Origin of the sequence: Bosea vaviloviae (assembly GCF_001741865.1) — a bacterium.
GTDB classification, from domain to species: domain Bacteria; phylum Pseudomonadota; class Alphaproteobacteria; order Rhizobiales; family Beijerinckiaceae; genus Allobosea; species Allobosea vaviloviae.
The window spans coordinates 4374544-4489886 of the sequence record NZ_CP017147.1 but is presented as its reverse complement, the minus strand read 5'-3'; the positions used below and the strand labels follow the sequence as shown (position 1 = coordinate 4489886).

Below are 115343 nucleotides of genomic sequence, written 5' to 3'. Positions count from 1 at the left end.
AGTAACGGCACGCATCTCATCGCGCGCGACTCATATACTAGGCGGGCGTTTGTTCCTCCCGAGACCTGGTCCGCAGCGCTTTGATAATCGCAAAGCGTGTCCAGCCACGAATGATTAGCGGAATATGACGGAGCTGTCACCACTTTAGGCATGCGCAGCCTGATCTTTTTGCAAGTTTATTCTGCGTTGCACTTGTGCGGTGCAGCAAAGTTCTATCTGGGGCGTTTTCCCGCCTTGTTCCGGCCAAAGGATGCCGCTAGGCGAGTGCCAGACCAGCCGGGTCCGCCGGTTGCCATGGAGATCGTCTATGCTGCGCAGCTCTCTCGCCGCTCTTGCCCTCATCGCCTCGCTCGGCATGGCCCAGGCCCAGGCACCTGACCCGGCCAATACGCTGGTTCTGGAGACCAAGGACGGGCCGGTGACGATCCGGCTGCGACCCGATCTCGCGCCCAAGCATGTCGCGCAGATCAAGGCGCTGACCAAGCGCGGATTCTATGACGGCATCGTCTTCCACCGCGTCATCGACGGCTTCATGGCCCAGACCGGCGATCCGACCGGCACCGGCACCGGCAAGTCGGATCTGCCGAACCTGCCGGCCGAATTCACCCCGACGCCTTACAAGGTCGGCTCGGTCGGCATGGCGCGCTCGCAATCGCCGGATTCCGCCAATTCCCAATTCTTCATCTGCTTTGAAGGCTGCGGTTCGCTGACCGGCCAGTACACGCTGTTCGGCGAGGTCGTCTCCGGCATGGACGCGGTGCGCAAGATCAAGAAGGGCAGCCAATCGGCCAATGGCCAGGTTACGAACCCCGACAAGATCGTCCGCATGCGCCTGCAGGCCGACGCCAAGTAAACGGCCAACCACAAGCAGGGCCAGTCAGGGGAGGGCCGTGACAATGCTGCGCGCGGCTCTCGCTTGTCTTACTCTACTGTTGGCCGCTGGTTCAGCGGGCGCGCAGGACACGCGCGATCTCGGCCTGCCGCCAGCCTCGGGTTCGCAAAATCCCGTCCTGCCGCCGCCATCCGGTTCGCAGAATCCTATCCTGCCGCCGCAGTCAGGGCAGCGCTATATGCCAGGCGTCGGCGGTCCATTCAGCGGGGATGACATACCCGGCAGCGGCTATCGCAGGATCAGGCCGCCGCGTGAGTCGGGCAGTGGCGAGGTCGGTGTCTTGGGAGGGCTTGCGCCTTCGACGAAACCGTTCGAAGGCGAGGCGCTCGCTCGTCTCACCGATATCGCACCCGCCTTGCGGCGCTGCTGGCATCCGCCCGTCATCGATGGCCCCGATACCGGCGTCATGGCGACGGTCAGGTTCAGCCTGCGCCGTGACGGCTCGCTCTTCGGCCAGCCGCGTGTGACCTGGGAAACCAGGCGGACCGACCCAGCCCTGCGCCAGCGCTTCACGGACTCGGTCGTCGCCGCTGTTCGCGATTGCACACCGATGAGGTTGTCGCCGCAGCTCGGAGCGAGTATCGCGGGGCGACCTTTTTCCATTCGCTTCCACGGCCGCGCGCCGACCACAGAAAGGCAAACCTGATGTCGCTCGATCCCGAGAACACCCTCGTCATGGAAACCACCAAGGGCAAAGTCGTCATCAAGCTGCGCCCTGACCTGGCCCCCGGCCATGTCGAGCGCCTGAAGACGCTGTCGCGCCAGGGCTTTTATGACGGCATCGTCTTCCACCGCGTCATCGACGGCTTCATGGCCCAGGTCGGCTGCCCGCATGGCACCGGCACCGGCGGCTCGGAGCTGCCCGACCTGAAGGCCGAGTTCAATGCGCAGCCGCATGTGCGCGGCATCTGCTCGATGGCTCGCTCGCAGAACCCGAACTCGGCCAACAGCCAGTTCTTCATCGTCTTCGACGATGCCCGCTTCCTCGACAAGCAGTACACCGCCTGGGGCGAAGTCGTTGAAGGCATGGAAAATGTCGACAAGATCAAGCGCGGCGAGCCCGTGCGCGATCCCGACTCCATCGTCTCGATGAAGGTTCTGGCCGACGTGGCCTGATGAGAACGGCGCAAGGCGCTGTTCCAGTGATGCGGGTGGCGCGAGCGACGAACGAGCTCGCGCCACTACGCCGCTTCTACAGCGACGGGCTCGGTTTCGAGGAGATCTCGGGCTTCAAGGATCACGACGGCTTCGACGGCGTCATGATGGGCCATCCCAACTGGCCTTATCACCTCGAATTCACCGTTCGGCATGGTCATCGTGTTGCCGGTGCGCCTACCGAAGAGAATCTGCTCGTTTTCTACCTGCCCGCCGCCGAGGATTGGAACCGGGCGGTGGCGCGAATGAAGGCCGCGGGTTTTGAGCCCGTCGAATCTGCCAATCCCTGGTGGTCGGCGCACGGGCGCACCTTCGAGGATGCCGACGGATATCGCGTCGTGCTGGAAAATAGGGTTTGGAGCCGCTGAAGGCCTCATGGATGTCGGTCTCTTCGATTTCGATCTGCCTGAAGACCGCATCGCGCTGAGGCCCGCCAGCCCGCGCGATACGGCACGCCTGCTCGTCGTCAGGCCTGATGCGCCCGAGCCTTTCGAGGATCGCGGCATCCGCGACCTCGTCGGCCTGCTCCAGCCGGGTGATGCGCTTGTCCTGAACGACACCCGCGTCATACCCTCGCGGCTGCGCGGTCGCCGCTTCCGGGGCGAGACGTCTGCCGGCATCGAGATCATGCTGCACAAGCGCGAGGGCGCCGATCGCTGGCTCGCCTTCGCCCGCCCGGCCAAGAAACTCACTATCGGCGAGATGATCGTCTTCGGCGAGGCCGGAGCGAGCAATGTCTGCGAACTCGGCCGGCTCGAAGCCGAGGTCCAGTCCAAAGGCGAGGGCGGCGAGGTCGAATTGCGCTTCGCTCTGTCAGGGCCAATGCTCGATGAGGCTATTGCGCGGCTCGGTGAACTGCCGCTGCCGCCCTATATCGCCGGCAAGCGCCCGACCGACCAACAGGATGCGAGCGACTACCAGACCATGCATGCCCGCGAGGACGGCGCGGTTGCCGCTCCGACGGCTGGCCTGCATTTCACGCCGGATCTTGTCGCCGCGCTCGATGCGTACGGGGTCTCGCGCCATCTCGTTACGCTGCATGTCGGAGCGGGGACCTTCCTGCCTGTGAAGGTGGACGACACTAGCGAGCACCGCATGCATGCCGAATGGGGCAGCGTCTCGGCCGAGACGGCCGCCGCGCTGAATGCGGTCAAGGCGAAGGGCGGGCGCGTCGTCGCGGTCGGCACGACCTCGCTGCGCCTCCTCGAAAGTGCAACCGGCGAGGATGGCGTCATCGCGCCTTTCTCCGGCGACACGGCGATCTTCATCACGCCGGGCTATCGTTTCCGCGCCGTCGACCTGCTGCTGACCAATTTCCACCTGCCGCGCTCGACGCTGTTCATGCTGGTCTCGGCCTTCTGCGGTCTCAACATCATGAAACGCGCCTATGCCCATGCGATCGCGGACAATTATCGCTTCTACTCCTATGGCGACGCCAGCCTGCTGCAGCGCGGCGCATAGCCCTCATCCCGAGGAGGCTGGCCCGCAATGAAGCGAGCGATATCAAGGATTTCTGATTGCCTACCGTCACCCACGCCATCATCCTGGGCGAAGCGAAGCTTCGGCCCGGGATCCATCGTAGGGAACTACGCTCTACGATGGATCCCGGGCGCCCTGCGGGCGCCCAGGATGACGGCGCGTAGGTGATCAAGACAGAGTCATTGAAATCATTGGCTTCATTCCAGGCCCGACTCCTCAGGTGAGGGCTGGAAAGTCCAAAGCCTATGCAGGCCGGTGTCGTGTTCCGGCTCGCAATCGCCGCGCGGAAATGCTAACCGGCACGGCAACAAGGGAATTCTGACGGGCCATGGCCGATATTTTTCGCGAAATCGATGAAGAGGTGCGCCGCGACAAGGCGGCAGCCATCTGGAGCAAATACGGCAACGTCTTCGTCGCGCTGGCCGTGCTGGCGGTGCTCGCCGTCGCGGGCTGGCAGTATTGGCTGCATCGCGAGAACCAGGCCTCCCAGGCTGTCGGCGCGCGGCTCGAAGCCGCGCTGAAATCCTCGCGCGACGGCAATGGCGCGGAGGCCGAAACGATCCTGAAGGAGCTCACTGAGGGCGCTCCCGCCGGCTACCGCCAGATCGCGCGCTTCCGTCTTGCTGCCGAGACCGCCAAGCGCGATGCCGCTGCCGGTGTCACGGCTTTCGATGCGCTCGCCAATGATGGCGGGCTCGATCAGCTCTATCGCGATCTGGCGCGCCTGCGCGCCGGCATGCTGCGCGTCGATCTCGCGCCCTATGCCGAGGTCAAGACGGCGCTGGAGCCGCTGGTGACGCCTCAGGGCGTCTGGCGCCACTCGGCGCGGGAGATGCTGGGCATTGCCGCGCTCAAGGCCAATCTCTTCGAGGATGCCGGGCGCTGGTTCGATGCGATCGTCACCGATCCGCAGGCGCCGCAGGTGCTGCGCCAGCGCACCGATCTCTACCTCGCTCTGGTTCGCGGCGGCCCGGTCGAGACGAAGAACTGAGTTCCCACGAACGAGGTTTGCGAGAATTTCATTTGTAGCGCGGGTCATCCCGAGCGACCCTAGGGAGATCCGGGGCTTTCGCGGCTTGTCCGGGATGACCGTGCGTTTTTATCGACTGCGAAGGAGCCAACGTCGTTGGACCACGCAGGCGAAACAGGAATAGTTGATACGCAATGACCGCCATCGTCGCCATCATCGGCCGCCCCAATGTCGGCAAGTCGACGCTGTTCAACCGGCTCGTCGGCAAGAAGCTCGCGCTCGTCGACGACCGGCCCGGCGTGACGCGCGACCGGCGCGAGGGCGAGGCCTCGCTCGGACATCTGCGCTTCAACGTGATCGATACGGCCGGCCTGGAAGAGGCCGACAAGGATTCGCTCTTAGGCCGGATGCGCGCGCAGACGGAAACCGCGATCGCCCAGGCCGACGTCATCCTGTTCATGATCGATGCGCGGCTCGGTCTTACGCCGATGGATCAGCCCTTCGCCGATCTGGTGCGCAAATCCGGCAAGCCCGTCATCCTGCTCGCCAACAAGGCCGAGGGGAAGAAGGGGCTGGACGGCATCTTCGAATCCTATGCGCTGGGCCTTGGCGACCCCGTGCCGTTCTCGGCCGAGCACGGCGAGGGCACGTCCGATCTGCTGGAGGCGCTCGCGCCCTTCGTCGATGACGAGCCGGAAGAGGAAGAGGCCTTCGACGAGAGCTATGGCGACAAACGCTGGGTGGATGCCCCGGCCGCCGCTGGCGAGGAAGACGAAGAGTACAACGACCCGAACAAGCCGCTGCGCGTCACCATCATCGGCCGCCCCAATGCCGGCAAGTCGACACTGGTCAACCGCATGATCGGCGAGGAACGGCTGCTGACCGGCCCTGAGGCCGGCATCACCCGCGACACCATCTCCGTCGACTATGAATGGCGCGGCCGCCCGGTAAAACTGTTCGATACGGCCGGGATGCGCAAACGCGCCCGCATCGAGGAAAAGCTCGAGAAGATGTCGGTGCAGGACGCGCTACGCGCGATCCGCTTCGCCGAGGTCGTCGTCGTGTTGCTGGATGCCACGATCCCGTTCGAGAAGCAGGATCTGACGCTCGTCGATTTCACCGAACGCGAGGGCCGCACCGTCGTCATCGGCCTGAACAAATGGGATCTCGTCGCCGACAAGAACGGCCTCCTGGCCGAATTGAAGGAGAAGGCCAAGCATCTGCTCGCGCAGGTGCGCGGCGTGCCGATCGTGCCGCTTTCGGGGCTTGCCGGCGAGGGCATCGACCGCTTGATGCAGGCGGTGTTCGAGAGCTACGACGTCTGGAATCGCCGCGTCTCGACGGCCCGAATCAACCGCTGGCTGGAAGGCGTGCTCTCGGCCCATCCGCCACCAGCCGTCGCAGGCCGGCGCATCAAGATCCGTTACATGACGCAGGCCAAGGCGCGCCCGCCGACCTTCGCGCTCTTTGGCAACCAGCTCGACCATCTGCCGGTGTCCTACACCCGCTATCTGGTCAACAATCTGCGCGAGGCCTTCGAACTGCCGGGCACGCCGATCCGACTGCATACGCGCGGCGGCGAAAACCCTTACGACAAAGGCAAGAAGTAGCGCGGTTTGCCTATTCCCTGGATGCGTGCGCCCCAAAAAAACCAGCAGGCGCGAGGAATCCTCTCCCGTAGGGAGAGGGCAGGGTGAGGGGGCGGCCGTTTGACGCTTTGGCCGTGACCCCACCGCTGCTCCATCGTCATTGCGAGCGCAGCGAAGCAATCCAGGGGACGTAGAGCGAACCCGCCTGGATTGCTTCGCTGCGCTCGCAATGACGGCAAGGTCGTCGCGCCACTGGTCCAGTGGCCGACACCTCACCCCTGCCCGCGCCTATTCGTGAGCGTGCACCAAAAGCCCGATCGGCTCGCTGCGAAGATCGTGCCGCCTACCGCGATGGGGGGGCGGTCTTTCGCGACGATAGCTCGCCCAGCTTGGCTTCGTCGGCTCGGGCCCCGTCCTGATCGCCGGCCGCACGCCTGGCTACGGCGCGGAAGCGATAATTCTCATCTACATCGGGTGCGAGACGGATAGCTTCACCGAAATCGGCGATGGCCCGGGCGGTGTCGCCCTTGTTGAAATGGGTCAAGCCGCGGACGGTCCAGGCGTTTTCCAATGCGGGCGCCAGGGCGATGGCTCGATCGAGGTCGGTGAGAGCCTTGTTCGGCTCTCCGAGCGACGCCTGAATCGATGCGCGCGTGACAAGGAAATCCGCTTGCGACGGGTCGAGGCGGATGGCCGTATCGAGGTCGCGCAAGGCCCGCCGAAGGTCCCTCATATAGAGCAGATGAGCCTTGCCGCGTTTGGCGAAGGCGATGGCGAGGGGCGGCGCAAGGGCGATGGCCCGGTCGTAATCGGCAACTGCGCGGGCGTAGGCATCGCCGGTTCCCGACGCGAGGAGGTCCCCGCGATCGAGTAGGGCGGTCGCGAGCTCGCCGCCCGAGAGGCTTCCGCCGTCGATCAACTGGTTGCAGGCCGCGAGAGCCCGGTCATGGCGTGCGATCAACTCCCGCGCCTGCGCGATCAGCGCCTGCGCGTCGGCCGATGGCATCGCGAGTGACGGCTCGGAGCCGGAGCGGCAGGTTCGGCGCAACTCCTCGACCAGGGAGGCGGACGGGGCAACGGGACCGCCATCCGCGACGGCTTGCCCCGTCATCATCATGGCCGATGCCAGGCCGAGAACGGCAAGGGCGGACAGCGACAGGACGCAGCGTGCGAGCATCGTTACTCCAACGGTCGAGCCGTCCGGCCTGTCGATAAGGCTCCCTCAGGCCGGCATTTGCGGCGTCAGCACTTTTCCCTGCGGAAAATCGAAGATCTTGCCGGTCTCGCTCCATGCGGGCGAAGCGATCTCGACCAGATGCGGTGCCAGCTCCTCCGGCGTCCTGAGCGTCAGCGGATCCTCGCCCGGCATCGCCTCGGCGCGCATTTTTGTCCGCAGCGGGCCCGGATTGACCAGCATCACCTTCAGCGGTGTCGTCACCGTCTCGGCAGCATAGGTGCGCGCCATCGCTTCGACGGCGGCCTTGGAGATCGAATACGGCCCCCAATAGGCCAGGCATTTATGCGCGGCGCCCGAGGACATCAGGATCACGCGGGCGGCGTCCGATGCCTGCAGCGCCGGCTCGACCGATTTCAGCAAGCGCCAATTCGCCGTGACATTGGTGTCGAACACATTGGCCCATTCCTTCGGCGAGGCATGGGTCAGGGGCGTCAACGGCCCCAGGATGCCGGCATTGGCCAGGAGGATGTCGAGCTTGCCCCAGCGCTGCAGCAGGGCAGGGCCGAGCTTCTCGATCGCGGCAGTATCCGCGAGGTCGACCGGGACGAGCGTCGTGCTGCCGCCCAACGCCAGAATCTCGTCGTCCAGCTCTTCGAGAGCCCCGGTGGTGCGGGCAAGCGCGACGACATGTGCTCCGGCCTGGGCGAAGGCGAGCGCCGCCGCCCGGCCGATGCCGCGCGATGCGCCGGTGACGAGCGCGACGCGCCCTTCCAGAGGCTTGGACATGGGCTTCCTTGAGCGGGGCTCAGCCGGCTTCGGCCAGCAGCGAAATCTGCTGCTTGGCGCTCTCGCCGACCACATCGGTCAGCGAGGTCGGATAATCGCCGGTGAAGCAATGATCGGTGAACTGAGGGCGGACGGGGTCGCGGCCGGCATGCCCCATGGCGCGATAGAGCCCGTCGACCGAGAGGAAAGCCAGCGAATCGGCGCCGACGAACTGGCGCATCTCCTCGAGCGAATGCGTCGCGGCGAGCAGTTTTTCGCGATCGGGCGTGTCGATGCCGTAATAATCGGGATGGGTGATCGGCGGTGAGGAGATGCGGAAATGCACCTCGCGTGCGCCGGCCTCGCGCATCATCTTGACGATCTTGAGCGAGGTCGTGCCGCGCACGATCGAATCGTCGACGAGCACGATGCTCTTGCCCTCGACGACGCTGCGATTGGCGGAATGCTTCAGGCGCACGCCGAGCTCGCGAACCTTCTGCGTCGGTTCGATGAAGGTGCGGCCGACATAATGGTTGCGGATAATGCCGAGCTCGAAGGGAATACCGCTCGCCTGGGCGAAGCCGAGCGCGGCCGGTACGCCGGAATCGGGCACGGGTACGATCACATCGGCATTGGCCGGGGCTTCGGCCGCGAGCTGGGCGCCCATCTGCTTACGGCGTTCATAGATGCTGCGGCCCTTCACGATGGAGTCGGGCCGGGCGAAATAGATGTACTCGAAGATGCAAGGCCGCTCGACCATCGGTGGGAACGGCTTGTGGCTCTCGATGCCGCTCTCGGAAATGACGACAACCTCGCCGTTCTCGATCTCGCGAACGAATTTCGCGCCGATGATGTCGAGCGCGCAGGTCTCGGAGGTCAGGATCGGGCAGCCGTCGAGCTCGCCCAGCACCAGCGGGCGGATGCCGAGCGGATCGCGGGCGCCGATCAGCTTCTTGTTGGTCATGCCGACGAAGGCATAGGCGCCCTCGATCTGGCGGATGGCCTCGACGAAGCGCTCGATGAAGCGCGGTTTGCGGCTGCGCGCGACGAGTTGGAGCAGCACCTCGGTGTCCGAGGTCGACTGATAGATCGCACCGTCGCGGACGAGGTTGCGCCGCAGCGTCAGGCCGTTGGTCAGGTTGCCGTTATGCGCGACCGCGAACCCGCCGCCATGGAGCTCGGCGAAGAGCGGCTGGACGTTGCGCAGGATGGTCTCGCCGGTGGTCGAATAGCGGACATGGCCGATGGCCTGCTTGCCCTTGAGCTTCTCGATGACGGAGACTTCCGAGAAAGCGTCGCCGACGAGGCCGAGCCTGCGCTCGGAGTGGAAGCGCTTGCCGTCGAAGGTCACGATGCCCGCAGCCTCCTGGCCGCGATGCTGCAGGGCGTGCAGGCCGAGCGCCGTCAGCGCGGCGGCGTCGGCATGTCCGAAGATGCCGAAGACACCGCATTCCTCCCGCAGCCGATCGGCATTGGGGTCAAAAGCGGCTTCGGCTTCGGTCTGCAGCGTCATCACGGGCTCCAATGCGGCAGGACTGGGAGGTCTCTACGCTCGAATTACGGACGGGGTTGGGCAGGCGTCGTTGCTTTGCCAGCTTCGATCACCCGCTGCAATGCCTGCTTGTCGTTGGCATTGGGCACCTGGGTGCGACGCTGTGGGTCGGCGGTCGGGCTGGCGGGGGGGCGAGGCTCCTCGGCCGGCGCCTCCGTCGGCTCCTCGCCCGTCTTGGGCTTGAGCATCTTCTTGATCATGTCGGAGTTGATGTCTTGCGGCAGCATCGTCAAGAGCGAGCGGCCGGTTTCCTCCAGAATCGGGCGGGCGCGCGCATCCTTGGCCCAGGACGGCAGGTTCTTCTCGGGCAGCAGCGCGCTGAAGAACAGATAGCCGACGACGGCGAGCAGCAGGCCGCGACCGGCGCCGAAGACGAAGCCGAGCGTCCGATCCAGTGCGCCGATGCGTGAATCCAGCACGAAGTCCGAAATCCGCGCCGTCACCAGCGAAACCACGATCAAGGTCACCAGGAACAGCGCCGAGATCGAGGCGATCAGGGCGATCGTGTCATTGGGGATATACTGCTTGGCGAGCGGCAAGAGCTGCGGGTGGAAGACCCAGGCCACGGCGGCAGCGGCGACCCAGGAGGCAATCGCCAGCACTTCGCGCGTCAGACCGCGCACGGCGGCCAGCAATGCCGAGATCAAAATCACGCCGATGACGACGAGATCGAGGATGGTGACAGGCATGGACAAGCCGCTTCGCTTAAGAACTCAGGAAGGCCTGCGTGAAATGGGCGGGCCACATCGTTTTTGCTATACGCGCTCGCATGGCCTGCGTCACCATTGCGTCCGTGTCATTTCACATCTCTGCGAGGTGCACGCGCCGCTATATCGGCAACAAGCTCCGTGACATGGCCGAAGCGCCGCAGCATCAGCCCGCCGCCATCACCCGTATCTGCGCCGCCCGAAGGCATCAGCGCCGATTCGAAGCCGAGCTTGGAAGCCTCGCGCAGGCGCGCGGGTGCGACCGATACCGGCCGAATCGCGCCCGACAGCGCGATCTCGCCGAAATAGACCGATTCCGGCGGCAGGATCGCCCCGCTCAGCGATGAGACCAGCGCGGCGGCGACCGCCAGATCGGCGGCGGGCTCGTTGACCCGCAGGCCGCCCGCGACATTCAGATAGACATCGTGCTGGCCAAGCTTGAGCCCGCCATGGGTCTCGAGCACGGCCAGCACCATGGCCAGGCGGCTGTTGTCCCAGCCGACGACGGCACGGCGCGGCGTGCCCAGCGAGGTCGGAGCGACCAGGGCCTGGATCTCGACCAGTACGGGCCGCGTGCCCTCGATCCCGGCGAAGACCGCTGCGCCTGGCGCCGCCTGATCCCGGTCCGCGAGGAAAAGCGCCGAGGGGTTGGTAACCTCCGACAGGCCCATCCCGGTCATCTCAAAAACGCCGATTTCGTCGGTGGGGCCGAAACGGTTCTTCTGGGCGCGCAGGATGCGGAAGGCATGCGCGCCTTCGCCCTCGAAGGAGAGCACGGCGTCGACCATGTGCTCGACGACGCGGGGGCCGGCGATCTGCCCGTCCTTGGTGACATGGCCGACGAGAATCAGGCAGGCGCCGCTGGTCTTGGCATAGCGGATCAGTGCCTGCGCCGAGCCGCGAACCTGGGTGACGGTACCCGGCGCGCTCTCGACCTCGCCCGACCACATCGTCTGGATCGAATCGATCACCACCAGGGCAGGGCGGCTGCCCTGGCCCAAGGTCGCAATGATGTCTTCGACATTGGTTTCCGCCGCCAGATCGACCGGGGCTTCGGCCAGCCCCATGCGCTCGGCGCGCAAGCGGACCTGGCCGGTCGATTCCTCGCCCGAGACATAGACGACGCGGCGGCCGGAGAGCGCGAGAGCGGCGCAGGCCTGCATCAGCAAGGTCGATTTGCCGATGCCGGGATTGCCGCCGATCAGCAGCACCGAGCCCGGCACGAAGCCGCCGCCGGTGACGCGGTCGAGTTCGCCGATGCCGGCCTTGATGCGCGGTGCGTCCTGCGTGTCGCCCTTCAGGGTCTCCAGGGCGAAGACGCGCCCTCGCGCCTTGCCGTTCGACGAGGTGCGGCCACCGGGAACAGGCGCAGCCTGGGCCTCCTCAGATAGCGAGGACCAGGTGCCGCAGGCGTCGCATTTGCCTTGCCAGCGATGATAGACCGCCCCGCAAGCTTGGCAGATATAGGTCGGTCCGCGCTTGGCCATCAGCCGTCATGCTCGGGCGAAGCGAAGCGCAGACCCGAGAATCTCTTGCAGGAGATGCTCGGGTCGAGCCCGAGCATGACGCGCGGATGGCGGGTCATCTCAAAGCCCGACATAGCGGCGCGCATAACGCCGGCCGAGGCTGGTCAGGATCTCGTAGCCGATCGTCTTGGCCCCGGCGCCGACCGTCTCGATATCGAGTGGGCCGCCGATCAGGGTCACGCTCTCGCCGCGAACCGCGGCGTCGGCCGGAGCTTCGGTGACGTCGACGATGATCAGATCCATCGAGACAGAGCCGACGAAAGGACAGATGACGCCGCCGACCAGCGCCGAGCCGCCCGTGACGGTATTGGTCCAGCTCGCATTGCGCGGGTAGCCGTCGGCATAGCCGAGGCAGATGGTGGCGAGCTTGCGCCGGCTCTTGGCCGTCCAGCGACCGTTATAGCCGGCCTGCGTACCGGCCTCGACCTCGCGCAGCTGGATGATGCGCGCCTCCAGGCCGATGACGGGCTGCATCGGGTTGGCCTGGCCCGGCGTCGGGTTGCCGCCATAGAGCGCATAGCCTGGCCGGGTGAGCTGATAGGACGGGCAGTCCTTCAGGAAATGGCCGGAGGAATTCTTCAGCGAGGCCGGCGTGTCCGGGAATGCGGCCGCGATCTCGGCGAAGGCTGCGATCTGGCGGGCATTGGCCGGGTCCGCCTCGTCCTCGGAGGAGGCGAAATGGCTTATCACCAGCCCGATCCCGGCCGCGGCGATCACGCCGCTGCGCTCGCGGGCCAGATTGAGCCCCTCGCCGGGCCAGAGCCCGAGCCGGTTCATCGCGGTATCGACATGCAGCGCCGCCGGCCGGACCTGTGCGCCGGTCTGGCGAAAGGAGGCCCATTCCAGCAGTTCCTCATGCGAACCGAGCACGGGTGACAGCCCGTGTTCCGCATAGAGGCCGGATGTGTCGGGTAGCAGTCCATTGAGGATATAGACCGCTGCATCGGGGGCAACGCTGCGCGCCCGGATCCCCTCGGAGAGATGCGCGACGAAGAAGCTGCGGCAGCCGGCCCTGGCGAGCGCTGTCACTGCCGGTTCGATGCCGATGCCATAGGCGTTCGCCTTGACCACCGCGCCGGCTTCCGTGCCGGCACGCGCGCCCAGCGCCCGCCAATTGGCGACCAGCGCGCCGAGATCGACGGTGAGGATGGCGCCGGCGGTCGCGGCGTCGGCTGAATCGAAGGTGCTCATTCGCGATCCGGGAGTCGGAGTTCGTCGGCGCGGTCGGAGAAGCGCGTCACCTCGGCGTCGAACTGGAGCGCGATCGCCCCGGTGGGGCCGTGGCGCTGCTTGCCGATGATGAGCTCGGCCACGCCATGGGCGGCCTCCATCTCGATCTGCCACTTGTTGTGTTCTTCGGTGCCGGGGCGCGGCTCCTTGCCCTTGAGATAGTATTCGTCGCGGTAGACGAACATCACGACGTCGGCGTCCTGCTCGATCGAGCCCGATTCACGCAGATCCGAGAGCTGCGGGCGCTTGTCGTCGCGGCTTTCGACCTGACGCGAGAGCTGCGAAAGCGCAATGATCGGAACGGCAAGCTCCTTCGCCAGCGCCTTCAGGCTGGTGGTGATCTCGGTCAATTCCTGCACGCGGTTCTGGTTGTTCTTGGACGAGCCGGAGAGGAGCTGCAGATAGTCGATGAAGAGGACATCGAGCCCCTTCTGACGCTTCAATCGGCGGGCGCGGGCGACGAGCTGGGCGATCGAGATGCCGCCGGTCTGGTCGATATAGAGCGGCAACTTCTCGATTTGCGCCGCGACATCGGTCAAGCGCGCAAAATCGGCCTCGGTGATGCGGCCCTGCCTGATCTTGTAGGAGGAGATACCCGACTGCTCGGCGACGATACGCGTCGCGAGCTGGTCGGCCGACATTTCGAGCGAGAAGAAGGCGACGATGCCGCCATCGACGGTCTTGAGCGAGCCGTCGGTCTGGCGTTCGCCGCGCCAGGCCTTGGCGATGTTGAAGGCGATGTTGGTCGCAAGCGATGTCTTGCCCATGGCGGGACGGCCGGCGAGGACGATCAGGTCGGAGGGCTGCAGGCCGCCCATGCGCTGGTCGAGATCGCGCAGGCCCGACGAGATGCCAGACAGGCCGCCGGCACGCGCATAGGCGTTGGCCGCCATGTCGATCGCGATGCGCAGCGCGTTGTCGAATTTCTGGAAGCCGCCCTCATAGCGGCCCTTTTCGGCGAGTTCGTAGAGCTTGCGCTCGGCATCCTCGATCTGTTCGCGCGGCGGCATCTCGACGGGAGCGTCATAGGCGACGTTGACGAGATCCTCACCCACACCGATCAGCAGGCGGCGGATCGCGAGTTCGTAGACCGTGCGACCATAGTCGCCGGCGTTGATGACGGTCGTCGCCTCGGCGGCGAGGCGCGCAAGATATTGCGAGGCGGTGATGCCGCCGAGGTCCATCTCGCCGACGAAGGTCTTGAGCGTGATCGGCGTCGCGATCTTGCCGGCGCGGACAAGGCTCGACATCAACTCGAAGACGCGCTGGTGGATAGCCTCGAAGAAATGGTCCGGCAGCAGGAAGTCGGAGACGCGATAGAAGGCGTCGTTATTGACCAGGATCGCGCCCAGCAGCGCCTGCTCCGCCTCGATGTTGTGAGGCTGGACGCGGTACTCGGCCTCGCGGTTTTCGAGGCGGGTGACGAGGGCGGTTGCTGTGGCCATAGCCATCGATAGGTCAGAATCGGCCGTAGGCGGAACTGGAACGGACAGTGAACACAACAAATAGGCGGAACTCTGCCCGCTGTCCACAGACTCTCCCGCAGGGAAGATTTGAATTGACGGGAATAGCTGCCATCAAGCCATCAGTTGCCATCTTGATGGCAGGGTCCGTCGGCCTTAGAATACCGGTTGTTCAACGGAGGAGGTTGCTATGGCCGAACCACAATTGTCCGTCCGCAGCGCCCGGGCTCGCGATATCGCGCACCGTTTGGCACAGCGCGAGAAGCGTACCGTGGCACAGGTCGTCGAGAGGGCGCTTGAGCGCTATGAGGCGAGCGAGGCCGAGCGGGAGCCGGCGGCTGAATTCTATGCGCGGATGCGGGCGGAACCCGGTGACGACGTCGATCTGATGGAAATCATCAACGAGGCACGCAAACCGCATACCGGCATCGATCTGTGATTTTCATCGACACCAATGTCGTGTCGGAGACCATGCGGAGTGAGCCGAATCCGCATGTGAGCGCCTGGCTCCAACGGCATGATCGCGAACTCGCTCTTTCGACTGTGGTCTTGGCCGAGATCGCGTTCGGCATCGCGCGCATAAGGCCGGAACAGCGTGCAACCCGCTTCGAACAGAGATTGCAGGAATTGAGGCGGCGGTTCGCCGGTCGATTCTTCACGCTGAACGAAGACGCGGCGCTTGCCTATGGCGAACTCATGGGGCGAGCGATGCGCCAAGGCATCGTCATCTCGATCGCCGACGGCATGATCGCCGCGATTGCGCAGGTCAATGGCGGGCGGCTCGCCACACGAAACATCAAAGACTTCAGCTCGGCTGGACTCGAACTCATCGATCCTTGGACCCGTTGAGCTGATCGAAAAAAGGCGCCGCGATCGCTCGCGACGCCCTTGGCTTTAACGGCCGAAGCCAGGTCTCAGCGGTCGTCCTCGCCGGCTTCCGCCAGCGCCGCTCCGACTTCGAGGCCGAGATCGTCGAGGTCGAATTCCTCGCGGGCCGTGACGTTCTCGCCGCGCACCTGGCGCTCGGACTCTTCCTTGGAACGGGCGACGTTAATCGTGACCGTGACCGAGACTTCCGGATGCAGCACGACCGGGACGGTGTGCAGGCCGAGCGTCTTGATCGGGGCGTTCAGCGTCACCTGGCTGCGGGCGACGTGGAAGCCGTCGGCGGTCAGCGACTCGGCGATGTCGCGGGTCGAGACCGAGCCGTAGAGCACGCCGGATTCGCCCGACTGGCGCAGGATCACGACCGAGTGGCCGTTCAGCGTCTCGGCGACGGTCTCGGCTTCCGACTTCAGCTCGAGATTGCGGGTCTCGAGCTCAATGCGCTGGGTCTCGAAGCGCTTGCGGTTGTCTTCGGTGGCGCGCAGCGCCTTGCCGCGGGCGAGCAGGTAGTTGCGGCCGAAGCCGTCGCGGACGCGCACGACTTCGCCCATCTGGCCGAGCTTGGCGACGCGTTCGAGCAGGATCACTTCCATGGTCTTAATCTCCGATTTGAGTTTGGTTGATGGGCTTAGGCGTTGGGTGGTGGAGGCAGTGCAACCCGCTTGCGCAGGCCGAGAAGGGTGTCGAGCAGGCCCGCCAGAGCCAAAAGCGGCGTCAGGACGGCTTGCATGACGATGAGCGCGACATAGACCGAGACGAGCATCGGCGTGCGCCAGGCCTTGCCGCGCGAGGCGTCGTGCAGGAGCGCGAGCCCGCTGAACATGAAGGCGGCAAGCAAGGCCCCGGTCATCGCCGCGCCGGCGACGCCGACGAAGCCGCCGAGCGAGGCCGTCACCATGGCAAGCACCAGCAGCAGCAGCGCCTGGCGCGGCAATGTGGTGGCGGGAATGAACGGCCAGGGCCGCGGCAGCCGGCCGGAAATGCGGACCGCCTTGGCGGCGATCCAGAGATTGGCGGTGATCGTGGTGACGAAGGATGCCCCGATACCGACCGGAACCGCCGGCGCGAGGCTCTGGGCAAGCTCCGGCAGCCGGACATCGGCGGGCAGCGCGATCAGCTTGGCACGCACCATCTCGGTGAGCAGGTTTTCGATGATGCGGGCGATGACGGAGCGATACGCCTCGTAATCCGTCGTCATCACGAGCGCGCTGCCAACGGTGACAAGCGCGGCCGTTCCGGCGATCCAGAGCAGCAACCGGCCGAGCGGATACCATTCGACGGTGCCGGCTTCGTCGCGTGCCAGCAAGGCGAGATAGGCGATCCACCACGCCGGCACGGCGATGATGACGGCAAAGCCGACACCGGCGGTGAGGCTGAGCGCCACGGCGACCGCAAGCGTGCCCGCGGCGATGGCCACGAGGCCCGCGCGGTGGTTCCAGCCGAGCGCTGCGATGAAGATCGGGAGGGGGGCGGCAGAATACAGCAATGCCGCCAGCGGCGATCCAGTGATCACCACCGCGAAGAGCAGGGCCGCTACCAGGCCCGCGCCGATGCCGACGATCGGAAGCATGCTTTCGTCCTGCTGTCCCGCTGTTCGCAAGCCTACCGGCCCGACAGGGTGAGAGGCTCTTCGCCTCAACATACCCGGTGGAGTTTCACCACTGGGCGACCATGGGTTGTCGTTTCGATGACCCGGCGGCGCCGAGGCGCCGCCGGGCAGTCTCAGATCCGCTCAGCGGATGACGTAGGGCAGCAGGCCAAGGAAGCGGGCGCGCTTGATCGCCTGGGCGAGCTCACGCTGCTTCTTGGCGGAGACCGCCGTGATGCGCGACGGCACGATCTTGCCGCGCTCGGAGATGTAGCGCGAGAGCAGGCGCACATCCTTGTAGTCGATCTTCGGAGCGCCCTCACCCGAGAAGGGGCAGGACTTGCGGCGGCGGAAGAAGGGGCGGCGAGCGCCGGCTGATGCAGTCGACATGGCTCAGACCTCCGCGCCGGTGGTTTCGGTGACTTCGTCGTCGCGACGCGGACGGTCGCGGCGCGGGCCACGATCGCGGTCGAAACGGTCGCCGCCGCCGCCCGGGCCTCCACGGTCGAAGCGGTCGCCCCGATCGCCACGGTCGTCGCGGTCACGCTTCTGCAGCATGGCCGACTGACCCTCTTCGAGCTCCTCGACGCGGACGGTCAGGAAGCGCAGGACGTCTTCGTTGATGCGCATCTGGCGCTCCATCTCCAGCACGGCGGCGGAGGGGGCGTTGATGTTCAGCAGCGAGTAATGCGCCTTGCGGTTCTTCTTGATGCGGTAGCCGAGCGACTTGACGCCCCAGTACTCCACCTTCGGAACCGAGCCGCCATTCGCCTCGATGATGCCCTTGAACTGCTCGACAAGGGTTTCGACCTGCTGCGCGCTGACGTCTTGTCGCGCGAGCAGGACATGCTCGTACAATGCCATTGAGTGGCCTTTCTGTTTCACCCTGCTTCGCCCGGCGCGGAGCCCTCCGAGCCCTGGAACAGGCCCGACAGGATTTCATCGAAGGCGGAGACACGGGATGACGGTCCTGATTAGGAACCTGCGGGCGAAAGCCCGCCATCCGTTCAGCCTCCGGCCGAACAAGCAGAAGCGGGTCGTTACAGGCTGACGACGCCTCGCGCAACCAAAATCAGTGCAAAGAACCCATGCGGACAGCGGAAATGTCGCATGAGTTGCTTGACGGGACCTCTCCAGCAATGTGACAGCGCCGTCTTGATCACTATGGCGTGACGATCGAGGTTAGCCTGAAATGACCACAGCGTTCATCTTTCCCGGCCAGGGTTCCCAGGTCGTGGGCATGGGCAAGAGCCTGACCGAGGCCTTCCCGCAGGCGAAAGCCGTGTTCGACGAGGTCGATGCGGCGCTCTCGCAGAAGCTCTCCACCCTGATGTGGGAAGGGCCTGCCGAGGAATTGACGCTTACCGCCAATGCGCAGCCGGCGCTGATGGCCGTCAGCCTCGCCGTCATTCGCGTGCTCGAGGCCGAGGCAGGGCTCGATCTGAAGCGCGACGCGGCCTTCGTCGCCGGCCACTCGCTCGGCGAATACTCGGCGCTCGCGGCGGCCGGGACCTTCAGCATCACGGATGCGGCGCGCCTGCTGCGGATCCGGGGCGACGCCATGCAGAAGGCCGTGCCGGCGGGGCAGGGCGCCATGGCCGCGCTTCTGGGGGCGGAGCTCGATCTCGCGCGTTCCATAGCCAATGACGCCGCCCAGGGCGAAGTCTGCGAGGCGGCCAATGACAATGGCGGTGGCCAGGTCGTGCTGTCGGGCGCAAAGGCGGCGATCGAGCGCGCCATTGCGCTTTCCGCCGAACGCGGCGTCAAGCGCGCCATGTTGCTGCCGGTTTCCGCGCCCTTCCATTGCGCCCTGATGCAGCCTGCGGCCGAGGCCATGCGCGCGGCACTGGCGACTGTCTCCATGCAGGCACCGGTCGTTCCGGTGATGGCGAATGTCGGCGCCGCGCCGCTGAGCGATCCGGCCGCCATTCGCGCCTCATTGGTGGCGCAGGTCACAGGCACGGTTCGCTGGCGCGAATGCGTGCTGGCGATGACCGATGCCGGCGTCACCCAATTCGTCGAGGCTGGCAGCGGCAAGGTGCTGGCCGGCCTGATCAAGCGGATCGCGGCGGGAGTCGCCACCATCTCCGTCGGCACGGCCGACGATATCGCGAATTATAAAACCCGGAACGGGTGAAACGGCGGGGCGCCGAACACAGGGAGAGACCATGTTTGATTTGACGGGCAAGAAGGCCCTGGTCACCGGCGCGACCGGCGGCCTGGGTGGCGCGATCGCGCGGCAGCTGCACAGCCAGGGCGCGACCGTGGCGCTCTCGGGAACGCGCGTCGAGGCACTGGAGGCCCTGGCCGCCGAACTTGGTGAGCGGGTTGTGATCGCGCCCTGCAACCTGTCCGACAAGGAATCGGTCGAAGCGCTGGTGCCCGCGGCGGAAGAGAAGCTCGGGGGGCTCGACATCCTCGTCAACAATGCCGGCGTCACGCGCGACAACCTGTTCCTGCGCCTGAAGGACGAGGATTGGGACAGCGTCATCGCCGTCAATCTGACCGCGGCTTTCAGGCTCTCGCGCGCGGCCGTGAAGACGATGATGCGCCGCCGCTATGGCCGCATCATCTCGATCGGCTCCATCGTCGGCACGACAGGCAATCCCGGGCAGGGCAATTACGCGGCCTCCAAGGCTGGGCTGATCGGCATGTCGAAAGCGCTCGCGGCCGAGGTCGCCAGCCGCAACATCACCGTCAATATCGTCGCGCCGGGGTTCATCGAGTCGCCGATGACGCAGGCGCTTAACGAAAAGCAGCGCGAGGGCATCTTGTCCGACGTGCCGATGGGCCGGCTGGGCTCGGGCGCAGATGTTGCTGCCGCGGTTGCCTATCTCGCCAGCAATGAGGCCGCTTACGTGACGGGGCAGACTCTGCACGTCAACGGCGGAATGACAATGATTTGAATGGCTTGATAAGTCTTTTCAAAAGTTTTCAAAGAGGGTTTTGTACTCTCGCCAGCCTCCGCGGCCTGTGTTACTGAGCGCCGTCGCGCTGCAGCGCAGATGCCGAGGGGACTTGACGAGGACCCGGTTGTTGCGTTTGTGCAGGCTTCGAGAGTTCCGGCCCGCCGGCACCATTCTGGTGAGGCGGGATACGGGAAGTGCAATTCCCCTATACGCGTCGCGATCCAGCGGTGTGTTTCAAGCTTTAAGGAAGAGACCCATGAGCGATGTCGCCGAGCGCGTGAAGAAGATCGTGGTCGAGCATCTCGGCGTCGAGCCGGAGAAGGTTGTGGACGGCGCGAACTTCATCGAGGATCTGGGCGCTGACAGCCTCGACACCGTCGAGCTCGTGATGGCCTTCGAGGAAGAGTTCGGCGTCGAGATCCCCGACGATGCGGCCGAGACGATCGTGACCGTCGGCGACGCCGTCAAGTTCCTGTCGAAAACCGCCTGAGCAGCCTTCAGGTCGCTCGCCGCCGAAAGTCCCATGGTTTCACGCAGTTTTACGATGCGACGTGTCGTCGTCACCGGCCTCGGCATGGTGACGCCGCTCGGATGTGGCGTCGAGCCGACTTGGGCTCGCATTCTGTCCGGCGCCAGCGGCGCCGGGCCGATCACGAGTTTTGACGCGAGCGATCTGCCTGCGCGGATCGCCTGCAACATCCCGCGTGGCGATGGCACCGACAGCACCTTCAATCCCGACGATTGGATGGAGCCGAAGGAACAGCGCAAGGTCGATGATTTCATCGTCTTCGCGATGGCGGCCGCCAAGCAGGCGCTGACCGATGCGAACTGGGCGCCCGAGAGCTATGAGGACCAGACCGCGACCGGTGTCGCGATCGGTTCCGGCATCGGCGGGCTCGGCGGCATCTATGAGGCTTCCATCCTGCTGAAGGAGCGCGGCCCACGTCGGCTCTCGCCCTTCTTCATCCCCGGCCGCCTGAGCAATCTGGCGGCGGGCTATGTCTCGATCGAGAACCAGCTCAAGGGCCCCAACCACGCGGTCGTGACGGCATGCTCCACCGGCGCTCATGCGATCGGCGACGCTGCCCGCATGGTCGCGCTCGGCGATGCCGAGGTGATGGTGGCCGGCGGTACGGAATCGGCGATCAACCGGCTCGGCATTGCAGGGTTCTGCGCCTGCCGCGCGTTGTCGACCGGATTCAACGACACGCCCGAGAAGGCCTCGCGCCCTTATGACAAGGACCGCGACGGCTTCGTCATGGGTGAGGGCGCCGGCGTTGTCGTGCTGGAGGAGCTCGAACACGCCCTGGCGCGTGGCGCCCGCATCTATGCCGAGATCACCGGCTACGGCATGTCGGGCGACGCCTATCACATCACCTCGCCTTCGGAAGACGGCGATGGCGCTTATCGCTGCATGTCCGCGGCCTTGAACCGGGCGGGACTGACGGCGTCCGATCTCGATTACGTCAATGCGCACGGCACCTCGACGCAGCTCGGCGACGAGATCGAACTGCGCGCGGTCGAGCGGCTTCTGGCCAATGCCTCGCGCAAGCCGGCGATGTCGTCGACCAAATCGGCTACGGGCCACCTGCTCGGCGCCGCCGGCGCGATTGAGGCGATCTTCTCGATCCTGGCGATTCGCGACCAGATCGCACCGCCGACGATCAATCTCGACAACCCCTCCGTCGAGACCGATCTCGATCTCGTGCCGCATGTCGCCAAGAAGCGCCGCATCGACGCTGTGCTGTCGAATTCCTTCGGCTTTGGCGGGACCAACGCCTCTCTGGTGATGCGGCGCTACGTCGACTGAGCTCCATATTTCGGGGGGCAGCGCGCTTTCGCCATAATTTCTGCTAGTCTGCCGGTCGAAACCACGACAGGCTGGCTTGCTTGTCGTACCCGTCTCGCCGGCGGCACGAAGCCTGTATCGATTTGAAGAAGTGCGAGCGTCGAACCGTGAACCAGTCGCCCCGCGTCGCCCCCAAGAGCCCCAGCGAGGCACTCAAGCCGGTCGCTCCGCCCGCGCCGCCGCCAAAGGCGCGCCGCCGCCGTCGCAGCCCCTTCATCGCCATGATGAGCGGCCTGTTCACGGCGCTGCTGGTTCTGGCGGGCGTCGTCGGCGCCGGCATTGCCGTGATCGGCAGCCAGAGCAAGGCGCCAGGCCCGCTCGCCAGCGACCGTGTCCTGATCATCCCGAAGGAAAGCGGCCTGACAGAGATCTCCGATCTCCTGCTGCGCGAAGGCTTGATCGAGCACCCGTGGGCCTTCCGCGTCTCGGCGCTGGTGACCGGCAACTGGACCAAGCTGAAGGCGGGCGAATATCTGTTCAAGGCCCGCGCCAGCCAGCAGGAGATTCTCGACATCATCGCCGAGGGCAAGGCCGTCGAGCATTCGATCACGGTGCCGGAAGGGCTGACCAGCGAGCAGATCATCGCGCGACTGAAGGACAACGACCTTCTGACCGGCGATGTGATCCAGGTGCCGCGTGAAGGCTCGATCCTGCCTGACACCTACAAGTTCCAGCGAGGCTCGACCCGGCAGGCCATCGTCGACCGCATGACGCGCGATCAGCGCATCGCCCTCAACGCGATCTGGACCAAACGCCCCGCCGATCTGCCGATCAAGACGCCGCAGGAACTGGTGATCCTGGCCTCCATCGTCGAGAAGGAGACCGGCCGGGCCGATGAACGGCCGCGCGTCGCCGGCGTCTTCATCAACCGCCTCAACCGCAAGATGAAGCTCCAGTCCGACCCGACGATCGTTTACGGCATCGTCGGAGGCAAGGGCACGCTCGGCCGCTCGATCCAGCGCAACGAGATCACCCAGGCGACGCCCTACAACACCTATGTCATCGACGGGCTGCCGCCCGGCCCGATCGCCAATCCGGGCCGCGCCGCCATGGAGGCCGTGGTCAACCACTCGCGGACCAAGGAACTCTATTTCGTCGCCGACGGTAGCGGCGGCCATGCCTTCGCCGAGACGCTGGACCAGCACAACCGCAATGTCGGGCGCTGGCGCCAGCTCGAGGCAGGGCGCCGCGAGCCGGGCAAGCCGCCATCGGAATCCTCCGTCGACAAGGTCGAGCCGCCGCCGGCGCCCGATACGCGCACCGAGGCGCCCGGACCGCAGCGGGCCAACACCGATACGGATGATGTCGAGACCTTCCCGACCCCGGGGAGCCGCCGTGCGGGGGCTCCCGTGGCTCAGCCGGGCGCCAACGTCCAGGCCGGCGTCACCGGACGGGCTCGCGCCTTCGACGCCTCGGAAGGGACACCGCGCGATCCCCTGCTCAATCGCAGCTATGATCTGAACAGCCCCAAGCAAGTGCCTTCGCTGCGCCCCTGAGCCATCCGGGCACGCTATCCACATCCTGACCTGGGACGTCGCCGCGGCAACCCTTGCCCGTTGGGATGCTCGTCACTAGAGCAGGATGCGAAAAAGCAGGAACCGGTTTTTCGCACCCTGCTCTCATTTTTTGATGAGAGACGGATTCAGATGTCAGATGGGATCACTTCGTGATTCCATCTGACATCATCCGGCTCTAGGGTCCGCCGCGTTGTTGCGGCGGAGACAGGGATTTCCATGGCCATCGAGAGCATGACGGGATTTGCCCGCGTCGCCGGCACGGTGGGCATCCATGCCTGGGCCTGGGAGATCCGCAGCGTCAACGGGCGTGGCCTGGATGTGCGCGTGCGTGTTCCGCCGGGTTTCGAGAGCATCGCCGAAGCTGCGCGCAAGCGCATCTCCAGCGCCTTTTCGCGTGGGACCCTGCATGTGAACCTCGCGGTGACGAGCGATGCGGGCCCGCCGCGTCCGCGGATCAACGAAGCAGCGCTCGCCACGCTTCTGGAGGCGGTATCGCGCCTGCCCGCATCGGATGCCATTCGCCCAGCTTCCTATGACGGGCTGCTCGGCATTCGCGGCGTGGTCGAGTTCACCGAAGAAGCCCAGGACGCGCTCGGAGCCGTCGAGGCATCCGCGCTGAAGGGGTTGGAAGCTGTCGTGCTGGCCTTGAAGGAGGCGCGGGCAAGCGAGGGACGTGCGCTCGAAGCCGTGCTCTCCGGGCATCGCGACAGCATCGCCCGTCTCACGGCCGAGGCCGAGAGCCACCCCGCCCGCGGCGTCGAGGCGATCCGTGAGCGCCTGGCCACACAGCTGCAGGCGTTGATGGAGGCAAGCCCGGCGCTTGATCCGCAGCGCTTGCATCAAGAGGCTGCCCTGCTGGCGGTCAAGGCCGACATCCGCGAGGAGGTCGACCGTCTGCACTCCCATGTCGCCGCCTTGCAACTGCTGCTCGACCAGGGCGGCGCGATCGGCCGCAAGCTCGATTTCCTCTCGCAGGAATTCGGCCGCGAGGCTTCGACCCTCTGCGCCAAGGCGGGTGATGCCGGCTTGTCGCGGATTGGACTGGAGCTGCGGACCGTCGTCGACCAGATGCGCGAGCAGGTGCAGAATGTGGAGTGAGCGCTGATGGCTGACGCCGTTCGCCCGGCCCGCCGCGGGCTTATGTTGATCCTGTCCTCGCCGTCGGGAGCGGGAAAGTCGACGCTGACGCGCAATCTGTCGCAGAACGAGAACAATCTCGATTTGTCGATCTCGGTGACGACGCGGCTCAAGCGCCCCTCCGAGATCGACGGCGTGCATTACCGTTTCATCGATCGCGCGACGTTCGACGCCATGCGCCAGCACAACGAGCTGCTCGAGTGGGCCGAGGTCCATGGGAATGGCTATGGAACGCCGCGCAAGGATGTCGAGACGTCGCTCGCCGATGGCCGGGACGTGCTCTTCGACATCGACTGGCAGGGCACCCAGCAGATCGTCAAGAAAGCGCGCGAAGATGTCGTCACCATCTTCATCCTGCCGCCTTCCATGGCCGAATTGCGCTCTAGGCTCGTGCGCCGCGCCGAGGATGCTCCCGAGGTTATCGCCAAGCGCCTCGGCAACGCCCGTGACGAGATCGCGCGCTGGGAGAAATACGACTACGTCATCGTCAATGACGATCTCGGCGCGGCCTATGAATCGATCAAGGCGATCCTGACGGCGGAGCGGCTGAAGCGCAGCCGCGCGACCGGCCTCAAGGATTTCGTCGATCGCCTGCTCGGCGAGGCTCTGGCGTAGCGGCCGGAGCATCGGCTCGAAAGGCGGGATCCGGCTCTGGCGTGTCAGTTCGGCTGGATGCCCGCCTCGCGGACGAGCTTGGACCAGCGCGCGCTGTCGGCCGCGATTACCGCCGCAAGCTCGGCCGGCGAGTTGCCTATCGGCGTTGCGCCCTGGGCCTGCATGGCCTCAGCAACATCGGCGGATCTGATCGCTTGGGACGCGGCTTCGTTCAGCTTCGCGACGATCGGGGCTGGCGTCGCCGCAGGCGCCATCAGCGCATACCAGGAGACGGCCTCGAAGCCCGGCAATCCGAAGGCCTCGGCGATGGTCGGCAATTCCGGCATCACCGCGCTGCGCCGCGCGCTGGCGAGCCCGAGCGCCCGCAACTGGCCGCTATCGATCAAGGGTTTGGCGGTTGAGAGCTGCGCAAAGATCAGGTCGACATCGCCGCGCAGGACGTCGGTCAGGGCCGGCGCGACCCCGCGATAAGGTACATGTGTCATCGATAGGCCGGTCGAGCGCGCCAATAATTCGGCGGCGAGATGGGCCAGGCTGCCGGCACCGGGAGACGCGTAGGTCAGGCCTCGCTGGTTCGGGCCGGGCCGCCCACGCGCCAGCATATCTTGCGCGGTCGCGATCGGCGATCCGGAACCAACGACCAGCACGTTCTCGACGCTGGCGATTTGCGTGATCGGGGTGAAATCCTTGACCGGATCATAGGGCAGATTGGCAAACAGCGCCGGATTGACCGCTGCATTGCCGACCGGCATCAGCGCCAGCGTGTAGCCGTCGGCCTCCGCCTTGGCGACGGCGGCCATGGCGGTGTTGCCTTGGGCGCCGACCCGGTTCTCGACCATGACCGGCTTGCCCCAGCGTTGCGTCAGCTTCTCGGCGACGATGCGGGCAAGCGCATCGGGCGCGCCGCCCGCTGCGAAGCCGACGATGATCCGGACCGGCTTCACCGGATAATCCGTCGGCTGAGCTTGAGCCGGGCAAACGCCGGTCAAGCCGGCGGCGACCGTGATGCAGCTCAACAAGGACACGATGGCGCGACGCATCGGCGCGACCTCCTGACGGCGAACCAGAGCATCGGCCCGCAACCTGCGAGCCGGCATTCGGGCGAGCCGATGCAAGACCAGGGCCTTGGCCATCGGCATCCTTGGACCACCGGCACCCTGCCTGGTCAGCGCCGCCGCGCCAAGGCGTTGGCGAGCCGCACGAAACCCGAGACCGGGATTTCCTCGGCCCGGGCCGTCGGCGCAAGTCCGGCTTCCTCGATCAGCGGCAGCGGATCCGACAGGATCGGCTTCAGGCTCTGGCGCAGCATCTTGCGCCGCTGGCCGAAGGCGGCAAGCGTGATCCGCTCGAGCAGGCGCCGGTCGCAAGGCTCCGGCTCGGCGCGCGGAATGAGCTGCACGATCGAGGAGGTGATCTTCGGCTGGGGCACGAAGGCGGTGCGCGGCACGTCGAACAGAATTTTCGTGTCGCAAAGCCAGTTGCACAGCACGGCGAGCCGGCCGTAATCGGCGCGCTCCTCTGGCGTCGCCACGATCCGCTCGGCGACCTCGCGCTGGAACATCAGCGTCAGCGATTGCCACCAGGGCGGCCAGGTGTCGAGGCTGAGCCAGCCCACGAGCAGCGGCGTGCCGATATTATAGGGCAGGTTCGCGACGATGCGGGCCGGTTTGCCGGCAAGATGCGGTCTGAGATCGACAGCTAGCGCATCGCCGTCGATGACCTCCAGACGACCTGGATAATGCGCGGCGATCTCCGCCAGCGCGGGCAGGCAGCGCCGGTCGCGCTCGATCGCGATCACCCGTCCGGCGCCATTGGCCAGCAGGGCTCGCGTCAACCCGCCGGGGCCTGGTCCGATCTCAACCACGGTCTCGCCCTCCAGCGGACCGGCCGCCCGTGCGATTCGTCCCGTCAGGTTGAGGTCGAACAGGAAGTTCTGCCCGAGCGCTTTCTGGGCCATGAGGCCGTGGCGCTCGACCACGTCGCGCAGGGGCGGCAGGGTGTCGATCTGGCTCACGCCGAAGCCTGCATGGGTTGCGCCGCCATGCGTGCGGCAAGCCGCAGCGCGGCGCAGAGGCTGTCCGGCCGGGCGATGCCTTGCCCGGCAATGTCGAAGGCGGTGCCGTGGTCGGGAGAGGTTCGGATGAAGGGCAAGCCGAGCGTGACGTTCACCCCCTCGTCGAAGGCGATCGTCTTGATCGGGATCAGCGCCTGGTCATGGTACATGGCCAGCGCGACATCATAGCCAGCGCGGGCCCGGGCATGGAACATCGTGTCGGCCGGGTAGGGGCCGCGCGCCTCGATGCCCAGCGCCCGCAGCCTGGCGATGGCAGGCGCGACCACCTCATCGTCTTCGCGCCCGAGCGCGCCGCCTTCGCCTGCATGCGGGTTCAGGCCGCTGACTGCGATGCGGGGCGAGGCGATGCCGAAGCGGCGCGATAATTCACCGGCGACGATCCGGCCGGTTTCGACGATCAGCTCCTGCGTCAGAGCCTCCGGCACCAACCGCAGCGGGATATGGATCGTGACGGGAACGACTGCGAGGTCCTCGCACCACAGCATCATGACCGGGTGAGGCGGCGCGCCGCCATCAGCGGCGAGATGCGCAAGGAATTCCGTGTGGCCGGGATGGGCGAAGCCGGCGGCATAGAGCACGGATTTGGCGATCGGGTTGGTGACGACGGCAGAGGCCTGTCCTTGCCTCACAGCCGCGACCGCAGAGGTGATCGAGCCGATCGTGCCCGAAGCCGATGCCGGATCCGGCTGTCCCGGCATTGCCGTCACGGCGTGACCATGCGCGATGACGGGCAAGGCCTTCGCGAAGGAGCGGTTCACCGCATCCCATTCGCAGGCGATCAGCGGCACATCGAGCCCGAGCTTTTGCGCTGTCTGCGCAAGATGGTCGATATCCGTGATGCAGGCAAAGGCGGGCAGCACGCGCTGTTCGCGTTCGCGCCAGGCCAGCAATGCGAGTTCTGGGCCGATTCCGGCGGGGTCGCCCTGCGTCAGGGCCAGGGGCGGCGCTGGCACCTTTGCCTCCGCGAGGGGTCGATGCCAGTCGGCGTCACTGGCTGACGCCGTCGCCGGTCGAAGAGCCACCGAGATTCTGGGAATAAGTGATCTGTCCGAGCGTCTTGAGCTCGAGCTTGAACATGATCGTGCGGGTGTCTTTGTTCGTGCCGGAGACCTGCTTGTCAGCGTAGTTCTGCGTGTAGCTGACGTCGAAAATGGTGCACTCGTCGGTGTAGTTCACGCCGAACGAGGTCGAGGCCGTCTGGAACGGAGTCGTGTTCGGGTAAGTGGCGATGGTCGCGGTTCCCGCGGCATAGCTGGCGCGCCAGACTTCGCGGTCGTATTTGTACTTGTCGAGGTCGAACAGTACGCCGGCCCGCACGCGCCAGTTCTGTGCGACCAGGACCGAGCCGTTGAGCGACAGGCCTTCGCGCCGGCGCGGGATGCCGAGATCGGGCTGCGGCTCATAGCGGCCATAGCCGACCGTCGCGCTGAAGATGCTGTTGCTATAGGTCGCCCCCGCATCAATGCGCTGTGCCTCGAAGGTGCTCTCGTTCAGGCGAGCCGCGCCCGTCAGGACGAAATTCTTGAAGGGCGAGATCTGGGCGCGCGCGACATAATCCGAGCGGCTTGTGTCGAGGCCGGAATCGAGCCCGGTATTGACCAGATCCCCGCGAGCGAAGGAGTTGCGCCCGGCGATGCTGTAAGATTGTCCGAACAAGGCGTTGGCGTAGCCATCGGTGCCAAAGCGCCCGGTATAGCGGGCACCGACATTGGCGCGCGTGCCACCTTCGAGCCGGTCATATCCCGAGAACTTGCTGCTCCATTCGAACAGGTTGGTGTCGTCGAAGACCAGGCTCTGCGAATCCTCGTTCGCGACGCGCAGGCTGCTCGTCTCGTTCGGGCGCGCGATGATCTGCGCGACAGGCTCGATGATATGCGTTCCCCAGCTCGTCTTGGCGACGAACGGATAGCGATACATCAGGCCGATCGCCGGCATCGCCCGGCCGAACATCTCGTCCGAGGTGTCGGCGATCGTCGTGGCATTGGCATTGGCGTAGCCGGTGGTCGACGGATTGATCGAGAACACATCGGCGCGCAGCGAGGCGTAAGGCGTCCAGACCTGGCCGATCGAATCGATGAAGTTGCGCCGCCATGAGACTTCGGCTGTGGCGCGCGCGGTATTGCCGGCGAGGCCACGCACCAGGCAGGTGCTCTTCTGATAGACCGCGCAGCCATCATAGAGCGAATAGGACGGCGTCGTGACCAGATAGGCGCTCTGGCTCGGGATCTGCTGATAGGCCGTCGCGTCGCGGTGCAGGGCAGTGACATTGGCGTTGAAGGTCAATTCACCGCCGAGGAAGGACGGCTTGTTGATGCGCTTGTCATAGTCGATGACCGGCAGCACCACGGGCTGCTGCTTCTGCCAATCGGTCGAGGTCAGCGGCTGGAAATAATAGCCGCGCATGTCGAACCAGGCTGTCTCGCTCTGCCCGTTGAGATAGACCGTCGAGATCGACTCCTGCAGATAGGTCGTCGAGCTGATGCTCTCATTGGTGATGCGATAGTTCTTGTAGAACCAGCGGTCGGTCGACATCGCCACGTTCCAGCCGAACGACCAGCGCGGGTTCAGGTAGAACTTGCCGTTCGATTCGATCGACCCGCGGAACTCCTTGTCGCCGGCGCCCAGCGGTGTTGCCAGGAACGCGGTCTGGTCCTGCTGGAAAATGCCCGTAGCGCGGATCTTGTAGGCGCCGTTGACGAGACGCTGGCGCCATTCCACCTGGCCGAGCAGGCCCTGGCGCGTCAGATAGGTCGGCGTGATCGTCAGGTCGTAATCGGGCGCCAAATTCAGGAAATATGGCAGGCCGACGCCATAGCCGAGCGCTCCCGTATTCAGGAATTTCGGCGAGAGGAAACCGGATTTCCGCTTCACCGTCGAATCCGGACCCGACATGTAAGGCACATAGGCCATCGGCACGCCGAGGAATTCGAGGCGGGCATCCTCGTAATAGATCGTCTGCTCGGACTTCTTGTGGATGATCCGCGCGGCGCGCACCTGCCAGAGCGGCGGTCTTTCCGGGTTGTCCTTGCAGGGCTCGCAGGCCGTGTAGATGCCCTTGTCGAAGATGAAGGTCTCGCCGTCGGTACGCTCGCCGCGCGGCGCGGTAAAACGCGTTTTGTCGGGGTTCACCACGCGCAGCGAATCGATGAAGCCGTCGCGGAAATCGTCGGTCAGGTTGAAATGGTCGCCGCTGATGACCGTGCCGTTGGTCTCGGTGATCCGGGCGTTTCCAGTGGCGATGACGCGCTTGCTGGCGCGGTCATAGACAACCTTGTCGGCCTCGATCGTCCGCCCCTGATAGAGGATCTGGACGTCGCCGACGGCGGAAACGGTGTTGTTGTCCTTGTCGTAGACCAGTTCGCGGGCATCGACGACCATCCGCTCCTGCGGTTTGGCTCCGGCTTGCGGTTTGGCCCCGGCGGGATTCTGGGCAGCAGCAGGCGCTTGCGCGACGGCAATGCCGCCGGCCGTCAGCATATAGGCCAAGCTCGAGGCGAGGGCGGTCGCCGTAGCAAAGCGCGCCATGCGTCTCACGCCCACATTCATACGCTCAATCCTAAATTAACCATAGGCACAGTACTCTTACCCATCTTCCTGATGAAGGAGGGCCAAGGCTCCCAGCATCGTCCCGACGGCCGCAGGCAGCCACGCGGCGACGATCGGATTGACGATTCCCGACGATCCGAGCTCCTCCGACAGCTGCGTTGCAACATACAGCACGAAGCCGGCCGCCACGCCACCTATCACCAGTCTAGTTACCCCACCAAACCGGAAAAATCTTAAGGAAACGGACGCAGCGACCAAAACCATGGCGACGAGCAGCAGCGGCCGCGCCTTAAGTGACTGATAGCGCAGTTCATAGCGTGTCGTATCGAGCCCGGCACGCTGCGTTCTCTCGATCACCGTGGGCATCGCCCAGAAGCCGACTGCGTCGGGCGGTGTGAAGCTTTGCCGCATCTGGTCCGGTTCCAGCGTGGTCGCGAGCAGGTAGGTCTTGTAGTTTTGCGGCTCTTCCATGGCGGAAATCACGCGCGCTTCAGTGAGTTCCCAGTGCCCTCGATAGAGCACGGCGCGTTTCGCGTCGATCCGCTCGACGAAGCCGCCATTGGCATCGAAATTGAAGATCGCGACGTCGGAGAGGCCGTCGCCATCCGGCAGCGCGCCTGCGGCGCGGATGATCGCTTGGCCGTCGACGCTGCGTTGCCGCATCCAGATGTCCTGGCCGCTGGCCGTCTGCCCGGTGCGGGCGAACAGCCGCAGTTCGAGCGTGGTGGCCTTGCGCTTCAGCTCGGCTGCCACGGGGTTGTAGATCAGGATCGAGACCAGCCCGATGACCACCGCTACCAGGGCGGCGGGTTGCAGGAATTGCCAGGCCGAGACGCCGACCGAGCGTGCGACGACGAGCTCAAGCTTCCGGCTCAGCGTCAGCAGCGCGAACATGCCGCCAAACAGCGCCGCGAACGGGAAGATCTGCTCGGCGACTGCCGGTGCGCGGTAGAGCGCGAGCTGGATGATCAGCGGTGTCGTGGCGATGGGCGAATCGCCCGCGCGCCGCATCAGCTCGACGAAGTCGAGCGTTCCGATCAGGAAGAAGAACGTGCTGAAGACGCCGAGGATGGCGCGTGCGAACCGCTTTGTCAGATAGCGGCCAAAGGTCGAGATCAGAAGCATCAGGCGCGCCGAAGCCTTGCTGCGAGCAGGTTGAACGGCGCGAACAAGGGCGCCGTGAGGCGCCCCAGGAAAGGACGCAGCCTTTGGCCGAAGACGATAAGCGAAACCGAGATGACGATGGCGGCCAGCGGCAGGATATAGAGCAGCCAGACCGCGAAGCTTGATCTGACGCTCGCCGTCCAAGCGGCGTAAGCGCCGATGCGCGTCGCGCTGACGATGAGAATGGCGGATTGGAGCGCGACCGCGCGACCCTGACGTGTGGTGCGCGCCTCGCCGATCGCCGCAAAGGCGATCAGCATGAAGGCGATTGGATAGAGCGGCGCCGACAGCCTGTTGTGCAATTCGGCGCGGAAACGGCCCTCCTGGAGCTTGTAATAGCTCTCATTGGGGTCCTGGTTCAGCAGCGCCCAGGTCGAGCGTTCGCGTGGCTTGTAGGTGACCTTGTCGCCATCGCCTTCGCCGGACCCTCCCGTCGGATCGCCCGATAGTGCCGACAGGTTGAGCGCGTAGCGCTCGAACGAGATGATCGAGGTCGTATCCTGGCGATTCTCGCGCTGAATCGTGCCCTTTTCCAGCATCAGGAAGCTGTTGCCGTCGACATCGACGGTGCGTCCGCGCTCGGCGATATAGATCGAAGGCTGTTTCGGATCGCGCCTGTCCTGCATGAAGATGCCGACCAGCGCGTCGCCCGATTTCTCGCGGTAATGGAAGGTCACGCCGGAATCGAGGGAGACGAACTGGCCCTCCTTGACCACGTTCGCGACGAAATCCGCGCGAATCAGCGTGATCAGGTCGCGCAGCATGCGAAATCCCGCGGGCATCACAGACAGCGTCATCCAGCAGACGATCAAAGAGGTCGCGATCGTCAGGACGATGAAGGGACGCGTCAGGCGATGGGGCGCGACGCCGGCCGCGTTCATCACGATCAGCTCGGAATCGCTGTTCAACCGGTTCAGCGTGTAGAGCGTCGCCATGAACAGCGCGACCGGCGCGATGCCTGCGACCAGCGCCGGCAGCGAAAGCAGCGTGACGGTGAAGAAGATCAGGACCGTCTGGCCCTTGCCGGTGATCAGATCGACCTCGCGCAGGGCCTGCGTGACCCAGATCACGCTCGTCAGCCCGACAAGCAGGACGATGGCCGCGACCGTCGCGATCTTCAGGATGTAGCGGTCGAGGCGCTTAAGGAACAAGCTTCTGATTCCGATGCGAGGCTGGGAGGCGAGGCTCCCTTGGACGGTTCGACGAACTCACCCTATGGTATAGGCGCAATCAAGGCGCAAACGGGAATCGTTTGTGTTCGTCTCGTTTCGCCCTTCCCGACGCCCCAATCCCTAAATCGTGAGCCCGTCATGTCGCAGCGCCTGAAGCTCGAGGTCAAAGCCCTGAACGCAATCTCCGGCCAGGATCTCGTGATTCTCGTGTCGGATGCGTTGACGCCGCCGAAGACGGCCGAGGAATGGCTCGGCGAAGGCGTCCGCAGCCTGCTCGCGCGCGCTGCCGTGGCCGAGCGCTTCAAAGGCAAGGCGCTGTCGGGGCTGACCCTGCTGGCTCCTGACGGAGCCGGCTATGAGCGCCTGATCGCCGTCGGCGTCGGCCCGGAAGCAGAGCGTGGTAAGCTCGATTTCGCCAAGCTTGGCGGCGCCATCGCCGGGCGACTTGGTCATGGCCGCAGCGCCGACGTGATTCTGGCCTTGCCGGACGGTGAGCCGACGGCCGACCAGACCGCGGACATCGCGCTTGGGATGCGGCTGCGCGCTTACGCCTTCGACCGCTACAAGACCAAGACGAAGGAGAAGGACGAGGCCGAGCCGCTTACGGTGACGCTGCGGGTGTCCGACCCCGCGGCGCTCAAGAAAGCCTTGAAGGCGCGCGAGGCGATTGCGGGCGGCGTCGAACTGGCGCGCGATCTCGTCAACGAGCCGCCCAATGTTCTCTACCCCGAAGAGTTCGCCGATCGCGCGGCCAAGCTCGAGAAGCTCGGCGTCGAGGTCGAGGTTCTCGACGAGAAGCAGCTGAAGAAGATCGGCATGCGCGCGCTCCTCGCCGTCGGCCAGGGCTCGCGCCGCGAAAGTCGCGTCGTCGTGATGCGCTGGAACGGCGCGAAGTCCGGCGTCCAGCCTGTCGCCTTCATCGGCAAAGGCGTGACCTTCGACACCGGCGGCATCTCGCTCAAGCCCGGCGCCGGCATGGAGGATATGAAGGGCGACATGGCGGGCGCCGCCTGCGTCACCGGGCTGATGCATGCGCTCGCCGCCCGCAAGGCCAAGGTCAACGCCATCGGCGTGATCGGCCTCGTCGAGAACATGCCTGACGGCAATGCCCAGCGCCCCGGCGACATCGTCACTTCGCTCTCGGGGCAGACGATCGAGATCATCAACACCGATGCGGAAGGCCGCCTCGTGCTGGCGGATGTGCTCTGGTACACGCAAGATCAGTTCAAGCCGAAATTCATGATCAATCTCGCGACGTTGACCGGCGCGATCCTGGTTGCCCTGGCGCAGGAACACGCCGGCCTGTTCTCCAATAATGACGAGCTGTCGGAGCGACTGAGCTCCGCCGGCAAGGCAACCGGCGAGGCGGTCTGGCGCATGCCGCTGGGGCCGGCCTACGACAAGATGATCGATTCGAAATTCGCCGACATGAAGAACTCGGCCGGCCGCTATGGCGGCTCGATCACCGCCGCTCAGTTCCTGCAGCGCCATGTCAACGACACCCCCTGGGTGCATCTCGACATCGCCGGCACCGGCATGAGCTCGCCCAACACCGAGACCAACCGCTCCTGGGGCTCGGGCTGGGGCGTGCGCCTGCTCGACCATCTGGTGGCGGAGCACTACGAAAGCTGATTCGATTTTGGAGACCGCTCCCACAACATTTTGGAAAGAAAGGCTTTCATGCCGGAAATCCTGTTCTTCCATCTGCAGTCGCGCCCGCTCGAACAGGTCCTGCCGACGATTCTCGATCGGGCGGTTTCGCGCGGGCAGAAGGTCGTGGTCGAGTTGTCCAGCCCGGAGCGACTGAGCGCGCTCGACGATCATCTCTGGACCTATTCCGACGAGAGCTTCCTGCCTCATGTCACTGCAGCCGAAGCCGACGCGGCGACGAATCCCGTCGTGCTGACGACGAAGGCGCATAATCCCAACGCGGCGCAGGTCCGCATCTGTGCGGAGGGTGTCCGCATTCCCGACGCATTGCAGGAATACGAGCGCGTCGTATTGATCTTCGATGGTGACGATCCCGACGCGCTGACAGCGGCGCGCGAGGATTGGAAGTCGGTTCGGGCTTCGGGTGCCAGCGCCAGTTACTGGCAGCAGGACGACGCCGGCCGCTGGGAGAAAAAAGCGTGAGATTGCCTGTCCTGCTCGTTTGCGCCGCCGCTCTGGGCGGGTGTTCCGTCGATATGGGCGGGTTCGCCTTCACCTCGGACTCCAATGGCGGGCGCACCACTACGACGACGAGCAGCGCCACGGCGCGCGTCTCGACTCAGGAAGCGCAATTGACCGCGGACGGCGAATGCAGCGCCGATGTCTCGCTCGATCCCTCGACGCGCCCCTTGCCGCCGCAGATCGCGGAGGGCATCACCGAATGCGAGCTGGTCAAGCTGAAGGGCGCGCGCCCGACCGATGTGCTGATCGGTGACAGCGGCAAGGGCCAGCGCGAGGTGCAGGTGCTCTATTCCGAGCCCGGTGGCCGCGAGATCTACATGTTCACCGACAACCGGCTGAGCCGGATCGTGAAGCCCGGGCAGGGCTGACCTCTTCGGCACATTCCCTAGTCGGGAGCAGGAACCAGGATATGCGGCGGTCATCGATCATTCGTTTCGCAACCGTCGCCATGACAGGCCTCGCCCTGCTTTCGACCATGCCGCGGACCGCTTCGGCGCAGACAGTCTCGCAATTGTCGCAAGCCGAAGCCGCCAACAAGGCGCTCGTCCTCGACTTCTGGACCAAGGTCTTCGATGCGCAGGACTGGACCAGGGCGAAGGACTATCTCGCCGACGACTACATCCAGCACAATCCCAACGTGGCGAGCGGGTTGGCCGGGTTCAACGCGTATTTCTCGAAGATCTGGCCGAACCCCAAAGCCGCCACCGCGATCATCGCGACCGAATTCGTGGCCGTCGTGACGCAGGGCGATCTCGTCCAGCTCGTGATGCGTCGCAGCCGGGCAGAGCCCGGCAATGAGTTGAAGACCTATGACAGCTACTGGTTCGATCTGTTCCGGGTCAAGGACGGCAAGATCGTCGAGCATTGGGACCCGGCTCTGAAGCCCGTCAGGAATTGACGATACGGCAGCAGGAGCGATTATTCCTCGATCGGGTGCCTCTCCGGCGGCCCTTGTCGAAGGAGCCTGACCGGGGGCGTTTGGCTTAGGCGCTCTCCAGTTCCTCGCTCAGGCCCAGCCACTCCTCTTCGGCTGCCGCCAGCGCCTCGGCGAGTTCGGCCCGCTGCCGCGACAGGATCAGCGCCTTGTCGGGGTCGCGCGCGAAGGCCGCGCCATTGCCGAGCACGCCGTCGACCTTCTCGATCAGTCCGGTCAGCTTGGCGATGCGCGCCTCGGCGAGATTGAGCTTTTGCCGCAGCGGGCCCTGTGCGATGCGCTTGACCGCAGCCTCCTTGCGTTCCTCGGCCTTGCCATTACCTGACGGGGCTGCTTCGGCTGCGGATTTCTCGCGCTTGGCCGCCTTCGCGGTGCCGAGCACGAAGCTGCGGTAATCCTCCATGTCGCCGTCGAAATTCTTGACCGTGCCGTCGCCCACCAGCCAAAGCCGGTCAGCGCAGGACTCGATCAGGAAGCGGTCGTGGCTGACGAGGATGACCGCACCGGGATAGTCGTTGATCGCGTTGACCAGCGCGGTGCGGCTGTCGATGTCGAGATGGTTCGTCGGCTCGTCGAGGATCAGCAGATGGGGGCCACCAAAGGCCGCAAGCCCCAGCATCAGCCGGGCCTTCTCGCCGCCGGAGAGGTTCTTCACCGGCGTCTCGGCCTTGCTCGCGGGGAAGCCGATCTGCGCCGCCTTGGAGCGCACCTTGGCCTCGGGGGCGTCCGGCATCAGATCGCGCAAATGCGCGACCGGCGTGTCCTCCAGCCGCAATTCGTCGAGCTGGTGCTGGGCGAAATAGGCCGTCTCCAGCTTCGATGATTTCCGCATCGTGCCCGAGAGCGGCGGCAGCCTGCCGCCGATCAGCTTGCAGAAGGTCGACTTGCCGTTGCCGTTCGAGCCGAGCAGCGCGATGCGGTCGTCGGGCAGGAGCGTCAGGTTGAGCTTCGACAGCACGGTGCGGTCGCCATAACCGGCGCTGGCGTTGTCCAGCACGATCATCGGCGGCGAGAGCGGCCGCTCGGGGCCGGGCAGGCTGAAGGGCTGGACGTCGCGATCGACGATGGTGGCGATCGATTCCATCTTCTCCAGCCGCTTGACGCGCGACTGCGCCTGGCGCGCCTTCGAGGCCTTCGCCTTGAAGCGGTCGACGAAGGCCTGGAGATGCTTGCGCTCGGCGTCCTGCTTTTCCTTGGCCTTGGAGAGCTGCATCTGCTTTTCGGCGCGTTGCCTGGCAAAGGAGGTGTAGCCGCCGCGATAGATCGTCAGCTTGCCCTGGTCGAGATGCAGGATGTGGTCAACGCAGGTATCGAGCAATTCGCGATCATGGCTGACGACGAGTACGGTGTGCGGGTAGCGCTCGAGATAATCGTAGAGCCAGAGCGTGCCTTCGAGGTCGAGATAGTTGGTCGGCTCGTCGAGGAGCAGCAGGTCAGGCTCCGAGAACAGCACGGCGGCGAGCGCGACGCGCATGCGCCAGCCGCCGGAGAAATCCGAGCAGGGGCGCTGCTGCGCCGCCTCGTCGAAGCCAAGGCCGTGCAGCACGGTCGCGGCGCGGGCCGGCGCGGAATGGGCGTTGATGTCGGCAAGCCGGGTTTCGATCTCGGCAATGCGATGCGGGTCTTTGGCGGTCTCGGACTCCTTGATCAGGGCCGCGCGCTCGGTGTCGGCGGCGAGCACGACCTCGATCAGCGTCTCCGGACCGCCGGGCGCTTCCTGTGCGACGCCGCCGATGCGCCGACCCTTGGGCAGGCTGATATTGCCGCCTTCCGGCGAAAGATCGCCGGTGATGATGCGGAAGAGTGTGGTCTTGCCGGTGCCGTTACGGCCGACGAGGCCGACGCGCGAGCCATCGGGCAGCGCTGCGCTGGCGTGATCGAGCAGCAGCCGTTCGCCGAGCCTGTAGGTAATGTCGTTGATCGTGAGCATGCGGCGGTTTAGGCGGGAATTCGCTCCTAAAGCAATCGTCAAACGCGCCTAGGGGCTGTTCGACGGACGCCGTCACGGTTTCGCCACGGTCTCGCCTTTCCGCGGCCCGGCAGGGCCCTCACGCAAAGTAAGCCGAACATCATTCGATTCGCCCAGAGCATCCCATGCAGCTCAATTTCAGTTTCGCCGGCCGGCGCCACGTCTCGATCGCGTCTATCCTGATCGTCCTGACGTCGGTGATCATCGGCAGCGCCGCCGCCGCTGCGGCATTGCTGCCGCCATCCTGGCTGCCATTGTCCTGAGGGCAGGGCCTTTCAGCGAAAGTTAACGCCGACTGGTCTATTCACCTGAGACCATCATCGGTGTCGTTGCGGGGACCAGGACGCTTGTTCAGTCTGAGATTCAGGCTTCCTGCTGCCATGCTCGGCCTGGCATGCCTCGCTGCGCTCGCCGTGGGGGGATCGGCCTATGTCGCCGTTCAGCAATGGACCCGCGAAGCGGTGCGCGAGCGCCTCGACATTCTCGCCGAAAGCCATGCCAAGGCGATCGAGCGGCGCTGGCTGCAGATCCGCTCCGAACTCTCGGTGCAGGCGCGTAGCGCCTATACGGTCACGACGCTCGACGAGATCGGCAAATGGATGGAGTTGGGTGCTTATGATCGGAGCGCCATTCTGTCCTATTATCAAGGCGATGGTTCGCTATCTTCATCCGAGCGCGTGGCGCGGACCGGCCAGGATCACAAGCATGGCTATTCCTGGCGCCATGTCGCGATCCACGAGACCTATTCCGCGATCCTGAAGCAGTTCGGCTATGCCGACGTCTACCTCGTCTCCGCCAAGGGGCGCGTCGTCTACAGCGTGACCAAGGGGCCCGAATTCGGGCGCCTGATCAGCGAGCCCGACCTCGCACGATCAGGCCTCGGTACCATCTTCGAGGCCGCGAGCAAGCTGCCCATCGGCGAGCAGGCCGTCATCGATTTCGCGCCCTACGACCCGGTCGGCGGCGAATCGCGCGCCTTCCTGGCGCAGCGTTTCTCTGGCGCCGATGCCGGGGCTTCCGAGCCGGCCGGCACGCTCATCTTTGCGATCAACACTTCGCTGATCGACGAGGCTCTGGCGGCGAGCGCCAGCGCGTCGCGCCATACGGAGGCTCATGTCGTCGGCGCGGACGGCTTCATGCGCTCGAACCCCGCCGCGCGGCAGGCTGGCACGGCGCCCGTCGAGACGCTCGATCCGCGTCGGCTCGCCGCCTCGAGCGGCGCCATGCTCCAGATGACGAGCCGCGACGGCGCGCCGCTGGTCGTGACCGGGCGCAGCATGGCGGTCGATGGCTGGCCCTGGCTGCTCTGGCTGACCGAGCCGGAGAGTTCTGCCTTCGCCGTCATCGACAAGCTCAAGGGAGCGATCGTGGTGGCCAGCCTCAGTGTGCTCGGCCCCGTGCTGCTGGTGGCGTTGCTGCTCGGCCTCTCCGTGGCACAGCCGATCGCCGGGCTCGCCGAGGCGCTTGCGGGGGCCGCGGCTGGGCGCACCGATCTGCGCATCCCTGGTGCGCAGCGACGCGACGAGATCGGTGCGATCGCGGCTTCCGTCCAGAGCATCCGCGAAACCATGGTGCGGGACGAGCAGGCCCGCCTGCAGGAGCGCGAGGAGCGCGATAGCGACACACAACGGCAGCGCGCAGCCTTGCTCAGCGATCTCGCATCCGATCTGGAGCGCTCCGTACTGGGCGTCACGAGCGCGGTCTCCAACGCCGCTGAGGCTCTCAGCGTGACGGCGAGCGAATTGTCGGCGGGAGCGCGCGAGACGCAGGCCAATGCCGGTACGGTCCATGAGGCGGCCTCGCGGGCGATCTTCAGCATGAGCTCGATCGAGGAGGCGGCGCGCGACCTGCGTCTGGCGATTGATCGGCTTGATGGCGACGTCCAGTCGTCCGACCGCTCGGCACGGTCGGCGCGGGATTACGCGGACGAGATGGGGGTGATCGTGGATTCGCTGGCGACAGGAGCCGCGCGCGTCTCCGACGTCACCGGCCTGATCTCCGGCATCGCCGCGCAGACCAATCTGCTTGCGCTCAACGCCACGATCGAGGCCGCCCGCGCCGGAGACGCCGGTCGCGGCTTCGCCGTCGTCGCCTCCGAGGTGAAGGGGCTGTCGGCCCAGACCGCGCGCGCCATCGAGGATATTTCGCGCCAGATCGCGACCATGAACCAGGCCACGGGCGAGACAGTCGATGCCATCGCCGGCATTCGCGGCATGATCGCCGATCTGAGCGACGCGGTCCGCCGCACCGCGGGAACGATGCGCCAGCAGCATGGCGTGACCCATGCCATCGTCTCCGATGTCAGCGCTGCGACCCATGAGTTCAGCCGAATCGGCGACGCCACCAGCCTGGTCTCGAACGCCTCGCAGCAGACCTCGGAAGCTGCGGCCGCCGTCCTGCGGGCATCGAGCGAACTGAGCGGGCTTGCGGGTTCGCTGAAGTCGCGGATCGATCAGTTCATCACCCAGGTGCGTGCGGCGTGAGCGCGGCGAGCCGCTTGTCGGCGAGGCGGGCAGGGGCTAACCCTTCCTCATGAGCCGCACAGCCTTTTACCCCGGATCCTTCGACCCGATCACCAACGGCCATGCCGACGTCATCGCGGGCGCCTGCCGGCTCTGCGACCGGCTCGTCCTGGCCATCGGCGTGCATCCCGGCAAGGCCCCGATCTTTTCGGCCGATGAACGCGCCGCGCTGCTGCGCGAGGTCGCGGGGCCGATCGCCGCGGCGGAGGGCGTTGCCATCGAGGTCGTGACCTTCGACTATCTTGCCGTCCAGGCCGCTCAGGCCGCCGGCGCGACCATCATGATCCGCGGCCTGCGCGACGCCACCGACTTCGACTACGAGATGCAGCTCGCCGGCATGAACCAGACCATGGTGCCCGATTTGCAGACCGTGTTCCTCCCGGCTTCCCCCAATACGCGCTACATCACCTCGACGCTGGTTCGCCAGATCGCGTCGATGGGGGGAGATGTCTCGGCCTTCGTTCCGCCTCTGGTCAGCACCAGGCTCAAGGTCAAATTCCCGACACGCTAACCCCGGTTCCGCGCCATTTTCGGTGATGCGAATTGGATTTGCATTTGCATTTTGTGAACGGCGATGGTGTCTCTGGCACCACTGACTCGCATCGTTTCGGTGCGAGTCCACCGTTCCACGAGTTCGTCCATGCGCCTCTCCCGCTACTTTCTGCCCCTGCTGCGCGATACGCCCAAAGAAGCGGAGATCGTCTCGCACCGCCTGATGCTGCGCGCGGGGATGATCCGCCAGCAGTCCGCCGGCATCTATTCCTGGCTGCCGCTGGGCCTGCGCGTCCTCGACAAGATCAGCCGCATCGTCCGCGAGGAGCAGAACCGCTCGGGCGCCATCGAGATCCTGATGCCGACAATCCAGTCGGCCGATCTCTGGCGCGAGAGTGGCCGCTACGACGCCTATGGCAAGGAGATGCTGCGCATCAAGGACCGGCACGACCGCGAGATGCTCTATGGCCCGACCAATGAGGAGATGGTCACCGACATCTTCCGGTCCTATGTGAAGTCCTACAAGGATTTGCCGCTCAATCTCTACCACATCCAGTGGAAGTTCCGCGACGAGGTCCGTCCCCGTTTCGGCGTGATGCGCGGGCGCGAGTTCCTGATGAAGGACGCCTATTCCTTCGACATCGACCAGGCCAGCGCGCGCCACGCCTATAACCGCATGTTCACGGCCTATCTGCGCACCTTTGCGCGGCTTGGCCTGAAGGCGATCCCGATGCGCGCCGACACCGGCCCGATCGGCGGCGATCTCAGTCACGAATTCATCGTGCTGGCCTCGACCGGCGAGAGTCAGGTCTTCTGCCACAAGGACTATCTCGACTTCGAGACGCCCGCGATCGACACCGATTTCGACAGCGTGGACGGTCTCCAGAGCGTCGTCGACAAATGGACGAGCCTCTATGCCGCGACCGAGGAGATGCATGAGGCTGCGGATTATGACGCGATTCCCGCCGACAAGCAGCTTTCGGCGCGCGGCATCGAAGTCGGTCACATCTTCTATTTCGGCACGAAGTATTCCGAGCCGATGGGCGCAACCGTGGCCGGCCCGGACGGGGTCCCCGTGCCTGTCCATGGCGGCTCGTACGGTATCGGCCCGAGCCGGCTCGTTGCCGCGCTGATCGAGGCCGGCCATGATGATGGCGGCATCATCTGGCCCGATGAGATCGCGCCCTTCGACATTGCCGTGCTCAACCTCAAGGTCGGCGACGCTGCGACCGACGGCGCCTGCGAGCAACTCTACAAGACGCTTCTCGCCAGGGGCTATGACGCGCTCTACGACGACACCGATACGCGTCCGGGTGGCAAATTCGCCACTGCCGACCTGATCGGCGTGCCCTGGCAGATCATCGTCGGCCCCAAGGGGCTGACTGAGGGCAAGGTCGAGATCAAGCGCCGCACCAGTGGCGAGCGTGAACTCGTCTCGCTCGAGGCCGCGCTCGACCGCTTCAAGGGCAAGACCGCGTGAACCCGCGCAACCGGCAGGGCAGGGGTCGATGAATATGGCGACGCAGACGTTGCCGGCCGAGACGGCCGATACGGGCGCGCACATCCAGCCCACCGGAACCCGCCCCTTCGCCGGTTTCGAATGGCTGCTGGCGGGGCGCTATCTGCGCACGCGCCGACGCGAGGGCTTCGTTTCGGTCATTGCCGGCTTCTCCTTCCTCGGCATCCTGCTCGGCGTGGCCACGCTGATCATCGTGATGTCGGTGATGAACGGCTTCCGCAAGGAGCTGCTGGAGAAGATCGTCGGCGTGAACGGCCATATCTTCGCGACCCCGATCGACCGCCCGCTGGACGACTACATGGCGGTGGCCGAGCGGTTGCGGAAGGTGCCGGGCATCAAGCTCGCTATTCCGCTGGTCGAGGGGCAGGCGCTGGCGTCATCGCAATACGCTAATGGCGGCGTGCTGGTGCGTGGCATCAGCGAGGCCGATCTCAAATCGATCCCCTTCGTCGGCGGCAACATCAGGCGCGGCACGCTCGATGGCTTCGACACGGCCGGCGGCGTCGCCATCGGCAAGCGCCTGGCGGACTCCCTGTCGCTGCAACCGGGCGATTCGATCACCATCGTGACGCCACGGGGCGCATCCACGCCCTTTGGCACCGCACCGCGCATCAAGGCCTATCCGGTGCAGGCCGTGTTCGAGATCGGGATGACCGAGTTCGACAGCTCCTTTGTCTTCATGCCGCTGACGGAGGCGCAGGCCTATTTCAACCGCGACGGCGACGTGAACGTCATCGAGATCTTCGTCGACAATCCCGACAAGACCCAAGCCGTGCGCGACGCCATCGAGGCCGATGCGCCGCGACCGCTCGTGCTGTCCGACTGGCGCCAGCGCAACCGGACCTTCTTCAACGCGCTCGAAGTCGAACGCAACGTCATGTTCATCATCCTGGCCCTGATCGTGCTCGTCGCGGCGCTCAACATCGTCTCGGGCCTGATCATGCTGGTAAAGGACAAGACATCGGACATCGCGATCCTGCGGACGATGGGGGCGACGCGCGGCACGGTCCTGCGCGTCTTCCTGATCACGGGCGCGGCGATCGGCGTCTTCGGGACGCTGGCGGGCCTCGGGCTCGGGATCGTCTTCGCCAGGAACATCAAGTCGATCACCGCGGCGCTGAACTGGCTCACCGGCGCCAATCTCTGGGATCCGACGGTGCGTTTCCTCAGCGACATTCCCTCCGTCATTGATTGGGGCGAGGTCACCAGCGTGGTGGTGATGGCGCTTGTCCTGTCGCTGCTGGCGACGCTCTATCCGGCTTGGAAGGCGGCGCGTCTCGACCCCGTCCAAGCGCTCAGGATGGGTTGAAGGCGGGAACTGGTCGCATCATGCAACGCGAAACACCTGCACTCTTCCTCTCTCAGGTCGAGCGCTTCTACCCCCAGACCGATGCTCCGCTCGAAATCCTGCGCAAGGCGGATTTCGCGCTGTGGCCAGGCGAGCTCGTCGCGCTCGTCGCACCGAGCGGCACCGGTAAGTCGACCTTGCTCCATGTCGCCGGCCTGCTCGAAAAGCCGGATGCCGGCGAGGTCTTCGTCGGCGGCATGGCGACCGCCAAGCTCGACGACAAGGGCCGCACGCGGCTGCGGCGCACCGAGATCGGCTTCGTCTACCAGTTCCACCATCTGCTGCCGGAGTTCAGCGCGCTGGAGAATGTCGTCCTGCCGCAGCGCATCCGCGGCCTGCCGAAGCAATTGGCGGAGGAGCGGGCCGCCGAACTCCTGACCTTCCTCGGCCTGGGCGCGCGCCTCGACCATCTGCCGGGCGAACTCTCCGGCGGCGAGCAGCAGCGCGTCGCGATCGGCCGCGCCATGGCCAATACCCCGCGCCTGCTGCTCGCCGACGAGCCGACCGGCAATCTCGACCCGCACACCTCGCTGCATGTCTTCAGCACGCTCGTGGCCCTGGCCCGGGCCTCGGGGTTGGCGGCGCTGATCGCGACCCATAACCTCGACCTCGCGCGCCGCATGGACCGGCAGGTCACGATCCGCGACGGGCTGGTCGTGCCGCTGTAGTCGGCAATCTCCAGCGGAGGTCCGATCGTGACGTTTGCCGCCGTTCTGTCCGGGGTTCTGGCGTGGTTCAGCGTCCTGATCTCTATGATGGCGGTGATCTTTCTCACCATCCGTCGTTGCGCGCGCGATCGGCCATCCGACCTGGTCCGTGATCGAGGCGCACTACCAGTCGAATTGGGGAAGGCTGCGCAATCCTGGTGATGCTCGCAGCCGGATTCGCGCGCAGATCGATGGGACCTACTGGCGGGGCATACTGCTTGTGGAGCACATCCTGCTGGTGCTGCTTGTGATGTTTGGTCCGCACCTGTTCCTGCCCTAGGGACCGGTGCAGCCTGCAAAGGCGATCCGAGAGCCGCAAGATTTTGTTAACTGCCATTCATATGTGCAGAACGGAGCTGACCTATAGGCATTGACGAGAACAAAACATGAATTAAACTGGACATAGAGAGAACACAGGAGATGGACATGATCGCTGCGCGCAAACTGGTCGTTGGCTTGGCCGAAATCCTGTCGCTTGGCCTGTTCCTCGGCATGATCTGGATCTGGGCGGCGCTGATGGCGGGGCCACGCGTCTGACCTATCCACAGCGCGGCATGCCACCGCCTCGACGCCTGCCCCGCAACCGCTTCATATGACGCTGGCGCGACGCTGCGAGTCGCGCCCTGAGCAGCGGGCAGGCGAGGGTGGAATGAGTCGAGAATCCGGCGAGGCGCGCATTCTGTCGGAGGTCGGCTTCGTCCATCTTCATGTCCATTCGAGCTATTCGCTGCTCGAAGGCGCGATGACCGTCTCCACCATCGCCAAGATGGCTGCCGGAGACGGGCAGCCGGCACTGGCGCTGACCGACACCAACAACCTGTTCGGCGCGCTCGAATTCTCGGAGAAGCTGGCGAGCTCCGGCTTGCAGCCGATCGTGGGCGTGCAGCTCTCGGTCGATTTCGCGGATGAAGCCGAGGGCGGCCGCAAGCCCGTGCAGCAGGACATACCGCACATCGTCCTGCTCGCGATGACGGAAGGCGGCTACGGCAACCTGATGAAGCTCGTCTCCGAGGCCTGCCTGGCGGCTGGCGGCTCGGGGCAGCCGATCTCGTCGCTGGAGCGCCTGGCGGCGCATCATGACGGGCTGATCGCCCTGACGGGCGGTTATGGCGGTCCGCTCGACCTGGCGCTGCGGGCCGGGCAGACGCCACAGGCGAAAACCCGGCTCGACCAACTCGCCGCCATTTTCGGCGACCGGCTCTATGTCGAGATCCAGCGCCATGAGCGCGAGGGGCAGGCCGCGGTCGAGGCGCATCTGCTGCGGCTCGCCTATGATGCCGACCTGCCGATCGTCGCCACCAACGAACCCTTCTTCGCAAAGCCTGGCGACTTCGACGCTCATGACGCGCTGCTGGCGGTCGCCGCCGGGCGTCTGGTTTCCGACGGCGAACGCCGCCGCGTCACGCCGCTGCATCAGTTCGCCAGCCGCGCCGAGATGAAGCGGCGCTTCGCCGACCTGCCGGAGGCCTTGAGCGCGACCGTCGAGATTGCGATGCGTTGCTCCTGGCGCGTCGGCCTGCGCAAGCCGATCCTGCCGCGCTTCGGCGCGGAAGGGAGCGACGAGGCGGAGGAGCTGGAAGCACAGGCGCGCGCCGGCCTTGCCGCGCGGCTCGCCAAGCACGGCCCGGCTTCCGGCTATACGGTCGAGGACTATGAGAAGCGGCTCGATTTCGAGCTCTCCATCATCACTCGGATGAAGTTCCCGGGCTACTTTCTGATCGTTGCCGACTTCATCAAGTGGGCCAAGGATCACGGCATTCCGGTCGGGCCCGGCCGCGGTTCGGGCGCGGGCTCGCTCGTCGCCTATGCGCTGACCATCACCGACGTCGATCCGTTGCGCTTCGGCCTGCTGTTCGAGCGCTTCCTCAACCCCGACCGCGTCTCGATGCCGGACTTCGACATCGATTTCTGCCAGAACCGGCGAGAAGAGGTGATCGACTACGTCAAACGCCATTATGGCGAGGAGCGCGTCGCCCAGATCATCACCTTCGGTACGTTGCTGGCGCGCGGCGTGCTGCGCGATGTCGGCCGCGTTCTGGAAATGCCTTATGGCCAGGTCGACAAGCTGACCAAGCTCGTGCCGCAGAATCCAGCGAAGCCGATTTCGCTGGTCGATGCGATCGCGGGCGAGCCCAAGCTGCAGGAAGCGGCTGCGGAGGAGCCGATCGTCGCGCGCCTGCTCGAGATCGGCCAGAAGCTCGAAGGCCTGCATCGCCACGCCTCGACCCATGCTGCCGGCGTCGTCATCGGCGACCGCCCGCTCGAACAGCTCGTCGCGCTCTCGGTCGATCCGCGCACCGGCATGCGCGTCACCCAGTTCAACATGAAATGGGTCGAGCAGGCCGGGTTGGTGAAGTTCGACTTCCTCGGCCTCAAGACGCTGACTACCCTGGAGACGGCGGTGAAGCTCATCGCCCAGCGCGGCATCGCGGTCGACCTCGCGAGCCTGCCTTTCGACGATCCCAAGAGCTACGAGATGCTGGCGCGCGGCGAGGTGGTCGGCGTGTTCCAGGTGGAAAGCGCCGGCATGCGTCGTGCGCTCGTCGACATGAAAGCCGACCGGATCGAGGATCTGATCGCGCTGGTCGCGCTCTACCGGCCGGGCCCGATGGATAACATCCCGAGCTATTGCCGCCGCAAGCTCGGTCAGGAAAGCCCGACCTATCTGCACCCCAAGATGGAGCCTATCCTCGCCGAAACGCACGGCATCATCGTCTACCAGGAGCAGGTGATGCAGGTCGCCCAGGCGCTCTCGGGCTATTCGCTCGGCGAGGCAGACCTGCTGCGCCGCGCCATGGGCAAGAAGATCAAGGCCGAGATGGACGCCCAGCGCGACCGTTTCGTGCGCGGCGCCGTCGAAGGAGGCATGACCAAGGATATCGCTTCCGAGATCTTCGATCTTCTGGCGAAATTCGCCGATTACGGCTTCAACAAGAGCCATGCGGCCGCTTATGCCGTGGTGGCTTTCCAGACCGCCTATCTCAAGGCGAATTATCCGGTCGAATTCCTCGCCGCCTCGATGACGCTCGATATGGGCAACACCGACAAGCTCAACGAATTCCGCCGCGACGCCGAGCGCCTTAACATCAAGGTTCTGCCGCCCGCGATCAACCGCTCCGGCGTCGAGTTCGACGTTGCCGATGGCGCGATCCATTATGCGCTCGGCGCGATCAAGGGCGTCGGGCGGTTTGCGGTCGAATCCGTCGTCGTCGCGCGCCGCGCCGGCGGCGATTTCAAGGATCTCGCTGACTTCGCCCGGCGGATCGACACCAAACTGGTCAACCGCCGTACCATCGAGGCGCTGATTGCGGCAGGCGCGCTGGATGCGCTGGAGCCGGAGCGTGCCCGGGCCATGGCGGCGATCGACGGCATGCTGGCACTCTCCAACCGCACGCGTGACGAGGCGGCGGCAGGACAATCCGATTTCTTCGGCGGCGGCATGGTCCAGGAGGCTTTCCGCATCCCGCCCGTCGAGCCGTGGTCACCGGCCGAACGGCTCAGGCGCGAGCATGACGCGGTCGGCTTCTTCCTCTCCGGCCATCCGCTCGACGATTACGAGCACGTGCTCAAGCGCCTGCGCGTGCAGCGCTATGCCGATTTTGCCCAGACAGTGCGCGCCAACGGCACTTCGGTCGCCAAGGTCGCCGTTTCCGTCATCGACAAATCGGAGCGGCGGACGAAATCCGGCTCGAAGATGGGCATCGTCAACCTCTCCGATCCGAGCGGCCAGTTTGAAGCGATCCTGTTCTCGGAGGGGCTGCAGCGCTACCGGGACCTGCTGGAGCCGGGCAGGGCGCTGGTCCTGCGCCTTTCTGCCGTGCTCGACGGCGAGGAGGTTCGGCCCCGCATCGAGGATGTCGAGGTGCTGGACGATCTCGCCGCGCGTCAGAAACAGGATCTGCTGGTCTATCTGCGCGACGACAAGGCGCTGGCCTCGATTGCCGAACGTGTCCGTCCGCGCAGCGACGGCATCAGGGCCGAGGGCAAGATCGCGCTGGTGATGATCCTGAACGACGGCGCGCAGGAGGTCGAGATCGAATTGCCGGGGCGCTATCCGGTCAACCAGCAGATCGCCAATGCGGTGCGCGCCGCGCCCGGCGTGGTCAGCGTCGAATTGCGCTGAAGAGGCGCGAAAGCTGCCTGGGATCGGGTGGGTTTTCGCCTGCGCGATCGGCCGGTGTGTTACCGGCCTTGTGCTGAGCTGAGAGCAATGCTTTCAAATGCAGCGGGAAAGCGTTTTCATCCGGGTGCGAAGCCGTTTCTCACCAGAGGGATGGAGCGGACCTGAATGCCGGGGGGCCTGTCGTGAATCATTATATCGCGCGCATTCCGATGAGCCTTGCGGTGCCCGAAGCGATGCACTGGGCCATCAAGGACGTGCTGGAGGGCGAGTACGAGGCGGGCTATGACGGCGTCGGCCTCGATATCCTCGATATCGGCGCGAATGTCGGTTCTTTTGCGCTCTGGGCAACGGCGCGCTGGCCGGGCAGCGTGGTGACTTCCTACGAACCACATCCCGGCACCTTCGAGTTCCTGAAGCGCAATACGCATCAGCGCCGTGATATCGTCATCGTCAACGCGGCTCTGTTTCCTGGCGGACAGAAGACTGCGAGCTTTGTGAGCCGCTTCGCCGGAGACGGCGAATCCGGACTGGCGTCCTATGCCGGCGATACCTTCGTGGCGGGCGCCATGGTCGAGCGCTACGAGGTCGCTGTCGTGGATCCCGCCAGCCTGGCATCACCGGACATCGTGAAAATCGATATCGAGGGCGGCGAGGGCGATGTGCTGGATCATATCGATCTGTCAAAGACTTCGCTGGTATTGCTGGAGTACCAGAATCGCAAGAACCGCATCCAGCTGGAAGCCCGCCTGAAAGCGGATTTCGACCTGATCGACACCCATGAGCACTCCTGGGATCCGCTGCTCGAACAGCGCTGCTACCGGCCCGATCTGGCGGGCGACGTTTATGGGCGCATGTTTGCAGCCCGTAAGGGCGTGACACGCATGAGGCGCACGGCTGAGGGATGAGCGATGGTGCGCCGCGCCGCTGTGAGCGCTCCGGCCTGACTTGCGGGATTGGACAAGGATGGGGAACGTTTCCATGCTGAATTCCATTGTCGTCGATCGTCGCAGCCTGATCGCGGGCGCGACGGTGCTGAGCATCGCCGCCGCGGTCCGGCCGCTATGCGCACAAGCGCAGGAGAAACCGATGATCGACGCCCGCACCGCGCTCATCGTCGTCGATGTGCAGAACGATTTCTGCCCGGGCGGCAATCTCGCCGTGACCAGGGGCGATGAGGTCGTCGCGGTGATCAATGCGCTGGGCAAGCATTTCGAGACCATCGTCCTGACGCAGGATTGGCATCCCGCCGGCCACTCCTCCTTCGCCACGAGCCATCCCGGCAAGAAGCCCTTCGAACTGATCCAGATGCCTTATGGCCCGCAGGTGCTGTGGCCGGACCATTGCATTCAGGGCAGCAAGGGCGCCGAATTCCGAGCCGATCTCGATCTGCCCCGCGCCCAGACCATCGTCCGGAAAGGCTACCGGCCGGAGATCGACAGTTATTCGGGCTTCGTCGAGGCCGACCGCAAGACGCCGACGGGCCTGGGCGGATACCTCAAGGAGCGCGGCGTCACGCGCGCTGTCGTCGTCGGCCTCGCCACGGATTTCTGCGTAAGCTGGACGGCTCAGGACGCAGCCAAAGCGGGGCTGGAGACGCTGGTCGTCGAAGAGGCCTGCCGCGCGATCGATCTCAACGGCTCGCTCGCCAAGGCCTGGGCGGATATGGCGGCGTTGGGGATCAAGCGGATCAAGGCGGCGGATTTGCCGGGCTGAAAGCTTTACATGTCGCGCTCGCAGCGCCTGCTCGATCTGGTTCAGGTGCTGCGCCGGCATCGCAGGCCGGTCAGCGGCCGCAGGCTCGCCGAGCAAACCGGCATCAGCATCCGCACGCTCTATCGCGATATCGCGACCTTGCAGGGGCAGGGCGCGCCGATCGAGGGGGAGCCCGGCCTCGGCTATGTGCTGCATCCGGGCTTCATGCTGCCGCCGCTGATGTTCACGGAAGACGAGATCGAGGCGCTGGTGTTGGGTTCGCGCTGGGTTGCGGACCGGGCCGATGAGCGCCTGGGCGCGGCGGCGCGCGACGCCATGGCCAAGATCGCGGCGGTTCTGCCGGCTGATCTGCGTGAGCGCGCTGAGGCTTCGGCGCTGCTCGTCGGGCCCGGCGCGGCGATCAGCGAAGGCCGCATCGATCTCGGCCTCATCCGCAAGGCCATTCGCTCTGAACGGAAGCTCGCCATCCTTTATCGCAATGGCAAGGAGGCGCGCTCGGAGCGCGTGATCTGGCCTTTCGCGCTGAGCTTCTTCGATCATGTCCGGATCGTCGTCGCCTGGTGTGAATTGCGGCGGGGGTTCCGGCATTTCCGCGCCGACCGCATCGCCGAATTGACCGCGCTGGAGATGCGCTATCCACGCCGCAGGCTGGCGCTCCTCAAGGAATGGCGCGAGAGCGAGGGCATCCCGCCGCCGGAATAACAGACACTGCCGGAAATTGGCAGCATCGGCATCTAGTGTGACGAGGCCTTCCAAGAACAGGAGCCCCCCGATGCTGGATGCCAATTTCATCATTCTCTATGTCGACAGCCCGCTCGCGAGCGCCCGGTTTTACGCCGACCTGCTCGGCCGCGAGCCGCTCGATTCGTCTGCGACCTTCGCGATGTTCGCCTTGCCGTCGGGCATCATGCTGGGACTGTGGTCGCGCCACACTGTCGAACCTGCGGCGGGGGCGGCTGGCGGCGGCGCGGAGATCGCCATGACGGCCACTGATGCCGCTGCTGTGGATGCCGCCCACGTCGACTGGGCGGCGCGGGGGCTGGCCATCCTGCAAGCGCCAACGGATCTCGATTTCGGCCGCACCTTCGTGGCGCTCGACCCCGATGGCCACCGCCTGCGGGTCTTCGCGCCCGCGCAGGCGTGAGGAGGTCTCGATGAACGGGCACTGGATTGCGGTGGCTGCCGCCGAGCATGTCAGGCGTGGCCTTTCCGGTGGATTCATGCAGGTTTGCCACGGCAAGGGCGCACCGTTGCGGCGCATCAAACCAGGTGACCACGTCGTCTATTATTCGCCGACCGCCACATTCGGCGGCTTGGACCGGCTGCAGGCGTTCACGGCGATCGGGACGGTGCGGGAGAGGGAGCCATACCGAGCCGATATGGGCAATGGCTTCCAACCTTTCCGACGCGATGTCGATTGGCTGGAGGCGCAGGAGGCGCCGATCAGGCCGCTGCTCGACCGATTGCATCTGACCGCAGGGCAGCGAAATTGGGGTTATCAGCTCCGTTTCGGGCTGCTTGGTGTCGAGACACATGATTTCGAGATCATCGCCTCGGCGATGTCGGCTCATGCGGTAAATGCAGCTTCGCTGTAGTGCTGTTTCCCCGCAGAGCTCTCAGTATTGCTGGCTAAGCATCTCTCTGTTGCATCACGAGGCGCGCGAGGCTAATCAGGCGGCGGGTGCGGGAGCTAAAGCATGAAGATCATGCTGAGAATTATAACCAAGGATGGCCGAGATGACATCTCCTAAGAATTTTATTTATATTGTCGGCGCGAGTGCTTTCCTGGCTTCGGGCGCATCGGCGTTGGCCCAGACCCCTACCCAGGCCGACCAGCTCAAGCTCGCCTATCAGGCCGGGCGAAACCAGCTCGGTATTTTGAGCTATTGCAACGACAAGGGCTTCGTCGGCACCGACGTCCTCGACATCCAGAAGAAGTTGCTCGGCATGGTGCCGGTTCCCGCCGACAAGAGCGGTGGCGACTCGGCTGAAGCCCAGGGCCGCACCGGCACCATCGCGGCATGGGCATCCAACAGAATATCGAGACGATCGCCAAGGCGCAGAACGCCACGGCTGAAACCTACTGCAAGCAGATCGGCGCTGTGGTCACGCAGATGGGCGCAGCCCTGCCAAAATAAGGCTTGATCGCCTTCGACAGAACGCGACGCCCCCGACCCTGCGCAACGAGCTTGCGTTGCGGGTCGGGGCATTTGTGCGGTTTGTGATCGCACCAGCCGGCTAACGCCTTGCATTCCCGCGTCATCCCCTGTATGGCGCAGCCCATCCCACATGGGGAGCATCGCTTCATACTCGAAGCGTTCCGGTGACTTGGCAGCTTATGCCTCGTTCATTCGCACCCCAGAGGCTCAACCGGAAGGAATTTTGATACCATGGCTCTGCCAGATTTCTCTATGCGCCAGTTGCTCGAGGCCGGCGCGCATTTCGGCCACCAGTCGCATCGCTGGAACCCGAAAATGTCGCCCTACATCTTCGGCACGCGCAACAACATCCACATTCTTGACCTGTCGCAGTCGGTGCCGATGCTGTCGCGCGCCCTGCAGGCGGTCTCGGATACCGTCGCCCGCGGCGGCCGCGTCCTCTTCGTCGGCACCAAGCGCCAGGCGCAGGATTCGATCGCCGACGCTGCCAAGCGCTCGGCTCAGTATTATGTCAATTCGCGTTGGCTCGGCGGCATGCTGACCAACTGGAAGACCATCTCGGCTTCGATCCAGCGCCTGCGCAAGGTTGATGAGCTCCTCAATGGAGGTGGCACCGGCCTGACCAAGAAAGAGCGCCTGATGCTGGCGCGCGAGCGCGACAAGCTCGAGCGCGCGCTCGGCGGCATCAAGGACATGGGCGGCACGCCCGACATGGTCTTCGTGATCGACACCAATAAGGAAGCACTTGCGATCAAGGAGGCCCAGCGCCTCGGCATCCCAGTCGCCGCCATCATCGACTCGAACAGCGATCCGGACGGCATCACCTTCCCGGTTCCGGCCAATGACGACGCTGGCCGCGCCATCGCGCTCTATTGCGATCTGGTCGCGCGCTCGGCCATCGACGGCATCTCGCGCGCTTCGGGCGACCATGGCATCGATCTCGGCGCCGCCGAGGCCCCGGTCGTCGAGGAGGTTGTCGCTGAGCCCGCCAACGATGCCGGCCCGACCTTCGAGCTGCTGACCGCGCCGCGCGGCGCGCCGGACGATCTCATGAAGCTTTCCGGCATGGGCCCTGAGCTCGTCCAGAAGCTCAATGATGGTGGCCTGTTCCATTTCTGGCAGTTCGCTGCGATGTCGCCTGCCGATGTGACCAAGGTCGATCACGACCTGAAGCTCGCCGGTCGCATCGAGCGTGACGGCTGGGTCGCCCAGGCGCGCGATCTCGCCGACGCGTGATCTTAATTCCGCGACGCGTCATCGGCGCGTCGCGAAAGCGCATTCTTCAATGATGCGAGACGAGCGCCGGCGGCCGGAAACGGAGCGTCGGCGTTCTTCCTTCAAGTGATGTTTCGAGACGAATTGCGCGGCTGGCCCCGATGAGGGCGCAGTCCGCATGACAATAAGGACAAGGCAAATGGCAGCGATCACCGCCGGCATGGTGAAGGAACTCCGCGACAAGACCGGCGCGGGCATGATGGACTGTAAGACCGCGCTCAGCGCCGTCGACGGCAACATCGAGGCCGCGATCGACTGGCTGCGCACCAAGGGCCTCGCCAAGGCCGCCAAGAAGGCCGGCCGCGTCGCTGCCGAAGGTCTCGTCGCCGTTGCGATCGTCGGCCATAGCGGCGTTGTCATCGAGCTGAACTCGGAGACGGATTTCGTCGCGCGCAACCTCGAATTCCAGGCGCTCGCTCATGGCATCGCCAATGTCGCGCTTGAGCGCGGCGGCGACGTCGATGCGGTGCTCGCCCATCACTATCCCGGCGGCGGCACGGTTTCCGAGGCGGTTGCCAACGCCATCGCCACCATCGGCGAGAACATGACGCTGCGCCGCGTCGCCTCGCTGAAGGTTTCGGCCGGCCTGATCGGCTCCTATGTCCATGGCGCGGTCGCCGACGGCCTCGGCAAGATCGGCGTCATCGTCGCGCTGGAATCGACCGGCAACACCGACGAGCTCGCCGTGCTCGGCCGTCAGCTTGCCATGCATGTCGCGGCGACCAACCCGGTTGCGCTCGATCTTGCTTCGGTCGATCCCGAGGTGCTGGCTCGCGAGAAGGCGATCCTGGCCGAAAAGAACGCCGGCAAGCCCGCCAATGTGCTCGAGAAGATCACCGAGAGCGGCCTGAAGAGCTACGCCAAGGAATATTGCCTGCTCGAGCAGGCCTATATCCATGACGGCTCGAAGTCGGTCGGCCAGGTGCTCAAGGAGCTCGAAGGCAAGGTCGGCGCTCCGGTGAAGCTCACCGGCTTCGCGCGCTTTGCGCTCGGCGAAGGCATCGAGAAGGAAGAGCAGGATTTCGCGGCGGAGGTCGCAGCCGCCGGCGGTACGACGGGCTGAAATGCCGGTTGACGATTGAGAAAAAGGCCGCGCCCAGCGCGGCCTTTTTTGTAACAAGATGGCTGCGGATACGAATCGAGTTCGCGTTGGAGCATCGGCCCGAAAAGTGGGAACCGGTTTTCGGGACAAGCCGATGCAAGATCAAAGCCCTACAGCATCAGATCGAATACGATATTCGACCTGATGCTGTGGCCAGGGAGACGAATCCGTGAGACCTAAACGCGTCCTTGTGAAGCTCTCCGGCGAAGCCCTTGCGGGACAAGCGGGATCTGGCCTCGACGGCCACACGCTGACAGCGCTGGCGGCTGACATTGCACATGCCGCACGCGAAGGCGTCGAGATCGCCATCGTGGTCGGCGGCGGCAATTTCTTTCGCGGCCTGCAGGGCCTGAACAAGGGTCTCGATCGGCCGAGCGCCGATTCCATCGGCATGCTCGGCACGGTGATGAACGCGCTTGCCCTCGAACACGCGATCGAGACCGCAGGCGCCCCGGCGCGCGCGATGTCGGCCGTGCCGATGCCCTCGCTTTGCGAGAGCTATGCGCGTCGCCGCGCCTTGGACCATCTCAGCAACGGCAAGGTAGTGATTCTGGGCGGCGGCACCGGCAACCCCTATTTCACCACCGATACGGGTGCCGCGTTGCGCGCTGCCGAGCTCGATTGCAGCCATCTGCTCAAGGCGACGCAGGTCGATGGTGTCTACACAGCCGATCCCAAGATCGATCCGAAGGCGACACGCTACGACACGCTGACGCATGCCGAGGCGATCAAGCGCGACCTCAAGGTGATGGATACTGCGGCCTTTGCGCTGGCGCGCGATGCCGGCCTCACCATCGTCGTGTTCTCGATCGCCGAGACCGGCGCGCTCGCAGCCGTGCTGCGCGGTGAGGGCAGGGCGACTTACGTCACTCCCTGAGGGCGGGGGCTGAGCCAGCCGGGCCGCCTGTTCAGGTTTGTGGGGTCAGAGTATTTCCACGTTTCTCCGAATCGCGGAAATGCTCTACCTCCTTGTTTTAACGCATTTTCTTCACGCGAACCGGTGTCCACTTCGCTCGAAATGCTCTAGTATGTGGCCCAGACACCCGGGCTCATCAGTTCAAGCAAGTGGCCATCCGGATCGCGGAGATAGAGGCTCTCTCCGCCGCGCTCCCAGGTCATGCGGCCCTCGATGGCGACGCCATGCTGCTTCAATCTGGTCTCCCAGACGGGCAATTCTTCGGCATCGACGGCGAAGCAGATATGCAGCGGCCCCGACCCGTCATGCGGGGGAATGGTTCCGTTGGGCGATGTCTGGCTGCCAAGTGATTCTCCACGCTGGAACAACAGCAACACGCTCGACCCGCCAATGTCGTAAGCGTACAACGTCTTGGTGCGTAGCATCGCCTCAACTTCAAGAACGTTCTCGTAGAACGCTGCGGCGCGCTCGAGATCGTCAACGTAAAGTGCGGTCTCGATAATGCGATTCAAGCGTGGCATGGCCGACTCCGGTGTCTGGACTCGTTTCAAGGGGGCTCGCCATGGCGAAGCCGAATGAGCGGGCGGTCAACCTCGCCGCGGCCGGCGACTCCGTTCTGGAACTGCGGCGGCGCATGAAATCCTTGACCCTGCGCGGACCCGCCGCCATGGTCGCGCCCGGTTTTGTATAAGCTCTCAAGGTCTTGAAGATAATGGCCCAGACGACATTCGATCTCGCGGACGTGAAGCGCCGCATGCAGAGTTCGCTCCAGTCCTTCAAGGGCGATCTCGCCTCGCTGCGCAGCGGTCGCGCCTCCGCCAACATGCTCGACCCGATCCAGGTCGAGGCCTATGGCGCCCGCACGCCGCTCAGCCAGCTCGCGACCGTCAGCGTGCCGGAAGCCCGCCTGCTCAGCGTTCAGGTCTGGGATCGCAGCATGACCGCGGCTGTTGAAAAGGCGATTCGCGAATCCGATCTCGGCCTCAACCCGCAGACGGAAGGCCAGGTGCTGCGCATCCGTATTCCAGAGCTGAACGAGCAGCGCCGCAAGGAGATGGTCAAGGTCGCCCATAAATATGCCGAGGATGCCAAGATCGCAGTGCGCCATGTCCGCCGCGACGGCATCGACCTGATCAAGAAGCTGGAAAAGGACGGCCACCTCACCAAGGATGACATGGTCCGGCAGTCCGATCAGGTCCAGAAGGCCACCGACCAGCACATCGCCGAGATCGATCAGGCGCTTGCGGCGAAGGAAAAAGAGATTCTGCACGTCTGAGACACGGGCTTCCGAGACGAGGACTGAGATCAAGCCTGCGCGGGAATGCCCCGCGCGAGGCTCATCACGGCGCTAGGCCGAACGAGGCATTGGAATGTCAGCAGGCCAGCGTCAGGGGCAGCAGCCCGCAGGCCCCAGCCATGTCGCCATCATCATGGATGGCAATGGGCGTTGGGCGCAGATGCGCGGGCTGCCGCGTCAGGAAGGTCATCGGCGCGGGCTCGATGCCCTGCGCCGCACGGTCAAGAACGCGGGCGAGCTCGGCATCGCGGTGCTGACGCTCTACAGCTTCTCGACCGAGAACTGGCGCCGGCCCCAGGCCGAGGTCTCCTTCCTGATGGGGCTGCTGAAGCGTTTCGTCGAAAAGGATCTCGCCGAGCTCGACGCCTCCGGGGTGAAGGTCCGCATTATCGGCGGCCGCGAGGATCTTGCTCCGGATCTGCGCCGTCTGGTCGAGCATGCCGAAGCCATGACCTGCAACAATACCGGCATGACGCTCGCCATCGCCTTCAACTATGGCTCGCGCGACGAGATCGTCCGCACGGCCCGCGCGCTGGCCGCCGAGGTCGCTGCCGGCCGCATCGCGACAAGCGCGATCGACGAGGCCCTGTTCTCGAGCCGCCTGGACACGAGCGATCTGCCCGATCCGGAACTGGTGATCCGCACCTCCGGCGAGACGCGCATCTCGAATTTCCTGCTCTGGCAGGCAGCCTATGCCGAATTCGTCTTCTCGCCGGTTCTCTGGCCGGATTTCGATCGCGCCGCTCTGGAAGACGCGCTCGCCGAGTACCGTCGTCGCGAGCGCCGCTTCGGTGGGGTGTCCGAGCCCGCAGACCGCAATGTGGGGGCAGCGTGAATGAGCCCCGCTCCGACGCCGCGCCGGTCGCCTCCAGCGAACTGAAGCTGCGGGTTGCGTCGGCTCTTGTCCTGGCGGCGGGCATTCTTGCTGCGACGTATTGGGGCGGCTGGCCCTTCCGGTTGGTCTGGACGCTCGTGGCGGGCCTGGTCGCTTATGAGTGGCTCTCGATCGTCAGTCGCCAGAACGCGGTCGCAGCAGGTATCGGCGTCGTGCTTGCGGGGCTGCTGCTCGGGTTTTCGCCGGCAAGCCAGCCAGCGCTGGCGGGCGTTGCGGCTGCGTTGGCCCTATGTGGAGCGGTGCTGACGCCCTTGACCCAGAATCGCCTGGCGCTCGAAATCTGCGGCGTCGCCTATGCGCTGGCCTTCGCGCTCATCACGCCGGCCTTGCGCGCGGTTCCCGATCTTGGCCTGGCTCTGATCATCTGGAGCTTCGCAGCGGTCTGGTTCACCGACATCGCGGCTTATTTCACCGGCCGCACGCTGGGCGGCCCCAAATTGATGCCGCGTTTCAGCCCGAAGAAAACCTGGTCCGGTGCGATCGGGGGCACGATGGCGGGCACGCTCGGAGGCTATGCGGTCTGGGCGCTGACGCCTCAGGCGGCGACGGTCGTTGGACCAGGGCTCGCGATTGCCGCGTCGTTCGCGGCCTCCGTCCTCAGCCAGGCTGGCGATCTCTTCGAATCCGCCATCAAGCGGCGCTTCGGAGCGAAGGATTCGAGCCGATTGATCCCCGGCCATGGCGGTTTCCTGGATCGTCTGGACGGTTATTGGGCCGTGCTGATCTTCGCTGGCCTGCTGCTGTTCCTGACGCGTCTTTGACGTAGAGAACCCGATGCTTCGCACCGTCACCCTGCTCGGCGCCACGGGCTCGATCGGCCGCTCGACCCGCGAGGTCGTCGCCGAGAATCCCGATCGTCTCGCGATCTCGGCCGTCGTCGGCGGCAAGGATGCGGTAGCGCTTGCCAAGGTCGCCATCGAGACCGGGGCGCGTTTTGCTGCGCTGGCCGACGAGGGCGGCGCGGCGGCGCTGGCGGAAGCCCTGTCGGGCAGCGGCATCGCCCATGGTGCGGGGCGCTCGGCCGTGTTCGACGCCGTGGCGATGCCGAGCGATATCGTCGTCAGCGCGATTTCCGGAGCAGCTGGACTGGAGGCGACCTTTGCGGCTCTGACGCCAGGCAGGGTCGTGGCGCTCGCCAACAAGGAAAGCCTCGTTTGCGCAGGAGCTGCCGTCATGGCGCGCGCGCAAGCGGTTGGGGTGCGGATCCTGCCGCTCGATTCCGAACATAACGCTTTGTTCCAAGTCCTTGGCGCTGAGCCGATCTCGGCCATCCGCACCATGACGCTGACGGCTTCGGGCGGACCCTTCCGCACCTGGAGCGTCGAGCAGATCGCCGCGGCGCGGCCCGAGCAGGCGCTGGCTCATCCCAACTATGCGATGGGCGCCAAGATCACGATCGATTCCGCCAGCATGATGAACAAGGGGTTGGAGCTGATCGAGGCCTGCTTCCTGTTCGGATTGCGCCATGACCAGCTCGACGTGCTGGTGCATCCACAGCAGATCGTCCACGGGCTCGTGACCTTCCGCGACGGCTCGGTCAGCGCCGGCATGGCCGTGCCCGATATGCGCGTTGCCGCTGCCCATTGCCTGGGGGTGGACGGTCGGCTCGATGCGCCGTCGACGCGCTTCCTGGACCTTGCGCTGACGGCGCCACTCGCCTTCGAGCGTCCCGATCTCGTGCGCTTCCCGGCGCTCGGGCTGGCCATGGCGGCGTTGGCACAGGGTGGCGCCATGCCGGCGATCCTCAATGCAGCCAATGAGATAGCCGTCGCGGCTTATCTCGCCGGCGCGATCAGTTTTCCTGGAATCGCCGCATTGGTGGAGGCCGTCTGCAGCCAGTCGGCGCCGCAGATGATGGCTCCGGCAGACGTTGCGGCTGCGCTGGCGATTGACCAAGATGCGAGAAAGCGCGCGCGGGCGCTCTTGTAGTAGGCCCCTTTCGCTGTCACCTAAGGGCGACAGATCGGGAGTTGTTGATGGAATTCGTAGCGACAATCTGGAATGCGGGCAGCTCCCTATTGGGCTATCTCGTGCCGTTTCTGTTCGTCCTCGCCATCGTCGTCTTCATCCATGAACTTGGGCATTTCCTCGTCGGTCGCTGGTGCGGTGTCGATGTGAAGGTGTTCTCGATCGGCTTCGGCCGCGAGATCTACGGCTTCAACGACAAGCACGGCACGCGCTGGCGCATCGCCCTGATCCCGCTCGGCGGCTATGTGAAGTTCTCCGGCGACGCCGATGCGTCCAGCGCTCCCGACAATGCCGAGGTCGCGCAGATGACGCCGCAGGAGCGGGTGCGTTCCTTCCCGGCGCAGTCGATCGGCGAAAGAGCCGCGATCGTCGCGGCCGGGCCGATCGCCAATTTCCTGCTCGCGATCTTCATCTTCACCGCCACCGTGTTCCTGTTCGGCAAGCAGGTATTGATCCCTCGGATTGATCAGGTTGTCGCCGGGGGCGCGGCCGAACGAGCGGGTTTGCAGGCGGGGGATCTCGTTGTCGCGATTGACGGCCAGCCGATGGGCAGTTTCAGCGATATGCAGCGCGTCATCTCGGTGCGGCCCAATGAGGTGGTCTCGGTCACCGTCGAGCGCGCCGGCGCCAAGCTGACGATCCCTGTGACGCCTGCCTTGGTCGAGACGACGTCGCCGCTCGGTAAGCAGCGGCTCGGGATCATCGGGGTTCAGGCGTCGCGCAAGGCGGAGGACTGGACGGTCCAGCATTTCGGGCCGCTCGAAGCGGTGCGCAATGGCGTCTCTGAGACCTGGTTCGTGGTCGAGCGGACCTATGACTACATCGGCAAACTGGTCAGCGGGCGCGAATCGACCGACCAGCTGTCGGGGCCGATCCGGATCGCCCAGGTTTCCGGTCTGGTGGCGTCGAATGGCGGATTTCTGGCCCTGATCAACCTGGCGGCGATCCTGTCCGTCTCGATCGGGCTGATGAACCTGCTGCCGGTCCCGATGCTCGATGGCGGGCATCTCATGTTCTACGCGATAGAAACACTTCGCGGCCGCCCGCTCAGCGAACGTGCGCAGGAAATCGGCGCCCGCATCGGGCTCAGTCTCGTCCTGTTACTGATGCTGTTCGTAACCTGGAATGACATCCTTCACGTCCGTTCGCAGCTTTGATCGGATTTTCACGTCCTGACCGCGTCGCTTTGCGGCGGAATCGCGGCAGGACGCGTGGCCTCCTGGCAACGTGGCGCTTAAAAATATTTTGTTAACGACAATGGCGGTTTGCGTCCCGCAGGAAACTTTGTAGAAGCGTTTGGACTGCAATGTCGCCATGCCGCTGCCCCTAGGCGGTGGTCCCCGTTTGGGGTGGCGACCCGAGAAAATGGAATAGGCGACCCGATGACGTCGACCCAAAAGAGCCTGTCTTTCAAGCTGCGGCTCTCTCGATCAGTCGGACTTTCGGCCTTCATGTTGGCCGTAAGCGGTGGCGTAGTGTTCGCGCAGGCCGTGATTGTCCAGGGCAACAGAAGCGTCGACGCGGAGACGATCCGCACCTACGCGGCCGGGCAGGGCTCAACTGCTCCGCAGGATATCCGCCAGAATCTGATGGCTACCGGCCTGTTCTCCAGCGTGCAGGTCAGCCGCCGCGGATCGCAGACCGTGATCGCGGTCAGGGAGAACGACACGATCAATCGTGTCGCCTTCGAGGGTAACCGCCGGCTGAAGAGCGATGTGCTGCTCCAGCAGGTCCAGTCGAAAGCGCAGGGCCCGATGAGCCAGGCGCTGATCGATGCCGACGTTCAGCGTCTGAAGGACGCCTATCGCCGCGCTGGTTACGGTCTGGCCTCGGTGAGCGGCCGTATCGCTCCGCTGCCGAACGGGCGCTCGGATGTGGTCTTCACCATCGTCGAGAGCGGCAAGACCGGCATCAAGTCGATCAATTTCAGCGGCAATGGCGTTTACTCGTCGGGTCGCCTGCGCGGTCTGATGACCTCGACCGAGTCGAACTTCCTCAGCTTCATCAAGACCTCGGACGTCTATGAGGCCGACCGGATCTCCTCCGATCTCGAGCTTATTCGCCGTTTCTATCTGAAGAACGGCTATGCCGACTTCCAGATCGTCTCGAACAATGCCCGCTTCGACGAGGCGCAGGGCGGTTGGGTCGTCGACATCGCGGTCGATGAAGGTCCGCAATACCGCGTCGGCAATGTGGCGGTCGATTCCAAGCTGCCCGACATTGATCCCAATGCGCTGCAGCGTGTCATCGCGACATCCGCCGGCGATACCTACAATGCCGAGGCGGTCGAGAAGTCGCTGGTGGCTCTGACGACGGAAGTTTCGCGCCGCGGCTATGCCTTCGCGCAGGTCCGGCCGCGCGGCGACCGCGATTCTGCCGGGCGCCAGATCGGCATCACCTATGTCATCGACGAAGGCCCGCGGGTCTATGTCGAGCGCATCAATGTGCGCGGCAACACCCGTACGCGTGATTATGTCGTGCGCCGTGAGCTCGATCTTGGTGAAGGCGATGCCTACAACAAGGTGCTGGTCGACCGCGCTGAGCGCCGCCTCAACAATCTCGGCTTCTTCAGCAAGGTGCGTGTCACCAATGAGCCGGGCTCGACGCCTGACCGCGTCATCGTCAATATCGATGTCGAGGACAAGGCGACCGGTTCGTTCTCGATTGCCGGTGGTTACTCGACCTCGGACGGCGTCATCGGCGAAGTCTCCCTGTCGGAGTCGAACTTCCTCGGCCGCGGCCAGTTCGTCCGCATCGCCGGCACGCTCGGACAACGCACCCAGGGCGTCGATTTCTCCTTCACGGAGCCGTACTTCCTCGGCCGCCGGATCGGGGCAGGCTTCGATCTGTTCTCGAAGTACAACGACAACTACAACACTGGCCGTTTCGAAAGCCGCGTGAATGGCGGGCAGGTGCGCCTGACCTTCCCGATCACGGAAGAGTTTTCGATCACGCCGCGCTACTCGCTCTATACGACCGAGATCAAGGTTCCGAACACGACAGACCGCCCCTATAACGACTGCTCCGCGCCGCTGGCCGGCATTACGCCGGGAACAGCCGGGGCGATCGGGGCAGATTCTGTCTATAACTGCTTGAGCAATGGCGAGGCGACGATCGCGGTCAAGGAGGCGGTCGGCACCACGCTGACCTCGCTGGTTGGCTTGAACTTCAACTACAACTCGCTCGACAACTACCAGAACCCGCGCAACGGCTTCCTGGCCGAGATCAAGCCTGAATTCGCTGGTGTCGGCGGCGATTCGAAGTTCCTGCGTATCGCGGCGGATGCCCGCTACTACCGCGAGATCTTCGACGATGTCGTCGGCTTCGCTCGCGTGCAGGGTGGCCACGTCCAGGCGGCCGGCGGCGATCTGCGCATGATCGACCACTACTTCCTCGGACCGAGCTTGGTGCGCGGTTTTGCGCCCTCGGGTATCGGCCCGCGCGATATCGGCACGACGCTTAATCCGACCGACCCGACGACCAACGCGCTCGGCGGCACCAGCTATTTCGGCGGCACGCTCGAAGTGCAGTTCCCGATCTTCGGTTTGCCGCGGGATCTCGGCTTGCGCGGCGCCGTCTTCGCCGACGCCGGTACGCTGTTCAATTACGAGGGCGGCAACAAGGTGGCGCTCACGGGCTGCCCGGCCGGGACTGAGGCTCGTCAGTTCAACGTCTCCGTGAACTCGGGGTATCAGAGCAACCTCGCCTGCGTCCGCGACAAGAACATGATCCGGTCTTCGGTCGGTGTCAGCCTGCTCTGGCAGTCGCCGCTTGGCCCGATCCGCTTCGACTATGCCTATGCGTTGACCAAGGATGATGGCTATCGCGACCCGACCTCTGGCGTGAAGCTCGGCGGCGATCGCCTGCAGGCCTTCCGCTTCTCTGGCGGCACGCGCTTCTGACGCGACGGGGCACGTTGCCCCGTCCCGGATCTTCTCGATGTCAGACCCTCAATTCTTTCCTTTGGCGACCTCGCTCAGCTTCGGCGAGGTCGCAGCCATTTCGGGCGCCGCCTTGCCGGAAGGCACCGATGCGGCTCGCATGATCACCGGCGCGGCGGCACTGGAAGCCGCAGGCCCGTCCGATCTCGCCTATATGGACAACCCGAAATACACTGACGCCCTGGCGGCGACGGGCGCGGGGTTGTGCCTGGTGTCGTCGCGCTTCGCCATGCGGGTGCCGACTGGCACCACCGCGCTGGTTTCCAACGCCCCCTATCATGCCTTTGCCCTGGTGCTCGCCCGCTTCTTCCCGACGGCGTTGAAGCCAGGCTCGATGTTCGGCTCGCAAGGCGTGGCGCCCGGCGCCTTCGTTCACGCGACAGCCGTTCTGGAGGCAGGTGTCACGGTCGATCCTGGCGCGGTCATTGGCCCTGGCGCCGAGATCGGGGCGGGCACCGTGGTCGGCTCCCATGCCGTCATCGGACCGCAGGTCCGCATCGGGCGCGACTGTGCGATCGGTTCGGGCAGCACACTGCAGTCGACCCTCATCGGCAACCGCGTCATCATTCATCCGGGCGTGCGCATCGGCCAGGACGGCTTCGGCTTCGCGATGAGCCCGAAAGGGCACATGAAGGTGCCGCAGATCGGGCGCGTCATCATCCAGGACGATGTCGAGATCGGCGCCAACACCTGCATCGACCGCGGCGCGAGCCGCGATACGGTGATCGGCGAGGGCACCAAGATCGATAACCTGGTCCAGATCGGCCATAACGTCGTCATCGGGCGCCACTGCGTCATCGTCTCCCAGGTCGGCATCGCCGGCTCGTCGACGCTGGAGGATTTCGTCGTCCTCGGCGGTCAGGTCGGCCTTGCCGGCCATCTGACGATCGGCATGGGCGCGCAAGTCGCAGCCCAAAGCGGCGTCGCGGGCGATGTGCCGCGCGGTGCGCGCTATGGTGGCTATCCCGCCCAGCCGGCACTGAGCTGGGCGCGCGAGAGCGCCCTGCTGAAGTCGCTGGTCGCCAAACGTGGCAAGACCTCGGATCGCTCAGACGTTTGACAAGATCCATTGCTGTCGGCCATGGCATGACAGGCAAGGATCGCATCACCTAGATCGCTCCGGCTCTAGAACGAATGGAAAATGCGGTGCCCAGCGCGGGGCCCGGATGGATAATGGGGACACCATGAACGACGCGACGAAAACCCTGGGGGTGGCGGACATCCAGAGGATCATGGCCTGCATTCCCCATCGCTATCCATTCCTGCTGGTCGATCGCGTCGTTGAGATCGACGGCGAGGATTCCGGCATCGGAATCAAGAACGTGACGATGAACGAGCCTCAGTTCACCGGGCATTTCCCTGGTCGCCCGGTTTTCCCCGGCGTGCTGATGATCGAGGCGATGGCGCAGACCGCCGGCGTCCTTGTCGTCAATGCCAGGGGTAGCGACGATCCAGCCGTCAGCACCGTGCTCTTCACCACGATCGACAAGGCGAAGTTCCGCAAGCCGGTCATTCCAGGCGATACGCTGCGCTTCCACCTGACGAAGGTGACCCGCAAGCGCAACCTCTACTTCTATCGCGGCGAGGCCCGGGTCGACGGGGTCCTGGTCGCCGAGGCCGATCTTTCGGCCATGGTCGTTTGACGATCTGCAAGGTCAGGACAGCGATTCCATGAGCGTGACCATTCATCCGATGTCGGTCGTCGATCCGAAAGCGCGCCTTGGGGCGGGCGTTCGCATCGGCCCGTTTTGCACCGTCGGGCCCGACGTGACCCTGGCCGACAATGTCGAACTGATCAGCCATGTCGCGGTTTCCGGAATCACCAGCATCGGCGAGCGCACGAAGCTCTATCCTTTCGCATCGATCGGCCACCCGCCTCAGGATGTGAAATATCGCGGCGAGCCGTCGACGCTGGTAATCGGCGCCGAGTGCCTGATCCGCGAAGGTGTCACCATCAATCCCGGCACCGAGGGCGGTGGCATGGAGACCACGGTTGGAGACCGTTGCTTCTTCCTCGCCAATTCGCATGTCGGCCACGATAGCCACATTGGTGACAACGTCATCTTCTCCAACAACGTCATGTGCGCAGGCCATGTCACGGTCGGCAATTTCGTCATCGTTGGCGGTGGCACGGGCTTGCAGCAATTCATCCGTGTCGGCGATCACGCCTTCATCGGCGGCGGCGCCGGCGTCATGAACGATGTCATCCCCTTCGGCCTGGTGCGTGACAACCCGGCTCACTTGGCCGGTCTCAATCTCGTCGGGCTCAAGCGGCGCGGTTTCTCGCGCGAGCAGATTCATGAATTGCGTCGCGCCTACAGGCTGCTCTTCGCCGATGAAGGCACCTTGTCGGAGCGCGTCGAGGATGTTGCGGGCGAGTTCGCCGCCCATCCCCTGATTCACGAAATTCTGGATTTCATCCGCAACGGTAACGAGCGGGCGATCTGCGTCCCGCGCGACGTCAACGCGCCGGATCGGTGAACACTGCTCGTCCAGAGTCGATGGCGGTGGCGCGCGGACCGCTCGCGATCATCGCCGGCGGCGGCGATTTCCCGCCTGCTCTTGCCGAAATTGCAGCCCGGCAAGGCCGCGGCCTGTTTGTCGCCGCGCTCGATGGCGCGGCTGACCCGGCACGTTTCGGCGAGATCGAGGTCACCTCATACAGGCTCGGCCAACTCGGACGGCTGCTCGACGATTTGCGCCGTCGGGAGATCGCCGATCTCGTCCTGATCGGCTCGCTGCCGCGCCCGAGCTTCGGCGCGTTGAGGCCGGAAGCCTCGACCTTGAAATATCTGCCTCATTTTGCGCGCGCCTTTCAGGGTGGAGACGACCATTTGCTGCGCGGCGTCGTCCGCTTCTTCGAGGAGCGCGGCTTTCGCGTCCACGGTCCCGCCGAGATCGCACCGGAGTTGACCGTCCCGATGGGGGCGCTCGGCCGCAAGGCCGCGACGCCGGCTCAGCATGAATTGATCGCGCGCGGCTTCGCCATGCTGTCGGCGCTCGCCCCTTTCGACGTCGGCCAGGCGGCGGTCCTGGCCGATCATCGCATCGTCGCGATAGAAGCGGCTGAGGGCACCGATGCGATGATCCGGCGTGTCGCCGAGCTCGCCTCCAGCGGGCGGCTCAAGATTGCCAAGGGCGACGGCGTCCTGGTCAAGGCGCCGAAGGAAGGCCAGGACCTGCGCGTCGACATGCCGGCGATCGGTCCCGATACCTTGCGCAACATCGCAGAGGCGGGCCTTGCCGGTATCGCGCTCAGGGCCGGCCGCGTGCTCGTCGGTGATCGCGGTAAACTCGGCCGGCTTGCCGATCAGCTCGGCGTCTTTGTCGAGGGCGTCATATGAGCCGGCCATTCCGGCTTGCCATCATCGCGGGCGAGGCCTCGGGCGATGCGCTGGCGACGCGTTTCCTCGTGGCGCTGCGCGCGCGCTTGGGCGAGCGGCCGCTCGAACTCATGGGCGTGGGCGGCGAGAGCCTGATCGCGCAGGGGCTCGTCCCGCTGTTCCCGCAAGCCGATATCGCCGTGATGGGATTCGGGCCCGTCATCGCGCGCTTGCCACTGCTGCTGCGGCGGATGTCGGATGCGGCGAAAGGCGTCGCCGCCTTCGCGCCCGACCTGCTGCTGACGATAGACAGCCCGGACTTTTCCTTGCGCGTCGCCAAGAAGGTTCGCGCCCGCGCGCCGGCGATCCCGATCGTGCACTGGGTCTGCCCCAGCGTCTGGGCCTGGCGCTCTGGGCGGGCACGGCGCATGGCGCCGCATGTCGACCGCATTCTGGCATTGTTGCCCTTCGAGCCGGCCGCATTGGCGCGGCTGCATGGGCCAAGCACGGTCTATGTCGGTCACCCGCTGATGGAGCGCCTGGCCGATCTGCGCCCGAACCTCGATGAAGCTGCTCGCCGCGCCGATAGCGAACGACCGGAAATCCTGATCCTGCCAGGCAGCCGCCGCTCCGAGATCAATCACCTGATGCCGGCTTTTGGGCAGGCCGTGGCGCTGATCGCCGCCGAGCGGCCCCAGGCACGCTTTGTCTTGCCGGCCGTCGCGCATCTTCGTGACCTGATCGGCGAAGCCGTCGCCGCCTGGCCGGTCAAGCCCGAGATCGTCACTGGCGAGGTCAGCAAGCTCGCAGCCTTCCGTGGGGCGCGCGCAGCGCTCGCAGCGTCGGGGACCGTCACGCTCGAGCTTGCGCTGGCGCAGATCCCTACGGTTGCCGCCTATCGCGGCGCCAATTGGGAAGCCGCGATCGCCAGGCGATTGATCAAGCTGCCGAGCGTGATCCTGCCGAACCTGATCCTGGGGCGCAGTGTCGTGCCCGAATTCATCCAGGAGATGGCGACACCTGAGGCCTTGAGCCGCGAGGTTCTGGCGATCATTCCCGAGGGCGAGGCGCGCGCGCGCCAATTGGCCGGTTTCGACGAGGTCGAGACGATCATGCGCTCGGCCGGCGCGAGCCCGGCGGCGAATGCCGTCGAGGCTGCGCTGGCTTTGCTTGAATCAGGTGTTGCGGTGCGGGTTTGAGGCAAGAGCAGGATGCGAAAAAGTGGGAACCGGTTTTTCGCATCGATCCTGCTCTCGCTTTTAGATGAGAGACGGATTCAGATTTCAGACGGGATCACTGTGTGATCCCGTCTGAAATCATCCGGCTCTTGGCTCATTCGAGCGCCGCGCCTGAAGCCTTGGCGATCGGGAACCATTTCGCCACCTCGATCTTGACGTGTTCGCCGAGTGCTTCGGGTGTTGAGCCGATGATCTCGGCGCTGACGTCGTTGAGGCGCTGCTTCACATTGGCGTCGGTCAGCGCCGCGTTTGCCACGCTGTTGAGCTTGTCGACGATGGGGCGGGGCAGATTCGCCGGCCCGAACAGCGCATTCCAAGTATAGGTTTCATAGCCGGTCAGGCCGGCCTCGGCGATGGTCGGGATGTCGGGGAAGGACGAGACCCGAGCCTTGGTGGTGACGCCGATGGCGCGCAATTGCCCCGTGCGGATGAACTGCGCGGAGGAGGGCAGGTTGTCGAACATGATCGGCACCGCGCCCGAGACCACGTCGTTCAAGGCGGGGCCGGCGCCGCGATAGGGCACATGGTTCATGCTGACGCCGCCGAGCGACTTGAACAGCTCGCCCGACAGATGCAGCGGCGTGCCGACGCCCGACGACGCATAGGCGTATTTGCCGGGGTTTTCCTTCAGCAGCTTGATGACTTCCGGCACTGTTTTTGCCGGAAAGTCCGGATGCACGACCATGACGTTGGGCACTATGGCTAGCAGCGAGATCGGCGTGAAATCCTTGACGGGATCGAAGGTGACGGTCTTGAGGATCGCGGGATTGAGCGCATGGGTCGAGATCGTGCCCATCAGGATGGTGTAGCCGTCAGGCGCGGCGCGCGCCACGGCGGTAGAGCCAAGGTTGCCGCCCGCTCCGGCGCGGTTCTCGATGACGACCGACTGCCCGAGCAGTTCACCCATCTTCTGGCCGACGAGGCGGGCGACGATGTCGGTCGAGCCGCCGGCGGCGAAGGGCACGATCAGTGAAATCGGTCGCGTTGGGAAGGCGGCTTGCGCCTGGGCGTGCGCGGGAAATCCGGTGACCGAAAGCGCCGAGGCTCCGGTCAGGAAAACGCGACGATTCAAGCCATTCTGGTTCGACATAAAGCTGCACTCCCAATTGATGGGGCGACGATAGCTTAGGCGCGGATGCGTCGCAGTTATCAATTCGGCGCAACAAAACGGCCGCGACGATTGCTCGCCGCGGCCTTCCTAAAGCTGGGCCGGATGTTTCAGCGCCGGCCGATCGGGGTGTATTCGCGCTGGCCGGCGCCGGTGTAGAGCTGGCGCGGACGGCCGATGCGCTGGGACGGATCCTCGATCATTTCCTTCCACTGCGCGATCCAGCCGACGGTGCGCGCAAGCGCAAACAGCGCCGTGAACATCGAAGTCGGGAAGCCCATCGCCTTCAGCGTGATGCCCGAATAGAAATCGATGTTCGGATAGAGCTTCTTCTCGATGAAATAGGGGTCCGACAGCGCGATGCGCTCAAGTTCGATCGCCACGTCCAGCAGCGGATCGTCCTTGATGCCGAGCTCATTGAGCACCTCATGCGTGGTCTTCTGCATGATCTTGGCGCGCGGATCGTAGTTCTTGTAGACGCGGTGGCCGAAGCCCATCAGGCGGAAGGGATCGTTCTTGTCCTTCGCCTTGGCGATGTATTTCGGGATGTTCTCGACCGAGCCGATCTCCTCGAGCATCTTGAGGGCGGCTTCATTGGCGCCGCCATGGGCCGGACCCCAGAGGCAGGCTGCGCCGGCCGCAATGCAGGCGAAGGGATTGGCGCCCGACGAGCCGGCAAGCCGGACCGTCGAGGTCGAGGCGTTCTGCTCATGGTCGGCATGCAGGATGAAGATCCGGTCGAGCGCGCGCGACAGCACCGGATTGACCTTGTACTCCTCGGCAGGCACCGCAAAGCACATGCGCAGGAAGTTCGAGGTGTAATCGAGCGAGTTCAGCGGGAACACGAAGGGCTGGCCGATGGTGTATTTGAACGCCATGGCGGCGAGCGTCGGCATCTTCGCGATCATGCGCATCGAGGCGATCATGCGCTGCTGCGGATCGGAGATATCGGTCGAGTCGTGATAGAACGCCGACATTGCGCCGATCGAGCCGACCATCACCGCCATCGGGTGAGCGTCACGGCGGAAGCCTTGGAAGAAGCGGGCCATCTGCTCGTGCACCATGGTATGGCGCGTCACGCGATAGTCGAAATCGGCCTTCTGCGCGGCGGTCGGCAATTCGCCTTCCAGCAGCAGGTAGCAGGTCTCGAGGAAGTCGCCATGCTCGGCGAGTTGCTCGATGGGGTAGCCGCGATAGAGCAGGATGCCCTCGTCGCCGTCGATATAGGTGATCTGCGATTCGCAGCTCGCCGTAGAGGTGAAGCCCGGGTCATAGGTGAACATGCCCGTTTGCGAGTAGAGCTTGGCGATGTCGATGACGGAGGGGCCGATCGACCCCTTCTTGATCGCCATGTCGATGGTTTTTCCGTCGACCTGGAGCTGGCTGCTATTTCCGCTCATCGATACCGATCCTTTCAGGCTCGTTGCTGACCAGTCGCTGTTCCATCAGGCCCAACACCGAATTGTTGCGCACGAGACATCTCTGTCATCCGAAGGCCTGGACGTGACGGCCCTGTGACGGAACGGCAAATGCGGATACGGGCAGGAAGCTGGTTCATCCAACTGATATTCAAGCAATATTTGTGCCCCTTCCACCACGCGGCGGAGCCGGTCACATGGCGCGTCACTAGACCATTTGCAGAGGCGGTTCAACAGAGCCGAAAGGGGGACGGAGCCCCCGCCACGTCATGACTGATCAGCCAGGCGCGCCAGCGTCTCCTCGCGGCCGAGCACCGCCATGACGTCGAACAGGCCCGGCGACATGGCGCGGCCGGTCAGGGCGGCGCGCAAGGGCTGCGCTGCCTGGCCAAGCTTGAGCCCATGCTCCTCGGCATAGCCGCGAACCACGGCCTCCAGCGCCTCCGGCGACCAGTCGTTCACGGCCGAGAGTTTCGCCGCCAGGCCCGGCAGGCGTTGGCGTGCGGCCTCGTCGAGCAGGGCTGTAGCTTTCTGATCGAGCTGCAGCGGGCGCGGAGCGTAGAGATAATAGGCGCTGTCGAGCAGTTCGATCAGCGTCTTGGCGCGCTCCTTCAAGCCAGGCATGGCGGCAAGGAAGCGCGCCTCCAGCTCCGGCGAAAGTGCACCCGGCAGGCCACGCGCCGGGCCGATCTCGGGCAGGATGATTTTGAGCGCATCGAGCAGGGCCTGGTCGTCGGACTGACGCATATAGAGACCATTCAAGCTCTCCAGCTTGGCGTAGTCGAAACGCGCCGGCGAACGACCGATCGAGGACAGGTTGAACAGCGCGATCATCTCGTCGGTCGAGAAGATCTCCTGGTCACCATGGCTCCAGCCGAGGCGCAGCAGATAATTGCGCAGCGCCACCGGCAAATAGCCCATGGAGCGATAGGCATCGACGCCGAGTGCGCCATGGCGCTTGGAGAGTTTTGCTCCATCCGCCCCATGGATCAGCGGGATATGCGACATGCTCGGCACCTGCCAACCCATCGCCTGGTAGATCTGGGTCTGGCGGGCAGCGTTGGTCAGATGGTCGTCGCCGCGAATGACATGGGTCACGCCCATGTCGTGATCGTCGACCACCACGGCCAGCATGTAGGTCGGGTTTCCGTCGGAGCGCAGCAGGACGAGGTCGTCGAGGTTCTCGTTTTGCCAGACGACGCGGCCCTGGACCTCGTCCTCGACCACGGTCTCGCCGGTCTGCGGCGCGCGCAGGCGGATGACCGGCTTCACGCCGGCCGGGGCCGTCGCCGGATCACGATCGCGCCAGCGGCCATCATAGCGCATCGGCCGGCCCTCGGCCTTGGCCTTCTCGCGCATCTCGTCGAGCTCGGCCGGCGTCGCATAGCAATGATAAGCCCTGCCGGCAGCCAGCATCTGCTGCGCCACCTCGCGATGCCGCTCGGCGCGGGCGAATTGGTAGACGGTGTCGCCATCCCAATCGAGCCCGAGCCAGCTCAACCCGTCGAGGATCGCGGCGATCGCCGGTTCGGTCGAGCGTTCGCGGTCCGTGTCCTCGATCCGCAGCAGCATCTTGCCGCCGTGGCGGCGCGCATAGAGCCAGTTGAACAGGGCCGTCCGCGCTCCGCCGATATGCAGGAAGCCGGTGGGCGAGGGGGCAAAGCGCGTGACGACCGCATCACTCATGAAGGCTGGGCTCCGGCTGGGCTGATGAAACGGCAGCCCAAGGCAAAACAGGAAGGGAAGGGAAAAACGGGACAATCCACCGGTCATGGCATGACAGCCGGCGTGGCCCCTGTAACATGGCTCGGCCGCCCGCGTTAAGCGCAAGATCGCGGGCGGGCTGGGGAAGGGGCGGCGGTGCATACAGGACCGTCAGAGCGGGTGAAATCACGCGGCGCACTGGCCGGCGTCCTGCCGTCGCGCCTGCCCGTCTCCTGGCCCGGCGGCGGTGTCAGCCTGGCATGGCGGGGTTGGCTCGGGCAGGCGCGACAGGCCTTCGCCGCCGAGGCGGAGCGCCGGCGGCTCTTCCTCTGGTTCCCGGTCATGATGGGCATCGGCATTCTGCTCTACTTCGCCGGCGACCGGGAGCCCGCGCTATGGGCGCCGCTTGCCGGCGTCGCGCTTGCGAGCGGCCTCGCCATAGCTCTGCGCCGGCGGCAGCTCGCCTTGCCGGTTTGCCTTGGGCTGGTCGCGGTCTTCGTCGGCTTCTCGGCAGCGACCTGGCGCACCGCGACGATCATGGCGCCGATCCTGGATCGCCCGCGCACCGGCCAGCTCACCGGCTATGTCGAATCCGTCGAGGCGCGCGATGCCGGCGCTCGCCTCGTCGTGCTGGTCACCGGGATAGCCGGCGTCGAAGCGGAGCGACGGCCCAAACGCGTCCGCGTCAACATCAAGGCGGAGACAGTCGCGCCGGGAGACCATATCACGGCCAATGCGCGCCTTCTGCCGCCGCCTGGTCCGGCGCGACCGGGCGGCTATGATTTCGGCCGCGACGCGTTCTTTCGCGGCATCGGAGCGGTCGGCAACATCCCCGGCAAGATCATGCTGACGCCGGCGCCAGGCCCGCCTCCGCCCGAACTCGCGAGAGCCGTTCTGATCGACCGCGCCCGCAACGCCCTGACCGCCCGCATCGCCAGCGTCGGGGGCGGGCAGGCCGGCGCGATGGCGGCAGCGCTGGTGACCGGCAAGCGCGGTCTGATCACGGAAACGACCAATGCCGATCTGCGCGCGGCTGGCATCTACCACATCGTCTCGATTTCGGGCCTGCACATGGTGCTCGCCGCCGGCACGATCCTCTGGCTGGTGCGGGCGCTGCTGGCGCTCTCGCAGACGCTGGCCCTGCATTGGCCGATCAAGAAGATCGCCGCCGTTGCCGCCATGATCGGAGCAACCGCCTATTGCATCTTCTCCGGCTCCGATGTCGCAACCGTCAGGTCATTGATCATGACGCTGGTCATGCTCGGCGCAATCCTGATCGACCGCCCGGCGCTGAGCATGCGCAACCTTGCCTTGGCGGCCATCATCGTCTTGCTGCGCGAGCCCGAGGCGCTGCTCGGGCCGAGCTTCCAGATGTCATTCGGGGCGGTCGCGGCGCTGATCGCCTTTGCCGAGCGCTGGGAGGAACGCAATCAGACCGCGCCGCCATCGCCATGGCCCTGGCCGCTGCGCCCACTCTGGATCGCCGCCAGCGGCACCGTCATCACAACCCTGCTGGCGACGGCGGCGACGGCCCCGTTCGGCGCCTATCATTTCCAGACCTTCAATCCGTTCGGGCTGCTCGGCAATGCGCTCGCCTTGCCCTTCGTCTCGCTGTTCGTCATGCCAGCTGCGGTGTTCGGAGTGCTGGCCTACCCCTTCGGCCTCGACTGGCCGGCCTGGTGGCTGATGGGCGCCGCCTCCGAGGTCGTGCTGCGGCTGGCCCACTGGGTCGCGGCGATCGATCACTCGACGCTGATCATTCCCGCCTTCGGCGAGGCCGCGCTGGTCTGCCTTGCAATGACACTGCTCTGGCTGACGCTGTGGAGCACCAAGCTTCGGTTGCTAGCCATTGTGCCGCTGGTGATGGGCGTCACGGTCGCGGCCAAGCCGGACCGGCCGGATATCGTCATCGAACGCGACGGTTCCGGCCTCGTCGTGCGCGGAGCCGATGACCGTTTCATTCTGGCCGGCCGGCCAAGCAGCTTTGTGCTGCAACAATGGCTCACCGCCGATGGCGATGGGCGGCAGCCCACGGATGCGAGCCTGCGCAAGAATGCGGCTTGCGATACGCAAGGCTGTGTCGTCACCGCTCGCAACGGCCGCCGGATCGCCTATGCGAAAGACCGGCTCGCCGTCATCGAGGATTGCCTGCGCGCCGACCTCGTCGTCACGCCGATACCCTGGTCGGCTCCCTGCGCAGCGAAGCTGGTCGACCGGACGGCCCTGAACCGCGACGGCGCGACCTCCCTCATCGGCACTGCAGGCGGCTGGCGCACGATCCAATCGGAACGGCAGGACGCCGATCGCCCTTGGATGCGTAAGCGCACGGCGACAAGCCCAAGGCCCTCGCAGCCGCCTCCTGCGCGGCAGCCGGAGAGGAGCGATACGGGCGATGTGGCAGCCGAGCCCGACCGGATTCAGTAGCGCCGCATCAAATTGACCAAGCGACCCTGGATCTTGACCCGATCAGGGCCGAGCACACGGGTTTCATAAGCCGGGTTTGCGGCTTCAAGCGCGATTGACGAGCCACGTTTGCGCAGGCGCTTCAGCGTCGCCTCCTCGTCATCGATCAGCGCCACGATGATGTCGCCGGTATTGGCGGTGTCCTGCCGGCGGATGACGACGGTGTCGCCGTCGAGAATGCCGGCCTCGACCATCGAATCGCCGCGCACCTCAAGCGCGAAATGCTCGCCGGCGCCGAGCATGTCCGCCGGCAGTGCCACACTGTGGCTCCGGCTCTGGATCGCCGAGATCGGCGTGCCGGCCGCGATCCGCCCCATCACCGGGATTGCGATCGTGGCCCGCGCCTCCTCTTCGGGATTCGGCGCCGGGCGCGCCTTGCCGAGGCCGCCGCCCTGGCCGAGGCCGCCTTGCACGATGGAGGGGCTGAAACGCGGGCGCGCGCCTTGTGGCGTGCCGACGCCATCGGGAAGCTTGATCACCTCCAATGCGCGGGCGCGATTGGGCAGCCGGCGAATGAAGCCTCGCTCCTCCAACGCCATGATCAGGCGATGAATGCCGGATTTCGAGCGGAGATCGAGCGCGTCCTTCATTTCGTCGAAGGAGGGCGGCACGCCGCTTTCACGCAGGCGTTCCTGGATGAAGCGGAGCAATTCGAATTGTTTGCGTGTCAGCATGGTCCCCGCCAGCGCCCGCGGCGCGAATTCGAAACAAATCACGAACATCATACACGTTCGTGTTGTGTTCCGCAAGCTAACCTAGCGGAGGCGGATGATCCGGCAGGGTGCGCCTTCTTTTGCCGGCTCTGCATAGGCCGGGCGAATGACCAGCGCCCGTGCGCGCGCCAGATTGCCCAGCATCGAGGAATCCTGCTTGGTGAAGGGGGTGGCGAGCCAGCCCGACTCGATGTGTTGAAGATCGGCGCGCAGATAATCTTCACGCTCATCATTAGCCGGCATATCGATTCCGAGAATCGCCGGTTCGCTACGGTCGCGCGCGGGATCGGGCATGCCGAGGAGCGCCTCGATCAACGGCGCCACGAACAGATGCCCGCAGACGATCGACGAGACAGGGTTGCCGGGTAGGCCGACGGCGACCATGGCACCAAGCCGACCCATCATCATCGGCTTGCCCGGCCGCATCGCGATCTTCCAGAAGCCGAGCTCCATGCCCTGGCGCTTCAAGGCTTCCTGCACAAGGTCATGCGCCCCGACCGAGGCGCCGCCGAGCGTGATCAGCACGTCAGCGCCGGCTGCTCGCGCCCGTTCGATCTTGGCGGCGAGATCGGGATGATTGTCGCGCGCGATGCCGAGATCGAAGGCCGTTCCGCCGATCTCCTCGACGATCGCGGCCAGGGAATAGCTGTTTGAAGCGACGATCTGGTCGGGCCCGACCGTTTCGCCCGGCAGGACGAGTTCGTCCCCGGTCGCCAGGATCGCGACCAGAGGCTTGCGCCGAACCGGCAGGGCAGGGTGTCCGGCTGCTGCCGCGAGGCCGAGCGCGGCACTGTCGAGCCGGCGCCCTGCCGGGAGGAGGACGTCGCCTTCCCGAAAATCGAGCCCGGCCGGGCGGACGAAACGCCCCGGCTCGGCCCCTTCGCGGACGCGGATGACCGGGCCGCCGACACCATCGGCATTCTCCTGGATCAAGATCGTATCGGCACCGTCGGGCATAGGCGCGCCGGTGAAGATGCGAATCGCCTCGCCGGGCCCGACCGTCCCTGCAAAGGCGCGCCCGGCAGCCGATTCGCCGATAACGCGCAGTTCATTTGCCGGCATAAGATCTGCGGCTCGGGCCGCGTAGCCATCCATGGCCGAATTGGCGAAAGGCGGCTGCGTTCTGAGCGCGACGATATCGGCGCCCAATACGCGCCCGGCGCAGGAGGCGAGCGGAACGATCTCGACGGGTGTCGGTCCGGGAACGCTGTCGAGCAGCGCCTGCAGCGCAACCTTGACCGGGGTCAGGCTCATGCCGGCTGCTCCGCCTGGTAGACGCCGGATTTCCCGCCGGATTTATGCACCAGCCGGATGCCCTCGATGTGCATCGCGCGATCGACCGCCTTGACCATGTCGTAGACTGTGAGACAGGCGACGCTGACGGCGGTGAGCGCTTCCATCTCGACGCCGGTCTGGCCCTTCATCTTCACCTCGGCGCGCACGCGCACGCCGGGCAATGCTTCGTCAATCGTAAGATCGACGGCGATCTTGCTGATCAGCAGCGGGTGGCAAAGTGGAATCAGTTCATGCGTGCGCTTGGCCGCCATGATGCCGGCAAGCCTTGCGGTGCCGAGCACGTCGCCCTTCTTCGCATCGCCGCGCCGCACGATCTCGAGCGTGGCTGCCTGCATCACCACATTGCCTTCGGCGATGGCGATACGTGTCGTCTCGGCTTTGTCGCCGACATCCACCATATGCGCCTGGCCCTGCGCATCGAGGTGGCTGAGGCCGGTCACGCCGCGGCCTCCTTGCCTGGACCGGCAAGCAGAGCGCGCGTCGCCTGCGCAACATCCGCCTGGCGCATCAGGCTCTCGCCGACCAGGAAGGTTTCGACGCCGACGCGCCGCAGCCTGGCGATATCGGCGGGGCCGAAGATACCGCTCTCGCCGATGATGATCCGGTCATCGGGAATGCGCGGTGCCAGGCGTTCGGTGACGGCGAGATCGACATGGAAGCTACGCAGATCGCGGTTGTTGATGCCAAGCAGGCGGCTGTCGATCTCTAGCGCACGATCGAGCTCGGCTTCGTCATGAACCTCGACGAGAACGTCCATCCCGAGGCTCTGTGCCGTGGCGTTGAGCTCGCGCGCCGTGGCGTCGTCGACGCCGGCCATGATGATCAGGATGCAATCGGCGCCCCAGGCCCGCGCCTCGAACACCTGATAGGCGTCGTAGAGGAAGTCCTTGCGCAGCGCCGGCAGGCCGGAGGCCTCGCGCGCTTGCGTCAGGAATTCGGGCCGGCCCTGGAACGATGGTGCGTCGGTCAGCACCGAAAGGCAGGCGGCTCCACCTGCCGCATAAGCCTTCGCCAGCGAGGGCGGATCGAAATCCTCCCGGATCAGCCCCTTTGAGGGGCTCGCCTTCTTGATCTCCGCGATCAATGCCGGCTCGCCGGCGGCATGCTTCGCCGCGAGTGCCGCGGCAAAGCCGCGTACCGGCGAGGCGGCCAGCGCCAGTCGCTCGATCTCGGCTTGCGGGATCGCGGCCTTGGCGGCGGCGATCTCCTGGCGCTTATAGGTCTCGATCTTCGCGAAAATATCGGTCATCGCCGCCTCACGCGTTCGAGCTGACGATCAGCGCATCGAGCCGGGCCTTGGCGCGACCGCTGTCGAGCGCGGCGAAAGCCTGAGCCAGCCCGTCGCGCAGATCGCCCGCCTTGCCGGCAACGACGAGCGCAGCCGCCGCATTGAAGGCCGCGATATCGCGAAAGGCGGTCTTTTGCCCCTCGAGCACGGCGCGCAGCGCGGCCGCATTCTGTTCCGGCTCGCCGCCGCGCAGATCCGCAGGTTTCGCCAGCGCAAGCCCGACATCGCCCGGGCTGATCGTGAAGCTCTCGATCTTGCCGCCATCGAGCGAGACGACACGCGTCGGCCCGGTCGTGGTGATCTCGTCCAGACCGTCGGAGCCGTGCACGGCCCAGATGCGCTGCGAGCCGAGCGAGGCCAGGACCTTCACCATCGGCTCCAGCCAGGTCTCGGAAAAGGCGCCGACAAGCTGCCTGGTCACGCCGGCCGGATTCGACAGGGGGCCGAGCAGGTTGAAGATCGTGCGGGTGCCGAGTTCGGTGCGCACCGGCGCAACATGGCGCATCGAGGCGTGATGCGTCGGCGCGAACATGAAGCCGAGGCCGGCCTCCTTGACGCAGCGCTCTGTCGCCGCAGCGTCGAGCCCGACCTTGACGCCGAGCGCCATCAGCACATCGGCCGCGCCCGAGCGAGAGGAGGCGGCGCGGTTGCCATGCTTGGCGACGGGAACGCCGCAGGCGGCCGTGATGATCGCGGCCAGCGTCGAGACATTGTAGGAGCCCGACGAATCGCCGCCGGTGCCGACGATGTCGATGGCATCAGCCGGAGCCTGGACCTTCAGCATCTTGCCACGCATGGCGGCGACAGCCCCGGTGATCTCCTCCGTGGTCTCGCCGCGCACGCGCAACGCCATCAGGAAGGCAGCGGCCTGGGCGTTGGTGACCTCGCCCGAGAGTATCGTGTCGAAGGCGTCTTTGGCCTCGTCGCGCGAAAGCGTGGCTCCGGTCGCGACCTTGGCGATGAAGGGTTTGAAGTCGTCCATATGAACTCTGCGAAAATCGGGAACTCTGTGAAATCAGGCGGTCTGGGGCAGGGCGGCGGGCCGGCGCTGCTGCGACCATCGCTCCGACATCTCGATGAAATTGCGCAGGATCGTCGCGCCATGCTCGGAGGCGATGCTCTCGGGGTGAAACTGCACGCCCTGCACCGGAAATTCGCGATGCGACAGCGCCATGATCAATCCGTCATCGCTTTCCGCCTCGATATCGAGCGCCGTGGGGCAAGTCTCGCGAGCCACGACGAGCGAATGGTAGCGCGTTGCCTGGATCGGCCCGTTGATGCCACGGAACATGCCGCGCGACTGATGCCGGATCGCCGAGATCTTGCCGTGCATCGGCAGGGGGGCCCGCACGACATCGCCACCGAAGACCTGGCCGATAGCCTGCAGGCCCAGGCAGACGCCGAAGATCGGCCTGGTTCCGGCACCCTCGCGCACGAGGTCGAGGCAGATGCCGGCCTCGTTGGGCGTGCAGGGGCCGGGCGACAGCACGATCGCGTCGTAATCGTCAGACAACGCCTCGGCGACCGTGACCGCGTCGTTGCGGCGCACGACGACGTCGGCCCCCAGCCCGCCGATCAGGTGGACGAGGTTCCAAGTGAAGCTGTCGTAGTTGTCGATCAGCAGGATGCGCATGGTTTCGAGCCGTGTTTTCGGGCGAAGGTCATGCACGGTCTCGGGCAGGGCGGTCAAGCGCATCGGTTACGGGCGCAGGCCGCGAGCGCCATATCGGTCCTACTGCCCACGTCCGACCCGCGAGGCGAAGCGGATCGCTTCTTCCGCCGCTTTGAACAGGGCTTTGGCCTTGTTCACGCACTCGGCCTGCTCGGATTCCGGGTTGGAATCGTAGACGATGCCGGCGCCGGCCTGGACATGCATGCGCTCGTCCTTGACCACCGCCGTGCGCAGCACGATGCAGGTGTCCATCTCGCCATTGGCGCCGAAATAGCCGATGCAGCCGCCATAGGCGCCGCGCGCATCGTGCTCCAATTCGTCGATGATCTCCATCGCCCGGACCTTCGGCGCGCCCGAGACCGTGCCGGCGGGAAAGCCGGCGGACAAGGCGGCCAGCGCGTCATGCTGCGGGTCGATCGTACCCTCGACATTCGAGACGATGTGCATGACCTGGCTGTAGCGCTCGATGAAGAAGGAATCGGTCACCCTCACCGAGCCGATCTGCGCGACCCGGCCGACATCGTTGCGGCCGAGATCGAGCAGCATCAGATGCTCGGCACGTTCCTTCGGGTCGGCCAGCAATTCCTCGGCGAGCGCGTCATCCTCAGCCACCGTCGCGCCGCGACGCCGCGTCCCGGCGATCGGCCGGATGGTGACGGTATCGTCGCGCAGGCGGACCAGGATTTCGGGGCTGGAGCAGACGATCTGGAAGTCGGCAAAGTCGAGATAGCACAGGAACGGCGCCGGATTGACCCGCCGCAGCGCCCGGTAGAGCGCGAAGGGCGGCAGCTGGAAGGGCGCCTCGAAGCGCTGCGACAGCACGACCTGGAAGATGTCGCCGGCGCGGATATAGTTCTGCGCGGTGGCGACCATGGCGTGGAAATCCGCCTCGCTGGTGTTCGAGACGATCGCCGGCTCCGGCAAATTGGCGATGTCGATGGCGGCATCGGCCGGCAACGAACCTTCGAGCGCCATCACCACGGCCTCCAGCCGCTCCTGCGCCTGCTCATAGGCCGCGCGGGCCGCGACGCCGGGCTGGGTCCGCACCGGGGTCACGACATGGATCTCGTCGCGCACCGAATCGAACACGACCATCAGCGTCGGGCGCATCAGGATCGCGTCGGGAACGCCGGTGCCGGTCTCCTTCGGCTCGGCCAGGCGCTCCATCAGGCGCACCATGTCGTAGCCGAGATAGCCGAACACGCCGGCGGCCATGGGCGGCAGCTTCTCGCCTTCCGCCCCTTCGCTGTCGGGGATCGCGCTCTCGTCCAGCAATGCGCGCAGGCTTTCGAAGGCCGGGCGCGGATCGGTGAGGAAGCTGTCGCCGAGCGCTGGTCGGCACAAGGCGGCCTCGCCGTGATGGCAGCGCCAGATCAGGTCCGGCTCGAGCCCAATCATCGAGTAGCGCCCGCGCACGGCTCCGCCTTCGACCGATTCGAGCAGGAAGGCCGGGCCCGTCGTCGCGTGCCGCAGCTTCAGGAAGGCGGCGACCGGCGTCTCGCAATCGCCGACCAGCACCTGTCTCAGCAATTGCGCCGTGCCGGCCTCATAGCTTTGCGCGAAGCGTTCGAGAGCGGCTTGCATGGTCAATTCTGCGCGCCGCCGGTAGCGTTACGGAATGCGGCCTCGTTGACGCTGACGCCGAGCTCCGACTGCCGCTTGCCGACATATTGCGACAGGACGTCTTCGCTGATGCTCGAAGCGAGCAGGCGGGCGAAATTCTCCGCTTCCTGCGTCGTGCGGGCATAGGGCGGCACAGTCGCGCTATCGACCTTGAACAGCACGCGCCCGCCATCGGCGAGGGACGCCGCGCCGCTTTTGCCGACAGCGGTGCCGAAGATCAGGCTGACCACATTGGCCGGCAATTCGGGGCGTTGCTCCTGCCGGCCGAGATCGGCGGCCTTTTCGATCGTGAGCCCGGCGACCGAAGCGGCTGCGTCAAAGGCCTCGCCCTTGTCGAGCTGCGCGACGAGTTCGCGCGTCTTGGTCGAGAGCTTGCTCGCGACGTCGTCGGCGCGCCATTGCGCCTCGACCTGCGCCTTGACCTCGTCGAAGCCCTGCGCGCGGCCGGGATCGATCTTGGTCAGGTCGAACCAGACATAGCCTGTGTCGCGCGGCAGTCGGATCGCCTCGTTGTCGACGCCGATATCCGAGCGGAAAATCGCCTGCACGGTCGCGTCACCTCCCGGCACGGCCGTCTCGGTCGAGCCGTCGGACTTGCGCAGGCCTGCATCGACGGGGCCGAGCGTGCGCAGGGGCAGTTTCAATTCGCTCGCGATCTCGGCCAGCGGCTTGGCGGCAGCGCGCTGATCCTCGATCTTGTCGTGCAGGTCGGTAATCAGGCTCGTGGCGCGGCTGGTCGCGATCTCGCTGCGCAGCTCGGCCGCGACCTCCTCATAGGGGCGTACGCGCTCGGGCGTGATCGCGGTCACGCGCAGCAGGACAGGGCCGAAGGCGCTCGTCACCGGAGCGCTGACCGCGCCTTGCGCCAGGGCGAAGGCGGCATCGCGTACGGCCGGATCGAAGACCTGGCTCTTGGCGAAGGTGCCGAGCGAGAGATCCTTCTCGGCGACGTTGCGCTGGGTCGCCACTGCCTCGTAGGTCTCGCCACCGTCGATGCGGGCCTTGGCGGCCTGCGCCTCTTCCGGCGTCGGGAAGGCAATCTGCTGGATCGCGCGCGTCTCGGGCGAGCTGAAGCGCTGGCCCTTGATCTGCTCGTAGCGCGCCTTAGCGTCGTCCTCGCTGACCGAGGCCGGATCGGCGACCGTCTCGGCCGAGATCGAGAGCATGTTGGCGGTGCGGTATTCGGGCGCGCGGAAAGCGGCCTTGCGCTCGTCGAAGAAAGTCTTGAGCTGCGCCTCGGTCGGCGCGGCGATCTCACCGGCAGCGCTCACCGGAACGCGGGCGAAGGTGACGCTGCGCTTCTCGTTGCGCAGGCGGTGGCCGATCTCCTGCAGGGCCACGGGCGCGGCGACTGCGCCCACGACCATCTCGGCGAGCTGCTGGCGCAGGATCGTGGCGCGCTGCTCGCGGACATAGACCTGCTCGGTATAGCCGTTGTTGCGCAGCAATTCGTTGAAACGGGCCGGCGAGAAAGCGCCTGACGCGTCACGGAAGGTCGGATCGTCAAAGATCAGGTTGCGAATCGTCTCGTCGGATACGGCGAGCCGCATGCCCTGCGCCGTCTGGTCGAGCACCGCTTCCGTCACCAGCCGCGACAGCACCTGCCGGTCGAGGCCGATCGCGCGCGCCATATCAGGCGTGATCTGGCGGCGCTGCTGGCGGGTCAGCGTCTGGATCTCGTTCTGATAGGTCGTGCGCATCTGTTCGAGGCCGATCTCGACCTTGCCGACGCGAGCGACTTCATTGCGGCCATAGCCGCGGAAGATGTCGCCGATGCCCCAGATCGCAAAGGACAGGATCAGGAAGCCGAATGTTATGCTGATGATGAGCTTCCCGAGGAAACTCTGACCCGCCTTGCGGATGCCCTGCATCATCATTGAATTTAAGTCTTTCCTGTCCGGATGCGGCGCAAGTGGGCGCGCCGCCGGTTTTTGTCGGTGCCGCTTATAGGAACCGCTTGCGCAACTCGCAATCATTCCTGCGTCGATCGGTGCTGCGATGTGCCGGGCGATTGCGGCAGGGGCCGGGCGTTGCTAGAGCCGGCGCAGCATATTGGGAGGCGAGACGTGACGCGCAACATCAGGCCGCTGGTGGCCGGCAACTGGAAGATGAACGGGCTGAAGGCCGATCTCGCCATCGCGGTCGAGGTCGCCAAGGGCTATGACACCGCGCTGAAGGCGGTTGTCGATCTCGCGGTCTGCCCACCCGCGACCCTGCTCTATACCACGACGGCCGCATTGATCGGATCGCGCATCGCAACCGGCGGGCAGGATTGCAGCTCCAATGCCGGCGGCGCCTTCACCGGCGAGGTCTCGGCCGCGATGCTCGCCGATTCCGGTGCGAGCTTCGCCATCGTCGGCCATTCCGAGCGGCGCACGCTCCATGGCGAGACCAACGCCATCGTCAAGGCGAAGGCGCAAGCCGCGCGGGACGCCCTGCTGGTGCCGATCATCTGCGTCGGAGAGACCAAGGATGAGCGCGAGGCCGGCAAGGCGCTGGCGATCGTCAAGAAGCAGCTGCGCGGCTCGGTCCCGGAGGATTCGACGGCGGCTGGTCTCGTCATCGCCTATGAGCCGGTCTGGGCGATCGGCACCGGCCTGACCCCGACGGCTGCCGATGTCGCTGAAATGCATGAGGCGATCCGCACAGAGCTCGGCCGGCTTCTCGGCAAAGGGGTGGCTGCCAGCGTTCGCCTGCTTTACGGCGGTTCGGTCAAGCCCTCTAACGCCGCGGAATTGATGAATGTCGCCCATGTCGATGGCGCGCTCGTCGGCGGCGCGAGCCTCAAGGCCGAGGACTTCCTGGCGATCGCGCGGGCCTGCGCCTGAGTCCGGCGCGTCGCCAAGCGTGATTTGCCGGGTGGTGCGCTTCGTAGACGCGTGCTATGTGCGCCGCGACCTCTACAAGCCCGATACGGGCAGACGGGGCGGGGCGCTCTTGCGGCGGCCCGCTCCATACCCATTTTCGTGAGACCATGCAGAACGTTCTCATCGTCATCCATTTGATCATCGTGGTCGCACTCGTCGGCGTCGTCCTCCTGCAGCGCTCCGAAGGCGGCGGGCTCGGCATGGGCTCCGGCGGCGGCGGCGCGGGCGGCTTCATGACCGGCCGCGGCCAGGCCAACGCGCTGACCCGCGCCACGGCGATTCTGGCCGGAGCCTTCTTCCTGACCTCGATCGTGCTCGCGGTGATGGCGAATCGCGGCCGCGTGCAGCGTTCGATCATCGACGGCGCGCCCACGACGAGCGCGCCCGTCAACCCGACTGGTCCGAGCGCCCCCAATGCCGGCGGCGTGCTCGACCAATTGCGGCAACTGCAAGGGCCGAGCGGCGGCTCGCAGCCGCCGACGCCTCCCGCGGCGCCGCAGCAATGACGACAGGGCAGGGGCCGGGAAACCGGCCCTTCTCTTTTGATGGGAAATCGCCGGGAAACCGGCCCTTCTCTTTTGACGGGAAGTCGCCGGGAAACCGGCCGCTCCCACCGAGCCTGATCCGGGTGCGCTGCTATAGTGGCCCTGATGGATCAGGCCCGACGGACAAATACAGCCTGGAGGGTCGCTGGACTCGTCAGGCTGTGGACAAGCGTGTGAAGCACACCGGCCCTGCGCGGCCCCGCTTCGCGAATCGAAACCTTGGCGTTAAAGGTGACCTCCCATGACGCGGTATGTTTTCATCACCGGCGGCGTGGTGTCCTCGCTTGGCAAAGGCCTGGCGTCGGCGGCTCTCGCAGCTCTTCTTCAAGCGCGCGGCCACACGGTCCGCCTGCGCAAGCTCGATCCCTACCTCAATGTCGATCCGGGCACGATGAGCCCGTATCAACATGGCGAGGTCTTCGTCACCGATGACGGGGCCGAGACGGATCTCGATCTCGGCCATTACGAGCGCTTCACCGGCCGGCCCTGCAACCGGGGTGACAACATCACCACCGGTCGCATCTACATGGACATCCTGACCAAGGAGCGCCGTGGCGACTATCTCGGCGCGACGATCCAGGTCGTTCCGCACGTCACCAATGCGATCAAGGAATTCATCCTCACCGGCAATGAGGGCTATGATTTCGTCCTGATGGAAGTCGGCGGCACGGTCGGCGACATCGAGAGCCTGCCCTTCCTGGAAGCGATCCGCCAGACCAGCCAGCAATTGCCGCGCGGCCAGTGCATCTTCATCCACCTGACGCTGCTGCCCTATATCCCGACCGCAGGCGAGCTGAAGACCAAGCCGACCCAGCATTCGGTCGCCGAATTGCGCTCGATCGGCATCCAGCCCGACATCCTGCTCTGCCGCACCGATCGCGAGATCCCGCGCGAGGAGCGTCGCAAGCTCGCCTTGTTCTGCAATGTCCGCGAGACCGCCGTGATCGAGGCGAGGGACGTCGCTTCGATCTATGACGTGCCGCTTTCCTACCATGCGGAGGGGCTCGACAACGAAGTGCTGGCCGCCTTCGGCATGGATGCCAGCGCTGAACCCGACATCTCGAACTGGCGGCGCATCTCCGAGCGGGTGAAGAACCCCGAGGGCGAGGTCACCATCGCCATCGTCGGCAAATATACCGGCATGAAGGACGCCTATAAGTCGCTCATCGAGGCGCTGACGCATGGCGGCATCGCCAACCGGGTGAAGGTGAATCTCGACTGGATCGAATCGGAGGTCTTCGAGAAGGAAGACCCGACGCCCTTCCTCGAGCATGTCCACGGTATCCTCGTGCCCGGCGGCTTCGGTCACCGCGGCGCGGAGGGCAAGATCAAGGCTGCGACGTTCGCCAGGCAGCACAAGGTGCCGTATTTCGGCATCTGCTTCGGCATGCAGATGGCCGTGATCGAAGCGGCCCGCTCGCTCGCCCATATCGAAAAGGCGAATTCCAGCGAGTTCGGACCGACGGAGGAGCCCGTCGTTGGCCTGATGACGGAATGGATGCGCGGCAATGAACTCGAGCAGCGCGCGGCCGACGGAAATCTCGGTGGCACCATGCGGCTTGGCGCCTATGCCTCGATCCTCGATCCCGACACCAAGATCGCCAAGATCTATGGCGGGACCGAGATTTCCGAGCGTCATCGCCATCGCTACGAGGTCAATATGAGCTATCGCGAGCGGCTCGAGGCGCAAGGGCTGAAGTTCAGCGGCGTCTCACCCGATGGGCTGCTGCCGGAAACAGTCGAATATCCCGACCATCCCTGGTTCATCGGCGTGCAGTATCACCCGGAGCTGAAGTCGCGTCCCTTCGAGCCGCACCCGCTCTTCGCAAGCTTCGTCGAGGCAGCTGTCGTGCAAAGCCGCCTGGTCTGAACCGGGCAGGAGCAATTTCCGATCCAATTGGATCGTTCAATTGCTCCTGCGCTTTGTTTCAACGCGTTGTCTTCACGCGAACCGGTATCCACTTCACTCGAAAACGTTCTACAGCATCAGACCGAAAATCGTATTCGGTCTGATGCTGTAGTGTTTTGATCTTGCATCGGCTTGTTCCGAAAACCGGTTCCCACTTTTCGGGCCGATGCATCTCGCCGCCGCCTCACTCAGGCGCGGCGACCCAGGGATGCCGGTGTTCCCGATAAACGCTCTTCGTGGGGGCGGGGAACGCCGGATCCGCGAAGGCTCCGACGGCGACGGCGACTACATCCGGCTTTCGCGTTGGTTCCCAGAAGACCGTGCTGCCGCAGCCGGGGCAAAAATGATGCATCACCGCATAGCCGCTGTCGGATGGTCGTGAGTAATCCGAGAAAACGCCCGAGATGCTGATCTTGGAGCGTGGGAAGAAGGCGGCGATCCCATAAGTACTGCCAGTCCGTCTCTGGCATTCGAGACAATGACACAGGGAAACGCTGACGGGCTCGCCCTCGCAACTGAGGCGAAGCTGGCCACAAGCACAACTGGCTGCGCGTATCTTCATGAAGGCAAGCTACCGCAATCCTGACCGGGCTTGGAAGGTGTCTATACGACCCGCCGAACTTCGAGATCGTCCGAGCTTCGGTGCACTGGCGTTGCGGCACAACTCACGTATAGTCACCGGACTGAATCTTGCGGCCCGGGGGCGAGCGGCATGGCGATCTCGATGGCGGGGCTTCCCGCGTTTCTGCTCTATTTCGCACTTGGCGTGGCGCTGATCGCCTGTTTCGCTGCGGTCTATCTGCGCTTGACCGCCCATGACGAGATTGCCCTGATCCGCGGTGGCAACCTCTCGGCGGCCGTGGCGCTCGGCGGCAATGTCACCGGCTTCTCGATCCCGCTTGAAAAGGCAATCGCACAGGCCAGCAGCATCCCCGACCTCGTGCTCTGGGGCCTCGCCGCGATGATCATCCAGTTCGGCGCCTATGGGCTGGCGCGCATTCTGATCCCCGAGCTTTCGCGCAAGATCGAGGAAGATCGCCTGCCTTCGGCGGCGATGCTGGCCGTCATTGCCGTGATCTCCGGCACGCTGGCTGCGGCCAGCATGACGGCCTGAGGGGGAGGCGGGCATGAAGCGCTCGACCCAGATTGGCCTGGCGGCGGCGGGCGTCGTCCTGGTCGCGACGATATGGGCCAATTCCGGCGACGACACGCAGGAGGATAGTTTCGTCTATAACAGCCTCGCCGAATGCCGCGCCGCAGGGCAGCTCTCGTCGAGCCAATGCGAGGCGCGCTTCAACGAGGCCACGGCCAATCATTTGCGTGACGCGAAGAAATTCACCAGCACCAGCGCCTGCGAGACCGAATATGGCTCAGGCTCGTGCCGAAGCGCGGTCTGGAACGGAGCGCAGGTCATTGTCCCCGCACTCGCAGGCATCATGCTCGCCCGCAGCCTCAGCCAGGGCGGCGGAGCGGCACAGCCCCTGTTGCCGCCGACACAACAGGCCTGCCCGCCCGGCAGCCCGGCGCAGGAATGCCAGCAGGCCCGCTCCTCATCGAGCAGCAGCGGCGGAGGCAGCTATGGCGGCCGCAGCGGCTCCTCGTCGCGCGCCTATTCGACGACCTCCGGCGCGGCTGTGGTGGCGCGTAGCGGCACCGTCAGTGGGGTCGCGAGCACGAGCACGACATCGCGCGGCGGCTTTGGCTCGACCTCGCATTCCTTCAGTTCCTCATCCTCGTCCTGAGATGCGCCGCGTCGTCTTCGAAGCACGCGCCGATTGGCAGGCCCAGGTCGAGCGCCTCGGCTTTGCCTTCCACACCATTGACGGCGCGACCTATTGGGACGAGCGCACGGCCTATGCCTTCACGCTGGAAGAGATCGAGCGCGATATCGAGGCGCCGACCGAGGCGATCGAGCAGCTCTGCTTCGCCTTCATCGAGAAGGCGATCGACGATGACGCGGTCCTGACCCGGCTCGCCATTCCCGACGCGCAATGGGCCTTCATCCGTGAGAGCTGGCAGCGCGGCGAGCGCAATCTCTATGGCCGGCTCGACCTGGCCTATGACGGACGGGGGCCGGCCAAGCTGCTCGAATATAATGCCGACACGCCGACAGCCCTGTTCGAATCGAGTGTCGTGCAATGGGACTGGCTTGAGCGCGCCATGGCGAACGGCAGCTTGCCCGCCGGTTGCGACCAGTTCAATTCATTGCATGAGCGCTTGATTGCAGCCCTTGCCGGGCTGCGCGCGCCGTCGCCCTATCGCTTGCATCTCGCTTGCGTGCAGGAGAGCGCCGAGGACAAGGGCACGGTCGATTATCTGCTCGATTGCGCCAAGCAGGCCGGGCTCGACGCCCGCTTCACCTTCATCGAAGAAATCGGCCTGCTCAGCGATGGCCGCTTCTGCGACGGCTCCAATGTGCCGATCGAGACCTTGTTCAAGCTCTACCCCTGGGAATGGCTCTTCCGCGAACGCTATGCCAGCGCGCTCGCGGGCTCGCGCTGCCAGTTCATCGAACCGCCGTGGAAGTCACTGCTCTCGAACAAGGGTTTGCTTGCTTGCCTCTGGGAGATGGAACCCGGCCATCCCAACCTGCTGCCGGCCTTCTTCGAGGGCGATCCTCGCTGCGAAAGCCTGTCGCCGCGCCGGGTTCGCAAGCCGCTCTATTCGCGCGAGGGTGCCAACATCACCTTGCTGGAGCGCGGCAAGGTGCTGGACAGCGATGACGGTCCCTATGGCGCCGAGGGCTTCATCCTGCAGGACGCCGCGACCAATTTATTCCAGTCCGATGGAAACTACGCGGTGATCGGCTCCTGGCTCGTCGCCTCGCAGGCCTGCGGTCTCTGCATCCGCGAGGATACGACGCCGATCACCAAGAATACCTCGCGCTTCCTGCCGCACTATATCGAGCCATGAGCTGATCGAACCATGACTTGCATCACGCCATGACCTGCGCCCGATGACCTGCTAGACAAGGAGCTGTCCGAGCCTCCTGCCTTGCGAGTCATCGCCATGCCTGCTCCCATCTCCGCCCCGGCCCCTCGCGGCCTCGACCATCTCGTCATCGGCGTGCGCGATCTCGACGCCGCCGGCGCGTTCTATGAGAAGCTCGGCTTCCGGGTTGGAGCACGCAACAGCCATCCCTGGGGCACACAGAATCGGATCGTCCAGTTTCCAGGCTCCTTCCTGGAGCTGATCACCATCGGCGATGCCGAATCGATTCCGGAGCCTGCGCCGGGTCGCTTCTCCTTCGGGGCTTTCGTGCGCGATGCCCTGGAGCGCGGCGAGGGCATGTCGATGCTGGTTCTGGAAAGCCAGGACGCCAAGGCCGACAATCTCGCCTTCAAGGCCGCCGGCATCGGCGCCTTCGAGCCCTTCTTCTTCGAGCGGCAGGCGCGCCGCCCGAGCGGGGAGGAGGTGCGCGTCGCGTTCTCGCTCGCCTTTGCCGACGATGCCGCCGCGCCCGAATGCGGCTTCTTCGTCTGCGAGCAGCACGAGCCGCAGAATTTCTGGAATCCGGCCTTCCAGCAGCATGAGAACGGCGCGACCGGGCTGTCTGCGGCGATCCTGGTGACGGACGAGCCCGAGCAGCACCGCGCCTTCCTCACCGCCTTCACCGGCGGGGCCGAAATCCTCGAGGGCAATGAGGACTACGTCCTGGACCTGCCGCGCGGTCGCATCGACGTGCTCGACGGCGAGGCCGCGAGTGCGATCTACCATGTCGAGCCCGACCCGACGCCGGCGCGCTTCCTCGGATTTTGCGTGACGGTGGCGGATCTCGAAGCCATCGCCGCGCGGCTGAGCGCAGCGGGCATTCCCTTCGCACAGAGCGAGGAGCGCATTGTCGTGCCGGCGGCGGCGGCGCTGGGCTGCGTCATTGCCTTCGAGCAGGGTTGAAGCCATCCTGTCCCGGCGAACGGGACAGGGCCATCCATGATAGCTGAAGCTTTGGCGAAACTTCCGGATTTCGCCCTGTTCTTCGCCGGCTCGCTGGCGCTCGTCGGCCTGTATCTGCTGATCTACACGCTTGCGACCTCGCATAACGAGTTCGGCCTGATCCGTCAGAACAACATCGCTGCCGCGCTCTCGCTGGGCTTGAGCCTGATCGGCTTCGCGCTGCCCTTGTCGAGCGCCATCGTCCATTCCACGACGATCGTGGATCTCGCGGTCTGGGGCATCGTCGCCATCATCGTGCAACTGGTCGTCTATGCGCTGGTGCGGCTGGTGCTGCCCAACCTGTCGTCGCGGATCGCCTCGGGAGAACTCGCCGCGGCGCTCTTCCTCGGAGCCGCCTCATTGGCGGCTGGCGTGATCAACGCCGCCGCGATGAGCTACTGATCGCGCAAGACGCCGCTTCAGGCCGAGGCGCGCTCTTTGGGCAGGGTCGCCAGCAGGCCGACGAGCGCCCGGTCGTGCAGCACGACCATGCGTTCCTTGGGCTTCAGCCAGATCGCGGCATCCTCGATCGTCTCGGCATCGACGAGCTTGGCCTGCGCCACGGCGCGGTCGGGCTCGATCTCGCCGCGCCGGCGCGGTTGGCCCTCCGGCAGCATCATGTCATGGGCGTGGCGCAAAGCTGCGTCGGCATGAAGCGCCACGAGCCCGTCTGCCTCGTCGAAGCCGGCCTCGGCGAATTCAGCCTGCAGCGCGTTCGCCCGCAGCGCGATGGCTGGCGGGTCGCCTTCCTCTGGCGTCACCAGTAATTTGTGCCGCTTCAGCCAGAGGCCCAGCCCCAACTGCCCCGACGCCCAGGACAAGGGAATCGCCAGCACGAGGCCGACGATCGTGGGCGACATCCAGGCAAACAGCGATGTCGCGATCATGAAGGCCGAGATGCCGGCGACGACCCCGAGCACCGTGTGGGTCCGGTGCCGGCGGATGATGTCCTTCAGCGGGATCGAGCCGTCGTCGCGCCGCTGCGGATTCCAGCCGGTGTCGCGCCCGAGCAGGATCTGGAAGACCGAGCCGGACTGGATCAGCATCATGATCGGCGCGAAGAAGGCGGAGAACAGGATCTCGAGCAAGGCCGAGAAGATCAGCCTGATCGCGCCGCCGCCGGCCCGCCGGAGCTTGCCGTTGATCAGGGTCAGGACGAGCCCGAAGCCTTTCGGCGCGAGCAGGATCGCCATGGTCAGCGCAAACAGGTTCAAGGCGCGCTCGGGGTCGAAGCGCGGCCAGACCGGGAAGAGCGTGAACTCCTGCGTGAAATATTCCGGCCGCGCGTAATTGACCTGCAGCACGATCAAGATACCGACGACCAGCTGCATCAACCAGAAGGGCGAGGCGAGATAGCCCATGATGCCGGTGGCGAAATGCTGGCGCGTCGACCAGACGAAGCCCTTCGCCCCGATGATGCGCGAATGTTGCAGATTGCCCTGGCACCAGCGTCGGTCGCGCACCGAGATGTCGATCAGCGAGGGCGGGCTTTCCTCATAGGACCCCGTCAGGTCGGGCAGCATATAGACCGACCAGCCGGCACGGCGCATCAATGCCGCCTCGACGAAATCGTGGCTCAGCACATGACCGCCGAAGGGCGGCTTGCCCTTCAGGTCAGGCAGGCCGCAATGATCGGCAAAGGCTTTCGTGCGGATGATCGCGTTGTGGCCCCAGTAGTTGCCGTCGCGGCCCGACCACATGGCGAGCCCGGTCGCGATGACGGGGCCATAGACGCGGGCGGCGAATTGCTGGAGCCGCGCGAAGAAGGTGTTGCGGTTGATGATCAGCGGCAGCGACTGGATGATGCCGGAATCGGGATCGGCCTCCATCGCCGCTGCCAGCCGGACGATGCAGGTGCCGGTCATCAGGCTGTCGGCGTCGAGCACGACCATATGCTCGTAATACCCGCCCCAACGCGTGACGAAATCGGCGATGTTGCCGGCCTTGCGGTGGTGGTTCTTCGGCCGATGCCGGTAATAGACGCGGGCTTCGGGACCGAGCTTTTCGCGCAGTGCCAGGAAGGCGCGTTCCTCGGCGATCCAGACATCGGCATTGGTCGTGTCGGAGACGATGAAATAGTCGAAATGCGCGCCAAGGCCCGTCGCCTCGACGGATTCCTTGATGGCGGCGAGCGCAGCGAAGGTCCGCGCCGTCGATTCATTGTAGATCGGCATCACCACGACGGTGCGGTGCTGCAGCGTCTCGACCCGGCTCGTGCGTCCGCTTCCGACCAGAAGTCCGAAGAAGCCCAGCAATGCGCTGGTGAAGGCTAGTGCGATCCATGAGAAATTGACCGTGAACAGCACGAGCAAGACGTACTGCAGCGAAGTCGTGCGGCTGACCGACACGACATTGTACATTTCCCAGGCGCCATAGGCCGTCAGCACCATCCCGCCGCCGAACACGAACAGCCGTTTCAGCCAGGGCGTCGTCCAGAGCTTCGGCACAGCGGGCTTGCGCCGGTCGGACGCCTTCCAGCTCCGGAAGGATTGCACCGGCATGTGCAGCCGGTTCTCGGGCGGTGTCGCCGGCTCGGCGCTGACCGCATAGCGTCGCGCTTCAATCCCAGTAGCCGTATCCGGGCGCGCTGCGGTCACCACGTCCATCGATTCAACCAAGTTTCCGAGACCGGCTGACCGCCGGACTGCAAGACGAGCCTGAGCTCGCTCAAATTCTCCGTGCCGGGATCGACCTCGAAGCCGACGCGCATCAGCTTGCGCTCTGGATAGGGCCAGATCCGGACATTCTGGATCGTGCCCGGCGTCGCGGTGATATTGGCGCGGGTGGACGCGACGACCGCGGCATCGGCCAGGCGGTCGCCGGTGAAGTCGACGATGAAGCGGCGGCGGCGGGCTTGGGAGCCGCGTCCTTGCCGCACGCGCCCCGAGACTGCCAGCGCCGGCCGTTCCGGCGGCTGCCAGCACCAGGCCTGCCGATAGGCCAGTGTCGTCTCGCTGCCCGGCGCCAGCACCTGACGCGGCCGCCAATAGAGGATGACGTTCTTGTTCACGTCGGAATCGCTGGGGATCTCGATGAGCTGCACCGAACCCGCGCCCCATTCGCCGAGTGGCTCGACCCAGACGCTCGGCCTCAATTCGAAACGCTGGTCGTCATCCTGGAAGGCTGCAGGGTCGCGCTCGCGCTCGACCAGGCCGAAACCGCGCGGGTTGGAATCCATGAAGGACGAAACCTGCAAGGTCGCGGGATTGTTCACGGGGCGGTAGATCCATTCGCCATTGCCTGTCAGCATCTGCACGCCGGACACCTCATGCACGGAGGGGCGCAGGTCGTCGAAGGTGCGCCGGCTCTGTGGGCCCGACAGGAAGGTGCCCATCGTGCAGCCCAGCCCGACATGGTCGAGCGCTTGCCGCGCAAACAGCGTCATCTCGACATCGATCAGGGTGACGTCGCCGGGCCGCAATGTCATCCGCACTGCGCCGGTGAGGCTTTCCGAATCGAGCAATGCGTGGATGACGAGCGAGCCGGAAGCGGGGCTCGGCCGCTCGATCCAGAAAGCGCGGAAGAACGGAATCTCTTCACCGCGCGTCTCGCCCGGCCGCAGGATCAGCGCCCGCGCCGTCGAGCCGTAGTTCTGGCCGCGCGCCAGCGAACGAAAGAAGGTCGCGCCCTGGAAGATCGCAACCTCGTAAGGTCGCTCCAGCCCGGTCGCGATCCGCATCCCGGAGAATTGCAGGTCGACATTCGCCGGCGGCGGGGTGACGCGGCCATAGTCGAACTTGCCGCGGTCGAAGGCGACGCGGCGCACGATTTCGTCCTCGACCGTGAACAGGCTGACCGGGCTGGAGAAGACATAGCCGCGATGCAGCGGCTCGATGGTGAAGCCGCGATTCTCTCCGGCCCAGATCAGGCCGCCGGGTTGCGCCCTGATTCCCGAATACTGATCGAAGGGCAGGGCGGTATAACCGTCCGGCAGATCGGTCGTGACGACCGGCACCAACGGGCGACGCGCCAGTTGCCGCGCGGTCTCGACGACCAGGGCCGGGTCGAATTTCTGGCCCTCAGCGATCACGGACTGAACCAGCGCCGCCCAGTTGCTTTGCGCAGCCGCCGGCGTCGCGCCGATCAGCGGAGCGGAGGCCAGGCCGATCGCCGCGCCTTCCAGAAACTGCCGACGATTCAAGGATTTCGACATGATATCCAACATAGACGGGCGACGCCCTCGCCCTCTCGCGCTTCTAGAGCATTTTCTGGCAACGTGAAAAGCGTTTGCGTCGGGAAAATGCAGATGGTCGCGTTCCTAGAGACTGTTTCTTACGTCGCCGTATACAATGCCGCCACCTGCCGACCAGCTGCGCCGCAACGGCAGCTCTCGGAAGCGACTTTGGCAAATGCCGACAGGATCGGCTATCCACGGCGTTCGCAACACCACCATGCACCAGATCGCCAGCGACGACCCAGGAAGTGACCGGCAGGATTTGCCGTTGGGGCGCCAAGGGAAACGATAATCATGACCAAAATGCAGTCCGACCGGTCCTGTCTCGCCATCATTCTTGCGGCAGGCGAGGGCACGCGCATGAAATCGCGGCAGCCGAAGGTGCTGCACGAGGTCGGTGGCCGCTCGCTTCTAGCCCATGCGCTCGCTGCCGTGGCGGAGGCCGGAGCCGATACGGTCGTGGTCGTGATCGGCCCCGACCGGCCCGATGTCGCAAGCGAGGTCCGCGCGCTGCTGCCCTCGGCTGCGATCGCGATCCAGGCCGAGCGACGCGGCACGGCCCATGCCGTACTCGCGGCGCGCGAGGCGCTGTCGGGCAAGCATGACGACATCCTCGTCGCCTTCGCGGATACGCCTCTCATCCGGCCGCAGACCTTACTCGGCCTCCGCCAGGCTCTGGCCGAGGGGGCGAGCGTCGCCGCGCTTGGCTTCGAGGCGCAAGATCCGGCCGGCTATGGGCGGTTCGTGACCAGGGACGGCGAACTCGTGGCCATCGTCGAGCACAAGGACGCAACCGAGGCGCAGCGCGCGATCCGCCTGTGCAATGCCGGGCTGATGGCACTCGACGGCCGCCAGGCGCTATCAATCCTGGAGGCGATCGGGAGCGCCAATGCACAAGGCGAGTTCTACCTGACCGATGCCGTCGGCGTCGCGCGCGAACGAGGGCTGAAGGCGGTCGCGCTGCAGGCCGCCGAGAGCGAGGTGCAGGGCGTCAACGATCGCGCGCAACTTGCTGCCGCGGAAGCCGATTTCCAAAGACGCAAGCGACTGGAGGCGATGAAGCAGGGCGCGACCTTGATCGCGCCTGAGACGGTGTTCTTCAGCTTCGACACGCGGTTGGGGCAAGATGTGCTGGTCGAGCCCAATGTCGTCTTCGGCCCAGGCGTCACTGTCGCTGACGGCGCAGTCATCCACGCCTTTTCGCATCTGGAGGGGGCGGATGTCGGCCCTGGCGCGACGGTCGGCCCCTATGGCCGCCTGCGTCCGGGCGCAAAGCTCGGCGCCAATGCCAAGGTCGGCAATTTCGTGGAGATCAAGGCAGCCGATATCGGCGAAGGCGCCAAGGTCAGCCATCTCACCTATATCGGCGATGCCAGTGTCGGCGCCGATGCCAATATCGGCGCCGGCACCATCACCTGCAACTATGATGGCTTCTTCAAGTACAAGACGACGATCGGGGCCGGCGCCTTCGTCGGCTCCAATTCCGCGCTGGTTGCGCCGGTGACGATCGGCGACCGGGCCATCATCGGCTCGGGCTCGGTGATCACGAAGGATGTTCCAGCCGATGCGCTGGCTATCGGCCGCGGCCGTCAAATCGAGCGTGAAGGTTGGGCGAAGACATTCCGCGACAAGGCCATGGCGAAGAAGTCCGCAGCCAAGAAAACGCCGGAATAACCGTGAAAGACGGCGGTCCCTGCAAGCCGCCGTTCATAGTTCTACATTTAGAGTGATTGGGAATGTTCGCCGTTGCCCGCTATGCGGTGTGCCAACGGCAACGTCTGAAGAGGTTTTGGCATGTGCGGCATCGTGGGCATTCTGGGCAAGGAAGCGGTCGCCCCCCAGGTCGTCGAGGCGCTGCGGCGGCTCGAATATCGCGGCTATGATTCGGCCGGCGTCGCGACACTGGAAAACGGCCTGCTCGCCCGCCGCCGTGCCGAAGGCAAGCTCAAGAACCTCGAGATCAGGCTCTCGAACGAGCCGCTCGAAGGCCTGATCGGCATCGGGCATACCCGCTGGGCGACCCATGGTAAGCCCAACGAGACCAACGCCCATCCCCACGCGACCGAAAAGCTCGCGGTCGTCCATAACGGCATCATCGAGAATTTCCGCGAACTCAAGGTCGAGCTCGAGGCCGACGGCTACGTCTTCAAGACGCAGACCGACACCGAGATCGTCGCTCAATTGGTCACGCGCGAGCTCGATCGCGGCAAGAAGCCCGTCGCGGCCATCGCGCATTGCCTGCCGCGTTTGCGCGGAGCCTTCGCGCTGGCTTTTCTGTTCCAGGGTGAGGAAGATCTGCTGATCGGCGCACGCAACGGGCCGCCATTGGCTGTCGGCGTCGGTGACGGCGAGATGTATCTGGGCTCGGATGCGGTCGCGCTAGCGCCCTTCACCAACCTCATCGCCTATCTGGAGGAGGGCGATTGGGTCGTCCTCAACCGCAAGGGCGCGATCTTCTACGACAAGGCGAATGTCCAGGTCGAACGGCGCGCACGTCGCGTCGCCGCCGGCAGCATGCTGGTCGACAAGGGCAATCATCGCCACTTCATGGCGAAGGAAATCCACGAGCAGCCTGAGGTGGTCGCTCACACGCTGACGCATTATCTCGACATGGCCGCCGGCACGCTGAGGCAACCCTTCGAGCCTGCCGTCGAATGGAAGGGCCTGTCCCGGCTCTCCGTTTCTGCCTGCGGCACGGCCTATTACGCCGGGCTCACGGCGAAATACTGGTTCGAGCGGCTGGCACGCCTGCCGGTCGAGATCGATGTCGCCTCCGAGTTCCGCTACCGCGAGGCACCGATGCCCGAGAACGGGCTCGCGCTCTTCATCTCGCAATCGGGCGAGACCGCCGACACGCTGGCCTGCCTGAAATATGCCAAGCAGGAGCGCCAGACGATCCTGTCGGTCGTGAACATGCCGACCTCGACCATCGCCCGCGAGAGTGATGCCGTCGCTCCCACGCTCGCCGGCCCCGAGATCGGAGTTGCCTCGACCAAGGCCTTCACTTGCCAGTTGACCGCACTGGCATGCCTGGCGCTTGCCGCCGCCCGCGCGCGCGGCACGCTCTCGGCGGAGGATGAGATCCGCCATGTCCAGCATCTGATCGCGCTGCCCGGCCTCCTGGCGAAGGCGCTTGAGCTCGAACCCGAGATCGAAAGGCTCGCCCGCGAGCTCTCCAAGGCGAGCGACGTGCTCTATCTCGGCCGCGGCACGAGTTTCCCGCTGGCGCTCGAAGGCGCGTTGAAGCTGAAGGAAATCAGCTACATCCACGCCGAAGGTTACGCGGCTGGCGAACTCAAGCATGGTCCGATCGCATTGATCGACGAGGATATGCCGGTCATCGTCGTCGCGCCCCATGACGCGCTCTTCGAGAAGACCGCGTCGAACATGCAGGAGGTCGCGGCGCGTGGCGGGCGGATCATCCTGATCACTGACGCCAGGGGCGCGGCCGAATGCGGCATCACCCCTGAGGCGACGATCATCATGCCGGAGATGGACCCGCTGTTTGCGCCGATCGTCTACGCGCTGCCGATCCAGATGATCGCCTACCAGACCGCCGTCTTCATGGGCAAGGACGTCGATCAGCCGCGTAACCTGGCGAAGTCCGTCACGGTGGAGTGACGGCTGTTCGCGAGCCGGCTTAGGCCGGCTCGCGGCGAACCGACATCAAGCGGCGATATGCCGGGGCGAGCTTGTTCGCCGATCCACGCCACAATTCTTGAATTCTGCCGGGTCCTTGAATTCTGCTGGGAGCGTTGGCACGTCTGTCGCATGATGGCCGGCCAATGGCGGCTGAACGCCCGATTGACCGGAACCCTCGCATGACCGCCGGCCCGCCTGATCCCCGCCTCATCATCCAGACCGACCTGTTGCGTCCGACGGCCGGCACGCGGCTGCGGCGCTATTTCCTGACCGGGCTCGTCATCGCGGCTCCTCTGGCGATCACGGCCTCCGTGACCTGGTGGTTCATCACCCTGATCGACGGGCTGGTGAAGCCGCTGATCCCGAACTCCTACCTGCCTGATTCCTATCTGCCGTTTCCGATTCCTGGCCTTGGCATCATCATCGGCTTGATCGGGCTGACGCTGCTCGGCTTCCTCACAGCCAACCTGGTCGGCCGCACCTTGATCGAGGCGGGCGAGGCGCTGCTCAATCGCATGCCGGTGGTGCGCAGCCTCTACAAGGGCGTGAAGCAGGTCTTCGAGACCATCTTCTCGCAATCGGGCACCTCGTTCCGCAAGGTCGGGATGGTGCAGTTCCCGCAGCCGGGCATGTGGTCGATCGTCTTCATCGCTCAGGAGGCCGCGCCCGAGATCGCCGGAAAGCTGCCTGATGGAAATGAGCAGATCGGCGTTTTCCTGCCTTGCACGCCGAACCCGACCACGGGTTTCTTCTTCTACCTGCCGCGCAAGGAGGTCATCGAACTGACGATCTCCGTCGAGGATGGCGCCAAGCTGATCATGTCGGCGGGGCTGATCCAGCCGGGCGAGGCCGCGCCGAAGCTGATGCCGGACACGGATATCGGCAAATAGCTTGGAGCGTTTTCGAGCGAAGTGGACGCCGGTTCCCTCGCGACAAACGCGAAGCGTTTGCGCGGAGAAAACGCGTTAGAACAAAGAGCTAGAGCAATTGAGCGATCCAATCGGATCGGAAATCGCTCTAGCCCTTCAGTGCCAACCAGATTTCCAGAACGCCGTTTCCGGTTGCACCGTCGAAACGCTCATCCATGCGCTCCAGGGTCGGACCGTCGGCGGGCTTACGCCCGGATTTCGGCAACCAATCCTGCCAGATCGCCTCGTAGGTGCGCTTGATCTGCGTGACGTGGCCGCGGTGCTCGAATACGGCGTAATTCTGCTCGGGCACCCGCGTGCGATCGAATTCGGCAGGCAGCTCACTGAAATCCGAAACTGCGGCTCCGGCGATGTAGTCGAACTGACCGTGATCGTCGCAGTTGTAGCTCACGCCGTAGCAGACATGGCCGATCTGGCCGGGGATATGGCCGAGATGCGGCGCGATGCGTTGCCAAAGCGCGGGAATCCCTGCGGTGTTCTCATAGGAAAAACTGCCACCGAACCCGGCGATCAGGAGGGGCTTTTCCGTCACGAAACGAGGTTCCGGCAAGGTGATGGGCATGTCGCTATACATGGCGATGGGCTCCGCTAGTCGCAGCGAGGACAAATCGCCTTTCGCACGCAAATCCTCCGGCGTGAGGCCGAACTGATCGCGAAAGGCGCGGGTGAAAGCCTCGTGAGAGCCATATCCCCAGTCGAGTGCGACCGAGAGGATATCGGGCGCGCCGGATGCGAGCTGGCGCGCCGCCTCCGACAACCGGCGCTCGCGCACATAGCGCATTACCGAGCGGCCGGTGGCTGCTCCGAACGCCCGGCTGAGATGGAAGCGTGAAACGCCGCTCACCTCGGCGATCTCGTCGAGCGAGAGATCGGAGGCGAAGCGGCTTTCGATGCACCAGACAGCCTTCTTGATCGGATCCATGGCAGGCCCCACAAAGCGGCGTCACACTGGCCCGAACGGCCGGGGCGCATTTGATCGGGATTGCTACCCCGCGCGCAACAGCCTGATCGCGACATCGCGCTCGAACAGATAGAGTAATGTCCTCACAGCCTCGCCGCGCGGGCCTTCGAGATGCGGGTCGCGCTCGATCAAAAGGCGGGCGTCGTCGCGTGCGGCGGCGAGCAGATCGCCATCCGTTTCCAGCTGCGCGATCTGCCAGTCCGGCGAGCCCGACTGTTTTGTGCCCAGCACCTCGCCTTCGCCGCGCAGCCTCAGATCCTCCTCGGCGATACGGAAACCGTCCTCGGTTTCGCGCATGATGGTCAGTCGTGCTTCGGCCACCGGTCCCAGAGGTCCCTTGTAGAGCAAGAGGCAGGTCGAGGCGGTGGAGCCGCGCCCGATGCGCCCGCGCAGCTGGTGAAGCTGCGCCAGGCCGAAGCGTTCGGCATGTTCGATCACCATCACGCTGGCATTGGGCACATCGACCCCGACCTCGATCACCGTGGTCGAGATCAGGATGCGCGTTTGGCCCGCCACGAAAGCCGACATCGCCGCATCCTTGTCGCGTCCGGGCATCTGGCCGTGCAGCAGCCCGACCCGGTCGCCGAAGAACTCACGCAGAGCATCGAAACGCTCCTGCGCGGCGGCGACATCGAGCGTGTCGGATTCCTGCACCAGGGGGCAGACCCAATAGACCTGGGCGCCGGCCTCGACCGCACGCCCGACCGCGCCGACGACCTCGTCATAGCGGTCGAGCGAGATCGCCTTGGTCGCGATAGGCTTCCGCCCCGCCGGCTTCTCGGCCAGCACCGAGATATCCATGTCTCCGAACCAGGTCAGCGACAGCGTGCGCGGGATCGGTGTCGCCGTCATCACCAGGATATCGACCGCTTCGCCCTTGGAGCCGAGCAGCAGGCGCTGATGCACGCCGAAACGGTGCTGCTCATCGACGATGGCAAGCGCGAGATCGCGAAAGGCGACCCCCTCCTGGAACAGCGCATGGGTGCCGACCGCGATCGCGATCTCGCCATTCGCCAGCCCCTCCAGCACACGGGCCCGGCCCGGCCCCTTCTCGCGCCCGGTCAGCAGTGCGAGCTTGAGACCGGCGGCTTCGGCGAGCGGAGTCAATCGCTCGGCATGCTGGCGCGCCAGGATTTCGGTCGGGGCCATCAATACGGATTGTCGCCCGGCTTCGGCGGCGGCGGCCATCGCCATCAAGGCGACGACCGTCTTGCCCGAGCCGACATCGCCCTGCAGCAGTCGCAGCATGCGTTCGGGCTTTTCCATGTCGTCATGGATGTCGTTGAGCGCCTGCCGCTGGCCCTCCGTCAGCGTGAAGGGCAGGGCGCCCTCGATCCGCCGCCGCAACGCGCCATCGCCCGCGGTCGCCCGGCCGGCCTGCTTCTTCTGCTGCCGTCGCACCAGAGCGAGCGCGATCTGGCTCGCCAGCAATTCGTCATAGGCGACGCGGCGCCGCGCGATCGTGTCGCCTTCGATCGCCTTGAGATCGGGCGGATGATGCAAGGCCTGCATCGCCTCGAAGAAGGGCGGAAACCCGCTCTTCGCCAGGAAGCTCGGGTCCTGCCATTCCGCCAGATCCGGGCATTTTTCTGCGGCCGCGGCCGAGATCCGCGTCATCACCCGTGCGCTGATACCTTCGGTCAGTCCGTAGACCGGTTCGATCGCCGGCAATGTCGCGGCGAATTTGGGATCGAGGATGCGGTCGGGATGCGCCATCTGACGCATGCCGTCCCAGAGCTCGAGCTTGCCGGAGATGAGCCGATAGGCGCCGATCGGCAGGGTCTGCAAGAGATGGCGCACATCGGCGTGGAAGAACACCAGCGTCACGTCGCCGGTCTCATCCTCGACGATGATGCGATAAGGCGCCTTCGCCTTGGTGGGCGGCGCGGGGCGATGCTCGGTCACCTGCGCGTTGAAGGTCGCGACATCGCCGATCGGCGCATCGGCGATCGAGGCGCTCGGCCGCCGGTCGATCGCACCGGTCGGCATGCGAAACAGCAGGTCGATGACGCGCGCAGGGCGCGTCTCGTCGCCGAGGAGTTTGTCCAGCAGCTTGCCGAGCTTGGGGCCGACGCCCGGCAGCGTCGTCACGGGGGCGAACAGCGGGTCGAGAAGGGATGGGCGCAAGCGGCTACTCGGGGCATGTCAGGAGTGCGAAGATCTTCGGTGTTCTGCCGCTGACTTCGCCGGGTCGCAACGCTATATAGCGCGCGACGGCAGGCTCCGCGACGGGGCCGGCCCGATCGTCATTGCATCGTTCCAGATTTCTTGCCCGAGGTTTTCACATGAGTGGCTCGACGAGGACCAGCGCCGATCTCGACCCGCGCCGGCGAAAGATCCTGTTTCGCGCCTGGCATCGCGGCATGCGCGAGACCGATCTGATCATGGGCCGCTTCGCCGACGCCGAGATCGACAAGCTGAGCGACGCCGAACTCGATCTGTTCGAGCAGTTGATCGAAGTGCTCGACCGCGACTTGTTGTCATGGATAACGGGCGAGGCCGAGGTTCCCGCAAATTACGACACCGACGTGTTCCGGCGACTGAAGGCGTTTCATCACCACGGCAAGCCGATTCATGTGTGAGACGATGAGGCGCGTGCCCGCGCGCTCGTCCTGGTCGGGCTTGACCCGACCATCTCTGAAACCAGTGGCCCGTTGCCCCGAGATCCTCGGGACAAGCCCGAGAATGACGCTTTCCACGAGAATGACGCTTTCCATATGAGCATCCCGCCTCCCGCCCAACTCGCCAAACTCCAGAGCGACCGCATTCTCGATGCGCTGAATCGCGGCGACAAGCCGACGCTCGCCAGCGTTCCGGATGGATTCGACGCCGTCATCCTGGCCGATCTCGTGCGCGCCCGGGCGAAGAAGGCCGAGGGCGCGGCCATGCTCGTCTTCATTGCGCGTGAAGGCCAGCGCCTGCAGGTGCTTGAGAACGCCTTGCAATTCGTTGCGCCCGATCTCGAGGTGATGTCCTTCCCGGCCTGGGATTGCCAGCCCTATGACCGCGTCTCGCCGGCTCCCTCGATCGTCGCGCATCGCATGACGACGCTGTCGCGGCTCGCCAAGACGAAGTCCGGCGACAAGCCGCGCCTGCTGTTGACCACGGTCAACGCGGCGCTCCAGCGCGTGCCGGCCTTCAGCAAGGTCGCCTCCGAGAGCTTCTCGGCCGCGCCGGGCAATATGGTCGATACCGAGCAGCTCGCGCGCTGGCTCGACATGAACGGCTATTTGCGCACCTCGACCGTGCGCGAGACCGGCGAGTTCGCCGTGCGCGGCGGCATCGTCGATCTCTTCCCGCCGGGCATGCCGGCGCCGATCCGGCTCGATTTCTTCGGCGATACGCTGGAATCGATCCGCACCTTCGATCCCGAGACGCAGCGCACCACCGGGCAATTGCGTGGGCTCGACCTCGTGCCGATGTCCGAGGCGCAGATGACCAGCGAAAGCATCAAGCGCTTCCGCCAGAGCTACATCACGACCTTCGGCACGCCTGGCCGCGACGACACGCTCTATGAAGCGGTCAGCGAAGGCCGTCGCCCGGCCGGGCTCGAACATTGGCTGCCGCTGCTGGCCGACAAGCTCGACACGCTCTTCGCCTATCTGCCCGATGTCCCGCTGGTGCTCGATGCCCAGGCCGATGACGCCGTCGGCGAGCGCATCAGCCTGATCAAGGACTATTACGACGCCCGCAAGGCGGCGATGGACCAGCCAAGCGCCGGCGGGGCGCCCTATAAGCCGCTGCTGCCGAACGCGCTCTATCTCTCGCCGGCGGAATGGCGCGGTATCGTCGACCAGGCGGGTGTCGCCGCGTTGACGCCGTTCCAATTGCCCGACAGCGACGGCAAGCTGATCGTCGATCTCGGTGCGCGTCAGGGCCGCAGTTTCGCTGCTGAGCGCGCCGACAATGCCGGCAGCGTCTTCGATGCAGCCGTCGCCCATGTGAAGGCGCTGCAGGCCGATGGCCGCCGCGTCATCCTCGCCGCCTGGTCGGAAGGCTCGCGCGAGCGCCTGGCGCATGTGCTGGCTGATCACGGCTTGAAGACCGTGCAGATGACGGGTTCGCTGCGCGCCGCCTTCGATCTCAAGCCCGGCACCACGGCGCTGGCTGTCTGGGGCTTCGAGACCGGCTTCGAGGCCGGCAAGCTCGCCGTCATCGGCGAGCAGGATATTCTCGGCGACCGGCTGGTGCGCCCGCGCAAAAAAACGCGTCGGCCGCAGGATTTCATCGCCGAACTGTCATCGCTCAGCCCCGGCGATCTCGTCGTCCATGTCGATCATGGCATCGGCCGCTTCATTGGCCTGCGCACGATCACGGCGGTGGGCGCGCCGCATGACTGCCTCGAAATCCACTATGCAGCGGATTCGAAACTCTTCCTGCCGGTCGAAAACATCGAATTGCTTTCGCGCTACGGCTCGGAGGATACCGATGTTCCGCTCGACCGTCTCGGCGGTGGCGGTTGGCAGGCGCGCAAGGCCAAGCTGAAGCAGCGCATCCGCGAGATGGCGGGCAAGCTGATCGCGATCGCAGCCGCCCGCGCCCTCAAGGAAGCCCCGCGCCTGGTCCCGCAGGAAGGGCTCTATGACGAGTTCTGCGCCCGCTTCCCGTTCGAGGAGACCGAGGATCAGCAGGCCACGATCGATGCCGTTCTCGACGATATGGCCGCGGGGAGGCCGATGGACCGGCTGGTCTGCGGCGATGTGGGCTTCGGCAAGACGGAGGTCGCGCTGCGGGCCGCTTTCGCCTGCGCGCTGAACGGCAAGCAGGTCGCCGTCGTGGTGCCCACCACGCTGCTGGCGCGCCAGCACTACCGCAATTTTGCCGAGCGCTTCAAAGGGCTGCCGATCCATGTCGGCCAGGCCTCGCGCTTCGTGGCCGCGGCCGATCTCAAGGCGGTGAAGGCCGGCATCAAGGACGGCACGATGGATATCGTCGTCGGCACCCATGCGCTGCTGGGAAAGGCGATCGAGTTCAAGGATCTCGGCCTTGTCATCGTCGATGAGGAGCAGCATTTTGGCGTCAACCACAAGGAGCGGCTGAAGGAGTTCCGCGCCGAGGTCCATATGCTGACCCTGACGGCGACGCCGATCCCGCGTACGCTCCAGCTCGCCATGACCGGCGTGCGCGAGCTCTCGATCATCGCGACGCCGCCGGTCGATCGGCTTGCGGTGCGCACCTTCGTGACGCCTTTCGACCCGCTGATCGTGCGTGAGGCGCTGCTGCGCGAGCGCTATCGCGGCGGGCGCAGCTTCTATGTCGTGCCGCGCATCGAGGATATTTCCGACGTCAAGGATTTCCTGGACAAGCAGGTGCCCGAGGCCAAGGTCGGCATCGCCCATGGTCAGATGGCGGCAGGCCAGCTCGAGGATGTCATGACGGCCTTCTATGAGGGTCAGTACGACGTGCTGCTCTCGACCACGATCGTCGAATCGGGCCTCGATATTCCCAACGCCAACACGCTGATCGTCCACCGCGCCGACATGTTCGGCCTCGCCCAGCTTTATCAGCTCAGGGGCCGCGTCGGGCGCTCCAAGGTACGCGCCTATGCGCTCTTCACCATGCCGGTAAACCGCAAGCTGACCGAGCAAGCCGAGCGGCGGCTGAAGGTCCTGCAATCGTTGGACACGCTGGGCGCAGGCTTCCAGCTTGCCAGCCACGATCTGGACATCCGTGGCGCCGGCAATCTGCTCGGCGACGAGCAGTCGGGCCATATCAAGGAAGTCGGCTACGAACTCTACCAGCAGATGCTGGAGGAGGCGGTCGCGGCGCTGAAGTCCGGTGTTGATTTCGAGAGCGCCGCGCAATGGTCGCCGACGATCCAGATCGGCGCGCCGGTGATGATCCCCGAGCACTACGTCACCGACCTGACGCTGCGGCTCACGCTCTACAAGCGCCTCTCGACGCTGGACGACGATGGCGACATCCAGTCCTTCGGCGCGGAATTGGTCGATCGCTTCGGCCCGCTGCCGGACGAGGTGCAGCAGCTTCTGGAAATCGTCGCGATCAAGGCCCTGTGCAAACGCGCCAATGTCGAGAAGGTCGAGGCCGGCCCGAAGGGCATCATCGTCGCCTTCCGCGACAATGAATTCGCCAATCCCGAGGGCCTCGTCGGTTATCTCGCCAAGCAGGGCACATTGGCGAAGGTGCGCCCCGACATGCGTGTGGTCTTCATCGATGATTTCGAGACCGCCGAGCTGCGTCTCAAGGGCACGCGCCGCCTGCTGACGGACCTGGCCCGGATTGCCGAGCGCAAGAAGGCGGCATGAAAGGCGGCTTGACGCTCAGCGCCGGCTGACGTCGATCTCCGCCGCCGAGCGGACATCGATGTCGACGATAGCGAGGTCGGGCCGGTCGAGCGCCGGCAAGGCGCGCCCGTCTCCTGGACGGTGCACCAGGACGACGCTCGCCAGCGAGGGATCGGCGGCCAGCCGCGAGCGCGCCAGCGCGGGCTCCATCGCGCCCGGCAAGACGAGATGCACATTGCGTCCACCCGCGACGCAGGCCTGCAGGTCGCCGAGGCTGAACAGGCCGAGCGGCAGTAATTCGACGCCGGTCAGCAGCGCCATGCCCGGCCCGGTCGCCAAAGCGGCGAGATCGCCGCCGACCAGCGTGGTCACGATCCGCGACGAGGCCAACGGCTTCAGCAGGCGCGATATCTCCAACGACTTTCCGAGCACATCGCGCTCGGAAACCATCAAGGGTCCCGCCAAGCTCAGGGCATTGACGACCTGGAGGGTCGGACGCCCGCCTTGTTCGGGCAGCGGATGCAGGCCGGCGCTCGCCATCAGCGCATCGAGAGGCGCAACGCCGTCGGGGACATCCTGCCCGAAACCGCCCACGAAGCGCGTGCCAAAGGCCCTGACGGCGAGATTGCGCAGCACGATCAGCGGCCGCAGCGGGCCGACGCGGCCGACGCCGAGCGCCATCACTGCGTTGGACGCCTCGATCAGCCCCAGCAATTCGAGCTCGTTGCCGTGCAATGGCAGCATCAGCGGCGACAGGCCGGCGCGCAAGCTGGCGAGGATGGCGACGATCGCCTCTGGACCGAGCGGCGCCAGGATCGCGACGGTCGCGCCCGGCTGCGCGTGATTGACGGCGAGCAATCGCGCGAGTTGGTCGACACGCTCCTCGAGCTGCATGAAGCTCAGCGAGGTCGGGATCGTGTCGCTCCAGCTGCGGCGTCCCGGCGGATCGCGCAGCGCCGCCTCATATCCCCGGCTGCGGGTCAGGGCTTTCAGCAGCGTGTCGAGGTCGAGCCCGTCGAGCAGGGCGGAAGCGGCGTCGTCCTGTTCTGCCCGCATCGATTGCCCTTCAGTTGGCTGGCGCCGACGCCGCCGGGCGGCGCGCCAGAGCTTCGGTGGCGAGGAAATAGGCCGGCTTGCGTGTTGGCAAGGTGACATCGCGTGAATGCGCCAGCCATGTCTCGGGCAGGTAGTATAGTGGCACGACATAGAAGCCCGAGAGCAGCGCCCGATCGAGTACGCGTACGGCCGCGACGAAATCCTCGCGTTCGCGCGCTGCCAGAAGCGCCTGCAGGGCAGCATCGACGGTCGGCGATTTCACGCCGGCATAATTCAGCGCGCCCTTGCGGTCGGCATTGGCCGAGCCCCAGCGGCCAACCTGTTCGTTACCGGGCGAGGCGGAGGCCGGCCATGTCCACTGGATCATGTCGAAATCGAAGGCCGACAGCCTGCGCCAGTACTGCACATCGTCGATCAGCCTGACACTGACACCGACGCCGAGACGCCCGAGCGAAGCGGCATAGTTCAGTGCGAGCCGCTCCTGCGGCCGGTTGGTGACGGTGATCTCGAAGGCGAGTGGCTCCGCCGTCCTGGTATTGCGCAGAACCCCATCCTGGAGCTCGTATCCCGCGGCCTTCAGCAGATCGAGCGCCTTGCGGGCCTGTTCGCGATCGCGGCCCGAGCCGTCACTCGCAGCCGGCACCCAGCTCCCGGCGAGAATATCGTCGCGCACGCTGCCCGGAAACGCAGCCAGCAAGGTTTTCTCCCGCGAATCGGCGGGGACACCGAGCGCCGACAACTCCGAATCGGAGAAGAAGCTGCCGGCGCGGCGATAGACGCCGTGGAACAGGTTGCGGTTGACCCATTCGAAATCGAACATGATGCCGAGCGCTTCGCGGACGCGAACATCGGCGAAGCCTGGCCGGCGCGTGTTGAAGACGAGCCCGGTCATGCCCTTGGGGGCCTGGAAGCGCAGCGCCTCTCGCACGATGCGGCCGTCGCGCACGGCAGGCACGTCATAGCCAGTCATCCAGCGTGTCGGATCGGGTTCGAGCCGGATGTCGTAGAGGCCTGCCTTGAAGGCCTCGAACAAGGCGTTGGCGTCGCGATAGAAATCGTAGCGGATCTCATCGGCATTGAAGAGGCCGCGCGTCAGCGGGTGGTTCTCGGCCCAGAAATCCTTGCGGCGCTTCAGCGTCAGCGCCTCGCCGGGCCTGACCTCGCTGACGAGATAGGGGCCCGAGCCGAGCGCCGGCTTGAAGCTGGTTTCGCCGAAAGTGTCCGCGTTGGTGGCGTGCCTGGCGAAGATCGGCATCGCGCCGATCACCAATGGCAATTCGCGGTTCGAGCCGTCGCCGAGCTCGAACACGACAGAGCGCGGCGACGGCGCCTCCGCCTTCGTCACGCGGCCGAGGCTGGAGCGGTGGAACGGCTTGCCCTTGGTCTTCAGCATCTCGAAGGTGAAGAGCACGTCGTCGGCGGTAACCGGCGTCCCGTCGGAGAAGCGCGCTCTTTCGTCGATCTCGAAGGCGAGCCGGGTCCGCGCCTCGTTGAGCTCGACGCGGGATGCGAGCAAGCCATAGGCGGTGAAGGGTTCGTCGGCTGAGCGATACAGCAGGCTCTGCTGGACGTAGCGCGGCACGGCGTCGGGCGCGACGCCGAGCACGACCAGCGGATTCAGGCTGTCGAATGTGCCCTGCAAGCCAAAGACGATGCGCCCGCCCTTGGGTGCGTCAGGGTCGGCATAGGGCAGATGACTGAAGCCCGGCGGCAGGGCCGGCTCGCCATGCATCGCGATGGCATGGGCAGAGGAGGGCGATTCGGCATGCGAATGCGCGCCCATCGCCAGGATGAGCGTCAATGCAGAGAAGATTGCTTTGGCCGCAGCGCGCAATGCTGAGCGGCCCATGCGAGGCGAAGACATCGTCAAACCTGATTCCCGTGCGTGAGGATAACACGGCAACTTCGCAGTCACGCAGCTATTCGGACTGGAATCCTGTAACGGAACTCGCTAAAGGCGACGCTAGGTGTCATGCAAACGCCTCAATCACCCCTGATGTGCTCGGCTTGCGGTGGCTGGCGCTGATATGCGATTGGGCTGTCGATGGTGGCGCGCGCGGCTTGCGAAGTCGTGGTCCCGAATTCGCAGATTAAGGAATGACAGATGTCCGCTTCGTTTAGCTTGTCCTCGCGCGTTCTGGGCGCCGCCCTCAGCGTAGCGCTGGGTCTCGGCCCCGTCGCCGCCTTTGCCCAGGCCCCGGCACAGCGCCCGGCGCAGCGCCCGGCGCAGCCTGCTCAACCGGCTCAGCAGCCCGCCGCTCCCCAGGGCGGACAGGCCGCAGCCGGCCCGACCGTCGTTCAGGTCAAGCCCGAGCCCTCGCAGACCAACTGGACCAAGGTCTGCGGCAAGGACCAGGCTGCCAACAAGGAAATCTGCTACACCACGCGCGATTTCGTCTCCGACCAGGGCCAGCCGGTGCTCGCGGTTGCCGTCTATGACGTCAAGGGCGATCCCAACAAGATCGTGCGCTTCCTGATGCCGCTCGGCCTGCTGCTGCAGCCCGGTATCCGCTTCGGCGTCGATACCGCGCAGCCCACCCCGGGCCGCTATGCGATCTGCTTCCCGAACGGCTGCTTCGCCGAGGCGCAGGTCAAGGACGACTTCATCAACGCGATGAAGAAGGGCACCAATCTCAGCATCAGCGTCCAGAACCAGGGCGCGCGCGAGGTCTCCTTCTCCATTCCGCTCTCCGATTTCGCCAAGGGTTTCGACGGCGCGCCGATCGATCCCAAGGTGCTCGAGGACCAGCAGAAGGCCTTGCAGGACGAGTTGGCCAAGCGTCAGGAAGAGCTGCGCCAGCGTCTTGGCGGCAGCGGCGCCAACGCCACTCCCGGCGTCCCGGGAGCTGCGCCTGCCGTGCCGGGAGGGCTTTCGGCCCCGGGCACCGCGCCGGCTCCGGGAACTGCTCCCAAGCCCTGATAGTCCCAAGCCCCGATGGGCGGGAGACGACGTCACAAGGAAAAGGCCGGTCCCGAGAGGGACCGGCCTTTTTCATGGTCGCCGGCCTTTCCATGACTGCATGGATGCAGGCTTCTGTGCGTCGAGGGCCGGCCTCAGTTCAATCCGGCGCGATCGATCTGGTATTGCCCTTTGCGATCGCGGCGGAAAAATTCCTTGGCTTGCGGGTGGCGGATCGGCCGCCCCGACTCGTCGATCACGAGGTTCTGCTCCGAGACATAGGCGACGTATTCCGTCTCCTCATTCTCGGCGAAGAGGTGGTAGAAAGGCTGGTCCTTCGACGGGCGCAGATTCTCCGGGATCGCCAGCCACCATTCGTCCGAGTTGGCGAAAACGGGGTCGACGTCGAAGATCACGCCACGGAACGGATAGACGCGGTGCTTGACCACCTGTCCGATCCTGAATTTCGCCGAACGTGCTTGCATTGTAGGCTTTGGTCCATGCTGGAGCGGGTAGACGGAAGAGGTGCCCGGCTAAAATATTGTCAGGCGCTTGCTTGAGGATTGCGTCGCAAATACGTCAAAATCAATAAGTCCCACCTGAAATTAGTGATTATAACCCATAGCGTTCCGCAAGTGCCGGGTCGCGCCCCGCGACCTGTTTAGCCAGATCGACGATGACCTTGGCCTGTTTCCAGGTGGCGTCATCCTGCATCTTGCCGTCGATCATCACAGCGCCGGAGCCGTCCGGCATCGCCTCCAGGATGCGCTTGGCGAAAGCGACGTCGGCGGGATCCGGGCTGAAGACGCGCTTGGCGATCTCGATCTGCGAGGGATGCAATGTCCAGGCGCCCGAGCAACCGAGCAGGAAGGCGTTGCGAAACTGCGCCTCGCAGGCGGCCGTATCGGCGAAGTCGCCAAAGGGCCCGTAGAATGGCTTGATGCCGGCCGCCGCACAGGCATCGACCATCTTGGCGAGCGTATAGTGCCAGAGATCCTGCTGAGCGACGGCGCGCGCGGCGCCATCCGGAGTGGGGTCCGCGATGACCTTGTATTCTGGGTGGCCGCCGCCGACGCGCGTCGTCTTCATTGCGCGCGAGGCCGCGAGATCGGCCGGCCCCAGGCTCATCCCATGCATGCGCGGGGAGGCGGTTGCGATCGTATCGACATTCTTCACCCCCTCGGCGGTTTCGAGGATGGCGTGGATCATGATCGGCTTGGGCAGGCTGTGCCGGGCTTCGAACTGGGCCAGCAGCTGGTCGACATAATGGATGTCCCATGGCCCCTCGACCTTGGGCACCATCACGACATCGAGCTTGCCGCCGATCTCCGCCATGATCGCGGTGATATCGTCGAGGAACCAGGGCGAATTCAGCGCGTTCACCCGCGTCCACAGTCCGGTCTTGCCGAAATCGACGGCCTTGCCCATCGCGATGAAGCCGTCGCGCGCCGCCTGCTTGGCCTCGACCGGAATCGCATCCTCCAGATTGCCGAGCACGATATCGACCTGGCCCGCGAGCTCACCGACCTTGGCACGCACCTTTTCCAGATGCGGCGGCACGAAATGGATCATCCGCTCCAGTCTCAGCGGGAGCTCGCGGAACGGCTCCGGCGCGCCGATGGCGAGCGGACGGAAGAACTGGCGCGGCGTCCTGACGGTCATGGCGAGGCTCCATGGTGCAATGCCGCAATGTGACGAAGGCCGCCAATCCCGTCTATCGTCCATTATGCGGGCAGGGCGAGGCGGAGATTTGATGCCTAGGAAATATTGCCTAGCAGTCTTGTTAGGTCTAGATTCCCAGGAATAATACCCTTGCCCGGCGATGGCTGATTGTCGGCACGGCGTAAACGCGCTTGCTCCCTTGTACGAAGCGACTAAACGGCAGGGACCGCCGTCATTTCGGCTCTCATCAAAGAGTTAGAGCAGGATCGATGCGAAAAACCGGTGCCCACTTTTTCGCATCCTGCTCTAGGCGCGGGCCACCGCACCGCCTCAGGTAGCTCCCATCCGCATGGCCGATCTCGCCGGTATCTTCAATCTCGTCGCCCCCTTTTTCGGGTTGATCCTGCTCGGCTTCGTCATCGGGCGTTACAAGCGATTGCCGGAGGCGGGGCTCGCCTGGCTGCAGTTCTTCCTGATCTATGTCGCGCTGCCGCCGCTGTTCTACCGGCTGATCGCCGACAAGCCGCTGAGCGAACTCAGCAATTGGCGCTTCGTCATCGCCACGACGCTGTCGACCTTCTGCGCGTTTGCCCTGTCTTTCGCGATCGGGATGAAATTCACCCGCCGCGACATACCCCAGTCGGTCATGCAGGGAGTGGCCGGGTCCTACTCCAATATCGGCTATATGGGCCCGCCATTGATCCTGGCAGCGCTCGGTCCGGCCTCGAGCGCGCCGCTGGTGCTCGTCTTTGTCTTCGACAGCATCCTGCTGTTCTCACTGGTCCCCTTCCTGATGGCGATCGCCGGTGTCGAAAAGAAGAGCCTGCTCGCCACCACGGGCGAGATCGTCTGGAAGGTCCTGACCCATCCCTTCAACCTCGCCACCGCAGCAGGTGTGATCGCGGCCTTCACCCATCTCGAATTGCCGACGGCGATCGACAAGATGACGCTTTGGCTCTCGCAGGCGGCCGCGCCCTGCGCGCTCTTCCTGCTCGGGGTCACGGTGGCGCTGCGGCCGATGAAGGCGATGCCCGGCGAGGTGCCGCTGCTAGTGCTGGTCAAGCTCGTGCTGCATCCGCTGCTGGTCTGGGTGCTGCTCTCGGTCATCGCCGATGTGCCCGACCAATGGATCTTCGCCGCCATCATCATGGCTGCGCTGCCGCCGGCGCTGAACATCTTCGTGATCTCGACGCAGTACAAGGTCGGCGTCGAGCGCGCCTCGGCCTGCATCCTGGTCGGCACCATCGTGTCGATGGGCACGTTGACGGGCTTCCTGTGGCTGGTGAAGACGGGCAGGATGGCCGCCGACCTGTTCCCCTGAGCGCGTGGCCCGGCCGCCGCCGAAGCGAGGCGCCGATGCTGCCGCTGGACGATCTGCTGGTTCTGGACTTCTCGACGCTGCTGCCGGGACCGCTGGCGAGCCTATTCCTGTCCGAGGCAGGCGCGCAGGTGATCAAGATCGAGCGCCCGGGCGGCGAGGATATGCGCCGCTTTCCGCCGCGCTTCGGCGAGACCTCCGCCCCTTTCGCCGTGCTCAACCGCGGCAAGCCAAGCCTCGAGATCGACCTCAAGGCCGCGGATGCCCTGGCGCGCCTGACGCCGCTGATCACGCGCGCCGATATCCTGATCGAGCAGTTCCGGCCCGGCGTGATGGAGCGGCTCGGCTTCGGTTTTGAGGCGTTGAAGCTGCTCAATCCACGCCTGATCTATTGTTCGATCAGTGGCTTCGGCCAGACCGGCCCGCGCGCGCAGGAAGCCGGCCACGACATCAATTACCAGGCTATCGGCGGGCTGCTCGGCCAGTCGCTGAAGCGCGGCGCGCCCGCGCCACTGCCGCCTGCGCTCGTCGCCGATATCGGCGGCGGCACCATGCCGGCCGTGCTCAACATCCTGCTCGCCCTGCGCCAGCGCGAGCGCAGCGGCGAAGGCTGCCATCTCGACATCGCCATGTCGGACGCGATGCCGGCCTTCGCCTGGTACGGCATGGCGCAAGGCCAGGCGGCCGGGCGCTATCCCGCCGGCGGGGAGGGCCTCTTGACCGGGGCAAGCCCGCGCTATGGGCTCTATGCCACTCAGGACGGCTGGTTTCTCGCGGTCGGCGCGCTGGAGCCGAAATTCTGGGACGGCTTCTGCGAGGCGATCGCTCTTGAAGAGCGCTTGCGCGACGACAGAACCGATCCGGCCGCCACCAAAGCCGCCATCGAAGCGATCATCGCATCAGCCCCCGCCGCGCATTGGCGCGATCTGCTGGAGCCGCTCGATTGTTGCTGCACGGTCGTGCGCACGCTGGAGGAGGCCGTCACGGACCCGCATCTGACCGCGCGCGGCCTGCTTGATGCGCAGGCCGAGGAGCCGGGCGGACGGCGCCTCGTTTCGACGCCGCTGCCGCTCGCGCCGGTCTTTCGCGATCAGGCCCAGGCCTTGCGCAAGGTTGCCGCCAGCGGCGCGGAAACGGATGAACTGCTCAAGCCCGGCGCAGAGTAGCGCGTTTCAGCGCGCAGTTCCGCCCGCCAGCCCCTGTCGCATGACGAAGCGGCGCAGCGGGCCGATCCGAGATAGCGCCAGAAGCCCGGCGCCGCGCAGCAGATCGGCCGGCATCAGATCGGTCAGCAGCGTGCGGTTCAGGGCATCGACCGCCCCCGTACGCAAGCGCACATCGCTC

106 protein-coding genes (1 of these 106 running past the window's edge) are annotated in these 115343 nt (G+C 65.3%); 66 read left to right on the top strand and 40 right to left on the bottom strand.

The window, feature by feature from the left end; all coding sequences use genetic code 11:
- Positions 1-307 precede the first annotated feature (307 nt).
- From BHK69_RS20500 to der, 7 genes are all read left to right on the top strand, one after another.
- Complete coding sequence (locus tag BHK69_RS20500) at positions 308-853, top strand: peptidylprolyl isomerase (protein ID WP_069691712.1); 546 nt, start codon at positions 308-310, stop codon at positions 851-853.
- A gap of 43 nt (positions 854-896) precedes the next feature.
- Complete coding sequence (tolA, locus tag BHK69_RS20495; RefSeq protein WP_148663518.1) at positions 897-1538, top strand: cell envelope integrity protein TolA; 642 nt, start codon at positions 897-899, stop codon at positions 1536-1538.
- Positions 1538-2008, top strand: coding sequence for a peptidylprolyl isomerase (locus tag BHK69_RS20490; protein WP_069691710.1), 471 nt, complete (start codon positions 1538-1540; stop codon positions 2006-2008). Before tolA ends, BHK69_RS20490 begins: the two co-directional genes overlap by 1 nt.
- On the top strand, positions 2008-2415 hold the full coding sequence (locus BHK69_RS20485; RefSeq protein ID WP_069691709.1) for a VOC family protein: 408 nt from the start codon (positions 2008-2010) through the stop codon (positions 2413-2415). Before BHK69_RS20490 ends, BHK69_RS20485 begins: the two co-directional genes overlap by 1 nt.
- 7 nt (positions 2416-2422) lie before the next feature.
- Positions 2423-3508 carry a tRNA preQ1(34) S-adenosylmethionine ribosyltransferase-isomerase QueA gene (gene queA, locus BHK69_RS20480; RefSeq protein WP_069691708.1) on the top strand — a complete coding sequence of 362 codons (1086 nt, stop codon included), beginning with the start codon at positions 2423-2425 and terminating at the stop codon, positions 3506-3508.
- Between the two features lie 346 nt (positions 3509-3854).
- Positions 3855-4517: a tetratricopeptide repeat protein gene (locus tag BHK69_RS20475; protein WP_069691707.1), complete on the top strand. Its 663-nt coding sequence runs from the start codon at positions 3855-3857 to the stop codon at positions 4515-4517.
- Between the two features lie 173 nt (positions 4518-4690).
- Positions 4691-6106 carry a ribosome biogenesis GTPase Der gene (gene der / locus BHK69_RS20470; protein ID WP_069691706.1) on the top strand — a complete coding sequence of 472 codons (1416 nt, stop codon included), beginning with the start codon at positions 4691-4693 and terminating at the stop codon, positions 6104-6106.
- A gap of 322 nt (positions 6107-6428) precedes the next feature.
- Here der and BHK69_RS20465 read toward each other — a convergent pair whose 3' ends face one another.
- The 7 genes from BHK69_RS20465 to BHK69_RS20435 all read right to left on the bottom strand — a co-directional run bounded on the left by BHK69_RS20465 (position 6429) and on the right by BHK69_RS20435 (position 14487).
- Entirely contained in the window at positions 6429-7262 is an 834-nt protein-coding gene (locus tag BHK69_RS20465) for a tetratricopeptide repeat protein (RefSeq protein ID WP_069691705.1), read from the bottom strand.
- 45 nt (positions 7263-7307) lie between these two features.
- The gene (locus BHK69_RS20460; RefSeq protein WP_069691704.1) at positions 7308-8048 is read right to left on the bottom strand and encodes an SDR family NAD(P)-dependent oxidoreductase; all 741 of its coding nucleotides are present in this window, start codon (positions 8046-8048) and stop codon (positions 7308-7310) included.
- 19 nt (positions 8049-8067) lie between these two features.
- The gene (gene purF / locus BHK69_RS20455) at positions 8068-9540 is read right to left on the bottom strand and encodes an amidophosphoribosyltransferase (RefSeq protein WP_069691703.1); all 1473 of its coding nucleotides are present in this window, start codon (positions 9538-9540) and stop codon (positions 8068-8070) included.
- Positions 9541-9584: 44 nt separating this feature from the next.
- On the bottom strand, positions 9585-10268 hold the full coding sequence (locus BHK69_RS20450; protein WP_069691702.1) for a CvpA family protein: 684 nt from the start codon (positions 10266-10268) through the stop codon (positions 9585-9587).
- 107 nt (positions 10269-10375) lie between these two features.
- A complete protein-coding gene (gene radA / locus BHK69_RS20445; RefSeq protein ID WP_069691701.1) occupies positions 10376-11773 on the bottom strand; it encodes a DNA repair protein RadA in 1398 nt (465 codons plus the stop codon).
- A gap of 99 nt (positions 11774-11872) precedes the next feature.
- Entirely contained in the window at positions 11873-13003 is a 1131-nt protein-coding gene (alr, locus tag BHK69_RS20440) for an alanine racemase (RefSeq protein ID WP_083269579.1), read from the bottom strand.
- Positions 13000-14487: a replicative DNA helicase gene (locus BHK69_RS20435; protein ID WP_069691700.1), complete on the bottom strand. Its 1488-nt coding sequence runs from the start codon at positions 14485-14487 to the stop codon at positions 13000-13002. The genes alr and BHK69_RS20435 overlap by 4 nt, the downstream gene beginning before the upstream one ends.
- Before the next feature lie 208 nt (positions 14488-14695).
- Here BHK69_RS20435 and BHK69_RS20430 point away from each other — a divergent pair, with 208 nt between their 5' ends.
- Together BHK69_RS20430 and BHK69_RS20425 are read left to right on the top strand one after the other, a co-directional pair.
- Positions 14696-14944, top strand: a complete 249-nt coding sequence (locus BHK69_RS20430; protein WP_069691699.1) for a plasmid stabilization protein — start codon at positions 14696-14698, stop codon at positions 14942-14944.
- Complete coding sequence (locus tag BHK69_RS20425) at positions 14941-15354, top strand: type II toxin-antitoxin system VapC family toxin (protein ID WP_069691698.1); 414 nt, start codon at positions 14941-14943, stop codon at positions 15352-15354. The genes BHK69_RS20430 and BHK69_RS20425 overlap by 4 nt, the downstream gene beginning before the upstream one ends.
- Before the next feature lie 65 nt (positions 15355-15419).
- Here BHK69_RS20425 and rplI read toward each other — a convergent pair whose 3' ends face one another.
- The 4 genes from rplI to rpsF form a co-directional block, all read right to left on the bottom strand.
- Positions 15420-15983 carry a 50S ribosomal protein L9 gene (rplI, locus tag BHK69_RS20420; RefSeq protein ID WP_069691697.1) on the bottom strand — a complete coding sequence of 188 codons (564 nt, stop codon included), beginning with the start codon at positions 15981-15983 and terminating at the stop codon, positions 15420-15422.
- Between the two features lie 35 nt (positions 15984-16018).
- Positions 16019-16960 (bottom strand): hypothetical protein, encoded by a 942-nt coding sequence (locus BHK69_RS20415; RefSeq protein WP_069691696.1) that lies wholly within the window; start codon positions 16958-16960, stop codon positions 16019-16021.
- Positions 16961-17122: 162 nt separating this feature from the next.
- A complete protein-coding gene (gene rpsR, locus BHK69_RS20410) occupies positions 17123-17368 on the bottom strand; it encodes a 30S ribosomal protein S18 (RefSeq protein WP_038367644.1) in 246 nt (81 codons plus the stop codon).
- A 3-nt stretch (positions 17369-17371) separates the two neighbouring features.
- Complete coding sequence (gene rpsF, locus BHK69_RS20405) at positions 17372-17842, bottom strand: 30S ribosomal protein S6 (protein WP_069691695.1); 471 nt, start codon at positions 17840-17842, stop codon at positions 17372-17374.
- Between the two features lie 328 nt (positions 17843-18170).
- Between rpsF and fabD the strand changes: the two genes are divergently transcribed.
- The 7 genes from fabD to gmk all read left to right on the top strand — a co-directional run bounded on the left by fabD (position 18171) and on the right by gmk (position 25005).
- Positions 18171-19115 carry an ACP S-malonyltransferase gene (gene fabD, locus BHK69_RS20400; protein WP_069691694.1) on the top strand — a complete coding sequence of 315 codons (945 nt, stop codon included), beginning with the start codon at positions 18171-18173 and terminating at the stop codon, positions 19113-19115.
- 31 nt (positions 19116-19146) lie between these two features.
- Positions 19147-19884: a 3-oxoacyl-[acyl-carrier-protein] reductase gene (gene fabG / locus BHK69_RS20395; protein WP_069691693.1), complete on the top strand. Its 738-nt coding sequence runs from the start codon at positions 19147-19149 to the stop codon at positions 19882-19884.
- Positions 19885-20143: 259 nt separating this feature from the next.
- Positions 20144-20377, top strand: coding sequence for an acyl carrier protein (locus tag BHK69_RS20390; RefSeq protein WP_054207921.1), 234 nt, complete (start codon positions 20144-20146; stop codon positions 20375-20377).
- Positions 20378-20431: 54 nt separating this feature from the next.
- Positions 20432-21697 carry a beta-ketoacyl-ACP synthase II gene (gene fabF, locus BHK69_RS20385; protein WP_069691692.1) on the top strand — a complete coding sequence of 422 codons (1266 nt, stop codon included), beginning with the start codon at positions 20432-20434 and terminating at the stop codon, positions 21695-21697.
- A gap of 146 nt (positions 21698-21843) precedes the next feature.
- Positions 21844-23232 (top strand): endolytic transglycosylase MltG, encoded by a 1389-nt coding sequence (gene mltG / locus BHK69_RS20380; RefSeq protein WP_069691691.1) that lies wholly within the window; start codon positions 21844-21846, stop codon positions 23230-23232.
- 237 nt (positions 23233-23469) lie between these two features.
- On the top strand, positions 23470-24351 hold the full coding sequence (locus tag BHK69_RS32255) for a YicC/YloC family endoribonuclease (protein WP_069691690.1): 882 nt from the start codon (positions 23470-23472) through the stop codon (positions 24349-24351).
- A gap of 6 nt (positions 24352-24357) precedes the next feature.
- Positions 24358-25005 carry a guanylate kinase gene (gmk, locus tag BHK69_RS32250; protein ID WP_069691689.1) on the top strand — a complete coding sequence of 216 codons (648 nt, stop codon included), beginning with the start codon at positions 24358-24360 and terminating at the stop codon, positions 25003-25005.
- A 44-nt stretch (positions 25006-25049) separates the two neighbouring features.
- Here the strand turns inward: gmk and BHK69_RS20365 are convergent, their stop codons facing one another.
- The 6 genes from BHK69_RS20365 to lptF form a co-directional block, all read right to left on the bottom strand.
- Positions 25050-26045, bottom strand: a complete 996-nt coding sequence (locus BHK69_RS20365) for a Bug family tripartite tricarboxylate transporter substrate binding protein (RefSeq protein ID WP_069693832.1) — start codon at positions 26043-26045, stop codon at positions 25050-25052.
- A gap of 125 nt (positions 26046-26170) precedes the next feature.
- Positions 26171-27019 (bottom strand): 16S rRNA (adenine(1518)-N(6)/adenine(1519)-N(6))-dimethyltransferase RsmA, encoded by an 849-nt coding sequence (gene rsmA, locus BHK69_RS20360; RefSeq protein ID WP_069691688.1) that lies wholly within the window; start codon positions 27017-27019, stop codon positions 26171-26173.
- Positions 27016-28032: a 4-hydroxythreonine-4-phosphate dehydrogenase PdxA gene (pdxA, locus tag BHK69_RS20355; RefSeq protein WP_069691687.1), complete on the bottom strand. Its 1017-nt coding sequence runs from the start codon at positions 28030-28032 to the stop codon at positions 27016-27018. Before pdxA ends, rsmA begins: the two co-directional genes overlap by 4 nt.
- A gap of 34 nt (positions 28033-28066) precedes the next feature.
- The gene (locus BHK69_RS20350; RefSeq protein ID WP_083269577.1) at positions 28067-30604 is read right to left on the bottom strand and encodes an LPS-assembly protein LptD; all 2538 of its coding nucleotides are present in this window, start codon (positions 30602-30604) and stop codon (positions 28067-28069) included.
- A gap of 57 nt (positions 30605-30661) precedes the next feature.
- Positions 30662-31750 carry an LPS export ABC transporter permease LptG gene (lptG, locus tag BHK69_RS20345; RefSeq protein ID WP_069691685.1) on the bottom strand — a complete coding sequence of 363 codons (1089 nt, stop codon included), beginning with the start codon at positions 31748-31750 and terminating at the stop codon, positions 30662-30664.
- Entirely contained in the window at positions 31750-32940 is a 1191-nt protein-coding gene (gene lptF, locus BHK69_RS20340) for an LPS export ABC transporter permease LptF (RefSeq protein ID WP_069691684.1), read from the bottom strand. Before lptF ends, lptG begins: the two co-directional genes overlap by 1 nt.
- A gap of 159 nt (positions 32941-33099) precedes the next feature.
- Between lptF and BHK69_RS20335 the strand changes: the two genes are divergently transcribed.
- The 4 genes from BHK69_RS20335 to BHK69_RS20320 are packed head-to-tail and all read left to right on the top strand — an operon-like array spanning position 33100 to position 36031.
- A complete protein-coding gene (locus tag BHK69_RS20335; protein WP_069691683.1) occupies positions 33100-34593 on the top strand; it encodes a leucyl aminopeptidase in 1494 nt (497 codons plus the stop codon).
- A 48-nt stretch (positions 34594-34641) separates the two neighbouring features.
- The gene (locus tag BHK69_RS20330; protein ID WP_069691682.1) at positions 34642-35094 is read left to right on the top strand and encodes a DNA polymerase III subunit chi; all 453 of its coding nucleotides are present in this window, start codon (positions 34642-34644) and stop codon (positions 35092-35094) included.
- On the top strand, positions 35091-35501 hold the full coding sequence (locus BHK69_RS33220) for a hypothetical protein (RefSeq protein ID WP_244548260.1): 411 nt from the start codon (positions 35091-35093) through the stop codon (positions 35499-35501). Before BHK69_RS20330 ends, BHK69_RS33220 begins: the two co-directional genes overlap by 4 nt.
- A 41-nt stretch (positions 35502-35542) precedes the next feature.
- Positions 35543-36031, top strand: coding sequence for a nuclear transport factor 2 family protein (locus tag BHK69_RS20320; RefSeq protein WP_083269576.1), 489 nt, complete (start codon positions 35543-35545; stop codon positions 36029-36031).
- Positions 36032-36116: 85 nt separating this feature from the next.
- Here the strand turns inward: BHK69_RS20320 and BHK69_RS20315 are convergent, their stop codons facing one another.
- Positions 36117-37997, bottom strand: a complete 1881-nt coding sequence (locus BHK69_RS20315; RefSeq protein WP_069691681.1) for an ABC-F family ATP-binding cassette domain-containing protein — start codon at positions 37995-37997, stop codon at positions 36117-36119.
- 164 nt (positions 37998-38161) lie between these two features.
- On the opposite strand from BHK69_RS20315, the gene BHK69_RS32710 reads away from it, so the two are divergent.
- From BHK69_RS32710 to pyrH, 17 genes are all read left to right on the top strand, one after another.
- On the top strand, positions 38162-38299 hold the full coding sequence (locus BHK69_RS32710; protein ID WP_158516250.1) for a hypothetical protein: 138 nt from the start codon (positions 38162-38164) through the stop codon (positions 38297-38299).
- Positions 38300-38416: 117 nt separating this feature from the next.
- Complete coding sequence (locus BHK69_RS20310; RefSeq protein ID WP_069691680.1) at positions 38417-40519, top strand: methyl-accepting chemotaxis protein; 2103 nt, start codon at positions 38417-38419, stop codon at positions 40517-40519.
- A gap of 49 nt (positions 40520-40568) precedes the next feature.
- Positions 40569-41069, top strand: a complete 501-nt coding sequence (gene coaD, locus BHK69_RS20305; RefSeq protein ID WP_069691679.1) for a pantetheine-phosphate adenylyltransferase — start codon at positions 40569-40571, stop codon at positions 41067-41069.
- Between the two features lie 129 nt (positions 41070-41198).
- Positions 41199-42530 carry a proline--tRNA ligase gene (proS, locus tag BHK69_RS20300; protein ID WP_069691678.1) on the top strand — a complete coding sequence of 444 codons (1332 nt, stop codon included), beginning with the start codon at positions 41199-41201 and terminating at the stop codon, positions 42528-42530.
- Positions 42531-42564: 34 nt separating this feature from the next.
- On the top strand, positions 42565-43878 hold the full coding sequence (locus tag BHK69_RS20295; RefSeq protein ID WP_069693830.1) for a lipoprotein-releasing ABC transporter permease subunit: 1314 nt from the start codon (positions 42565-42567) through the stop codon (positions 43876-43878).
- Between the two features lie 20 nt (positions 43879-43898).
- Entirely contained in the window at positions 43899-44585 is a 687-nt protein-coding gene (locus tag BHK69_RS20290; RefSeq protein WP_069691677.1) for an ABC transporter ATP-binding protein, read from the top strand.
- 148 nt (positions 44586-44733) lie between these two features.
- Positions 44734-44904, top strand: a complete 171-nt coding sequence (locus BHK69_RS32705; RefSeq protein ID WP_158516249.1) for a hypothetical protein — start codon at positions 44734-44736, stop codon at positions 44902-44904.
- Positions 44905-45273: 369 nt separating this feature from the next.
- Entirely contained in the window at positions 45274-48747 is a 3474-nt protein-coding gene (gene dnaE, locus BHK69_RS20285; RefSeq protein ID WP_069691676.1) for a DNA polymerase III subunit alpha, read from the top strand.
- Positions 48748-48956: 209 nt separating this feature from the next.
- Positions 48957-49652 (top strand): FkbM family methyltransferase, encoded by a 696-nt coding sequence (locus BHK69_RS20280; RefSeq protein ID WP_148663517.1) that lies wholly within the window; start codon positions 48957-48959, stop codon positions 49650-49652.
- Between the two features lie 73 nt (positions 49653-49725).
- Positions 49726-50460, top strand: a complete 735-nt coding sequence (pncA, locus tag BHK69_RS20275) for a bifunctional nicotinamidase/pyrazinamidase (RefSeq protein ID WP_083269575.1) — start codon at positions 49726-49728, stop codon at positions 50458-50460.
- A 9-nt stretch (positions 50461-50469) separates the two neighbouring features.
- Positions 50470-51162: a helix-turn-helix transcriptional regulator gene (locus BHK69_RS20270; protein WP_069691674.1), complete on the top strand. Its 693-nt coding sequence runs from the start codon at positions 50470-50472 to the stop codon at positions 51160-51162.
- 70 nt (positions 51163-51232) lie between these two features.
- Positions 51233-51604 carry a VOC family protein gene (locus BHK69_RS20265; protein ID WP_069691673.1) on the top strand — a complete coding sequence of 124 codons (372 nt, stop codon included), beginning with the start codon at positions 51233-51235 and terminating at the stop codon, positions 51602-51604.
- 10 nt (positions 51605-51614) lie between these two features.
- Positions 51615-52055, top strand: a complete 441-nt coding sequence (locus BHK69_RS20260) for an EVE domain-containing protein (RefSeq protein ID WP_069691672.1) — start codon at positions 51615-51617, stop codon at positions 52053-52055.
- A gap of 133 nt (positions 52056-52188) precedes the next feature.
- On the top strand, positions 52189-52605 hold the full coding sequence (locus BHK69_RS32245) for a hypothetical protein (RefSeq protein ID WP_158516248.1): 417 nt from the start codon (positions 52189-52191) through the stop codon (positions 52603-52605).
- Positions 52606-52850: 245 nt separating this feature from the next.
- The gene (locus BHK69_RS20255) at positions 52851-53855 is read left to right on the top strand and encodes a 30S ribosomal protein S2 (protein ID WP_069691671.1); all 1005 of its coding nucleotides are present in this window, start codon (positions 52851-52853) and stop codon (positions 53853-53855) included.
- A gap of 178 nt (positions 53856-54033) precedes the next feature.
- Positions 54034-54957, top strand: coding sequence for a translation elongation factor Ts (gene tsf / locus BHK69_RS20250; RefSeq protein WP_069691670.1), 924 nt, complete (start codon positions 54034-54036; stop codon positions 54955-54957).
- 208 nt (positions 54958-55165) lie between these two features.
- The gene (pyrH, locus tag BHK69_RS20245) at positions 55166-55873 is read left to right on the top strand and encodes a UMP kinase (RefSeq protein ID WP_069691669.1); all 708 of its coding nucleotides are present in this window, start codon (positions 55166-55168) and stop codon (positions 55871-55873) included.
- A 146-nt stretch (positions 55874-56019) separates the two neighbouring features.
- On the opposite strand, the gene BHK69_RS20240 is transcribed toward pyrH, so the two are convergent.
- Complete coding sequence (locus tag BHK69_RS20240) at positions 56020-56433, bottom strand: VOC family protein (protein WP_069691668.1); 414 nt, start codon at positions 56431-56433, stop codon at positions 56020-56022.
- Positions 56434-56474: 41 nt separating this feature from the next.
- Between BHK69_RS20240 and BHK69_RS33440 the strand changes: the two genes are divergently transcribed.
- From BHK69_RS33440 to lpxB, 12 genes are all read left to right on the top strand, one after another.
- Positions 56475-56603, top strand: a complete 129-nt coding sequence (locus BHK69_RS33440; protein WP_280142016.1) for a hypothetical protein — start codon at positions 56475-56477, stop codon at positions 56601-56603.
- Positions 56604-56624: 21 nt separating this feature from the next.
- Complete coding sequence (frr, locus tag BHK69_RS20235; RefSeq protein WP_069691667.1) at positions 56625-57188, top strand: ribosome recycling factor; 564 nt, start codon at positions 56625-56627, stop codon at positions 57186-57188.
- 94 nt (positions 57189-57282) lie between these two features.
- Complete coding sequence (locus tag BHK69_RS20230) at positions 57283-58044, top strand: isoprenyl transferase (RefSeq protein ID WP_069691666.1); 762 nt, start codon at positions 57283-57285, stop codon at positions 58042-58044.
- The gene (locus BHK69_RS20225; protein WP_069691665.1) at positions 58041-58865 is read left to right on the top strand and encodes a phosphatidate cytidylyltransferase; all 825 of its coding nucleotides are present in this window, start codon (positions 58041-58043) and stop codon (positions 58863-58865) included. Before BHK69_RS20230 ends, BHK69_RS20225 begins: the two co-directional genes overlap by 4 nt.
- Positions 58866-58878: 13 nt before the next feature.
- Positions 58879-60033, top strand: coding sequence for a 1-deoxy-D-xylulose-5-phosphate reductoisomerase (gene dxr, locus BHK69_RS20220; protein ID WP_069691664.1), 1155 nt, complete (start codon positions 58879-58881; stop codon positions 60031-60033).
- A 47-nt stretch (positions 60034-60080) separates the two neighbouring features.
- Positions 60081-61229 carry an RIP metalloprotease RseP gene (gene rseP / locus BHK69_RS20215; RefSeq protein ID WP_069691663.1) on the top strand — a complete coding sequence of 383 codons (1149 nt, stop codon included), beginning with the start codon at positions 60081-60083 and terminating at the stop codon, positions 61227-61229.
- A gap of 225 nt (positions 61230-61454) precedes the next feature.
- A complete protein-coding gene (gene bamA, locus BHK69_RS20210; protein ID WP_069691662.1) occupies positions 61455-63974 on the top strand; it encodes an outer membrane protein assembly factor BamA in 2520 nt (839 codons plus the stop codon).
- Between the two features lie 37 nt (positions 63975-64011).
- Positions 64012-65073 (top strand): UDP-3-O-(3-hydroxymyristoyl)glucosamine N-acyltransferase, encoded by a 1062-nt coding sequence (gene lpxD / locus BHK69_RS20205; protein WP_069691661.1) that lies wholly within the window; start codon positions 64012-64014, stop codon positions 65071-65073.
- Between the two features lie 124 nt (positions 65074-65197).
- Positions 65198-65656 (top strand): 3-hydroxyacyl-ACP dehydratase FabZ, encoded by a 459-nt coding sequence (gene fabZ / locus BHK69_RS20200; RefSeq protein WP_069693828.1) that lies wholly within the window; start codon positions 65198-65200, stop codon positions 65654-65656.
- Positions 65657-65684: 28 nt separating this feature from the next.
- Positions 65685-66494 carry an acyl-ACP--UDP-N-acetylglucosamine O-acyltransferase gene (lpxA, locus tag BHK69_RS20195; protein ID WP_069691660.1) on the top strand — a complete coding sequence of 270 codons (810 nt, stop codon included), beginning with the start codon at positions 65685-65687 and terminating at the stop codon, positions 66492-66494.
- Entirely contained in the window at positions 66491-67357 is an 867-nt protein-coding gene (locus BHK69_RS20190; RefSeq protein WP_148663515.1) for an LpxI family protein, read from the top strand. Before lpxA ends, BHK69_RS20190 begins: the two co-directional genes overlap by 4 nt.
- The gene (gene lpxB, locus BHK69_RS20185; protein WP_069691658.1) at positions 67354-68535 is read left to right on the top strand and encodes a lipid-A-disaccharide synthase; all 1182 of its coding nucleotides are present in this window, start codon (positions 67354-67356) and stop codon (positions 68533-68535) included. The genes BHK69_RS20190 and lpxB overlap by 4 nt, the downstream gene beginning before the upstream one ends.
- A 133-nt stretch (positions 68536-68668) precedes the next feature.
- On the opposite strand, the gene BHK69_RS20180 is transcribed toward lpxB, so the two are convergent.
- The 3 genes from BHK69_RS20180 to gltX form a co-directional block, all read right to left on the bottom strand.
- A complete protein-coding gene (locus BHK69_RS20180; RefSeq protein WP_069691657.1) occupies positions 68669-69664 on the bottom strand; it encodes a Bug family tripartite tricarboxylate transporter substrate binding protein in 996 nt (331 codons plus the stop codon).
- A 128-nt stretch (positions 69665-69792) separates the two neighbouring features.
- The gene (gene gltA, locus BHK69_RS20175; protein WP_069691656.1) at positions 69793-71082 is read right to left on the bottom strand and encodes a citrate synthase; all 1290 of its coding nucleotides are present in this window, start codon (positions 71080-71082) and stop codon (positions 69793-69795) included.
- 285 nt (positions 71083-71367) lie between these two features.
- On the bottom strand, positions 71368-72786 hold the full coding sequence (gene gltX, locus BHK69_RS20170) for a glutamate--tRNA ligase (protein ID WP_069691655.1): 1419 nt from the start codon (positions 72784-72786) through the stop codon (positions 71368-71370).
- Between the two features lie 198 nt (positions 72787-72984).
- Between gltX and BHK69_RS20165 the strand changes: the two genes are divergently transcribed.
- Positions 72985-75228 (top strand): ComEC/Rec2 family competence protein, encoded by a 2244-nt coding sequence (locus tag BHK69_RS20165; protein ID WP_069691654.1) that lies wholly within the window; start codon positions 72985-72987, stop codon positions 75226-75228.
- Here the strand turns inward: BHK69_RS20165 and lexA are convergent.
- From lexA to BHK69_RS20125, 8 genes are all read right to left on the bottom strand, one after another.
- Positions 75222-75941, bottom strand: coding sequence for a transcriptional repressor LexA (gene lexA / locus BHK69_RS20160; protein WP_069693827.1), 720 nt, complete (start codon positions 75939-75941; stop codon positions 75222-75224). The genes BHK69_RS20165 and lexA overlap by 7 nt on opposite strands.
- An 81-nt stretch (positions 75942-76022) precedes the next feature.
- Complete coding sequence (locus tag BHK69_RS20155; protein ID WP_069691653.1) at positions 76023-77234, bottom strand: molybdopterin molybdotransferase MoeA; 1212 nt, start codon at positions 77232-77234, stop codon at positions 76023-76025.
- Positions 77231-77716, bottom strand: a complete 486-nt coding sequence (moaC, locus tag BHK69_RS20150) for a cyclic pyranopterin monophosphate synthase MoaC (protein ID WP_083269574.1) — start codon at positions 77714-77716, stop codon at positions 77231-77233. The genes BHK69_RS20155 and moaC overlap by 4 nt, the downstream gene beginning before the upstream one ends.
- Positions 77713-78525 (bottom strand): indole-3-glycerol phosphate synthase TrpC, encoded by an 813-nt coding sequence (gene trpC, locus BHK69_RS20145; RefSeq protein ID WP_069691652.1) that lies wholly within the window; start codon positions 78523-78525, stop codon positions 77713-77715. Before trpC ends, moaC begins: the two co-directional genes overlap by 4 nt.
- 7 nt (positions 78526-78532) lie before the next feature.
- Positions 78533-79546, bottom strand: a complete 1014-nt coding sequence (trpD, locus tag BHK69_RS20140) for an anthranilate phosphoribosyltransferase (protein WP_069691651.1) — start codon at positions 79544-79546, stop codon at positions 78533-78535.
- 33 nt (positions 79547-79579) lie between these two features.
- Entirely contained in the window at positions 79580-80197 is a 618-nt protein-coding gene (locus tag BHK69_RS20135) for an anthranilate synthase component II (RefSeq protein ID WP_069693825.1), read from the bottom strand.
- Between the two features lie 99 nt (positions 80198-80296).
- Positions 80297-81820 (bottom strand): anthranilate synthase component I, encoded by a 1524-nt coding sequence (trpE, locus tag BHK69_RS20130; protein ID WP_069691650.1) that lies wholly within the window; start codon positions 81818-81820, stop codon positions 80297-80299.
- A gap of 2 nt (positions 81821-81822) precedes the next feature.
- A complete protein-coding gene (locus BHK69_RS20125; RefSeq protein ID WP_244548259.1) occupies positions 81823-83736 on the bottom strand; it encodes a peptidylprolyl isomerase in 1914 nt (637 codons plus the stop codon).
- A gap of 189 nt (positions 83737-83925) precedes the next feature.
- On the opposite strand from BHK69_RS20125, the gene tpiA reads away from it, so the two are divergent.
- The 3 genes from tpiA to pyrG all read left to right on the top strand — a co-directional run bounded on the left by tpiA (position 83926) and on the right by pyrG (position 87141).
- A complete protein-coding gene (gene tpiA / locus BHK69_RS20120; protein WP_069691649.1) occupies positions 83926-84687 on the top strand; it encodes a triose-phosphate isomerase in 762 nt (253 codons plus the stop codon).
- 146 nt (positions 84688-84833) lie between these two features.
- On the top strand, positions 84834-85232 hold the full coding sequence (gene secG, locus BHK69_RS20115) for a preprotein translocase subunit SecG (RefSeq protein ID WP_069691648.1): 399 nt from the start codon (positions 84834-84836) through the stop codon (positions 85230-85232).
- Between the two features lie 280 nt (positions 85233-85512).
- A complete protein-coding gene (gene pyrG, locus BHK69_RS20110; protein WP_069691647.1) occupies positions 85513-87141 on the top strand; it encodes a CTP synthase in 1629 nt (542 codons plus the stop codon).
- Between the two features lie 223 nt (positions 87142-87364).
- Here the strand turns inward: pyrG and BHK69_RS31600 are convergent, their stop codons facing one another.
- Positions 87365-87742: a GFA family protein gene (locus BHK69_RS31600; RefSeq protein WP_083269573.1), complete on the bottom strand. Its 378-nt coding sequence runs from the start codon at positions 87740-87742 to the stop codon at positions 87365-87367.
- Between the two features lie 150 nt (positions 87743-87892).
- On the opposite strand from BHK69_RS31600, the gene BHK69_RS20105 reads away from it, so the two are divergent.
- The 5 genes from BHK69_RS20105 (at position 87893) to BHK69_RS20085 (ending at position 91515) form a co-directional block, all read left to right on the top strand.
- Positions 87893-88294 carry a DUF350 domain-containing protein gene (locus tag BHK69_RS20105; RefSeq protein ID WP_069691646.1) on the top strand — a complete coding sequence of 134 codons (402 nt, stop codon included), beginning with the start codon at positions 87893-87895 and terminating at the stop codon, positions 88292-88294.
- Positions 88295-88307: 13 nt separating this feature from the next.
- On the top strand, positions 88308-88922 hold the full coding sequence (locus tag BHK69_RS20100; protein ID WP_069691645.1) for a DUF1190 domain-containing protein: 615 nt from the start codon (positions 88308-88310) through the stop codon (positions 88920-88922).
- Position 88923: 1 nt separating this feature from the next.
- Positions 88924-90093, top strand: coding sequence for a glutathionylspermidine synthase family protein (locus tag BHK69_RS20095; protein ID WP_069691644.1), 1170 nt, complete (start codon positions 88924-88926; stop codon positions 90091-90093).
- 96 nt (positions 90094-90189) lie between these two features.
- Complete coding sequence (locus BHK69_RS20090) at positions 90190-91074, top strand: VOC family protein (RefSeq protein ID WP_069691643.1); 885 nt, start codon at positions 90190-90192, stop codon at positions 91072-91074.
- A 36-nt stretch (positions 91075-91110) separates the two neighbouring features.
- Positions 91111-91515 (top strand): DUF350 domain-containing protein, encoded by a 405-nt coding sequence (locus BHK69_RS20085; protein WP_069691642.1) that lies wholly within the window; start codon positions 91111-91113, stop codon positions 91513-91515.
- 17 nt (positions 91516-91532) lie between these two features.
- Here the strand turns inward: BHK69_RS20085 and mdoH are convergent, their stop codons facing one another.
- Together mdoH and BHK69_RS20075 are read right to left on the bottom strand one after the other, a co-directional pair.
- The gene (gene mdoH / locus BHK69_RS20080; protein WP_069691641.1) at positions 91533-93719 is read right to left on the bottom strand and encodes a glucans biosynthesis glucosyltransferase MdoH; all 2187 of its coding nucleotides are present in this window, start codon (positions 93717-93719) and stop codon (positions 91533-91535) included.
- Positions 93707-95266 (bottom strand): OpgD/OpgG family glucan biosynthesis protein, encoded by a 1560-nt coding sequence (locus BHK69_RS20075; RefSeq protein ID WP_083269880.1) that lies wholly within the window; start codon positions 95264-95266, stop codon positions 93707-93709. The genes mdoH and BHK69_RS20075 overlap by 13 nt, the downstream gene beginning before the upstream one ends.
- A gap of 324 nt (positions 95267-95590) precedes the next feature.
- Between BHK69_RS20075 and glmU the strand changes: the two genes are divergently transcribed.
- The 3 genes from glmU (at position 95591) to BHK69_RS20060 (ending at position 99819) form a co-directional block, all read left to right on the top strand.
- Complete coding sequence (gene glmU / locus BHK69_RS20070; protein WP_083269879.1) at positions 95591-96961, top strand: bifunctional UDP-N-acetylglucosamine diphosphorylase/glucosamine-1-phosphate N-acetyltransferase GlmU; 1371 nt, start codon at positions 95591-95593, stop codon at positions 96959-96961.
- A gap of 120 nt (positions 96962-97081) precedes the next feature.
- Positions 97082-98908 (top strand): glutamine--fructose-6-phosphate transaminase (isomerizing), encoded by a 1827-nt coding sequence (gene glmS / locus BHK69_RS20065; protein ID WP_069691639.1) that lies wholly within the window; start codon positions 97082-97084, stop codon positions 98906-98908.
- A gap of 200 nt (positions 98909-99108) precedes the next feature.
- Positions 99109-99819: a DUF502 domain-containing protein gene (locus BHK69_RS20060; protein WP_069691638.1), complete on the top strand. Its 711-nt coding sequence runs from the start codon at positions 99109-99111 to the stop codon at positions 99817-99819.
- Between the two features lie 127 nt (positions 99820-99946).
- Here BHK69_RS20060 and BHK69_RS20055 read toward each other — a convergent pair whose 3' ends face one another.
- Together BHK69_RS20055 and recG are read right to left on the bottom strand one after the other, a co-directional pair.
- A complete protein-coding gene (locus tag BHK69_RS20055; protein ID WP_069691637.1) occupies positions 99947-100780 on the bottom strand; it encodes an AraC family transcriptional regulator in 834 nt (277 codons plus the stop codon).
- A 63-nt stretch (positions 100781-100843) separates the two neighbouring features.
- The gene (gene recG / locus BHK69_RS20050; protein WP_069691636.1) at positions 100844-102946 is read right to left on the bottom strand and encodes an ATP-dependent DNA helicase RecG; all 2103 of its coding nucleotides are present in this window, start codon (positions 102944-102946) and stop codon (positions 100844-100846) included.
- A gap of 158 nt (positions 102947-103104) precedes the next feature.
- On the opposite strand from recG, the gene BHK69_RS20045 reads away from it, so the two are divergent.
- Complete coding sequence (locus BHK69_RS20045) at positions 103105-103401, top strand: FAD assembly factor SdhE (protein ID WP_069691635.1); 297 nt, start codon at positions 103105-103107, stop codon at positions 103399-103401.
- Between the two features lie 135 nt (positions 103402-103536).
- Positions 103537-107085 (top strand): transcription-repair coupling factor, encoded by a 3549-nt coding sequence (gene mfd / locus BHK69_RS20040; protein ID WP_069691634.1) that lies wholly within the window; start codon positions 103537-103539, stop codon positions 107083-107085.
- Between the two features lie 15 nt (positions 107086-107100).
- Here the strand turns inward: mfd and BHK69_RS20035 are convergent, their stop codons facing one another.
- Both BHK69_RS20035 and BHK69_RS20030 read right to left on the bottom strand, forming a co-directional pair.
- A complete protein-coding gene (locus BHK69_RS20035; protein ID WP_069691633.1) occupies positions 107101-108120 on the bottom strand; it encodes an AMP-binding protein in 1020 nt (339 codons plus the stop codon).
- Positions 108121-108130: 10 nt separating this feature from the next.
- Positions 108131-109921: an extracellular solute-binding protein gene (locus BHK69_RS20030; protein ID WP_244548258.1), complete on the bottom strand. Its 1791-nt coding sequence runs from the start codon at positions 109919-109921 to the stop codon at positions 108131-108133.
- 303 nt (positions 109922-110224) lie between these two features.
- On the opposite strand from BHK69_RS20030, the gene BHK69_RS20025 reads away from it, so the two are divergent.
- Positions 110225-111040, top strand: a complete 816-nt coding sequence (locus BHK69_RS20025; RefSeq protein WP_083269572.1) for an invasion associated locus B family protein — start codon at positions 110225-110227, stop codon at positions 111038-111040.
- 134 nt (positions 111041-111174) lie between these two features.
- On the opposite strand, the gene hspQ is transcribed toward BHK69_RS20025, so the two are convergent.
- Complete coding sequence (gene hspQ, locus BHK69_RS20020; protein WP_069691631.1) at positions 111175-111504, bottom strand: heat shock protein HspQ; 330 nt, start codon at positions 111502-111504, stop codon at positions 111175-111177.
- Positions 111505-111631: 127 nt separating this feature from the next.
- Positions 111632-112681: an HpcH/HpaI aldolase/citrate lyase family protein gene (locus tag BHK69_RS20015; RefSeq protein ID WP_069691630.1), complete on the bottom strand. Its 1050-nt coding sequence runs from the start codon at positions 112679-112681 to the stop codon at positions 111632-111634.
- Between the two features lie 349 nt (positions 112682-113030).
- Between BHK69_RS20015 and BHK69_RS20010 the strand changes: the two genes are divergently transcribed.
- On the top strand, positions 113031-114002 hold the full coding sequence (locus BHK69_RS20010; protein ID WP_069691629.1) for an AEC family transporter: 972 nt from the start codon (positions 113031-113033) through the stop codon (positions 114000-114002).
- A 35-nt stretch (positions 114003-114037) separates the two neighbouring features.
- Positions 114038-115165, top strand: coding sequence for a CaiB/BaiF CoA transferase family protein (locus BHK69_RS20005; RefSeq protein WP_069691628.1), 1128 nt, complete (start codon positions 114038-114040; stop codon positions 115163-115165).
- A gap of 6 nt (positions 115166-115171) precedes the next feature.
- On the opposite strand, the gene BHK69_RS20000 is transcribed toward BHK69_RS20005, so the two are convergent.
- Positions 115172-115343, bottom strand: partial view of a UbiH/UbiF family hydroxylase gene (locus BHK69_RS20000; protein WP_069691627.1) — the 3' portion only. 1004 nt of this gene lie beyond the right edge of the window; only the last 172 of its 1176 coding nucleotides appear in the window; its start codon lies beyond the right edge, outside the window; the stop codon is at positions 115172-115174.

Coding starts and splice junctions, on each gene's coding strand:
- BHK69_RS20500 (WP_069691712.1), top strand. CDS start 308: ATGCTGCGCAGCTCTCTCGCCGCTCTTGCCCTCATCGCCTCGCTCGGC.
- tolA (WP_148663518.1), top strand. CDS start 897: ATGCTGCGCGCGGCTCTCGCTTGTCTTACTCTACTGTTGGCCGCTGGT.
- BHK69_RS20490 (WP_069691710.1), top strand. CDS start 1,538: ATGTCGCTCGATCCCGAGAACACCCTCGTCATGGAAACCACCAAGGGC.
- BHK69_RS20485 (WP_069691709.1), top strand. CDS start 2,008: ATGAGAACGGCGCAAGGCGCTGTTCCAGTGATGCGGGTGGCGCGAGCG.
- queA (WP_069691708.1), top strand. CDS start 2,423: ATGGATGTCGGTCTCTTCGATTTCGATCTGCCTGAAGACCGCATCGCG.
- BHK69_RS20475 (WP_069691707.1), top strand. CDS start 3,855: ATGGCCGATATTTTTCGCGAAATCGATGAAGAGGTGCGCCGCGACAAG.
- der (WP_069691706.1), top strand. CDS start 4,691: ATGACCGCCATCGTCGCCATCATCGGCCGCCCCAATGTCGGCAAGTCG.
- BHK69_RS20465 (WP_069691705.1), bottom strand. CDS start 7,262: ATGCTCGCACGCTGCGTCCTGTCGCTGTCCGCCCTTGCCGTTCTCGGC.
- BHK69_RS20460 (WP_069691704.1), bottom strand. CDS start 8,048: ATGTCCAAGCCTCTGGAAGGGCGCGTCGCGCTCGTCACCGGCGCATCG.
- purF (WP_069691703.1), bottom strand. CDS start 9,540: ATGACGCTGCAGACCGAAGCCGAAGCCGCTTTTGACCCCAATGCCGAT.
- BHK69_RS20450 (WP_069691702.1), bottom strand. CDS start 10,268: ATGCCTGTCACCATCCTCGATCTCGTCGTCATCGGCGTGATTTTGATC.
- radA (WP_069691701.1), bottom strand. CDS start 11,773: ATGGCCAAGCGCGGACCGACCTATATCTGCCAAGCTTGCGGGGCGGTC.
- alr (WP_083269579.1), bottom strand. CDS start 13,003: ATGAGCACCTTCGATTCAGCCGACGCCGCGACCGCCGGCGCCATCCTC.
- BHK69_RS20435 (WP_069691700.1), bottom strand. CDS start 14,487: ATGGCCACAGCAACCGCCCTCGTCACCCGCCTCGAAAACCGCGAGGCC.
- BHK69_RS20430 (WP_069691699.1), top strand. CDS start 14,696: ATGGCCGAACCACAATTGTCCGTCCGCAGCGCCCGGGCTCGCGATATC.
- rplI (WP_069691697.1), bottom strand. CDS start 15,983: ATGGAAGTGATCCTGCTCGAACGCGTCGCCAAGCTCGGCCAGATGGGC.
- BHK69_RS20415 (WP_069691696.1), bottom strand. CDS start 16,960: ATGCTTCCGATCGTCGGCATCGGCGCGGGCCTGGTAGCGGCCCTGCTC.
- rpsR (WP_038367644.1), bottom strand. CDS start 17,368: ATGTCGACTGCATCAGCCGGCGCTCGCCGCCCCTTCTTCCGCCGCCGC.
- rpsF (WP_069691695.1), bottom strand. CDS start 17,842: ATGGCATTGTACGAGCATGTCCTGCTCGCGCGACAAGACGTCAGCGCG.
- fabD (WP_069691694.1), top strand. CDS start 18,171: ATGACCACAGCGTTCATCTTTCCCGGCCAGGGTTCCCAGGTCGTGGGC.
- fabG (WP_069691693.1), top strand. CDS start 19,147: ATGTTTGATTTGACGGGCAAGAAGGCCCTGGTCACCGGCGCGACCGGC.
- BHK69_RS20390 (WP_054207921.1), top strand. CDS start 20,144: ATGAGCGATGTCGCCGAGCGCGTGAAGAAGATCGTGGTCGAGCATCTC.
- fabF (WP_069691692.1), top strand. CDS start 20,432: ATGCGACGTGTCGTCGTCACCGGCCTCGGCATGGTGACGCCGCTCGGA.
- BHK69_RS32255 (WP_069691690.1), top strand. CDS start 23,470: ATGGCCATCGAGAGCATGACGGGATTTGCCCGCGTCGCCGGCACGGTG.
- gmk (WP_069691689.1), top strand. CDS start 24,358: ATGGCTGACGCCGTTCGCCCGGCCCGCCGCGGGCTTATGTTGATCCTG.
- BHK69_RS20365 (WP_069693832.1), bottom strand. CDS start 26,045: ATGCGTCGCGCCATCGTGTCCTTGTTGAGCTGCATCACGGTCGCCGCC.
- BHK69_RS20350 (WP_083269577.1), bottom strand. CDS start 30,604: ATGGCGCGCTTTGCTACGGCGACCGCCCTCGCCTCGAGCTTGGCCTAT.
- lptG (WP_069691685.1), bottom strand. CDS start 31,750: ATGCTTCTGATCTCGACCTTTGGCCGCTATCTGACAAAGCGGTTCGCA.
- BHK69_RS20335 (WP_069691683.1), top strand. CDS start 33,100: ATGTCGCAGCGCCTGAAGCTCGAGGTCAAAGCCCTGAACGCAATCTCC.
- BHK69_RS20330 (WP_069691682.1), top strand. CDS start 34,642: ATGCCGGAAATCCTGTTCTTCCATCTGCAGTCGCGCCCGCTCGAACAG.
- BHK69_RS20320 (WP_083269576.1), top strand. CDS start 35,543: ATGCGGCGGTCATCGATCATTCGTTTCGCAACCGTCGCCATGACAGGC.
- BHK69_RS20315 (WP_069691681.1), bottom strand. CDS start 37,997: ATGCTCACGATCAACGACATTACCTACAGGCTCGGCGAACGGCTGCTG.
- BHK69_RS32710 (WP_158516250.1), top strand. CDS start 38,162: ATGCAGCTCAATTTCAGTTTCGCCGGCCGGCGCCACGTCTCGATCGCG.
- BHK69_RS20310 (WP_069691680.1), top strand. CDS start 38,417: ATGCTCGGCCTGGCATGCCTCGCTGCGCTCGCCGTGGGGGGATCGGCC.
- coaD (WP_069691679.1), top strand. CDS start 40,569: ATGAGCCGCACAGCCTTTTACCCCGGATCCTTCGACCCGATCACCAAC.
- proS (WP_069691678.1), top strand. CDS start 41,199: ATGCGCCTCTCCCGCTACTTTCTGCCCCTGCTGCGCGATACGCCCAAA.
- BHK69_RS20295 (WP_069693830.1), top strand. CDS start 42,565: ATGGCGACGCAGACGTTGCCGGCCGAGACGGCCGATACGGGCGCGCAC.
- BHK69_RS20290 (WP_069691677.1), top strand. CDS start 43,899: ATGCAACGCGAAACACCTGCACTCTTCCTCTCTCAGGTCGAGCGCTTC.
- dnaE (WP_069691676.1), top strand. CDS start 45,274: ATGAGTCGAGAATCCGGCGAGGCGCGCATTCTGTCGGAGGTCGGCTTC.
- BHK69_RS20280 (WP_148663517.1), top strand. CDS start 48,957: ATGAGCCTTGCGGTGCCCGAAGCGATGCACTGGGCCATCAAGGACGTG.
- pncA (WP_083269575.1), top strand. CDS start 49,726: ATGCTGAATTCCATTGTCGTCGATCGTCGCAGCCTGATCGCGGGCGCG.
- BHK69_RS20270 (WP_069691674.1), top strand. CDS start 50,470: ATGTCGCGCTCGCAGCGCCTGCTCGATCTGGTTCAGGTGCTGCGCCGG.
- BHK69_RS20265 (WP_069691673.1), top strand. CDS start 51,233: ATGCTGGATGCCAATTTCATCATTCTCTATGTCGACAGCCCGCTCGCG.
- BHK69_RS20260 (WP_069691672.1), top strand. CDS start 51,615: ATGAACGGGCACTGGATTGCGGTGGCTGCCGCCGAGCATGTCAGGCGT.
- BHK69_RS32245 (WP_158516248.1), top strand. CDS start 52,189: ATGGCCGAGATGACATCTCCTAAGAATTTTATTTATATTGTCGGCGCG.
- BHK69_RS20255 (WP_069691671.1), top strand. CDS start 52,851: ATGGCTCTGCCAGATTTCTCTATGCGCCAGTTGCTCGAGGCCGGCGCG.
- tsf (WP_069691670.1), top strand. CDS start 54,034: ATGGCAGCGATCACCGCCGGCATGGTGAAGGAACTCCGCGACAAGACC.
- BHK69_RS20240 (WP_069691668.1), bottom strand. CDS start 56,433: ATGCCACGCTTGAATCGCATTATCGAGACCGCACTTTACGTTGACGAT.
- BHK69_RS33440 (WP_280142016.1), top strand. CDS start 56,475: ATGGCGAAGCCGAATGAGCGGGCGGTCAACCTCGCCGCGGCCGGCGAC.
- frr (WP_069691667.1), top strand. CDS start 56,625: ATGGCCCAGACGACATTCGATCTCGCGGACGTGAAGCGCCGCATGCAG.
- BHK69_RS20230 (WP_069691666.1), top strand. CDS start 57,283: ATGTCAGCAGGCCAGCGTCAGGGGCAGCAGCCCGCAGGCCCCAGCCAT.
- dxr (WP_069691664.1), top strand. CDS start 58,879: ATGCTTCGCACCGTCACCCTGCTCGGCGCCACGGGCTCGATCGGCCGC.
- rseP (WP_069691663.1), top strand. CDS start 60,081: ATGGAATTCGTAGCGACAATCTGGAATGCGGGCAGCTCCCTATTGGGC.
- bamA (WP_069691662.1), top strand. CDS start 61,455: ATGACGTCGACCCAAAAGAGCCTGTCTTTCAAGCTGCGGCTCTCTCGA.
- lpxD (WP_069691661.1), top strand. CDS start 64,012: ATGTCAGACCCTCAATTCTTTCCTTTGGCGACCTCGCTCAGCTTCGGC.
- fabZ (WP_069693828.1), top strand. CDS start 65,198: ATGAACGACGCGACGAAAACCCTGGGGGTGGCGGACATCCAGAGGATC.
- lpxA (WP_069691660.1), top strand. CDS start 65,685: ATGAGCGTGACCATTCATCCGATGTCGGTCGTCGATCCGAAAGCGCGC.
- lpxB (WP_069691658.1), top strand. CDS start 67,354: ATGAGCCGGCCATTCCGGCTTGCCATCATCGCGGGCGAGGCCTCGGGC.
- BHK69_RS20180 (WP_069691657.1), bottom strand. CDS start 69,664: ATGTCGAACCAGAATGGCTTGAATCGTCGCGTTTTCCTGACCGGAGCC.
- gltA (WP_069691656.1), bottom strand. CDS start 71,082: ATGAGCGGAAATAGCAGCCAGCTCCAGGTCGACGGAAAAACCATCGAC.
- gltX (WP_069691655.1), bottom strand. CDS start 72,786: ATGAGTGATGCGGTCGTCACGCGCTTTGCCCCCTCGCCCACCGGCTTC.
- lexA (WP_069693827.1), bottom strand. CDS start 75,941: ATGCTGACACGCAAACAATTCGAATTGCTCCGCTTCATCCAGGAACGC.
- BHK69_RS20155 (WP_069691653.1), bottom strand. CDS start 77,234: ATGAGCCTGACCCCGGTCAAGGTTGCGCTGCAGGCGCTGCTCGACAGC.
- trpC (WP_069691652.1), bottom strand. CDS start 78,525: ATGACCGATATTTTCGCGAAGATCGAGACCTATAAGCGCCAGGAGATC.
- trpD (WP_069691651.1), bottom strand. CDS start 79,546: ATGGACGACTTCAAACCCTTCATCGCCAAGGTCGCGACCGGAGCCACG.
- BHK69_RS20135 (WP_069693825.1), bottom strand. CDS start 80,197: ATGCGCATCCTGCTGATCGACAACTACGACAGCTTCACTTGGAACCTC.
- trpE (WP_069691650.1), bottom strand. CDS start 81,820: ATGCAAGCCGCTCTCGAACGCTTCGCGCAAAGCTATGAGGCCGGCACG.
- BHK69_RS20125 (WP_244548259.1), bottom strand. CDS start 83,736: ATGATGATGCAGGGCATCCGCAAGGCGGGTCAGAGTTTCCTCGGGAAG.
- secG (WP_069691648.1), top strand. CDS start 84,834: ATGCAGAACGTTCTCATCGTCATCCATTTGATCATCGTGGTCGCACTC.
- pyrG (WP_069691647.1), top strand. CDS start 85,513: ATGACGCGGTATGTTTTCATCACCGGCGGCGTGGTGTCCTCGCTTGGC.
- BHK69_RS31600 (WP_083269573.1), bottom strand. CDS start 87,742: ATGAAGATACGCGCAGCCAGTTGTGCTTGTGGCCAGCTTCGCCTCAGT.
- BHK69_RS20105 (WP_069691646.1), top strand. CDS start 87,893: ATGGCGATCTCGATGGCGGGGCTTCCCGCGTTTCTGCTCTATTTCGCA.
- BHK69_RS20100 (WP_069691645.1), top strand. CDS start 88,308: ATGAAGCGCTCGACCCAGATTGGCCTGGCGGCGGCGGGCGTCGTCCTG.
- BHK69_RS20095 (WP_069691644.1), top strand. CDS start 88,924: ATGCGCCGCGTCGTCTTCGAAGCACGCGCCGATTGGCAGGCCCAGGTC.
- BHK69_RS20090 (WP_069691643.1), top strand. CDS start 90,190: ATGCCTGCTCCCATCTCCGCCCCGGCCCCTCGCGGCCTCGACCATCTC.
- BHK69_RS20085 (WP_069691642.1), top strand. CDS start 91,111: ATGATAGCTGAAGCTTTGGCGAAACTTCCGGATTTCGCCCTGTTCTTC.
- mdoH (WP_069691641.1), bottom strand. CDS start 93,719: ATGGACGTGGTGACCGCAGCGCGCCCGGATACGGCTACTGGGATTGAA.
- BHK69_RS20075 (WP_083269880.1), bottom strand. CDS start 95,266: ATGTCGAAATCCTTGAATCGTCGGCAGTTTCTGGAAGGCGCGGCGATC.
- glmU (WP_083269879.1), top strand. CDS start 95,591: ATGCAGTCCGACCGGTCCTGTCTCGCCATCATTCTTGCGGCAGGCGAG.
- glmS (WP_069691639.1), top strand. CDS start 97,082: ATGTGCGGCATCGTGGGCATTCTGGGCAAGGAAGCGGTCGCCCCCCAG.
- BHK69_RS20060 (WP_069691638.1), top strand. CDS start 99,109: ATGACCGCCGGCCCGCCTGATCCCCGCCTCATCATCCAGACCGACCTG.
- BHK69_RS20055 (WP_069691637.1), bottom strand. CDS start 100,780: ATGGATCCGATCAAGAAGGCTGTCTGGTGCATCGAAAGCCGCTTCGCC.
- BHK69_RS20045 (WP_069691635.1), top strand. CDS start 103,105: ATGAGTGGCTCGACGAGGACCAGCGCCGATCTCGACCCGCGCCGGCGA.
- mfd (WP_069691634.1), top strand. CDS start 103,537: ATGAGCATCCCGCCTCCCGCCCAACTCGCCAAACTCCAGAGCGACCGC.
- BHK69_RS20035 (WP_069691633.1), bottom strand. CDS start 108,120: ATGCGGGCAGAACAGGACGACGCCGCTTCCGCCCTGCTCGACGGGCTC.
- BHK69_RS20025 (WP_083269572.1), top strand. CDS start 110,225: ATGTCCGCTTCGTTTAGCTTGTCCTCGCGCGTTCTGGGCGCCGCCCTC.
- hspQ (WP_069691631.1), bottom strand. CDS start 111,504: ATGCAAGCACGTTCGGCGAAATTCAGGATCGGACAGGTGGTCAAGCAC.
- BHK69_RS20015 (WP_069691630.1), bottom strand. CDS start 112,681: ATGACCGTCAGGACGCCGCGCCAGTTCTTCCGTCCGCTCGCCATCGGC.
- BHK69_RS20010 (WP_069691629.1), top strand. CDS start 113,031: ATGGCCGATCTCGCCGGTATCTTCAATCTCGTCGCCCCCTTTTTCGGG.
- BHK69_RS20005 (WP_069691628.1), top strand. CDS start 114,038: ATGCTGCCGCTGGACGATCTGCTGGTTCTGGACTTCTCGACGCTGCTG.